General features: G+C 69.2%; 65 protein-coding genes and 6 pseudogenes (1 of these 71 running past the window's edge). 26 read left to right on the forward strand and 45 right to left on the reverse strand.

Features of this window, described 5'->3' with window-relative positions; genetic code table 11:
• Together ACZ39I_RS11480 and ACZ39I_RS11485 are read right to left on the reverse strand one after the other, a co-directional pair.
• Positions 1–207, reverse strand: the beginning of a protein-coding gene (locus tag ACZ39I_RS11480; protein WP_467244290.1) for a formate dehydrogenase beta subunit. 1407 nt of this gene lie to the left of the window's left edge; only the first 207 of its 1614 coding nucleotides appear in the window; it begins with the start codon at positions 205–207; its stop codon lies off the left edge, out of view.
• Positions 204–749 (reverse strand): NAD(P)H-dependent oxidoreductase subunit E, encoded by a 546-nt coding sequence (locus ACZ39I_RS11485; RefSeq protein WP_467244291.1) that lies wholly within the window; start codon positions 747–749, stop codon positions 204–206. The genes ACZ39I_RS11480 and ACZ39I_RS11485 overlap by 4 nt, the downstream gene beginning before the upstream one ends.
• A gap of 164 nt (positions 750–913) precedes the next feature.
• Here ACZ39I_RS11485 and ACZ39I_RS11490 point away from each other — a divergent pair, with 164 nt between their 5' ends.
• Positions 914–1603 carry a GntR family transcriptional regulator gene (locus ACZ39I_RS11490; protein WP_451473094.1) on the forward strand — a complete coding sequence of 230 codons (690 nt, stop codon included), beginning with the start codon at positions 914–916 and terminating at the stop codon, positions 1601–1603.
• Between the two features lie 36 nt (positions 1604–1639).
• Here ACZ39I_RS11490 and ACZ39I_RS11495 read toward each other — a convergent pair whose 3' ends face one another.
• Positions 1640–2476, reverse strand: coding sequence for an acyl-CoA dehydrogenase family protein (locus ACZ39I_RS11495; RefSeq protein ID WP_467244292.1), 837 nt, complete (start codon positions 2474–2476; stop codon positions 1640–1642).
• Positions 2477–2541: 65 nt separating this feature from the next.
• Here ACZ39I_RS11495 and ACZ39I_RS11500 point away from each other — a divergent pair, with 65 nt between their 5' ends.
• The gene (locus tag ACZ39I_RS11500) at positions 2542–3114 is read left to right on the forward strand and encodes a GntR family transcriptional regulator (protein ID WP_467244293.1); all 573 of its coding nucleotides are present in this window, start codon (positions 2542–2544) and stop codon (positions 3112–3114) included.
• Between the two features lie 49 nt (positions 3115–3163).
• On the opposite strand, the gene ACZ39I_RS11505 is transcribed toward ACZ39I_RS11500, so the two are convergent.
• The 5 genes from ACZ39I_RS11505 to sucC all read right to left on the reverse strand — a co-directional run bounded on the left by ACZ39I_RS11505 (position 3164) and on the right by sucC (position 8746).
• Complete coding sequence (locus ACZ39I_RS11505; RefSeq protein WP_467244294.1) at positions 3164–3685, reverse strand: beta-class carbonic anhydrase; 522 nt, start codon at positions 3683–3685, stop codon at positions 3164–3166.
• A gap of 30 nt (positions 3686–3715) precedes the next feature.
• Positions 3716–4945: a formyl-CoA transferase gene (frc, locus tag ACZ39I_RS11510; RefSeq protein ID WP_467244295.1), complete on the reverse strand. Its 1230-nt coding sequence runs from the start codon at positions 4943–4945 to the stop codon at positions 3716–3718.
• Between the two features lie 94 nt (positions 4946–5039).
• Positions 5040–6596: an aldehyde dehydrogenase family protein gene (locus ACZ39I_RS11515; protein ID WP_467244296.1), complete on the reverse strand. Its 1557-nt coding sequence runs from the start codon at positions 6594–6596 to the stop codon at positions 5040–5042.
• A gap of 93 nt (positions 6597–6689) precedes the next feature.
• Positions 6690–7604 carry a succinate--CoA ligase subunit alpha gene (gene sucD, locus ACZ39I_RS11520; RefSeq protein ID WP_467244297.1) on the reverse strand — a complete coding sequence of 305 codons (915 nt, stop codon included), beginning with the start codon at positions 7602–7604 and terminating at the stop codon, positions 6690–6692.
• A gap of 11 nt (positions 7605–7615) precedes the next feature.
• Positions 7616–8746 (reverse strand): ADP-forming succinate--CoA ligase subunit beta, encoded by a 1131-nt coding sequence (gene sucC, locus ACZ39I_RS11525; RefSeq protein WP_467244298.1) that lies wholly within the window; start codon positions 8744–8746, stop codon positions 7616–7618.
• 195 nt (positions 8747–8941) lie between these two features.
• Here sucC and ACZ39I_RS11530 point away from each other — a divergent pair.
• The 3 genes and pseudogenes from ACZ39I_RS11530 to ACZ39I_RS11540 form a co-directional block, all read left to right on the forward strand.
• Positions 8942–9127 (forward strand): annotated as a pseudogene (locus ACZ39I_RS11530) (CoA transferase); the annotation flags it as partial.
• A 246-nt stretch (positions 9128–9373) separates the two neighbouring features.
• A complete protein-coding gene (locus tag ACZ39I_RS11535) occupies positions 9374–10765 on the forward strand; it encodes an OFA family MFS transporter (RefSeq protein ID WP_467244299.1) in 1392 nt (463 codons plus the stop codon).
• Position 10766: 1 nt separating this feature from the next.
• Positions 10767–12182, forward strand: a complete 1416-nt coding sequence (locus ACZ39I_RS11540) for an OFA family MFS transporter (protein WP_467244300.1) — start codon at positions 10767–10769, stop codon at positions 12180–12182.
• Between the two features lie 155 nt (positions 12183–12337).
• On the opposite strand, the gene ACZ39I_RS11545 is transcribed toward ACZ39I_RS11540, so the two are convergent.
• The gene (locus ACZ39I_RS11545; RefSeq protein ID WP_467244380.1) at positions 12338–13012 is read right to left on the reverse strand and encodes a GntR family transcriptional regulator; all 675 of its coding nucleotides are present in this window, start codon (positions 13010–13012) and stop codon (positions 12338–12340) included.
• A 240-nt stretch (positions 13013–13252) separates the two neighbouring features.
• On the opposite strand from ACZ39I_RS11545, the gene ACZ39I_RS11550 reads away from it, so the two are divergent.
• The 3 genes and pseudogenes from ACZ39I_RS11550 to ACZ39I_RS11560 form a co-directional block, all read left to right on the forward strand.
• On the forward strand, positions 13253–14224 hold the full coding sequence (locus tag ACZ39I_RS11550; protein ID WP_467244301.1) for a 2-dehydropantoate 2-reductase: 972 nt from the start codon (positions 13253–13255) through the stop codon (positions 14222–14224).
• Between the two features lie 347 nt (positions 14225–14571).
• Positions 14572–15003: pseudogene (locus ACZ39I_RS11555) on the forward strand (molybdopterin dinucleotide binding domain-containing protein); the annotation flags it as partial.
• A 110-nt stretch (positions 15004–15113) separates the two neighbouring features.
• Positions 15114–15524, forward strand: a pseudogene (locus ACZ39I_RS11560) (hypothetical protein); the annotation flags it as partial.
• Here ACZ39I_RS11560 and ACZ39I_RS11565 read toward each other — a convergent pair.
• From ACZ39I_RS11565 to ACZ39I_RS11640, 16 genes are all read right to left on the reverse strand, one after another.
• Positions 15469–16521 carry a sugar phosphate isomerase/epimerase family protein gene (locus ACZ39I_RS11565; protein WP_467244302.1) on the reverse strand — a complete coding sequence of 351 codons (1053 nt, stop codon included), beginning with the start codon at positions 16519–16521 and terminating at the stop codon, positions 15469–15471. The pseudogene ACZ39I_RS11560 and the gene ACZ39I_RS11565 overlap by 56 nt on opposite strands.
• An 18-nt stretch (positions 16522–16539) precedes the next feature.
• Positions 16540–17979: a nucleotide pyrophosphatase/phosphodiesterase family protein gene (locus ACZ39I_RS11570; protein ID WP_467244303.1), complete on the reverse strand. Its 1440-nt coding sequence runs from the start codon at positions 17977–17979 to the stop codon at positions 16540–16542.
• Positions 17976–19145, reverse strand: coding sequence for a metabolite traffic protein EboE (gene eboE / locus ACZ39I_RS11575; protein WP_467244304.1), 1170 nt, complete (start codon positions 19143–19145; stop codon positions 17976–17978). Before eboE ends, ACZ39I_RS11570 begins: the two co-directional genes overlap by 4 nt.
• Positions 19146–19148: 3 nt before the next feature.
• A complete protein-coding gene (locus tag ACZ39I_RS11580; protein ID WP_467244305.1) occupies positions 19149–19997 on the reverse strand; it encodes a TatD family hydrolase in 849 nt (282 codons plus the stop codon).
• Positions 19997–20737, reverse strand: coding sequence for an EboA domain-containing protein (locus tag ACZ39I_RS11585; protein WP_467244306.1), 741 nt, complete (start codon positions 20735–20737; stop codon positions 19997–19999). The genes ACZ39I_RS11580 and ACZ39I_RS11585 overlap by 1 nt, the downstream gene beginning before the upstream one ends.
• On the reverse strand, positions 20734–21636 hold the full coding sequence (locus tag ACZ39I_RS11590; RefSeq protein ID WP_467244307.1) for a sugar phosphate isomerase/epimerase family protein: 903 nt from the start codon (positions 21634–21636) through the stop codon (positions 20734–20736). The genes ACZ39I_RS11585 and ACZ39I_RS11590 overlap by 4 nt, the downstream gene beginning before the upstream one ends.
• Positions 21633–22976: an SCO3242 family prenyltransferase gene (locus ACZ39I_RS11595; protein ID WP_467244308.1), complete on the reverse strand. Its 1344-nt coding sequence runs from the start codon at positions 22974–22976 to the stop codon at positions 21633–21635. The genes ACZ39I_RS11590 and ACZ39I_RS11595 overlap by 4 nt, the downstream gene beginning before the upstream one ends.
• Positions 22973–24169 (reverse strand): inositol-3-phosphate synthase, encoded by a 1197-nt coding sequence (locus ACZ39I_RS11600; protein WP_467244309.1) that lies wholly within the window; start codon positions 24167–24169, stop codon positions 22973–22975. Before ACZ39I_RS11600 ends, ACZ39I_RS11595 begins: the two co-directional genes overlap by 4 nt.
• 108 nt (positions 24170–24277) lie before the next feature.
• Complete coding sequence (locus tag ACZ39I_RS11605) at positions 24278–25651, reverse strand: ThuA domain-containing protein (RefSeq protein WP_467244310.1); 1374 nt, start codon at positions 25649–25651, stop codon at positions 24278–24280.
• A gap of 14 nt (positions 25652–25665) precedes the next feature.
• Positions 25666–28191: a PQQ-dependent sugar dehydrogenase gene (locus ACZ39I_RS11610; protein ID WP_467244311.1), complete on the reverse strand. Its 2526-nt coding sequence runs from the start codon at positions 28189–28191 to the stop codon at positions 25666–25668.
• A gap of 82 nt (positions 28192–28273) precedes the next feature.
• Positions 28274–29272: a sugar phosphate isomerase/epimerase family protein gene (locus ACZ39I_RS11615; protein ID WP_467244312.1), complete on the reverse strand. Its 999-nt coding sequence runs from the start codon at positions 29270–29272 to the stop codon at positions 28274–28276.
• Between the two features lie 14 nt (positions 29273–29286).
• Positions 29287–30489: a Gfo/Idh/MocA family protein gene (locus ACZ39I_RS11620; RefSeq protein ID WP_467244313.1), complete on the reverse strand. Its 1203-nt coding sequence runs from the start codon at positions 30487–30489 to the stop codon at positions 29287–29289.
• 134 nt (positions 30490–30623) lie between these two features.
• On the reverse strand, positions 30624–31664 hold the full coding sequence (locus tag ACZ39I_RS11625) for a substrate-binding domain-containing protein (protein WP_393598958.1): 1041 nt from the start codon (positions 31662–31664) through the stop codon (positions 30624–30626).
• Between the two features lie 29 nt (positions 31665–31693).
• Positions 31694–32713, reverse strand: coding sequence for an ABC transporter permease (locus tag ACZ39I_RS11630; protein WP_467244314.1), 1020 nt, complete (start codon positions 32711–32713; stop codon positions 31694–31696).
• Positions 32710–34227 (reverse strand): sugar ABC transporter ATP-binding protein, encoded by a 1518-nt coding sequence (locus tag ACZ39I_RS11635; RefSeq protein WP_467244315.1) that lies wholly within the window; start codon positions 34225–34227, stop codon positions 32710–32712. The genes ACZ39I_RS11630 and ACZ39I_RS11635 overlap by 4 nt, the downstream gene beginning before the upstream one ends.
• Before the next feature lie 117 nt (positions 34228–34344).
• Positions 34345–35526, reverse strand: coding sequence for an ROK family transcriptional regulator (locus ACZ39I_RS11640; RefSeq protein WP_467244316.1), 1182 nt, complete (start codon positions 35524–35526; stop codon positions 34345–34347).
• A gap of 199 nt (positions 35527–35725) precedes the next feature.
• Here ACZ39I_RS11640 and ACZ39I_RS11645 point away from each other — a divergent pair, with 199 nt between their 5' ends.
• Entirely contained in the window at positions 35726–35935 is a 210-nt protein-coding gene (locus tag ACZ39I_RS11645; protein ID WP_467244317.1) for a hypothetical protein, read from the forward strand.
• 538 nt (positions 35936–36473) lie between these two features.
• Here ACZ39I_RS11645 and ACZ39I_RS11650 read toward each other — a convergent pair.
• The 4 genes from ACZ39I_RS11650 to ACZ39I_RS11665 all read right to left on the reverse strand — a co-directional run bounded on the left by ACZ39I_RS11650 (position 36474) and on the right by ACZ39I_RS11665 (position 39796).
• Complete coding sequence (locus tag ACZ39I_RS11650; protein ID WP_467244318.1) at positions 36474–37151, reverse strand: GntR family transcriptional regulator; 678 nt, start codon at positions 37149–37151, stop codon at positions 36474–36476.
• Positions 37152–37272: 121 nt separating this feature from the next.
• Positions 37273–38211 carry a beta-ketoacyl-ACP synthase III gene (locus ACZ39I_RS11655; RefSeq protein ID WP_352381234.1) on the reverse strand — a complete coding sequence of 313 codons (939 nt, stop codon included), beginning with the start codon at positions 38209–38211 and terminating at the stop codon, positions 37273–37275.
• 147 nt (positions 38212–38358) lie between these two features.
• A complete protein-coding gene (locus ACZ39I_RS11660) occupies positions 38359–38496 on the reverse strand; it encodes an MFS transporter small subunit (protein WP_352381235.1) in 138 nt (45 codons plus the stop codon).
• Positions 38462–39796: an OFA family MFS transporter gene (locus ACZ39I_RS11665; protein ID WP_467244319.1), complete on the reverse strand. Its 1335-nt coding sequence runs from the start codon at positions 39794–39796 to the stop codon at positions 38462–38464. The genes ACZ39I_RS11660 and ACZ39I_RS11665 overlap by 35 nt, the downstream gene beginning before the upstream one ends.
• Positions 39797–40078: 282 nt before the next feature.
• Between ACZ39I_RS11665 and fdhD the strand changes: the two genes are divergently transcribed.
• Positions 40079–40930 carry a formate dehydrogenase accessory sulfurtransferase FdhD gene (fdhD, locus tag ACZ39I_RS11670; protein WP_467244320.1) on the forward strand — a complete coding sequence of 284 codons (852 nt, stop codon included), beginning with the start codon at positions 40079–40081 and terminating at the stop codon, positions 40928–40930.
• A 74-nt stretch (positions 40931–41004) separates the two neighbouring features.
• Here the strand turns inward: fdhD and ACZ39I_RS11675 are convergent.
• Positions 41005–41142: pseudogene (locus ACZ39I_RS11675) on the reverse strand (isochorismatase family protein); the annotation flags it as partial.
• A 54-nt stretch (positions 41143–41196) separates the two neighbouring features.
• Positions 41197–41634 carry a MarR family winged helix-turn-helix transcriptional regulator gene (locus tag ACZ39I_RS11680; RefSeq protein ID WP_467244321.1) on the reverse strand — a complete coding sequence of 146 codons (438 nt, stop codon included), beginning with the start codon at positions 41632–41634 and terminating at the stop codon, positions 41197–41199.
• Positions 41635–41723: 89 nt separating this feature from the next.
• On the opposite strand from ACZ39I_RS11680, the gene ACZ39I_RS11685 reads away from it, so the two are divergent.
• Complete coding sequence (locus ACZ39I_RS11685; RefSeq protein ID WP_467244381.1) at positions 41724–42641, forward strand: quinone oxidoreductase family protein; 918 nt, start codon at positions 41724–41726, stop codon at positions 42639–42641.
• Between the two features lie 104 nt (positions 42642–42745).
• Positions 42746–43972 carry a DUF4185 domain-containing protein gene (locus ACZ39I_RS11690; RefSeq protein ID WP_467244322.1) on the forward strand — a complete coding sequence of 409 codons (1227 nt, stop codon included), beginning with the start codon at positions 42746–42748 and terminating at the stop codon, positions 43970–43972.
• On the opposite strand, the gene ACZ39I_RS11695 is transcribed toward ACZ39I_RS11690, so the two are convergent.
• Complete coding sequence (locus ACZ39I_RS11695; protein ID WP_467244382.1) at positions 43908–44930, reverse strand: bile acid:sodium symporter family protein; 1023 nt, start codon at positions 44928–44930, stop codon at positions 43908–43910. The two genes, ACZ39I_RS11690 and ACZ39I_RS11695, sit on opposite strands and share 65 nt — an antisense overlap.
• A 182-nt stretch (positions 44931–45112) precedes the next feature.
• Between ACZ39I_RS11695 and ACZ39I_RS11700 the strand changes: the two genes are divergently transcribed.
• Positions 45113–45976 carry a LysR substrate-binding domain-containing protein gene (locus tag ACZ39I_RS11700; protein WP_467244323.1) on the forward strand — a complete coding sequence of 288 codons (864 nt, stop codon included), beginning with the start codon at positions 45113–45115 and terminating at the stop codon, positions 45974–45976.
• Positions 45977–46296: 320 nt separating this feature from the next.
• A complete protein-coding gene (locus ACZ39I_RS11705) occupies positions 46297–48123 on the forward strand; it encodes an AMP-dependent synthetase/ligase (RefSeq protein ID WP_467244324.1) in 1827 nt (608 codons plus the stop codon).
• A 7-nt stretch (positions 48124–48130) separates the two neighbouring features.
• Here ACZ39I_RS11705 and ACZ39I_RS11710 read toward each other — a convergent pair whose 3' ends face one another.
• The gene (locus ACZ39I_RS11710) at positions 48131–48919 is read right to left on the reverse strand and encodes a heparin lyase I family protein (protein WP_467244325.1); all 789 of its coding nucleotides are present in this window, start codon (positions 48917–48919) and stop codon (positions 48131–48133) included.
• A 200-nt stretch (positions 48920–49119) separates the two neighbouring features.
• Here ACZ39I_RS11710 and ACZ39I_RS11715 point away from each other — a divergent pair, with 200 nt between their 5' ends.
• The gene (locus ACZ39I_RS11715) at positions 49120–49956 is read left to right on the forward strand and encodes an aldo/keto reductase (protein WP_467244326.1); all 837 of its coding nucleotides are present in this window, start codon (positions 49120–49122) and stop codon (positions 49954–49956) included.
• A 93-nt stretch (positions 49957–50049) separates the two neighbouring features.
• On the opposite strand, the gene ACZ39I_RS11720 is transcribed toward ACZ39I_RS11715, so the two are convergent.
• Together ACZ39I_RS11720 and ACZ39I_RS11725 are read right to left on the reverse strand one after the other, a co-directional pair.
• On the reverse strand, positions 50050–50751 hold the full coding sequence (locus tag ACZ39I_RS11720) for an SDR family oxidoreductase (protein ID WP_467244327.1): 702 nt from the start codon (positions 50749–50751) through the stop codon (positions 50050–50052).
• 69 nt (positions 50752–50820) lie between these two features.
• The gene (locus tag ACZ39I_RS11725; RefSeq protein ID WP_467244328.1) at positions 50821–51033 is read right to left on the reverse strand and encodes a hypothetical protein; all 213 of its coding nucleotides are present in this window, start codon (positions 51031–51033) and stop codon (positions 50821–50823) included.
• Here ACZ39I_RS11725 and ACZ39I_RS11730 point away from each other — a divergent pair.
• Positions 51011–51646, forward strand: coding sequence for a hypothetical protein (locus ACZ39I_RS11730; RefSeq protein WP_467244329.1), 636 nt, complete (start codon positions 51011–51013; stop codon positions 51644–51646). The genes ACZ39I_RS11725 and ACZ39I_RS11730 overlap by 23 nt on opposite strands.
• Positions 51647–51648: 2 nt before the next feature.
• Here the strand turns inward: ACZ39I_RS11730 and ACZ39I_RS11735 are convergent, their stop codons facing one another.
• Entirely contained in the window at positions 51649–52536 is an 888-nt protein-coding gene (locus tag ACZ39I_RS11735; RefSeq protein WP_467244330.1) for a class I SAM-dependent methyltransferase, read from the reverse strand.
• A gap of 112 nt (positions 52537–52648) precedes the next feature.
• Between ACZ39I_RS11735 and ACZ39I_RS11740 the strand changes: the two genes are divergently transcribed.
• Positions 52649–53461: a phytanoyl-CoA dioxygenase family protein gene (locus tag ACZ39I_RS11740; RefSeq protein ID WP_467244331.1), complete on the forward strand. Its 813-nt coding sequence runs from the start codon at positions 52649–52651 to the stop codon at positions 53459–53461.
• 41 nt (positions 53462–53502) lie between these two features.
• Here the strand turns inward: ACZ39I_RS11740 and ACZ39I_RS11745 are convergent, their stop codons facing one another.
• Together ACZ39I_RS11745 and ACZ39I_RS11750 are read right to left on the reverse strand one after the other, a co-directional pair.
• On the reverse strand, positions 53503–55218 hold the full coding sequence (locus ACZ39I_RS11745; protein WP_467244332.1) for a glycoside hydrolase family 6 protein: 1716 nt from the start codon (positions 55216–55218) through the stop codon (positions 53503–53505).
• 65 nt (positions 55219–55283) lie between these two features.
• Positions 55284–56693, reverse strand: a complete 1410-nt coding sequence (locus ACZ39I_RS11750; RefSeq protein WP_467244333.1) for a cellulose binding domain-containing protein — start codon at positions 56691–56693, stop codon at positions 55284–55286.
• A gap of 409 nt (positions 56694–57102) precedes the next feature.
• Between ACZ39I_RS11750 and ACZ39I_RS11755 the strand changes: the two genes are divergently transcribed.
• Both ACZ39I_RS11755 and ACZ39I_RS11760 read left to right on the forward strand, forming a co-directional pair.
• On the forward strand, positions 57103–60018 hold the full coding sequence (locus ACZ39I_RS11755) for a glycoside hydrolase family 48 protein (RefSeq protein WP_467244334.1): 2916 nt from the start codon (positions 57103–57105) through the stop codon (positions 60016–60018).
• A 272-nt stretch (positions 60019–60290) separates the two neighbouring features.
• Positions 60291–62957 (forward strand): cellulose binding domain-containing protein, encoded by a 2667-nt coding sequence (locus ACZ39I_RS11760; protein ID WP_467244335.1) that lies wholly within the window; start codon positions 60291–60293, stop codon positions 62955–62957.
• Between the two features lie 51 nt (positions 62958–63008).
• On the opposite strand, the gene ACZ39I_RS11765 is transcribed toward ACZ39I_RS11760, so the two are convergent.
• Complete coding sequence (locus ACZ39I_RS11765) at positions 63009–63812, reverse strand: NAD(P)H-binding protein (RefSeq protein ID WP_467244336.1); 804 nt, start codon at positions 63810–63812, stop codon at positions 63009–63011.
• Between the two features lie 63 nt (positions 63813–63875).
• Between ACZ39I_RS11765 and ACZ39I_RS11770 the strand changes: the two genes are divergently transcribed.
• Positions 63876–64562: a helix-turn-helix domain-containing protein gene (locus ACZ39I_RS11770; protein WP_467244337.1), complete on the forward strand. Its 687-nt coding sequence runs from the start codon at positions 63876–63878 to the stop codon at positions 64560–64562.
• Positions 64563–64714: 152 nt separating this feature from the next.
• On the opposite strand, the gene ACZ39I_RS11775 is transcribed toward ACZ39I_RS11770, so the two are convergent.
• From ACZ39I_RS11775 to ACZ39I_RS11790, 4 genes are all read right to left on the reverse strand, one after another.
• Positions 64715–65620 carry a transposase gene (locus tag ACZ39I_RS11775; protein WP_467244338.1) on the reverse strand — a complete coding sequence of 302 codons (906 nt, stop codon included), beginning with the start codon at positions 65618–65620 and terminating at the stop codon, positions 64715–64717.
• A gap of 101 nt (positions 65621–65721) precedes the next feature.
• Positions 65722–66381, reverse strand: coding sequence for an ABC transporter ATP-binding protein (locus ACZ39I_RS11780; RefSeq protein WP_467244339.1), 660 nt, complete (start codon positions 66379–66381; stop codon positions 65722–65724).
• Positions 66382–66420: 39 nt separating this feature from the next.
• Positions 66421–68520: a hypothetical protein gene (locus tag ACZ39I_RS11785; RefSeq protein ID WP_467244340.1), complete on the reverse strand. Its 2100-nt coding sequence runs from the start codon at positions 68518–68520 to the stop codon at positions 66421–66423.
• A gap of 177 nt (positions 68521–68697) precedes the next feature.
• Positions 68698–68961, reverse strand: a complete 264-nt coding sequence (locus ACZ39I_RS11790) for a lactococcin 972 family bacteriocin (RefSeq protein ID WP_467244341.1) — start codon at positions 68959–68961, stop codon at positions 68698–68700.
• A 510-nt stretch (positions 68962–69471) separates the two neighbouring features.
• On the opposite strand from ACZ39I_RS11790, the gene ACZ39I_RS11795 reads away from it, so the two are divergent.
• Entirely contained in the window at positions 69472–70923 is a 1452-nt protein-coding gene (locus ACZ39I_RS11795; protein ID WP_467244383.1) for a glycosyltransferase family 39 protein, read from the forward strand.
• A 124-nt stretch (positions 70924–71047) separates the two neighbouring features.
• Here the strand turns inward: ACZ39I_RS11795 and ACZ39I_RS11800 are convergent, their stop codons facing one another.
• Complete coding sequence (locus ACZ39I_RS11800; protein WP_467244342.1) at positions 71048–71197, reverse strand: hypothetical protein; 150 nt, start codon at positions 71195–71197, stop codon at positions 71048–71050.
• 575 nt (positions 71198–71772) lie between these two features.
• On the opposite strand from ACZ39I_RS11800, the gene ACZ39I_RS11805 reads away from it, so the two are divergent.
• On the forward strand, positions 71773–72693 hold the full coding sequence (locus tag ACZ39I_RS11805) for an ISAs1 family transposase (protein WP_467244343.1): 921 nt from the start codon (positions 71773–71775) through the stop codon (positions 72691–72693).
• 457 nt (positions 72694–73150) lie between these two features.
• Here ACZ39I_RS11805 and ACZ39I_RS11810 read toward each other — a convergent pair whose 3' ends face one another.
• The gene (locus ACZ39I_RS11810) at positions 73151–75841 is read right to left on the reverse strand and encodes an RICIN domain-containing protein (protein WP_467244344.1); all 2691 of its coding nucleotides are present in this window, start codon (positions 75839–75841) and stop codon (positions 73151–73153) included.
• Positions 75842–76310: 469 nt separating this feature from the next.
• On the opposite strand from ACZ39I_RS11810, the pseudogene ACZ39I_RS11815 reads away from it, so the two are divergent.
• The 4 genes and pseudogenes from ACZ39I_RS11815 to ACZ39I_RS11830 form a co-directional block, all read left to right on the forward strand.
• Positions 76311–77351, forward strand: a pseudogene (locus ACZ39I_RS11815) (IS110 family RNA-guided transposase); the annotation flags it as partial.
• Between the two features lie 36 nt (positions 77352–77387).
• Positions 77388–77570, forward strand: a pseudogene (locus ACZ39I_RS11820) (NF041680 family putative transposase); the annotation flags it as partial.
• A 453-nt stretch (positions 77571–78023) separates the two neighbouring features.
• Entirely contained in the window at positions 78024–79706 is a 1683-nt protein-coding gene (locus ACZ39I_RS11825) for a poly(ethylene terephthalate) hydrolase family protein (RefSeq protein WP_467244345.1), read from the forward strand.
• A gap of 375 nt (positions 79707–80081) precedes the next feature.
• Positions 80082–81494, forward strand: a complete 1413-nt coding sequence (locus ACZ39I_RS11830; protein ID WP_467244346.1) for an RICIN domain-containing protein — start codon at positions 80082–80084, stop codon at positions 81492–81494.
• Positions 81495–82113: the final 619 nt, after the last annotated feature.

Consider the following 82113-nt stretch of genomic DNA (forward strand, 5'->3'; position numbering starts at 1 on the left):
GCCGACGCGTCCTTGCGGGGTCACCACCTCGACCAGGGGCTCCAGCCACAACATGCCGCGCGATCCATTGCGTACGACGTCCAGGACGAAGTCCCCGCGGGACGCTGCGTGTTGGAGGGCCGCTGCGACCTCGTCCGCGCCGACGGACCTGGCCGCGGAGTCGCGGGGGACGTAGACGGTGGCCGTGGCGTGCGAGGGGTTGTTCATGAGGAGACCGTCCCGTTGAGGATCGAGCCCAGTTGGGCGGGGCCGACTCGTCCGTACAGCCGTCCGTTCGCCTCGACGGAGGGCCCGAGCGCGCAGTTGCCGAGACAGAAGACCTGTTCGACGGTGACCGAACCGTCCGCCGTCGTCTCCCCCAGGGTCAGTCCGGACTTGCGCGCGTAGCCGACCAGTTGGTCGGCGCCCAGGGCCTGGCAGGCCTCGGCGCGGCAGATGCGCACGGTGGTGCGGCCCGCAGGTTCGCGACGGAAGTCGTGGTAGAAGGTCACCACTCCGTGGACGTCCGCCCGGGAGAGGTTGAGCTCCTCCGCGAGCACCGGCACGGCTTCCTGCGACACATGCCCCAACTCGGCCTGGACGGCGTGCAGTACCGGCAGCAGCGCACCGCGCTCGCCCCGGTGCCGGGCCACCACCCTCCTGACCACACTCTCGACCGTCACGTCACTCCCGCTGGTCGTCATGATCGCTTCGCCTTCCGTCATGCGGGTCCCCGGCGAGAGGTGCAGGAGACCCTGAACATACTCCATACAGACTTCTGTATACACAACCCTGCCGCAGACGGAGGCGCTCACCGGCCCGCCAAGTTGCATACCAAAACCTGTATGCTGACGCGGCCTTCGGCGACCTTCCGAACGGCCCCTATTCGGACAAAGCCGCCGCCCGGCGACACCGGCGGCAGAACGGGACAACCATGCGCGAGGCACTCACGGCCGCAGCGTCCCGGCGCGTCACCCGCCCGGCACCGCTGCGCCAGGCCGTGTACGACGCCCTGACCGAGCTCATCATCAACGGCTCCCTCAAGCCCGGCCAGCACCTGGTCGAGGCCGAGCTCGCAGAACACCTCGGCGTCAGCCGCCAGCCGGTGCGTGAGGCCCTCCAGCGGCTGCAGACCGCCGGCTGGGTGGATCTGCGGCCCGCCCAGGGAGCCTTCGTCCACTCCCCCACGGAGGAGGAGGCCGCCCAACTCCTCGGCGTGCGGGCGGTCCTGGAGACCTACTCGGCCCAGCTCGCCGCCAAGAACGCGAAGCGCGAGGACATCACTCGTCTTGACGAACTTCAGTTGGACGGCATCGCCGCTCTCGCCGACGGTGACGTCGAGCGGCTGGTCTCCGCCAACACCGCGCTGCACGACTTCATCACCGCTGTCGCCGACAACGCCGTGCTGGCCGAGCTGATCGCCCAGGTGGGCCAGAAGGTCCGCTGGTACTACACGCCCATCGCCAAGCCCCGCGGCAAGGAGGCCTGGAACGAGCACACCCAGCTCATCAGGGCCATCGCCAAGGGCGACGCGGACCAGGCGGGCGAGATCATGCGCAAGCACACCGAGCGTACGGCCGACTTCTACCGCAGGCAGATCGCGGCCAGGGCGAACCAGGACTGACGTCTTCGCGGGCACGATCGTCCTCCCGGGCACGGTTCAGGAGGCGGCGAGAGAGTCGGCGGGAGGGCGGGCGCTCCCGAGGTGGACGACCGGGTCGAGGGCCGGTGGACTGCGGGCCTCGGCGGCGGCCCGCAGTTCGAGCAGCCACGGCAGGACCGTGCGCAGCACTATGTCGAGTCCGCCGCCGTCGGCGCCGAGCATTGCCTCCGCGGGCACCAGTACCGGGTCGGCGAACACGGTGGACGTCGCGCTGCCGCGGGGCCCGGCGGCACCGGCCCGCGCGGGGACGAACAGGTCCGGGGCGTGCGCCGGCACCACCCAGAGCGTCAGCCCTTCGGGGGTGGCGAGGGGCCGGGAGGACCAGACGTAGAGGTCGGCCTCCCCCGCCGCGACCACCCGCTGCTTGCGGGCCCTCAGGGCCACCACCTCACCGGAACGGGTGGCCGCGGAGCGCGGCACGAGGAGCTGGGTCTCCGCCGCCGACCCGTCATCCTCGGCCTCCGACGCCAATGCCGGCTCGGACTCCGACTCCGACTCGGCGAGCGCAAGGCTGGCGAGGTGGCGTCCGGCGGCGATCTCGGCGCGCAGCCAGGGGCCGCCGTACGCCTCGATGACGGCGGTGGCGGTGTAGTGCGATTGGAGCACGGCAGCCGTAGCCGGGCAGACACGCGCGGTCCGCGCGACCACGTCGACGGCTGCCGGCAACCCCTGTCCCCCGCCGCCGAGTTCGGTGGAGACGGTGAGTCCCAGGAGGCCCGCGCGGCCGAGGGCCGTCACGGCGGCGCGGGGGAACCGGCCCCGCAGGGCCGTCGCTTCGGCGGCGGGTCCGACGACATCGGTCAGGACTTCAGAGAGAGCGGTGTGGTACGACACGGGGCGACCCCCTTGGGCGTGGCTGCTTGTCCACTGTCGAACGATGATTGCATACAGTATTCTGCATGGGAAGGTCGCCACCAGGGGTCCAGCCATGCAATCTCCGCAAGATCCGGGACCCACCAGTCGAAGACCGGCTCCAGACCGCCGGCTGGGTGGACCTGCGCCCCTCCCAGGGTGCCTTCGTGCACTCCCCCACCACCGAGGAGTGCGCCCAACTCCTCAGCGTGCGGGCCCACTTGGAGTCCCATTCCGCGCGGGGCGCCGCCCGGTACGCCACCGTCCGCGACGTCACCCGCCTGTGGGAGCTTCAGCAGGCCGGTCTGACCGCCCTCGCGGCCGGGGACGCCCGGGCCATCGTGGAGGCGAACGCCGCCCTGCACGGCCACATCACCCTGCTGTCCCGCAACCAGGTCCTCTCCGAACTCATCCCCCAGGTCGACCTCCGGGTGCGCTGGTACTACATGCCCATCGCCAAGCCCCGCGGCAAGGACGCCTGGAACGAGCACGCGAGGATCATCGAGGCGATCGGCGAGGGCGCCCCCGACCGTGCCGAGGAGCTCATGCGCCGCCACACCCGGAACACCACCGACTTCTACTGCGAGCAGATCGCCGCGGTGGCCGACCGGGACGACTGACCCCGGCCGGCCACCACCGCAGCCGGCCGAGCGGCCGGGCAAGGGTGGCTCAGGAGTTCGGGTCGATCTCCCGCAGCAGCCCCGTCCTGACGTCGAAGACGAAGCCGCGCACGTCGTCGGTGTGCGGCAGGAACGGCGAGGTGCGCACCCGCTGCATGGACTGCCGTACGTCCTGGTCGGCGTCGCGGAAGGCCTCCACCGCCCAGGCGGGGCGCTGGCCGACCTCCAGCTCCAGTTCGTGCCGGAAGTCCTCGGTCAGGGTCTGCAGACCGCAGCCGGTGTGGTGGATGAGCGCCACGCTGCGGGTGCCCAGGGCACGCTGACTGATCGTCAGGGAGCGGATCGTGTCGTCGGTGACGACTCCCCCGGCGTTGCGGATGGTGTGGCAGTCGCCGAGTGCCAGGCCGAGCGCGGCGTGCAGGTCGAGGCGGGCGTCCATGCGCGCCACGACGGCGACGCGCAGGACGGGTCGGGCGCCCATGCCGGGGTCGGTGAACCCGGCGGCGTAGGCGCGGTTGGCTTCCACGAGCCGGCCGGTGACCGTCGCGGTCGGGGGAACTGAAGTCGACATGTTGGGGCTACCTCGCTCCGGTCGAGTCGGTCAGATGACGCCCTGCTCCTTGAGCTGCGGCAACTCGGCCGGCGACAGCCCGAGTTCGTGGACGTAGATGTCTTCGTTGTGTTGGCCGAGGAGGGGTGGGGTGGTGATGGTGGTGGGGGAGTCGGAGAGTTTGAGGGGGTTGCCGACCGTGGTGAAGGTGCCGCGCACGGGATGCTCGACCTCGACGATCATGTCGTTCGCCGCGAGTGAGCGGTCTTCGATGATTTCTTTGGGGGACAGGATCGGCCCGCACGGAATGTTGTGCGCGTTCAGCTGTTGAAGGACCTGCCATTTGGGCAGGGTCGCGGTCCATTCCTCGATCAGCTGGAACATCTTCGCCAGCCTGGGCAGCCGGGCTTCGGGTGTGGACCACTCCGGGTCCTGGGCGAGTTCGGGTCGGCCGATCAGTTCGGCCAGCGGCGGCCAGCCCACTGGCTGGACGATGACGTACACGTAGTCGTTGGGGCCGCCGGGCGCGCACCTGACCGCCCAGCCGGGCTGCCCGCCGCCCGAGGCGTTGCCCGAGCGCGGCACCTCCTGGCCGAAGTCGTCGTTGGGGTACTCGGCGAGCGGGCCGCGGGCCAGGCGCTGCTGGTCACGGAGCTTGACCCGGCACAGGTTGAGGACCGCGTGCTGCATCGCCACGTCCACCCGCTGCCCCCGCCCGGTCCGGGTACGTTGCAGCAGCGCGGCCAGAATTCCGGCCACCGCATGGATCCCGGTACCCGAGTCCCCGATCTGCGCCCCGGTCGCCAGCGGCGGCCCGTCCTGGAACCCGGTCGTGGCCATCGACCCGCCCATCGCCTGCGCCACCACCTCATACGCCTTGAAATTCATGTACGGGCCGTCCCCGAACCCTTTGATCGACGCGTACACGATCCGCGGGTTGATCTCCCGGACCCGCTCCCACGAAAGCCCCATCCGCTCCACCGCACCCGGCGCGAAGTTCTCCACCAGCACATCCGCACCCCGGATCAACGCGGCCAGCAGCTGCCCGCCCCGCTCCGTCTTGGTGTTCAGCGTGATACTGCGCTTGTTGCAGTTGAGCATCGTGAAATACAGCGAGTCCGCCTCCGCCACATCCCGCAACTGCCCGCGCGTGATGTCCCCACCCGGCGCCTCCACCTTCACCACATCCGCCCCCAGCCACGCCAGCAACTGCGTCGCCGACGGACCCGACTGCACATGCGTCATATCCAGCACCCGCACACCCTCAAGAGCCAACGTCATGCTCGCCACCCCATCTCTGCGTCATCTCTGCGTCGTCGTGTGTTCGCCGGTGGCCGGGCGGCCGCCCCTTCACGGAGTGCCGCCCGGGCTCGCCTCACGGCATCAGCTGGTACTCGGGGAAGTTCCCGGGCAGCCGTTCGCCGGCCGGGCCCTGAGTGACCGCGCGTACCAGCAGTTCGCCGCCGACGAAGGCGCCGCGCCAGGAGGCGCCGAAGCCGCCGAACAGCTCGTCGCGGTCGCCGCGGGAACGCGGCTTGCCGTGACCGACCTTGAACGCGCGGATCTGCGGGGCGAGCCGGTCGAAGGTGGCCGAGTCGTCGGTGGACAGGGTGGCCACCAGGGCGCCGTTCGAGGCGTTCATCGCGGCGAGCAGTTCCGCCTCGGTGTCGACCAGGACGATGGTGTCGACCGGGCCGAAGGGTTCCGCGTGGTGCAGAGGCGAGGACGGGGGCGGGTTGAGGAGGGTGACCGGCTGGACGTACGCCGAGGTGTCCTGGCCGGGCAGGAAGCGGGCGTCGGCCTCGCTGCCGCGGTGCACGGGGACGGCTCCGCGGTTGATGGCCTCGGCGACCTGGTCGCGGAGTTCCTTCGCCTTGGCCGCGTTGATCACCGGCCCGAAGTCGAGTGCCGGGTACGGGTCGTCGGCGTGTTCGACGGCGAGCGGGTGGCCGAGGCGCAGGGTGCGCACCGCGGGGAGGTAGGCCGTCAGGAACTCGTCGAACAGCTCGCGCTGGACGACGAACCGCGGGTAGGCGGTGCAGCGCTGCTTGCCGTAGTCGAAGAGCTTGGGGATGACCGCGGTGAGTGCGTCCCAGTCGGAGTAGTTCCACAGGCCCCAGGTGTTGAGTCCCTCCTGTTCGAGTACGTGGCGCTTGCCGAGGTCGGTGACGGCCGTGGCGACGGCGGCGCCGGTGTCCCGGCCGCCGACGAAGGAGACGCAGCCGATCTCGGGGGCCCGCACCAGCGCCTCGGACAGCTCTCCCCCGCTGCCGCTGACGAGGGTGACGGGGATTCCCTCGCGGGCGGCGAGTGCGCAGGCCAGGGTCAGACAAGCGACGCCGCCGTCGGTCGGGGTCTTGGCGATGACCGCGTTGCCCGCCAGTGCCTGCACCAGCATGGCGTGAACGAGCACGCTCATCGGGTAGTTCCAGCTGGCGATGTTGGACACCGGGCCGTCCAGCGGGGCGCGGCCCTCGACCATGGGTTCGATGCCGTCGACGTACCAGCGCACGCCGTCGATGGCCCGGTCGACGTCGGCCTGCGCGAGCCGCCAGGGCTTGCCGATCTCCCAGACCAGCAGGAGCGCGAGGAGTTCGCGGTGCTGGGTGAGGGCGTCGAGGGTGGCCGCGACGCGGGCCCGGCGCTCTTCGAGCCGGATGTGCCGCCAGGCGCGGTGCTGGTCGAGGGAGGCGCGGACGGCCTGGTGGGCGGCTTCCCGGTCCAGGCGCGGCGGGCCTGCGATGCGGGTGCCGTCGACGGGGCTGGTGGCGGGCAGGGCCCGGCCGTCGGCCTGCCAGGCGGAGGCCCAGAGGTTGAGGACGCGGTCGTCCCGGAAGGCCTCGGGGGCGACGGCGAGGCAGCGTTGCCAGGCGTCGTTCCAGGAGGTACCGGACTTCACCACGAGGTGGGTGGAGTTGAGGGTGGTTGTCATGCGATGTCTCCGCTCTCGGTGCACAGTCGGGGGCGGGGTGCAGGGGGCGCGGCGGGGCCGGAAAGGGCTTGGTCCGCCGCTGTGTGGTTCCGGTCAGGCCTGAGGGGCCTCGCGGACCATGTCCTCGCGAACCGTGTCCAGCAGGGCGAGCACGAGGCGGGCCGTCTCGGTGGGGGTGTTCCCGACCTTGACGCCGACCGCCTCCAGCGCCGTCTTCTTCGCCTGCGCGGTGCCCGCCGAACCGGACACGATGGCGCCGGCGTGGCCCATGGTCCGGCCCTCTGGCGCGGTGAATCCGGCGATGTAGCCGACGACGGGTTTGGTGACGTGCTCGTGGATGTACGCGGCGGCCCGTTCCTCGGCGTCGCCGCCGATCTCCCCGATGAGGACGACGAGTTCGGTGTCCGGGTCGTCCTGGAAGGCCGCGAGGCAGTCGATGTGGGTGGTGCCGACGACGGGGTCCCCGCCGATGCCGACACAGGTGGAGAAGCCGATGTCGCGCAGCTCGTACATGAGTTGGTCGGTGAGGGTGCCCGACTTGGACACCAGACCCACCCGCCCGGGCCGGGTGATGTCGGCGGGGATGATGCCCGCGTTGGACTGACCGGGGGTGATCAGGCCGGGGCTGTTGGGTCCGACGATCCGTGACCCCTTCTTCTTCGCGTACGAGGTGAAGGCGACGGAGTCGTGGACGGGGATGCCTTCGGTGATGACGACGACCAGTCCGATCCCGGCGTCGACGGCCTCGACAACTGCCGGTCCGGCGAAGGCGGGTGGCACGAAGACGACGGTGACGTCCGCTCCGGTCGCCCGTATCCCGTCGGCGACCGAGCCGAAGACGGGGACGGTGCGGTCGTCGAGGTCGACCGTCTGCCCGGCCTTGCGGGGATTGACGCCGCCGACCACGTGGGTGCCGGCGGCGAGCATGCGCCGGGTGTGTTTCCTGCCCTCGCCGCCGGTCATGCCCTGGACGAGGACCCTGGACTCCTTGGTCAGGAAGATGGCCATGTCCCGCTCCTTCAACTGGTGTTGGCGAGTTCGGCGGCACGGCGGGCGGCACCGTCCATGGTGGTGGCCTGCTGGACCAGGGGGTGGGCGCGCTCGTCGAGAACGGCCCTCCCCCGGGCGGCGTTGTTGCCGTCCAGGCGCACGACCAGCGGCTTGGTGAGCCGGACCTCGTCGAGGGCCCGGACGATGCCGTCGGCGACCGCGTCGCAGGCGGTGATGCCGCCGAAGACGTTGACGAACACGGACTTCACAGCCGGGTCCGACAGGATGACCGTCAGTCCGTCGGCCATGACCTGGGCCGAGGCACCGCCGCCGATGTCGAGGAAGTTGGCGGGCCGGACCCCGCAGCCGGCGACCACGTCTAGGGTCGACATGACCAGGCCGGCGCCGTTGCCGATAACGCCGACCTCGCCGTCGAGCTTGACGTAGTTGAGGCCCTTCGCTGCGGCGGCCTCCTCCAGCGGATCGCCGTACGCGATGCTCTCGGTACTCCAACGGGACTGCCGGAAGCGGGCGTTGTCGTCGAGGGTGACCTTGCCGTCGAGGGCGAGGAGGTGCCCCTGCCGGGTGCGCACGAGCGGGTTCACCTCGACGAGGACGGCGTCCTGGCGGACCAGCACCTCCCACAGGCGTACGAGAACGTCGACGGTCTGCGGTGACAGGCCTGCCGCGTCGGCGATCTCGCCCGCCTTCGCCGAGGTGACGCCCTCGGCGGGGTCGATGTGTATACGGGCGACCGCCTCCGGGCGGGCCGCGGCGACCTCCTCTATGTCCATGCCGCCCTCCGCCGAGGCGATGGCCAGGAAGCGGCCGGCGGCCCGGTCGAGGACGTAGGCGACGTAGAACTCGGTCTCGATGTCGGCGGGCTGGGCCAGCATGACCCTGCCGACCCTGTGTCCCTTGATGTCCATGCCGAGGATCCGGCGTGCCGTCCTCTCGGCCTCGGCCGGGTCGGCGGCGAGCCGCACCCCGCCCGCCTTGCCCCGGCCACCGGTCTTGACCTGCGCCTTGACGACGACGCTGCCGCCGAGCCTGCGGGCGATCGCACGGGCCTCCTGGGGCGAGTCGGTGACCTCCGCCCTCGGCACCGGGATTCCGTGTTCCTCGAAGAGGGCCCGCGCCTGATGCTCGTACAGGTCCATGATGAGGCTCCTGTCTGACAGTGATGCACGACTGAAAAGCAGCTGAAAAGTGCTGCACGCCCCCTGGACATCACCCACGGGATGCGGGATAACAATCTTCATACAGTATTCGTCGACTGTATGCAATGTGCCGAACAGGGGTCAGGACCAGCGCACCATCAGAACGCTCAAGGCAACGGACAAGTGAGGTGGCTTGTGTCGAGGACGGCTCTTGAGGGTGTGCGGGTGCTGGATATGACGCATGTGCAGTCGGGTCCGTCGGCGACGCAGTTGCCGGCGTGGCTGGGGGCGGATGTGGTGAAGGTGGAGGCGCCGGGCGGGGACATCACGCGCGGGCAGTTGCGGGATGTGGCGGAGGCGGACTCGCGGTATTTCAGGATGCCGCACCTTTGCATCGGCGAACTCGGCCTCGGTGACGAGGAGTTGCGGCTTCTCAGGGCGGGCGGGGTGATCTGACGTGGTGAACCGGAGCCACGTTCCCGGGCCCTTGGGCGGTGGTCCATGACGTGAACGAGCACGGGGTCCGGCGGTGCGCGCCGCTGGACCCCGGGGATCCGTGCGCGCACGAAAGGAATTTGGACAGGGGGCGCTGGCCAGATCTTTCGACGCAAGGAGTGCTTGAAAACTATGACAACCGTCGATTACTCGTCGTCCGCCACCTTCAGGGAGGTGACGGACCGCAACGGCCGCGTGTACCGGATCGGCGAGACCGACCGGCACATCATGGGACGACCACGATGGACGATGGTGCTCTTCCCGTGGATGGGCATGCTGGGCATCAGTTCCTCGGAGTACGCGTTCACGTCGGCCGAGGACACCCTGCACGAGGCGCATCTGTGGAGCAGTGGGCACATCTTCTGGCTGATGGGCGTCTGGGTGTTCTTCCAAGCGGCCGTGGCCTTCCCGGCCGGGCAGCTCAGGGAGAGCGGAAGGCTTCCGGCCCGCTACGCGATGATGCTCGGCGCGCTGGGGACCGTCCTCGGCTACCTGTCGCTCGCGTTCGCGCCGAACGTGATCGTGGCCTATCTGGGCTTCGGTGTGTGCAGCGGTATCGGTGCCGGTCTTGTCTACGCGACCTGCGTGAACATGGTCGGCAAGTGGTTCCCGGAGCGCAAGGGCGGCAAGACCGGCATGGTCAACGGCGGTTTCGCCTACGGCTCGGTGCCCTTCGTGTTCCTGTTCACCTCGTACATGGACCTGAGCAACTACCGGGGCGTCCTGGTGACGGTGGGCCTCGTGTGCTGCTCGGTGGTGGCGTTCGCGGGCTGGTTCTTCAAGGACCCGCCGAAGAACTGGTGGCCGCCGCACGTCGATCCGCTGAGGATGACCGACGACCCGAAGATCCGGCGGGCGCTGGAGAAGAACCCGCCGGCCGTCAAGCAGTACACACCGAAGGAGGCGGCACGGACGCCCGTCCTGTGGATGATGTGGTTCTGCCTGCTGTGCACGGCCGGGATCAACATCTTCGGCATCGCCTTCCAGGTGCCGTTCGGCAAGGACATGGGGTTCGCGGGCGGGATCGTGGCCACGGCGATGTCACTGAAGGCGATCGTCAACGGCACCGGGCGCGGGGTCATCGGCTGGATCTCCGACAAGTGCGGCCGCCGCCACACGCTGATCATCGTGTGTCTGGTGCTGGGCACCGCGCAGTTCGGGGTGCTGATCTCCGGCCAGATGGGCAGCATGCCGTTCTTCCTCTTCTGCTCCATGGTCTCCGGCTTCGGCGGCGGCGCGATCTTCCCGCTGTTCGCCGCGATGACCGCGGACTACTTCGGGGAGAACAACAACGCCTCCAACTACGGCATGGTCTACAGCTCGAAGCTCATCTCGGGGCTCGTCGGCTCCGGTGTCGGCTCGATCGTGGTCGGCGTGTGGGACTACCAGGGCGCGTTCGTCCTGGCCGGCTCCATCGGCCTGGCGTCCGCGGTCCTCGCGCTGTTCCTGAAGGCGCCCGGCAGGCCCCGGACCAGCCGTCGGACCGTCCCCAACCCGCAACCGCTCGGCGAGGAAATGGCCTGACATGACGGCAGATCCGTACGCAGCACGCAGCGACACCGACAAGACCGCACACTCCACCGCCGCACCACGTCCCTACCGGGAAGTGACCGACGCCAACGGCCGTGTCTACCGCATCGGCGAGACCGACCGGGACATCCTCGGCCACTCCCGCACACTCATGGTGTATCTGCCCTGGCTCACCATGATGGCCATCAGCGTCTTCGAGTACGCGTACGGCTCGGCCGAGGACACCCTGTCCCACGCCCACGGCTGGACGCAGAGCAACACCTTCTGGATCCTCAGTGTCTGGGTCTTCTTCCAGGCCGGCATCGCCTTCCCGGCGGGCTGGCTGCGGGAGAAGGGCATCCTGACCGCCCGCAAGGCCATGTACACCGGCTCGGGCATGTGTCTGGTCGGATTCCTCGCCCTGTCGCACCTGGACGAGGTCCTGCTGGCGATACTCGGATTCGGCGTGATCGGGGGGATCGGCGCCGGACTGGTCTACGCGACCTGCATCAACATGGTCGGCAAATGGTTCCCCGAACGCCGGGGAGCGAAGACCGGGTTCGTCAACGGCGGCTTCGCGTACGGGTCACTGCCCTTCATCTTCATCTTCAACTACGGCTTCGACACCGCGAACTACCACCGTGTGCTGGACCTCATCGGCTGCTACATCCTGATCGTGGTCGTCGGGTGCGCGTTCTTCTTCAAGGACCCGCCGAAGAACTGGTGGCCCGCGGACATCGACCCGCTCACCCACGGCGGCGGCGGGAAGGGAACCGGTGCTCTCGCCAAGAACCCTCCTGCGGTACGGCAGTTCACACCGAAGGAGGCCGTCAGGACCGGCATGCTTCCCCTCATGTGGGTCGCCCTCGTGATGACCGCGGGAGTGTCGATCTTCGGGATCTCCTTCCAGGTCGACTACGCGAAGGAGGTGGGCTTCGGTCCGCTGGTGGCGGCCTCCTCGATGGGCGTCATGGCGGTCATCAACGGCATCGGGCGCGGGGTGGTGGGCTGGCTGTCCGACAAGTGGGGCCGCAAGTCCACCCTGGTGTTCGTGATCGTCGTCCTGGGGCTCGCGCAGTTCGGAGTGATCTGGGCGGGTGACATCAAGAGCGAGTCGCTGTTCCTGGTCTTCGCGTTCCTGTCCGGGTTCGGCGGCGGCGCGTTCTACCCGCTGTTCGCGGCACTCACCCCGGACTACTTCGGGGAGAACTACAACGCCTCCAACTACGGGCTGGTGTACAGCGGCAAGCTGATCAGCGGCCTGTTCGGCGGCGGCCTGGGCTCGATGGTCGTCGCGGCCTGGGGCTACGACGGGGCATACGCCCTGGCCGGCGTCACCTCCATGCTCGCGGCGGCGCTCGCCCTGCTGCTACGACAGCCGGGACGACCGCGGAGCGGAGCCGCGGCACGGCAGCAACAGGCCGCGACCTGAGCACAGCGGCTCGGACATCAGGCGGCCCTTCCCCGCGGCGTTCGGCCGTCGGGAAGGGCCGCCTGATCCGATGGTTGCCTGATCCGACGGCCGGGTGGCCCGTTGGCGGTGCGGCACTGTGGGCTGCTCGTCCATGAACCGACCCACGCCCTCCGCTACTTCTCGCGGTCGTGGTACATCTTCCGCGTGTGCTCGGTGTGTTCCCGCATCAGCTCGGTGGCACGCCGCTCGTCGCGGTCGGCAATCGCGGCGATCAGTTCACGGTGCTCGATCCAGGACTGACGGCCGCGTCTGCGGGCGATCGGCGTGTAGTACCAGCGCACCCGGCGGTCCACCTGCCCCGCCAGCTCCGCGAGGACCGCGTTGCCCGCCAACTCCATGACCTTCGCGTGGAGTCGGGCGTTCAGAGCGACCGCCGCGTCCACGTCGTCGTTGTCGACGGCCTTCTCACCCTCCGTGCACAGCGCTTCCAGGGCGGCAATACCGGCGCTGCCCGCGTTCGCCGCCGCCAGCCGAGCCGCCTCGGCCTCCAGCAGGGTACGCACGGTGAGGAGTTGATCCGCCTCCTCATCCGTCGGCTCATGCACGAACGCCCCCTGAGCCGGCCGCAGATCCACCCACCCCTCGCTGTTCAACCGCTGCAACGCCTCCCGCACCGGCTGCCGCGACACCCCCAGATGACCCGCCAACTCACTCTCCACCAGATGCTGACCCGGCTGCAGAGCACGCGTCGTGATCAACTCCAACAACGCCTCGTACACGCGGTCACGCAGCGGACCGGGTCGCTCGAGCCGGGGCACCGTCCCGTACGGCAGTCCTGTGGTCGGCAACATCGCGGTCCCTCCTGTGCAGCGTCGTCGCTGCAGCTGAGAGCCAAGTATGAATTGGTTTTCGCCTACAGTCTACGGCCCACAACCGCTAAGGGCATGGCCCATACCAGGGCGTAACAGCAGCTCACGACCTTAGTGACGTCACGACTCTTGCTGAGCACTCGCACCATCCTGTAGACAATATCCAGTCGACAAAGTCGGCAGTTCCTCGGTCACCCTCACCGAACGGAGCTTCCACCCATGAAAGTCGCAGTCCTCGGCGCCGGAGCCATCGGCGCCTACGTCGGCGCGGCACTCCACCGCGCCGGCGCCGACGTCCATCTCATCGCCCGCGGTCCGCATCTGGCGGCCCTGCGGGAGCACGGTGTCCAAGTCCTCAGCCCACGCGGTGACTTCACCGCCCGCGCCCACGCCACCGACGACCCGGCCGAGATCGGCCCGGTCGACTACGTCTTCCTCGGTCTGAAGGCCAACTCGTACGCGGCGTGCGGGCCGCTCATCGAGCCCCTTCTCACCGACACCACCGCGGTGATCGCGGCCCAGAACGGCATCCCCTGGTGGTACTTCCACCGGCACGGCGGCCCGCACGACGGCCACCGTATCGACAGCGTGGACCCGGGCGGCGCGGTCAGTGCGGTGCTCGCTCCCTCCCGGGCCATCGGCTGTGTCGTCTACGCAGCGACCGAGCTCGAAGGGCCGGGTGTCGTACGGCACTTGGAGGGCACCCGGTTCTCCATCGGGGAGCCCGACCGCAGCCTCTCGCCCCGCTGTCAGGTCTTCAGTGAGGCCATGCAGGCCGGCGGGCTCAAGTGCCCGGTCGAACCGAACCTGCGGGACGACATCTGGCTCAAGCTGCTGGGCAACATCTCCTTCAACCCGATCAGCGCGCTGGCCCGTGCCACCATGCGCCAGATGTGCCTGCACGGCGGCACGCGCAAGGTCATCGAGACCATGATGGCCGAGACCCTCGCGGTCGCCGAGGCCCTCGGCTGCACCGTCGGCGTCTCCATCGAACGCCGTCTCGCCGGTGCCGAACGCGTCGGCGACCACCGCACCTCCACGCTCCAGGACCTGGAACGCGGCAAGCCCCTGGAACTCGACGTCCTGCTCACCGCCGTCATCGAGCTGGCGGAGATCACCGGTGTGGACGTGCCCACGCTCCGTACCGTCCACGCCCTCTCCGACCTGCTCGCGCTCCGGTCCGCCGCATGACGGAACCAGGCACCTACGCCATCGGGTCGGGTCCTCGGATCCGGCCGAACGCCGGCACCGAGGTCCCGATGGCCCATGCGATCGGCAGGCAGATCATCCGGGCTGGGCTGGCCGACCGGGACTTCATCGAGCGTTCGACTTCCGGCTTCGAGGAGTACAGGCAGCTCGTCGAGCCCTGGACGGTGTCGCTCACGGTGAAGGTGACGGGCGTACCGGCCGCCGCCCTGCGGGAGTTGGCGCACGTATACGCGTGCGGTGAGCCGTTGCGGGCGGGGGACGGCACCGAGGGCGAGGGGGACCGCGCGCTGGTCAACCTGTCGCTGCTCACCGGGCGCGGTCACGACGACCGGGAGCGGCGCATGCCCTTCCATCTCGTCCGGCATGCCCCTCCCGTCGATCTGACGGATGAGGCGTATCCGCTCCGCCTCACCAAGGGACACCGTCTGAACTCGTACAACGCCCGCCTGCAGAAAGGCGGTTCGGCGGCATCGTTGCGGCGGGCCGAGTGTGTCGAGCTGAGTCCGGAGGACGCCGAGCGCTACGGCGTGGTGGTCGGCGAAGAGGTGCGGGTCGCGACCAGGCTGGGCTCGATGGCGGCGCCGGTGTGGGTGGATCCGGCGCTGCGGCCCGGCCTGGCGTTCATGACCGGCGGTCCGCCGACCGGGACGGGCCCCAAGAAGGTGGCGGGAAAAGGCAGTTGCCCGGTCGCCGGGGCCGTGGAGTTCGAGGCCGCCGCGATCCGGATCGAGAAGCTGCCCGTCGTGGCGATGCGGAGGTGACACCGGACATGGGACGAGTCACGGAACGGCGCAAGGCCGTTCGCCTCCGCGCCGGGGCGGTCTCGTCCCGACCGGACATCCTGACTACCGAGGAACTGCTGGGGCTCCGCCTCGACGCGGTGCATACGACGACCCGCCGGCCGGTCCGCGACACTCCCCCGGTCCGTGTCGATCCCGGCCTGCCCGCGAGCCTCCCCGACCGGCTCCGTGCAGCTCAACGGGTCGTCGACCGGACCGGGGGCCTGACCGCCGCTGCCCTGTTCACTGAGGACGGCGAAGTCCTCGACCCACTGGTCGGCTTCCTGCGCGGCCACTCCATGAACGTGTACGCGGGCAAGGGCCGTGTCACCCTGGCGGCCGTCGCGGCCGCTCAGGGTGACGGACCTGCCCGCTGCACGACGGCGGGACCCCGACCGGCGGGGAGCGCCCCCTGCGCCCTCGGGGTCCCGCCTCAGTCGTGTGCCGTCAGCACTTCTCCCGCAGCGAGTGCAGGTAGGCGCTGGAACGGCGGGCGAACGTGAGGGATTCGGCGGGCTGGTCGTGCTCGGCCTGCCAGTGGTGGGCGAGGCGCTCGCCGCGCAGCCGGGTCACGGCGGAGATGAACTTCTGGTAGTCGATGTCTCCGTCGCCGACGTCGGTCATGCGGTAGCCGTAGGTGTTGGCCGGGTCGCTCACGCCGTCCTTGACGTGGAAGAGCGGGTAGCGGTGGGGCTGCCTGAGGACGTAGTTCAGGGGTTCGAAGGGGGCGGGCGTGCCGTCGGGCCGCTGGGAGAAGCGGAACTGGCCGGAGTAGGCCCAGAAGATGTCCATCTCCAGGAACACCAGGTCGGGGTCGGTCTCCTTGAGCAGGACGTCGTAGAGGCGGACCTTCGGGTTGTCGGTGGCGAAGGAGAACTCCTCGGAGTGGTTGTGCTGGTAGAACTTCATGCCGCGTGCCCTCGCCGCGGCTCCGTAGGTGTTGAACTCCTCGGCGGCGCGCTTCCACGCGTCGACGGTCGAGCCGTAGCGGAACGGTCCTGAGGCGGTGCCGATGTGCTTGAGGCCGAGGGCCTGGGCGTCGTCGAGGACCTTGGTGAGGTTCTGGGCGAAGGTGTAGGCGTTCGGGTCGTCGGAGTAGTAGCCGACGTGGCTGCCGATCGGGGTCAGGCCGTGGTCGCGGGCCAGGCGCTTGAGCTGGGCGAGGGTGATCGGTCCGGCCGAGCCCTGGGTGTAGCCGGCGAACTCGACCTCGTCGTAGCCGTACTTCTCCAGTTCGGCGAAGACGGGGGCGAAGCCGAGGGTGGAGACCTTGTCGCGGAGGCTGTAGAGCTGGATGCCGAGGCGGCCGGGGGGCAGCACGGGGCGGCCGCGGCCGTGGCCGTGCCCGGTGGGGCCGGTCGCGGCCGCGGTGGCGGCGGTCGCCGGGGTCGTCGCGGCGCCGAGCAGGGCGGCCGCGGTGGCGCCCGCCGCCACGCCGAGCATGCCTCGTCTGGTGAGACGGTGGGTGAGTTCGGGGTCGGGCTGCGACATGCGGCTCATGGCTGGGTTCTCCTCGGGTCAGAGGGCGTTGTCAGTGGTGGGTGCTTCACTGGTGAGCAGTCCGGAAAGACCGGCCAGTCGGAGCAGGAGTGACTTCACGTCGGTGGCCGCGATGCGGTCGCCGACGGCGCGGGGGGTGGAGCAGATGAGGAGCGGACCGTCGTCGTCGCTCTCGGGGAGGCGGCCGTGGCTGCCGCGAATAGGTGACGGGTCGAGGGGCACGACCGCCATGCGATAGCGCAGGCCGAGTTTCTTGCGGGCCAGCGCGGTGGCCGCCTTGACCTTGACGTAGGGGTCGAGCGGGTCCATGAAGAGTTCGACCGGGTCGTAGCCGGGTTTGCGGTGGATCTCGACCAGCTGCGCGAAGTCGGGCGCGCGGGCGTCGTCGAGCCAGTAGTAGTACGTGAACCAGGCGTCCGGCTCCGCCACGGCGACGAGTTCGCCGGAGCGCGGATGGTCGAGGTGGTGGGCCTTCTTGCCCTCGTCGTCGAGGAGCTGCTCGATGCCGGGCAGGCCGTCGAGGGCGGCCCGGGTGGCGTCCAGGTCCTCGGGCCGGCGCACATAGACGTGGGCGATCTGGTGGTCGGCGACCGCGAAGGCGCGGGAGGCCATCGGGTCGAGGTACTCCATGCCGTCCTGTGTGTGCACCTCCAGGAGTCCGGCGCGGCGCAGGGCGCGGTTGATGTCGACGGGCCGGTCCGCGCGCGTGATGCCGTACTCGGACAGCGCGACGACGGTACGGCCTTCCGCGCGGGCGTCGCCCAGGAGTGGGGCCAGTGCCCGGTCCAGGTCGGCTGCGGCTTTCAGGGAGCGTGGGTCGTCGGGGCCGAAGCGTTGCAGGTCGTAGTCGAGGTGAGGGAGGTAGCAGAGCGTCAGATCGGGGTGGCGGGTGTCCATGATGTGGCGGGTCGCGTCGATGATCCACTGGCTGGAGACCAGGTCCGCGCCAGGGCCCCAGAAGTGGAAGAGGGGGAAGGTGCCGAGTTTTTCGGTGAGTTCGTCGTGCAGGGCCGGGGGCCGGGTGTAGCAGTCGGGTTCCTTGCGGCCGTCGGCGTAGTAAACCGGGCGGGGGGTGACGGTGAAGTCGGTGTCTGCGCCCATGGCGTACCACCAGCAGATGTTGGCGACCGTGTAGCCGGGGTGGGCGCGGCGGGCGGCGTCCCAGAGCTTGTCGCCGGCGACCAGACCGTTGTGCTGTCGCCACAGGAGTACGTCGCCGAGCTCGCGGAAGTACCACCCGTTGCCGACGATGCCGTGCTGCGACGGGTGGGTGCCGGTGAGGAAGGTGGACTGGGCGGCGCAGGTGACGGCGGGGAGGACCGTCTCGAGCGGGGCGTGGGAGCCGGATCCGGCGAGGGACTTGAGGTGGGGCATGTGGTGGAGGAGCCGGGGGGTGAGGCCGACGACGTCGAGGACGAGGAGAGGGGTCGGTCCCGCCTGTGGGGGGTGGTGGTTCATGGCAGCTCCTTCAGGCCGAGGTCTGTCAGCAGGTCGCGCGCGAGGGTGAGTTCGGCGGCGATGCCGTCGGCGAGCTGGGGGCGGCCGCGGGGGCGTAGTTCGGGTGGGAGGGCCTGCCAGGTGTAGGTCTCGACCTCCAGATGGCGGGTGAGGGGGTGCGGGCCGCCGACGAGGCGGGTGAGGGCGGATGTGAGGACGGGGAGCGTGGAGGTGAGGGGTGTGGCGGGGGACGCGTGCAGGGGGACGTGGAAGTGGGCGCGCCAGGGTGCCCCGTCGGGCAGGGCGTCGCCGGCGAGGGCCTCGCCGAGGTCGTCGGTGCCGCGCAGGCCCGCGGCGGTGGAGGTGCGGGTCTGGTGCAGGAAGCGGGGTTCGTCGAAGGCGGCGAGTGCCTCGCGGACCTCGGGCAGGTGGGGGTGTTCGGCGTGCAGGGCAGCGGAGAGCTGGGACTTGACGACGGGGACACGGGCCGCGGTGAGCGCGTCGAGGGCGGTGTGCGGGTCTTCGAAGGAGGTGGCGAGGTGGCAGGTGTCGACGCAGATGCCGATGCGGTCGTGGGCGATCGCGGTCAGCGGTGCGATGGCGTCACCGGTGGTCTCGACGACGCAGCCGGGTTCGGGTTCGAGGCCGACGCGGATGGAGCGGCCGGTCAGGTCCTGGAGGGCGTCGAGGCGTTCGGCGAGGGTGAGCAGGGCGGTGCGGGCCTTGTCGGCGCTTCCGTCGTCGTAGCCGGTGCGCCAGGCGAGCGGCAGCGTGGAGATGCTGCCCTCGGTGACGTCGTCGGGAAGGAGTCCGGTCAGGACGCGGGCCAGGGCGGTGGTGTGGTCGAGGCGTTCGGGGTCGGTCCAGTCCGGCTTGTAGACGCGGTACTTGACCTCCTCGGCGCCGAAGCCCTCGTAGGGGAAGCCGTTGAGGGTGACGACTTCGAGGCCGCGGCGGTCGAGTTCGCAGCGCAGTTCGCGCAGTGCGGAGGGGTCGCTGACCAGGGCGTGGGCGGCGTCGCGGGCGAGCCACAGGCCGATGCCGAGGCGGTCGCGGCCGATGCGCCGGCGGACGGGTTCGCAGTGGTCGCGGAGCTGGGCGAGGACGCCGTCGAGGGTTTCGGCGGGGTGGACGTTGGTGCAGTAGGCGAGGTGGACGGTGGTTCCGTCGGGGTGGCGGAAGCGCATGGCTCACGCCCCGCCGCGGAGGATGGAGTTGCCCTCGTGGGTGGCTTCGGTGGCCGCGATGTCGAGGTCGAGCCGGCCGCTGAGTCCGTAGAAGGCGACGGGGTTGCGCCACAGGACGCGGTCGACGTCGTCCTCGGTGAAGCCCTCGGCGAGCATGAGGTCCGCGACCTTGCGGGTCTTGAGGGGGTCGCTGCGGCCCCAGTCGGCGGCGGAGTTCACCAGGACCTGTTCGGGGCCGTAGGAGCGCAGGATCGCGATCATCCGCTCCTCGTCCATCTTGGTGTCGGGATAGACGGAGAAGCCGAGCCAGCAGCCGCTGTCCTTGGCCTCCTTGACGGTGGTCTCGTTGAGGTGGTCGATCAGGACCCGGTCCGTCGGCAGGGCGGATTCGCGGACGACGTCGAGGGTGCGGCGCAGCCCGGCGAGCTTGTCGCGGTGCGGGGTGTGGACGAGCGCGGGCAGCCGGTGGTCGGCGGCGAGCTGGAGCTGGGCGGCCAGGGCGGTGTCCTCGGCGGGGGTCATGGAGTCGTAGCCGATCTCGCCGACGGCGACGACCTGGTCCTTGACGAGATAGCGGGGGAGTTCGTCGAGGACGGGGAGGCAGCGCGGGTCGTTGGCCTCCTTGGGGTTCAGGGCGAGGGTGCAGTGGTGGGCGATGCCGTACTGGGCGGCGCGGAAGGGCTCCCAGCCCAGCAGGGCGTCGAAGTAGTCGAGGAAGGAGGCGGGAGAGGTGCGGGGCTGGCCTAGCCAGAAGGACGGCTCGACGACGGCGCGGACGCCGGCGTCGTGCATGGCCTGGTAGTCGTCGGTGGTCCGGGACGTCATGTGGATGTGGGGGTCGAAGATGCGCATCAGGACTCCTTGCCGTGGGTGCCGTCCGCGCCGCTGTGGCCGTGGTCGGCGGCCGGCGCGGGTGGGGTGGCGGTGGGGTCGGTCAGGGTCAGGACGCGGTGCAGGTCCTCGGGCACGGGACGGCCGGCGGCGGTGCGTTCGGCGGCGTAGTCGCCGAGCATGCGGGCGAGTTCGGCGTCCGCGTGGGCCCGCCGGTCGAGGTCGGCCACCTCGGTGACGGGCACGCCGGTGAACAGGCATTTCAGGACGGCGTGGCGCCACTTGTGGGCGTCGAGGTGGCGGGCGGCGTAGGGGCCGACGGCGGCGGCCAGGAGCCGGGTGTCGTTGGTGCGCAGGGCGTCCTCGACGAGCGGGAGGGCCTCGGGGCCGGGCACGAGGTGGGGCAGGGCGTGCAGGACGGCACGGCGTTCGGCGGCGGTGCCCTGGGTGTAGACGCGGGTCAGGGCGGCGGTGTCGGCGTGGGCCGCGTGCAGGATCAGGATGCGGGCGGCGTCGGCGTGTTCGGGGCCGCAGCGGCGTCCGGCCTCGGCGAGGCGCAGCTCCCATACGGAGATGGGGCCGTGGGCGCCGGGGTGGGCGGCGGCCTCGTCGAGGGCCTGGTCGAGCCAGTCGCGGGCTGTTTCGCCGAGGCGTTCGGCGAGGTGGCTGTGCAGGGCGTGCAGCGGGGTTCGGGCGAGGGTGGTGCCCTGGGTGTCCGCGGCGGGGGTTGCCTGGTGGGCATGAGCGTGGGCGTGGGTCATGGGGTGCTTCCTTGGGAGAGCGCCTCTGCCTGACGGAGGAAGGGGAGGGAGAGTTCGGCGAAGTGGGGGCCCGCGTGGGAGTGGCGGGGCAGTTCGACGACCGTCAGGCCCGGGTAGCCGGTGTCGGCCAGGGCGGCGAGGACCGGCGGGAAGTCGATGTCGCCGTCGCCGAAGGGGAGGTGTTCGTGGACGCCTCGGCGCATGTCCTCGATCTGGACGTGGCGCAGCCAGGGGCCCGCGGCGCGTACGCAGTCGGCGGGCGGCAGGGGTTCGAGGCACCGGCAGTGGCCGATGTCGAGGGTCAGACCGAGGGCCGGCGGGTCGCCGAGGGTGGTGCGGAGGTGGTGGAAGTCGGCGAGGGTGGCGAGGAGGTGGCCGGGTTCGGGTTCGACGGCGAGGGGGATGCCGACGGTGGTGGCGGTGTCCAGGACGGGGGCGAGGGTCTCGGCCAGGCGTTTCCACGCCGTGTCCGGGTCCGTGCCTGTCGGGGTGATGCCGCTGAAGCAGTGCACGGCGTGCGCGCCGAGGTCGGCGGCGACCTGGACGGCCCGGACCAGCAGGTCGACGCGGCGGGCGCGGTCGTCCGGGTCGGGGTCGAGCAGCGAGGGACCGTGTTTGCGGCGCGGGTCCAGCACATAGCGGGCGCCTGTCTCGACGGTGACGGTCAGGCCGAGCGCGTCCAGTCGGTGCGCGAGGCGGCGGGTGCGTGCGGCCAGGTCCGGGGCGAGGGGGTCCAGGTGCATGTGGTCGAGCGTCAGACCGACACCGTCGTAACCGAGATCGGCGAGCAGGGTCAGGGCGTCGTCCAGGCGGAGGTCTGCGAGACCGTTGGTGCCGTAGCCGAAGCGGAGGGGGGTGACACGGGGTGCGGGCCGGGGCGGGGCGAGGGGGTCGGTCATGTGACGCTCACCTTTCTCGCGAGGCGTCCTGCCAGGGGGGGGAGGGCGGTGGTGAGCAGAGCCGTGACGGTCGCACCCTTGGCGCCCGAGCGGGCGGTCAGGGCGGCCTGGAGGGGGATCGTGGCTCGGATGCCGGCGGTGACGGCTCGTTGGGTGAGCGGGGGTGAGGGGTTGAGGGTGGCGTGGAAGTAGGAGCGGGCGGTGGTGGTCGCGTAGATGGCGGCCAGGGCCAGGCGCAGGGCGGTGCGCGTGTCGAGGGGTTCGGAGCCGGCGCCGGGCTGGCGCGGTCGGCGTGGCAGCGGGGACACCGCCGCGGTAGCCGGGTCCGCGAGGGGCGCCGGGCTCGCCAGGTCGCGCGCTCCGGTACCTCGTCGGATTCCGTCGGTCCGGTCCGACGGGAACGCACGCCGGGTCAGCGTCCGCGTCAGCGCGGCAGTCGCGGCGAGCGCGGCCAAGGGGGCCAGGGGTGAGCCGCCCTGGGCTTCGCGGCGGGACACGGTGGTGACGGCGAGGGTGTGGGCGCCGAGCAGTGCGGCGGAGGGCAGGGCCCGGCGGATGCTGTGTACGGCACCGGGAACGGCTGCCGCACCCCGGGCCGACCGACGCGCGTCGGCGACGGCCGTGACCCACGTGCGGCACGCACCGACCTTCCGGCCCACACTGCCCGCCCCGGCCTTCGGAGTAGAGACGCCTGTGGCCTCCACCCGGACCGCACCGCCCCCGCGGACCCGGTCATCCACCGCGCTCCTCCAACCCCCGACGTCGGCCCCGGCTGTCGCCGCCGCGCCGAGCAGCAGGTCCAGCCCTCGTGCCGCTGCCATCGCGAACGGTCCTGCCGGGGTGTTCTTCAGGGCCAGGTCGTACGCCCAGACCGTGGCCGCGAGGGGCACCGCGACCGTGAGGGCGGGGCGGCCCGCGCGGGCCGCCAGGGTGAGGCCCGCGCCGGTGAGGGCGCAGGCCGCGCCGAGGGCTGCCGTGGGGTGGATACGGCCGGAAGGCAGGGGACGGTGGGGGCGTTCCACGGCGTCCACGTCGCGGTCGGCCCAGTCGTTGAGGGCCATGCCGGCCTCGTAGAGGCAGACGGAGGACGCGATGGCGAGGAGGGTGCGGGAAGTGGGCGGTGCGGACGCTGCCGCCGCTCCGGCGAGGGCGTCGCCGGGGACGGTGAACAGGGCCGGGAGGCGCAGGAGTTCAGCCCAGGCGCGGGCGCGGCCGGTGTGCGCACGCCCCGGTGAGGGGGTGGGTGGGGAGGCCTCCTCGAACGAGGTCGTGCGGCGGGGTGTCGTCGGCCCACCCACCCCCTCCGACAGGCCGTCCACCGCTGCCCTGCCCGCCTTCATCGCTGCTCCCCCGTACCGCCGCCGTGAGCCGAACCCGGCGTGCGACTCCCGAGCGGGCCCGGCCCGCGCCCCGCTCGCTCTGCCCGGAGCCGTTCCGCGAAGGCCATCAACTCCGCGTACTGCTCCCCCAGTCCCGAAGGCCCCTGCCCCACCGGGTCCTTGAAGTAGAAGCCCAGCTCGCCCAACGGACCGGGCAGGCCCCGCTCCTGAGCGCGGGCGGCCAGGCGGGCCAGGTCGAGTACGAGCGGTGCGGCCAGGGCGGAGTCGCAGCCCTGCCAAGTGGTCTGGAGGATCATGCGGGTGCCGAGGAAGCCGTCGAAGGCGATGTGGTCCCAGGCGGTCTTCCAGTCACCGAGCGCGGGGACGTCGTCGATGTGGACCTCGCCCTCGGGGGTGGTGGCGAGGGTGTCGGCCAGGACCCGCTCCTTGCCGGCGTTCTTCGCCGCGGCGGCCGCCGGGTCGGCGAGCGAGGCTCCGTCGCCGCCGCCGAGGAGATTGGTGCCGGACCAGGCCCGGACCGTCAGGGCGCGTTGGGTGAACATCGGGCCCAGGACGGACCGGAGCAGGGTCTGGCCGGTCTTGCCGTCGCGGCCCGCGAACGGAAGGCCCGAGGACTCGGCCTGTCGTCGAAGGGAAGGGTGGTGCAGGCCCGTGGAGGGCGTGAAGTTCACATACGCGCAGCCTGCCCGCAGGGCCGCCGCTGCGTAGAGGGAGCTCGGGGGCAGGGCGTCGCCGGCCGGGGCGGGCTCGGTGGAGGCCACGTTCACCACGACCGCGCGCGCCAGCCGGCACCGTCGTACGAAGGACCGTATGTCCGCGGCGAAGGCGGCGATCAGGTCCTCCTCGGTCCTGGTGTCGCCGGGGAGGGGACCGCCTGGTCTGATCTCCCGTTCGGCGGCGGCGAGTTCGGCGCTCACCGCGGTCGGCAGGTCGTGCGGCAGGACGCCGCCGGCCGCCAGGGCCTCCGCCCGTTTGGGCAGGGGGCAGTCCAGCGTGTCGTGGCCGCCGAAGACCAGGGCGGACAGTGCGGGCAGGCCGCTCTTGGTGAAGGGCGGGGTCTCGGTGATCAGGCCCGTCGGCGGGTGCAGGCCCGCGGTCATGGCGGCGCAGCCCGCGACGACTGTGGTGGCGACGGAACCGCGGGCCCCGACCAGCCAGACGCCGACGCGCGGTACGGATTCGGACGCGGACATGGCAGCCTCCTTGCCGAACACATGGGTGAACAGACCCTGCGACGAAGGGATGGACGACGAGGGGTGAAGACGGCGGGCGGGAGTCCGGCGTCCCCCGCCCGCCGTCGCTCAGTCGCCCTGCGAAGCCACCGTCGAGGAGGCCTTCGCGGGCAGTTCCCTGATCCGGACGTCGCGGAACGACACCTGGTCGTCGGCTCCGTGGTTCTGGATGCCGACATGCCCGTCACGCAGGCTGCGGGCCGGATCGGTGTTGGTGAAATCGTTGATCTTCACGCCGTTGAGCCAGACACGCAGGCGTTCGCCCTGCACGCGGATCTCGTACGTGTTCCACTCCCCCGGCGCATTCAGCGCACGGTCGCGCTTGTTCAGGTCGGCGGAGCGGAAGCCGTAGACGGACCCTGTCGTCTTCTCGGGTACGTCGGTGGCGTCGATCTGGATCTCGTAGCCGTTGTCCACGGCGGACCAGGGGTCGTCCGAGGGTGGGAAGCCCACGAACACACCAGAGTTGTCGTCCCCCGAGGCGCCGGCCATCTTCCAGTCGAGCTTCAGGGAGTACGACCCGAGGCTCTGCCCGGAACCGGCGTACCAGAGCATCCCCATGCCGCCCGACGACGTGAGTGTGCCGTCGTCGGAGAGGGTGAAGGAGCCGGGGCCCGCCTGTTTCCAGCCGGCCAGTGAATCGGCGGTGCCGTCGAAGAGCGGCCGGTAGCCGTTCTCCGGTCGGCAGTCGGCCTGTGCGGCGCCGATCGCATACCGGATTCCGCCCAGCAGGTGGCCACGGAAGGCGGGATCGGCGTACGACTCCTTGGTGTGGCCGAAGCCGGTGTAGAAGGCCCGGCCGCCCTGGTAGTCCTGGCACCAGGCGATCGGATGGTCGCCGTTCATCGTGCCGCCGGTGTACGACGACTCGTCGAGGGAGGCCAGGACGTGGACCCGGTCGCGGGGATTGGTGCGGTAGTTGTACCACTCGTCGGTGCGGTTCCACGTCGGGGACAGTTCTGACGTGGCCGGGTGGGCGCGGTCCTCGACCACCACGGTGGCCGGTTGGATCGCCGGGTGCGACTGGAACCAGGCACCCGCGAGGCCGCCGTAGAACGCCCAGTCGTACTCGGTGTCGGCGGCGGCATGGATGCCGACGTATCCGCCGCCGTGCCGGATGTAGCCCTCGAAGGCGCGCTGTTGGCTGGGGTCGAGGACGTCCCCGGTGGTGGAGAGGAACACGACCGCGTCGTAGCGGCGCAGGTTGCGGGGCGTGAACGCGGCCGCGTCCTCCGTCGCGTCGACCGAGAAGCCGGCGCTCGCGCCCAGTTCCCGTACGGCCGCGACTCCTTCGGGGATCGAGTCGTGCCGGAAGCCGGCCGTCTTGGAGAAGACAAGCACCCGATCGTCGTCCGCGGAGTGTGACGCGGCGGGTTCGGACACGCAGCCGAGGAGCAGGGCGGCTCCCACAACCGCCGTCGTCCATCGTCCAGTTGTGTTCATACGGGCCTCTCCTCTCAGCCGGTCGTGAAGGTGAAGTCGTCCACGTCGAACAGGGCGCCGGTGCCGCTGCCCTTGAAGACCAGGTAGAGCGTGGTGGTGCCCCTGGGTGCGCGGGACAGGCTGGCGGTGACGTCCTGGAAGGTCTCCCAGCCGCCGGTCACCGGCACGGTCGCCTTGCCGAGCAGGGTGCCGGTCGCGGACCCCGCGCGGATCTCCAGCGTGCCGCCGGTACCACCGGAGGACACCCTCGCCGAAACGGACTTGGCGTTGCTCAGCACGTACGGGGTGAAGGAGACCCAGTCGCCGTTGTTGATGTCGCCGACCGTGTTGCCGCCGTGTGCCGTGTCCTTGGCGATGACCGAGACGCCGGAGCCGGTGCCGAAGTGCTCGGCCTGGCGGTGCCTGGGCTGCAGGACGCTCTGGTCGTGGGTGGTCAGCGGGGCCTGGCCGCCGCCACCGTTGTCGGTGTACTCGGCGTCCATCACGCCGAAGATGTTGGCGTCCTCGTCGTGGCCGCCGTCGGCGCTGGTCTGGAGGGTGCCGGTGCAGCCGTTGGCGGAGGTGACGGGGTGGCCGTGGCTGTCGTGGCCGAGGACGAAGGTGACCTTGACCTTGGCGCAGTCGATGGGCCGGCCGTCCTCGGGGTCGCTCACGCGGACCTTGAACGGGATCGCGTCTCCGAAGCTGAACAGCTGCCCGTCCTGCGGGAGTTCGAGTGTCACCTTGGGGGCGGTGTTGCCGACGACGATCTGCACGCTCGCGCTGCCGGTGCGGCCGGAGGGGTCCTTCGCGGTCAGGGTCGCGGTGTAGGTGCCGTTCTTCCTGTACTTGTGTGTCGGGTTCGCCGCCGTGGACGTGCCGCCGTCGCCGAAGTCCCAGTTGTAGGTGAGGGCGTCGCCGTCCTGGTCGCTGGTACCCGCGGAGGAGAACCGGACCCGCAGCGGTGCCTGTCCGGACGTCCGGTCCGCCGACGCCTGGGCGACCGGGGAGTGGCCGTCGGTGGCGTTCTCGATGCGGTACAGGGCGGAGTTCTCGTCGCCGCCGAACCAGGAGACGCCGTAGTCGAGGACGTACAGCGCGCCGTCGGGGCCGAAGGCCATGTCCATCACCTGGGTGCCGGTCCAGGGGATGTCGTTGATCGACTGGACGGTTCCGTCGGAGTCGCTGGTGATCCGCTTGATCCAGCGGCGGCCGAACTCCCCGGCGAAGAAGTCGCCGTCGTAGGCCTCGGGGAATTTCACGGGTGAGTCGAGTGCGGGGTCGTAGTGGTAGACCGGGCCGCCCATCGGGGACTCGGATCCGGTGCCGAACTCGGGTACCGATCCGTTGTCGTAGGGGATCCAGGCGGCCTGCGCGGGGGGAAGGTCGGTGAGGCCGGTGTTGTGCGGGGAGGTGTTCTTCGGCGCGGCGCAGTCGAAGGCGGCGCCCGAGGTGCCGGTGGCGAAGTCGTAGTCGACGTAGGCGTCGTTGTCGCCGGTGCAGTACGGCCAGCCGAAGTTGCCGGGGCCGGTCACCCGCGCGAACTCGACCTGGCCGGCGGGGCCTCGGGCCGGGTCCGCGGCACCCGCGTCGGGGCCGTAGTCGCCGACGTAGACGATCCCGGTCTGCTTGTCGACGCTGAAGCGGAACGGGTTGCGGAAGCCCATGGCGTAGATCTCGGGCCGGGTCTTGTCCGTGCCGGGGGCGAAGAGGTTGCCGTCGGGGATCGCGTAGGAGCCGTCGGCGTTGACCTTGATGCGCAGGATCTTGCCGCGCAGGTCGTTGGTGTTGCCGGCGGTGCGCTGGGCGTCGAAGGCAGGGTTGCGGTTCGCGCGTTCGTCGATGGGGGTGAACCCGTCGGACTGGAAGGGGTTGGAGTCGTCGCCCGTCGACAGGTAGAGGTTGCCGGCCGCGTCGAAGTCGATGTCGCCGCCGACGTGGCAGCAGATGCCGCGGGTCGCGGGGATGTCGAGGATCTTCGTCTCGCTGGCGGTGTCGAGGGTGCCGTCGGTGTTCAGGACGAACCGGGAGAGCCGGTTGACGCCGTCGAAGGGGGCGAAGTCGGCCGCGGTGCCGGTCTCGGGGGCATCGCCCGCCGGGGTGTTCAACGGGGGCGCGTAGTACAGGTAGATGAAGCGGTTGGTGGTGAACTGCGGGTCGACGCCGACGCCTTGGAGTCCCTCTTCGTCGTGGGAGTAGACGTCGAGCTTGCCGGCGAGGCGGGTGGTGCCGGCCGCGTCGGTGATGCGGAGTTCGCCGTCGCGTGAGGTGTGCAGGACCGAGCGGTCCGGGAGGACGGCGAGCGACATGGGCTCGCCGACCTCCGGTTCGCCCTTGGCGAGGGTGACCTGCTGGAAGTCCTCGGCGGCGACCGCGGTGGCGGCTTTCTCGCCGGCAGCTCTCTCGTCGGCGACGGCTGCGCCGGCCTGGGGAGCGGCCAGGGTGAGCGACGCACCGGCCAGCAGGAGGCCGGTGAGCAGGGCCGCCGCTCTACGCCAGGGTGCGCGTCCTCTGTGGGTCTCGATTCTGTCGGTCGGTGTGGTGTGGTCTTTCCCGTGCACGGATGCCTCCAGAATGGGGCCGGTCGTACGGGTGGGTGCGGGTGCGCCGGGATGCGCCGTCATCCCGGGGGCGGGAAGGAGTTCAGTTGCCGAACGCCGCGTCGAACGAGGCCGACGGGGGCTCGAAGTCGTAGGCCTTGAGACGGTTCAGTGCCTCGGGGGCGCCTTGGAGCCGGTCCATTCCGGCGTCCTCCCACTCGACCGAGATGGGGCCCTGGTAGTCGATGGAACGCAGCATGCGGAAGACGTCCTCCCAGGGGACGTCGCCGTGGCCCGCGGAGACGAAGTCCCAGCCGCGGCGCGGGTCGCCCCAGGGCAGGTGGGAGCCGAGGCGGCCGTTGCGGCCGTCGAGGCGTTTGCGGGCCTCCTTGCAGTCGACGTGGTAGATCCGGTCGCGGAAGTCCCACAGGAAGTTGACCGGGTCGAGGTCCTGCCACACGAAGTGGGAGGGGTCGAAGTTGAGGCCGAAGGCCGGTCGTCCGCCAACTGCCTCCAGCGCGCGCTGTGTTGTCCAGTAGTCGTAGGCGATCTCGCTGGGGTGGACCTCGTGCGCGAACCGCACGCCCTCGGTGTCGAAGACGTCGAGGATCGGGTTCCAGCGTTCGGCGAAGTCCTCGTAGCCGCGGTCGATCATCGACTCGGGGGCGGGCGGGAACATGGCGACCAGGTGCCAGATGGCGGAGCCGGTGAAGCCGATGACGGTGTCGACGCCGAAGGCGCGTGCGGCCCGCGCGGTGTCCTTGATCCGGTTCGCGGCCCGCTGCCGGACGCCTTCCGGGTCGCCGTCGCCCCACACCTCGCTCGGCAGGATGGCCTGGTGGCGTTCGTCGATGATGGCGTCGCAGACGGCCTGGCCGACGAGGTGGTTGGAGATCGCCCAGCACTTGAGGCCGTACTTGTCGAGCAGCGCGTGCCGGGAATCCAGGTACGACGGATCGGTGAGCGCCTTGTCGACCTCGAAGTGGTCGCCCCAGCAGGCGAGTTCGAGTCCGTCGTAGCCGAAGTCGCGGGCGAGGCGGCAGACCTCTTCGAGGGGGAGGTCGGCCCACTGGCCGGTGAAGAGCGTGAACTGGCGCGGCATTTTCCGGGGCCTCCTCAGACGGCTATCGGGGTGTAGACGGAGTTCTTCTCGGCGCTCTCCTCCACGGCCGCGAGGACGCGCTGGACCTGGAGTCCGTCGGCGAAGGAGGGGTCGGGGCGGCGGCCCTCGGCGATCGCGTGGACGAGGTCGCGGGCCTGGTGGACGAAGGTGTGCTCGTAGCCGAGTCCGTGGCCGGGCGGCCACCAGGCGTCCAGGTAGGGGTGGTCGGGCTCGGTGACGAGGATGCGGCGGAAGCCTGCGTGCGCCGCGGGTTCCGTGGCGTCGTGGTAGGAGAGTTCGTTGAGGCGCTCCAGGTCGAAGGCCAACGAGCCCCGCTCGCCGTTGAGTTCGATGCGCAGGGAGTTCTTGCGGCCGGTGGCATAGCGGGTGGCCTCGAAGGAGGCGAGGGCACCGGAGGTGAAGCGGCCGGTGAACAGGGCCGCGTCGTCCACGGTGACCTGGCCGGTGCCGGTCCCGGAGACGGCGGCCAGGCCCTTGACGGCGCCGCCGGCCAGCGGCCGTTCCCGTACGAAGGTCTCCGTCAGGGCCGAGACCCCGGACAGCGGTTCCCCCGCCAGGTACTGGGCGAGGTCGACGATGTGCGCGCCGAGGTCGCCGAGCGAGCCCGAGCCGGCCTGTTCCCGGCGCAGCCGCCAGGTCAGCGGGAACTGGGGGTCCACGAGCCAGTCCTGGAGGTAGGTCACCCGCACGTGCCGCAGCGTGCCGAGCCGTCCTTCGGCCACCATCCGGCGGGCCAGCGCGGTGGCGGGCAGCCTGCGGTAGTTGAAGCCGACCATCGCCAACTGACCGCGCCCGAACGCCTCTTCGGCGGCAAGGGTCATCACCTGTGCCTCCTCGACGGTGTTGGCGAGGGGCTTCTCGCACAGCACGTGCTTGCCCGCGGCGAGCGCGGCGAGCGCGATCTCGGCGTGGCTGTCGCCGGGGGTGCAGATGTCGACGAGGTCGACGTCGTCCCGCTCGATCAGCGCCCGCCAGTCGGTCTCGGCGGCCGCCCAGCCGTGCCGGTCGGCGGCCCGGCGCACGGCGGCCGCGTCCCGTCCGCAGATCGCGGCGAGCACCGGGCGGCGGGGCAGGTCGAAGACGCGTCCGACGGTCCGCCAGCCCTGAGAGTGGGCGGCGCCCATGAAGGCGTAGCCGACCATGCCGACCCGGAGCGGCGGCACCTCGGCCTCTTCTGACTGCTGCGGCTGTGCCATGCGCGATGTCCTCCTCGTCGTCGTGGCGCGGTGGGGGGTGCAGCCCGGTCCGTCGACGAACCGGGCACCTGGGACCTGCCCCTCGGAGCTCGCAGCGGGCTCGGTCCGTAAGACAGGTCCCTGATCGGTACGCCTCACTTGAAGCCGGTGGACATGTACTGGTCGACGTTGGTCTTGTCGACGACGGCCGAGTAGAGGGTGAGCGAGGCCGGGATCTCGAACTCGGAGAGGCCGCCTATGCCCTTGGACTGACCGAGGGCGCGGGCAAGGTCGATCGCGGAGGCGGCCATGGTCGGCGGGTAGAGGACGGTCGCCTTGAGGACGCCGTTGTCCTGCTTGATGGCCTGGAAGGCGGACAGCGCGCCCGCGCCGCCGACCATCAGGAAGTCGTCGCGGCCGGCCTGGTCGATGGCACGCAGCGCGCCCACGCCCTGGTCGTCGTCGTGGTTCCACACCGCGTCGAAGCTCGACTGGGCCTGCAGGAGCTGGGCCATCTTGGCCTGCCCGGACTCCACCGTGAACTCGGCGGCCTGGCGGGCCACCTTCCTGACGTTCGGGTAGTTCTTCAGGGCGTCGTCGAAGCCCTTGGTGCGCTGCTTGGTGAGTTCCAGGTTGTCGAGTCCGGCCAGTTCGATGACCTTGGCGTTCGACTTCCCCTTGAGTTTCTCGCCGATGTAGTGGCCGGCGTTGAGGCCCATGCCGTAGTTGTCGCCGCCTATCCAACAGCGGTACGCCTGCGGGGTGTTGAAGATCCGGTCCAGGTTCACGACCGGGATCCCGGCGCGCATCGCCTTGAGCCCGACCTGGGTGAGGGCCTTGCCGTCCGCGGGCAGCACGACCAGAACGTCGACCTTCTTGTTGATCAGGGTCTCTATCTGGCCGATCTGCTGGGCGGTGTCGTTGGAGCCCTCGGTGATCTCCAGGGTGACGTCCGAGTACTTCTTCGCCCGGTTCTTGGCGTTGTCGTTGATGGCGTTGAGCCAGCCGTGGTCGGCCTGGGGTCCGGCGAAGCCGATGGTGACCGGCTTGCCGGGCGAGTCGGAGGCGGCCGGCTGGTCGTTCGCGGCGGGCTCGTCGTCGCCGGAGTCGTTGCTGGTGCAACCTGCGAGGAGGGCACCGGCCCCGACGGCGGCGGTCCCGAAGAGCAGCCCTCTGCGACTGGTGAAGCGGCTCATGTGCTGTGGCATGGCGGTGAACCCTTTCCTCAGGTCGTGCTTGCGGTACGGCGCTGGACCAGCACGGCGGCGACGATGATCGCTCCCTTGGCGATCTGCTGGACGTCGCTCTGCAGGTTGTTCAGGGCGAAGATGTTGGTGATCGTGGTGAAGATCAGGACGCCGAGCACGGAGCCGGTGATGGTGCCGCGGCCCCCGCTGAGCAGGGTTCCGCCGATGATCGCGGCGGCGATGGCGTCGAGTTCGTAGAGGTTGCCGTTGGTGTTCTGGCCGGAACCGGACAGGACGATCAGCAGGAAGGCGGCGATGCCGCAGCACAGTCCGGACAGCAGGTAGAGGTAGAGGCGCTGGCGGCGGACGTCGATGCCGGCGAGCCGGGCGGCCTCGGCGTTGCCGCCGACGGCGACGGTGCGCCGGCCGAAGGTGGTGCGGTTCAGCACCAGCCAGCCGATGATCGTCACGACCGCGAAGACCAGGACGAGTGGCGGGATCCCGAGGACGTAGGCGTCGCGCTCCCCCAGGTCGAGGACGGAGGACACGGTCACGACCTGGGTGCTGCCGTCGGTGATCTGCAGGGCGAGTCCGCGGGCCGAGGCGAGCATGGCGAGCGTGGCGATGAAGGGGACCATCGCGCCGTACGCGATGAGCAGCCCGTTGACCAGGCCGCAGCCGACTCCGACGATCACCGCGGTGAAGAGGATGCCCGCGAAGCCGTACTCCTGGGTGGCGACGGTGGTGGCCCACACCGAGGAGAGGGCGACGATCGCGCCGACGGACAGGTCGATGCCGCCCGAGGTGATGACGAAGGTCATGCCGACGGTGACGACACCGATCACCGAGGCCTGGGTGAGGACGAGTTGGAGGTTGCGGGTGTCGAGGAACTCGTCGGGCTTGGTGATGCCGCCGATGAGGACCAGTACGGCGAGCACGCCGAGGAGGGAGAGGGTGCGGACGTCGGCGTGGGCGAACACCCCTCGCCAGGCGGACGGTTCGCTCACCGAAGGCACTTTGTCGGCGCTTCCCCGGGGCGGGGACACATGTTGCGTCATGACGCCGGGCTTCCTTCCATGACGAGGTCGAGTACACGGTGTTCGTCGAGCTCACGGGCGGGCGCCCGGTGGACGACACGGCCTTCGCGGAGCACCAGGACGCGGTCGGCGAGGCCGAGCACCTCGGGGACCTCGCTGGAGACCAGCAGCACGGCCAGTCCTTCGTCGGCCAGGCGCCTCACGACCGCGTACAGCTCGGCGCGGGCTCCGACGTCGACGCCCCGGGTGGGTTCGTCGAGCAGCAGGACGCGGCAGCCGCGCAGCAGCCAGCGGGCCAGGACGGCTTTTTGCTGGTTGCCGCCGGACAGGGTGCGGATCGGCACGGAGGGGTTGTCGGGCCGCAGCGACAGTTCGCGGGTCGCCGCCCGGGCCGCGCCGAGTTCGGCGCCCCGGTCGATCCAACCGGCCCGGGAGAAGCGGGACATGGAGGAGACGGAGACGTTGCGGGTGACCGACTCCAGCATCAGCAGGGCCTGCGCCTTGCGTTCCTCGGGGGCGAGCCCGATCCCGGCGCGGACGGCGGCGCGGACACTGCCGGGCTTCAACGCTGTTCCGTCCAAGGCGACTTGACCGGCGGTGGGCTTGCGGGCGCCGTAGATCGTCTCCAGGATCTCGGAGCGTCCCGAGCCGACGAGTCCGGCGAGGCCCACGATCTCCCCGGGGTGGACCACGAGGTCGAGGGGCTCGAACTCACCCTGCCGGGCCAGGCCCTTGACCTCCAGAACGGGCGGACCACCAGGTCCCGACGCCGGCCGCTCGGGGAAGACGTACTCGACGTTGCGGCCCGTCATCAGCGCCACGACCTCGCGGGTCGGCGTCGATTTGGCGGGCAGTCCGACGGCGACGGCCCGGCCGTCCTTGAGGACGGTCACCCGGTCGCCGATCCGCCGGATCTCCTCCAGGCGGTGGGAGATGTAGACGACGGCGACGCCCTCGGCGGTGAGGTCGCCGACGATGCGGAAGAGGTTGTCGACCTCGTCCGGGTCGAGGGCGGCGGACGGTTCGTCCATCACGATGAGCCGTACGTCGTGGGAGAGGGCCCGCGCCATGGACACGATCTGCTGCTGCGCGGCCGGCAACTCCCCGACCAGGCGCGCCGGATCGATCTCCGGGTGCCCAAGACGTCGCAGCAGCGCGGCTGTCGACCGACGGGCCGCCTTGCCCCGTACGACGAACCCCGCGGCCGTGGGTTCATGGCCGAGGTGGACGTTCTCGGCGACGGACAGGTGCTCCACCAGGTCGAGTTCCTGGTAGATGGTGGCGATGCCGAGGCGCATGGCGGCGATCGGTGAGCGGAGGGTGACCTCCTCGCCCTGCCAGCGCAGCCGGCCGGTGTCGGGCTGGTGGGCACCGGCCAGCACCTTGATGAGGGTGGACTTCCCGGCCCCGTTCTGGCCGAGCAGACAGTGCACTTCACCGGCCTGGACGTCGAGGTCGACGCCGTCGAGGGCCCGGACTCCGGGGAACGTCTTGGTGATGCCGGACATGCTGAGCAGCGGTGGTTCTGGTGCCATGAGGTCCCCTTGGCGGGCGTGCGGGCCGGTTTCAGGGCAGGGCGAAGCAGGGCGCTGTGCTGGAGGGGCCGGGCGCGGCGGGAAGAGCCGCAGCCGAACGGGCCGTACCGGGATGGCTTACGCGGGTGAGAACAGGTGGTCGCTGATGAGCCGGGCCGCGCCGATGACTCCGGCGGTGGGGCCCAACTCCCCCAGAACGATGGGCAGGTTGCCGGTCGCCAGGGGCAGCGACTGGCGGTAGACCTGGGTGCGGATCGCGGCGAGCAGGGTGTGGCCGAGTCCGGTCACCCCGCCGCCGATCACCACCAGGCCCGGGTTGAAGAAGGAGACCAGTCCGGCGATGACCTGACCGGTCCGGTTGCCGCCCTCACGGATCAGGTCGAGAGCGGTGGGGTCGCCGGCGGCAGCGGCGGCGGCGACGTCGACCGCGGTCAGGCCGCCGTTCGCCGTGTGCCGTGCGGCGAGTACCTCGGAGCGTCCCTGCTCGACCGCCTCCACGGCGTCCCGGGCGAGGGCAGCCCCGCTGAAGTGGGCTTCGAGGCAACCCCGGTTGCCGCAGGCGCACGGGCGGCCGTCGGGTACGGCCTGGATGTGCCCGATGTCGCCCGCGCTGCCGGTCACCCCGCGGTGCACCTCACCGCCGGCGACGATGCCGCAGCCGATGCCGGTGCCGATCTTGACGCAGAGGAAGTCGCCCACGGAGCGTGCCACGCCCGCGTGCATCTCCCCCATCGCCATCAGGTTCACGTCGTTGTCGACCATGACCGGACAGCCGAGTTCCTGACTGAGCGCCTCCCGCACGGGGAAGCCGTCCCAGCCCGGCATGATCGGTGGAGCCACCGGTACGCCCTCGGGGAAGCGGACCGGTCCCGGGACGCCGATGCCGGCGCCGTCGAAACCCTCCGCGAGCCCCGAGGCCCTCAACTTGGCGGCCATGGCCAGGACTTGCTCGAAGACGGCGACCGGGCCCTCGCGGACGTCCATGGGCTGGTTGAGATGTCCGAGGATCTCCAGTTCGGCGTTGGTGACGGCGACGTCGACCGAGGTCGCGCCGATGTCCACGCCGAGGAAACGCAGGTTGGGGGCGAGCCGGATGTTGTGGGAGCGGCGCCCGCCGCGGGAGGCGGCGAGTCCGTCGGCCACGATCAGGCCCGTCTCCAGGAGCCGGTCCACCTCCACGGCCAGCTTGGACCGTGACAGGTCGACCTGATCGCCCAGTTGCGCACGGGAGTTGGGTCCTCCGTCGCGCAACAGCTTGAGCAGCCGGGCCTGATGCGCGTTCGCGGGTCGTGCCGTCATGCGTCTCACGAGCCCCTCCCCGCCTCATTCGGCCACCAGTTGCCGGGCTTTCGAGGGGAACGTAGCAGCGGCTGCCGAACCTGGGAAGAAGCTGTGCAGAGATTGATGCCGACTTTCTCCACTCACAGGACAAAGACGTGTCCGCACTCTGGCGTCCCGGCGCGTGCCACCGCAGGATGGGCGCGAGGGAGGGGTGCGCATGTTCCTGGTGACGGGTGCGACGGAGAACGTGGAGGCCGAACTCGTGCGGGCTCCGGCGGAGTCCGGCGGGCGGGGAGGCCGTGGTGGGAGCTATGACCGACTCGATACCGTACGGGCCGCACTGGACGGCGTACGGGGGCTGTTCCTGATGCCCGCGCGCGCGGGGGGCTTTCCTTCCCTGGTGCCCGGGCACGAGGGCTGCTCCTGATGGTCCGACTAGAGGGGGGCTACTCCTGATGGTTCGGGTACGGGGGCCAGCGGCAGGTTCCGGCGGACGCGCGAGCCGCGGGTGTGCACCGGGCGGTCCTGCTCTCGGGCCTGTCGGGCGGGCACCAGCGACCGGGACAACGCTGCCGTCGGCTATCTGCCGGCCGCGGAGGACGCCGCTACGCGACTCGGGTCCCCGATGGACCTTCGTCCGCCAGGCGAGCGTCACGAGCAAGGCGCTCCGGCTCGCGGACCAGATCCGCGAGGGCGACACGGTCCGGGTGCCCTTCCCGGTCGCGCGGACCACCGGCATCGACCTGTACGACATCGCGCAGGTCGCTCTGCGAGCCCTGCTGTCCAACGAGTTGGCGCTCACGTCCGCCCCGAGGCGCTGTTGCCCGCCGAACGCGTCCGGATGCACGCCCCAAGACGGAGGCGGCCGGCATGCCGAAACCGTAGGTGGAGCAGGTCACGGGGCGCGCACCGCGCACCTTCGCCCGCCGCACCCGGGGCCACGCGGACGCGTCCCAGTGAGGGGACTACGACCGCTGGCGGGCGTGATACGACGTCCGTGTGTGCTCGGTGTGTTCCCGCATCAGCTCGGTGGCACGCCGCTCGTCACGAGCCGCGATCGCGGCGATCAGTTCACGATGCTCGATCCACGACTGCCGGCCACGCTGGCGGGCCACCGGCGTGTAGTACCAGCGCACCCGCCGATCCACCTGCCCCGCCAGCTCCGCGAGGACCGCGTTGCCCGCCAACTCCATGACCTTCGCGTGGAGCCGGGCGTTCAGAGCGACCGCCGCGTCCACGTCGTCGTTGTCGACGGCCTTCTCACCCTCCGTGCACAGCGCTTCCAGGGCGGCAATACCGGCGCTGCCCGCGTTCGCCGCCGCCAGCCGAGCCGCCTCGGCCTCCAGCAGGGTACGCACGGTGAGGAGTTGATCCGCCTCCTCATCCGTCGGCTCATGCACGAACGCCCCCTGAGCCGGCCGCAGATCCACCCACCCCTCGCTGTTCAACCGCTGCAACGCCTCCCGCACCGGCTGCCGCGACACCCCCAGATGACCCGCCAACTCACTCTCCACCAGATGCTGACCCGGCTGCAGAGCACGCGTCGTGATCAACTCCAACAACGCCTCGTACACGCGGTCACGCAGCGGACCGGGACGTTCCAGCTTCGGCACGGCTCCCTGCGGCAGTCCCGTCGACAACATCGCGGTCCCCCTCCTCGGCGGCGGACACCCCCGTACACCCCTGACTGCTTGCCTTTTGTCTACAGTCTACGGCGCACAGGGGCCAGGTAAACCGCGAGTCGGCCTCGTCACATCCCGCCCGTCATGGACAGTGGACGACCTGACCGGCGTAGGACAGGTTCCCGCCGAACCCGAACAGAAGCACCGGGTCACCGGTGGAGATCTCGCCCCGCTCGACCAGTTTGGAGAACGCGAGCGGAATGCTGGCCGCCGAGGTGTTCCCGGACTCCGAGACGTCGCGGGCCACGACGGCGTTGACCGCACCGATCTTCTCCGCGAGCGGATCGATGATCCGCAGGTTCGCCTGGTGCAGCACGACCGCCGCGAGGTCGGCGGGCGTGAGCCCGGCGCGTTCGCAGGCCTGCCGGGCCAGCGCCGGGAGCTTCGTGGTCGCCCAGCGGTAGACGCTCTGCCCCTCCTGCGCGAACCGCGCCGGCTCGCCCTCGATCCGCACGGCGTGCCCCATCTCGGGCACCGATCCCCACAGGACCGGCGAGATGCCGGGCACGTCGGCCCCCTCGACGACCGCCGCGCCCGCCCCGTCGCCGACGAGCACGCAGGTGGTGCGGTCACTCCAGTCGGTCACCGCGGACATCTTGTCGGCGCCGATCACCAGCGCCCGGGTCGCCGCACCGGCCCGGACGGTGTGGTCGGCGGTGGCCAGCGCGTGGGTGAAGCCGGCGCAGACCACGTTGACGTCCATCGCGGCGGGCGAGGGGATGCCGAGCCGGGCGGCGACCCGGGCGGCCATGTTCGGGGACCGGTCGACGGCGGTCGAGGTGGCGACCAGGACCAGGTCGATGTCGGCGGGGGCGAGCCCTGCCGCGGCCAGCGCCTTGGCGGCGGCGTGCGAGGCGAGTTCGTCGACCGGCTCGTCGGGGCCGGCGATGTGGCGGGTCCGGATCCCCACCCGGGACCTGATCCACTCGTCGCTGGTGTCGACCAGGCCCGCCAGTTCCTCGTTGGTGAGAACCTTGGCGGGCTGGTAGTGGCCGACTGCGGCGATCCGCGAGCCGTTCATGGGGGGTCCCCCTCGTTGCCTTGGGTAGCCGGATCCCCCAGTCTGATCAGTGACTCACGGGTACGCGGGCACGTAAGGCCACAGGAAACGGGCGCCCGAGTTGTCGGCTTCCCTCACCCCTCGGACGCCCGGACACCTGCCGAACGGTTACTTGGTGAACAGCTGCGTCGCCTTCTGGACGAGCTCGTAGAGCCCGTAGCCGAGCGGCGCGCCCACCCACACCCAGGCCAGGGCGATCAGCGGACGCCGGTCAGGCGGACTCTGGCTGCTGTCGGGCTGTGACATCGGCGGCCTCCCTCGGTGCGGGAATGTGGTGACGGGCGCTGACGGGGCGGACCAGCTCGTTGGCGACGAACCCGACGACGAGCAGCCCGATCATGATCACGAAGGACATCCCGTAGAGGGCGGAGCCGCTCTTGCCCGCGTCCTCCTGGCGGTCGGCGATCCAGTTCACGATCAGCGGTCCGAGGACACCGGCCGTGGACCAGGCGGTGAGCAGCCGGCCGTGGATGGCCCCGACCTGGTAGGCCCCGAAGAGATCCTTCAGATAGGCGGGGACCGTCGCGAAACCGCCGCCGTAGAAGGACAGGATCACCAGCGCGCACAGGATGAACAGCGGCTTGGAGGAGTCGCCGAACAGGGCGATGAGCCCGTACATCACCGCACCCACGCCCAGGTAGACGCGGTAGATGTTCTTCCGTCCGATCAGGTCGGACGTCGACGACCAGCCGATACGGCCCGCCATGTTGGCCGCCGACAGCAGCGCGACGAAGCCGGCCGCGGCCGACACCGAGACCGGGGTCGAGGTGCCCTTGAAGAAGTCGGTGATCATCGGGGCGGCCTTCTCCAGGATGCCGATGCCCGCGGTCACGTTCATACAGAGCACGACCCACAGACACCAGAACTGGGGTGTGCGCACGGCGTTGCGCGCCGAGACCTGCGGCCCTTCGAAGGCACTGGGCGCGCTCTCGACCGGCTTCTCGCTGCGCGGCACGCGCACCAGCAGGACTCCGAGGAGCATGAAGACGGCGTACGACAGCCCGTGCACGAGGAACGCGAGCGCGATCCCGGAGCTGTCGGAGCCGAAGGACTCCAGCATCTGTGCCGACCAGGGCGAGGCGATGAGCGCGCCGCCGCCGAAGCCCATGATGGCGATCCCGGTGGCCATGCCTGGCCGGTCCGGGAACCACTTGATCAGGGTGGAGACCGGCGAGATGTAACCGATGCCGAGGCCTATGCCGCCGACGAAGCCATAGCCGAGGACGATGAGCCAGTATTGCTCGGTGGCCGCGCCCAGCGCGGAGAGCAGGAAGCCGGACGAGAAGCAGATCAGCGCCACCGTCATCGCCCAGCGCGGCCCGTTGCGCTCCACGAGCGTGCCGCCGAACGCGGCCGACAGGCCGAGCATCACGATGCCGAGCTGGAAGGGCAGTGCGCTCTGCGTGCCGCTGAGACCGAGCGCGGACTCGAGCGGCGGCTTGAACACGGACCAGGCGTACGCCTGCCCGATGGAGAGGTGGACCGAGAGAGCGGCCGGGGGGACGAGCCAGCGGCTCCACCCCGGGGGCGCGACAGGGGGACTCATGATCCCGGACGGTAGGAACAAACGAGCTGGTTGAAAAGACGGCGCGTCGACCGTATGCGATGAGCGGTATCCGGCACGCGACGAACGGTCGAACGGACCGGTGCGCAGGGCGTGTTGGGCCACCCGCGCGCTGTTGCCACACATCGACCGCAACCCATACTGTAGACAGTATATCGCCAGGCGTACGGGATCGGCGGTGCAGGACAATGGGCAGCAGATGCAGCAGACGCAGCAAGGGCCGTTTCGGCTACCAGCACGTACAGAACCGGGACTGAGGCACATATGGGACGAGTCACGGAACGACGCAAGGTGATCCGTATCCGCGACGGGGCGATCTCGTCCCGCCCGGACACCCTGGTCACCGAGGAACCGCTGGAGATCCGCCTCAACGGCAAACCCCTCGCCATCACCATGCGCACCCCCGGCGACGACTTCGCCCTCGCCGCCGGCTTCCTGGTCAGCGAGGGGGTCCTCGCCCGGCAGAGCGACCTGCTGAACATCGTCTACTGCGCGGGAGCCACCGCGGACGGCTCGAACACCTACAACGTCGTCGACGTGAAGACGGCCCCCGGCGTGGTCATCCCCGACATCACCCTCGAACGCAACGTCTACACGACCTCCTCCTGCGGCCTGTGCGGCAAGGCCAGCCTCGACGCGGTGCGCACCACCACTCGCTGGCCGATCGACGACGCACCCCCGCTCCGCATCGACCCCGATCTCCTCGCGAGCCTGCCCGACCGGCTCCGTGCGGCCCAGCAAGTCTTCGACCGCACCGGCGGGCTGCACGCCGCCGCCCTGTTCACCGAGGACGGCGAACTCCTCGACGTACGCGAGGACGTCGGCCGCCACAACGCCGTCGACAAACTCGTCGGCCGCGCCCTGCAGAACGCGAACCTCCCCCTGTCCCGGGTGATCCTGCTGGTCTCCGGCCGGGCCTCCTTCGAGCTGGCACAGAAGGCCGTCATGGCCGGCATCCCCGTGCTGGCCGCCGTGTCCGCACCCTCCTCCCTGGCCGTCGACCTCGCCACCGAGACCGGCCTGACCCTGGTCGGCTTCCTGCGCGGCCGCTCCATGAACGTGTACGCGGGAGAACACCGGCTCACCCTGGAGACCGCCACGGCCACCCAGAACTGACTGCGACTGCGAGGGCTCAGTCCGCCGCGAAGCGCACCTGGTCCACCGCCACCACCGCCCCCGGGCGCCGGGCGCCTGGCCGTGAACTCGCCGAGGTTGGTGGCGATCCCACCGAACACCAGCGTGCTGACGCCGTGTTCACGCAGTCGCGCGTCCAGATCGGTGTCCTGGAAGGCACCGATGGTCCGTTTCACGATCTCGACGCCACCGTCGAACCCCGCAAAGGCACCGCGAGCGGCGCGGTCACGACGGAACGTCGTCCGCCATCAGCCCTCCGTATCGGAGATCCGGATCAACAGGCTCATGAACTGGGCGCGTTCGGCCGTCGAGAGCGGAGACAGCAGTTCGTCGTTGGCCGTGCGGGCCGCCTTCTCGCAGCGTTTCAGCAGCCGCGCCCCCTCGCCCGTGAGGGACACCGCGTTCTTGCGGCGGTCCCGGGGGTCGGGTTCGCGCAGGACGAGACCGGCGGACTGGAGGTCGTTCAGGATGCCGACCAGGTCCTTGGGGTCGAGCCGCACCCCGCGGCCGAGGTCGGCCTGGGCGACGGGGGCGAGGTCGCGGACGGCGGAGAGCACCACGTGGTGCCACATCTTCAGGCCCTCGGCGGCCAACGCCTCGGCCACCAGAGCCCGTCCGCGGGCAGCGGCACGGCCGAGGAGCCAGCTGGGGAGGGAGCGGATCGCGGGCAGGGGTGCTTCGGCCATGCGGCCAGCCTAGCCACTATTCATTGGACTTCCCAACGACCATCTCTCTATCGTTGGGAGTACCAATGAATCCACGGGAGGTCGGTGCGATGCGTCGCGTCCGCTACGAGTCCACGGGTGGCCCGCTGTTCCTGGAGGAGGCGCCCGTCCCCGAGCCGGGCCCGGGCGAGCTCCTGGTGCGCTGCGAGGCGGTCGGGGTCACCCTCCCGGTCGTCCGCAAGGTCAGCGGGGCCGCGCAGCCGGTGCCGCTCGGGGGTGAGCTCGCCGGTGCGGTGGTGGCCGTCGGCGCGGGCGTCACCCGCTTCCGGCCCGGCGAACGTGTCACGGGGCTGTGCTTCGGCCACGGTTACGCCGACTTCGCGCTGCTGCACGAGGCCATGGCCTCCCCGGTCCCCGACGGCGCTTCGGCGGTCGACGCGGTCGCCCTGGTCCGCAGCGGGCTGGTCGCACTCGGCGCGCTGGAGGCGGCACGCCCCGAGCCGGGAGAGGCGGCGCTGATCACGGCGGCGGCAAGCGGGGTCGGCCACCTCGCCGTGCAGCTCGCACGGGTCCGGGGGGCGTCCCGGGTCGTGAGCGCGGTCTCCGACCCGGCCAAGGCGGCCTTCGTGCACGCACTCGGCGCCGACGCCACCGCCCTGTACGCGGACGACAGTTGGGGTGAACCTGTCGACTACGTCCTCGACGCGGTCGGCGGCGAGCTGCTCACCCCGGCGCTGGCCGCGCTGGCACCGGGCGGGCGGCTGGTGGCGTACAGCTCGGGCGGCGGGACGATCCAGGCGTACGACCTGCTCGTGGGCGCCAAGTCCGTGACGGGCTTCCAGATGGCGCGGATCGCCCGTGAGCGCCCGGAGTTGTACGAACGGTGGCGCCGGGAACTGTGGCGGATGTTCCTGGACGGCACGCTGCGGCCCGCCGTGCACGGGGAGTTCGCCCTGGAGGACGCGGCGAAGGCGCACGAGGTGATCGAGTCGCGGCGCAACCTCGGAAAGGTCGTACTCCGTCCCTGACGGGACAGGCGAGCGGTTCTTGTGAGGCGCGGGGCGGTGAACCACCGTCCGCGCACCGAAGGTCACCTTTCCTCGGCGGGCCACAGCCGCTAACGTCGCGAACCGTGCCCGAGGACGCACGAGCACGACGGCGAACCGGCACCGGCGTAGGGCTGCTGCTGGCGCTGGTGCTCGGAGCCGTGCTGATCTCCGCCCTCCCGGACGGCGGCGGGCGGGACTCCGGCGACTGCACACCGCTCACCGTCGGCTCCTGGTCGGCCGACGACCGCCTCACCGCCGAGTTCGCCCGCTACGGCGACGACGGCGCCCGCGGCGACGACTGGACCGGCGGCGACGGCACCCACTCGGTGCGGCTGCCCGACGGACGGCTGCTGTGGCTGTTCTCCGACACTTACCTCGGCCAGGTGTACGGACCGCCCAACCCGTTCGGCGAGTCGTACGCGTGGCGCGACACCACCGCCCCGCTGGTGCGCAATTCGGCGGTGCTGATGCGCGACGGCCGCCTGGAGGCCACCCTCCCGGCACCCCTGTTCCCGGACCCGGCCCCGAACCAGTGGCGCTGGCCGGTCGCGGCCCGCGTCGAACCCCGCTCCCCCGGCTCGGACGAACAGGTCGTCAGGGTGCTGCTGTGGGTGCGGACGGCGGGCCAGTACCCCTGGATCTACGGCGTCCCGACCGCCACCGAGGTCGCCACGCTCTCGCTGCCCGACCTGCGCGTCGAGTCGATCACGACGGTCCTCGACGAGCAGCGGGTCGAGGACCCCTCCCGGCGGGTGCTGTTCGGCACGACGCTGGTCGAGGACGGCGAGTGGACGTACGTCTTCGGCGGCGACGACGGCCGGGCCGCATCCCGGTCCGCCTCCTCGGCGTACGTGGCCCGGGTGCCGAAGGGCGGGCTCGCCGAGCCGGGCGCCTGGGAGTACTGGGACGGCTCGGCCTGGACGACCGGTGCCCGCCCGCGCCCGGTGCTCGGGGACGGGCGGCGCACCGGGGTGGGCAGCGCCTTCTCCGTCGTACGGCAGGACGGGACGTACGTCCTGTTCACCATGGCCGCGGGGACGAAGGGGCTCGCGGCCGTGACCTCGTACTGGGCCTGCTCCCCCACCGGGCCGTGGCACGGTCCGGAGAAGGACTTCACCCCGTCCCTGCCCCCGGGCCAGGTCGCCGCCTACAACCCGCAGGCGCACCTCGAAATGAGCGGCGGGGGGCGGCTGGTGCTGAGCTACGACGTCAACTGGCTGGAGACGGCGGTCGCTTCGTCCCAGCTCAACCGGAACGTGTCGTTGTACCGACCGCGGTTCGTGACGCTGCGGCTGACCCCGGCGCGCTGACCTCCCGGGTCTCCTCCGGGACGGGGTCGTGCGAGCGGCGCTTGGCGATCACCGCGCAGACCATCAGCTGCATCTGGTGGAAGAGCATCAGCGGCAGCACGGCGAGCGAGGCGTGGGCGCCGAACAGGACGCTGGCCATGGGGAGTCCGGAGGCGAGGGACTTCTTCGAGCCCGCGAACTGGATGGCGATGCGGTCCTCGCGGCCGAAGCGGAGCCCCTTGGCGCCGTACCAGGTCAGGGCGAGCATCAGGGCGAGCAGAACGGCCTCGACGATCAGGAGCCCGCCGAGCCTGAGCGGGCTCACCTGGTGCCAGATGCCCTGGACCATGCCCTCGCTGAACGCGGTGTAGACGACCAGCAGGATCGACCCGCGGTCGACGAGGCCGAGGATCTTCTTGTGGCGGGTGATGAAGCCGCCGATCCAGCGGCGCGTCACCTGGCCCGCCAGGAACGGCACGAGCAGTTGGAGCACGATCTCCAGGAGCGAGTCGGCGGAGAACCCGCCGCTGCTGCCGAGCAGGGCGGCCGCGAGGAGCGGGGTGAGGACGATGCCGACCAGGGAGGAGAAGGAGCCTGCGCAGATCGCGGCGGGCACGTTGCCGCGGGCGATGGAGGTGAAGGCGATCGAGGACTGGATGGTGGAGGGGACCAGGGTGAGGAAGAGCAGGCCCTGGTAGAGCGGGTCGGTCAGGAAGACCGGGACGAGTCCGCGGGCGGCCAGGCCCAGCAGCGGGAAGATCACGAATGTACAGGCGAGGACCGTGACGTGCAGCCGCCAGTGCTTGAGGCCGTCGAGGGCCTCACGGGTGGACAGGCGGGCGCCGTACAGGAAGAAGAGGAAGGCGATCGCCGCCGTGGAGGCTCCGGAGGCCACGTCCGCGGAGGTCCCGCGTGCCGGTACGAGGGCCGCGAGGCCCACCGTGCCGAGCAGCAACAGGATGTACGGGTCGACCGGCATCCAGGCCGGCCACTTCAGGCGCTTCACGGTGCTCCACTTACTCGTGTTCGACGACGGTACGGCCTCATGACGGGTACCTCCCTCGGGGCGGAAGGACCCCCTCCATCGTCCTCCTTCCCTGCTTGATCGGGAATCCCGTATACCGCTCTGACTGTCATCACGTTCCGCGATAAGCTCCCGGCATGTACGACCCGTCGCAGTTGCGTACGTTCCTGGCGGTGGCGCAGACCTTGAGCTTCACCCAGGCCGCCCGGCGGCTGGGGCTGCGCCAGTCGACCGTGAGCCAGCATGTGCGGCGTCTGGAGGAGGCCGCGGGGCGGCAGTTGTTCACCCGGGACACCCACTCCGTGGAGCTGACGGAGGACGGCGAGGCGATGCTGGGGTTCGCGCGGCGGATCCTGGAGGTGCACGACCAGGCGACGGCGTTCTTCACGGGCACGCGGCTGCGGGGGCGGCTGCGGTTCGGGGCGTCGGAGGACTTCGTCCTCACCCGGCTGCCGGAGATCCTGGAGGGCTTCCGGTACGACCATCCCGAGGTGGACCTGGAGCTGACGGTGGAGCTGTCGGGCACCCTGCACGAGCAGCTGGCCGCCGGGAAGCTGGACCTCGTACTCGCCAAGCGGCGGCCGGAGGACCCCCGGGGTGAGCTGGTGTGGCACGACCGGCTGGTGTGGATCGGCGCGGAGCGGCTGCGCCTGGACGCGGACCGTCCGGTGCCGCTGATCGTGTATCCGCCGCCGGGGATCACTCGGACGCTGGCCCTGGAGGCACTGGAGCGGCAGGGGCGGGAGTGGCGGATCGTGTGCACCAGCGGGAGTCTCAACGGGCTGATCGCCGCCGCGCGGGCCGGGCTGGGGGTGATGGCGCACTCCCGGGGCCTGGTGCCGCCGGGGCTGGTGCGGGTGCCCGACCGGTCCGGGCTGCCGGAGCTGGGGCAGGTGGACTTCGTGCTGGTCCACGGCCGTCGCCGGACGGCCGCGCAGGGGGCGGCCGAAGCGCTGGCCGCCGCGATCCTGGCGGGCGGGGACAGGCTGCACCGGCAGTGAGGCCCTCGGCCGGAGTGACACATTCCGGGGTGGCGGCGCTGAAGGAAGAAGAGGACGGCATCCCGCGGACAACCGTTTCACCAAGGCCGCGAGCCGTAACCGGGACGTACAGATTCAGTGGAGATTGACGGCCTGGAAACTTACGCAACCGTCGGTTTTCTGTCCGACCCTTCCCCATGTGAGGGTATTTTCCGGTACTGACCAGGCCATACGTGAGCACCGCTCGGCTTCGGCCCCTCTCCCGCCGGATGTCAGGGTGGGGTAGCTTTCACGGCGCTGTGCGGAGCTTCACAGCGCGCCAGGGAGAGCGGGAGCGGGGTTTGCGCGAGTTCACCAACCCTCCGTTGGCGTTGGCACCCCCGGTGGGCGGACTGGCCGACGTCGTCTTCGAGCATGCCCAGAACGACCCCGTGCACATCGCCCTCGGCCGCAAGGACGAGAAGGGGCAGTGGCGGGACGTGACGTCCGCGGAGTTCCGCGACGAGGTCCTGGCCCTCGCCAAGGGACTGCTCGCCCAGGGCATCCGCTTCGGCGACCGGGTCGCGATCATGTCCCGTACCCGCTACGAGTGGACGCTGTTCGACTTCGCCCTGTGGACGATCGGCGCGCAGGTGGTGCCGGTCTACCCGACCTCCTCCGCCGAGCAGTGCTTCTGGGCGCTGTACGACTCCGAGTGCACAGCCGCGATCGTGGAGCACGAGGACCACGCGATGACGATCGCCACCGTCATCGACCGGCTGCCGCAGCTGCACCGGCTGTGGCAGCTGGACTCCGGCGCGGTGCGGGAGCTGTACGACGCGGGCGCCGCCATCGAGGACGAGGTGGTGCACCGCCACCGGCAGGCCGTGACCCCGGACTCGGTCGCGACGATCATCTACACCTCGGGCACCACCGGCCGCCCCAAGGGCTGTGTGATCACCCACGGCAACTTCATGTACGAGGCGGACACCGTCATCGAGCGCTGGGAGCCGGTGTTCCACTCCAAGAAGGGCGACGAGGCGGCGACGCTGCTGTTCCTGCCGCTCGCGCACGTCTTCGGGCGGATGGTGCAGGTCGCCGCGATCCGTGGCCGGGTCCGCTTCGGCCACCAGCCGCAGATGAACGCGGCCGCCCTGCTGCCCGACCTCGCCGCGTTCAAGCCGACGTTCTTCCTCGGGGTGCCGTACATCTTCGAGAAGGTCTTCAACGCCTCCCGCCGCAAGGCCGAGAAGGAAGGCAAGGCCGGCCCGTTCGAGAAGGCCGTCGACGTGGCGGTGAAGTACGCGGAAGCCATGGAGGCCAAGGCCTGGGGGATCGGGCCCGGACCGTCGGCGGGGCTGCGGATGCAGCACCAGCTCTTCGACAAGCTCGTCTACTCCAAGATGCGGGCGGCCATGGGCGGCCGCATCAAGCAGGCCATGACCGGCGGCTCGGCCATGGACCGCAAGCTCGGGCTGTTCTTCGCCGGCGCGGGCGTGCACATCTACGAGGGGTACGGCCTCACCGAGACGACCGCGGCGGCGACCGCCAACCCGCCCGAGCGCACCCGCTACGGCACGGTCGGGCAGCCCATCCCCGGCATGACCGTGCACATCGCGGACGACGGCGAGATCTGGCTGTACGGCCCCAACGTCTTCCAGGGCTACCTCAACAACGAGAAGGCCACCGACGAGTCCCTGCACGACGGCTGGCTGGCCACCGGGGACCTCGGCTCCCTCGACGAGGACGGCTATCTCACCATCACCGGCCGCAAGAAGGAGATCCTCGTCACCTCCGGCGGCAAGAGCGTCTCCCCCGGTGTGCTGGAGGAGCGGGTGCGCGACCATCCCCTGGTCTCGCAGTGCATCGTCGTGGGCAACGACCGCCCCTACATCGCCGCCCTGGTCACCCTCGACCAGGAGGCCGTCGAGCACTGGCTGGGGATGCGCGACAAGCCCCGGATGTCCCCCGCCGAGCTGGTGCGCGACGCCGACCTGGAGACCGAGGTGCGGCGCGCGGTGGTCGCCGCCAACACCCTGGTCTCGCAGGCCGAGTCGATCCGTACGTTCCGCATCCTGGCGCAGCCCTTCACCGAGGAGCACGGGCTGCTGACCCCGTCGCTGAAGCTGAAGCGCAAGGCGATCGAGACGGCGTACGCGGGCGAGGTCGACGCCCTGTACCGGGCCTGAACCTGCCTCACACGAGCTGGTAGCCGCGCAGGTTCGTCAGCAGGAGATAGGTGTCCTGGAGGGACCCCGAGGTGTCGCCGAGGGAGCGGTAGATGCCCCACTTCGGGCGCACCCGGTCTGCCAGGAAGGTGTCGACCCCGGTCTTGGACGCGTCGATCACCGTCGAGCCGCCGGTCTTGAGGATCCAGCGGACCGAGCCCGCCGAGCCGTTGCCCACCTTGATCTGGAAGTCGACGTCGGTCCACCTGTCGTGCAGCGGGTCCAGGCTGGTGCGGCCCACGAGGGCGTCGCTGTCGAACAGCTTCAGTTCGATGGTCTGCGCCCCGTTCACCCGGCGCAGGGACTGCACGACGATCGGCGAGGTGCCGGTGCCCGGCTGCTTCATCTGCATGATGTGGGTGAAGCTGGTGGTGGCCTTCAGCGAGCTCGGGATGTACATCGAGTACGTGACCCGCCAGGTCTGGCCCTGCGTCCACTTCAGGTAGTTGCTGCCGCTGGTGCGCAGCCCGGTGACCTCCTGGCGCTGGCGGTCGGTGGAGGTGTCGCGGTCGGCCATGTGCATGTTGAAGCGCCAGTTGTCGCCGGAGGCGTGGATGTGGGGCTGTCCGCCGGGGTGCGAGTCGGCGCGGTCGTCCTCGACGGTCTCGAAGGCGCCGAGGCCGTCGCCGCTCGCGGTCGGGGCCCACTTCTGCTGCCAGGACGCGGCGTGGGCGGTGGTCGCGGTCGGCAGACCCGCCACGGTTCCGGCCGCACCGGCGAGCGCGGCGCCCAGCAGAGTTCTTCTGGATGTGCCCATGACAAAGATCACCTCACTATGGGGCGTTCACATTCGTGCACGGCATTCAGTGACGCAATCCAGGGTCGCCGCAGGGCAGTTGACGGTCAATGGTCCGGACTAAAGAGACCAGATGGATTCTCCCGTCAGGAATGCATCACGGCTCGTGATCGTTGACGATGGTGGTACCACCTGACGACAACCGTAAGGATCAAGAGCTCGTGAGCAGCAAGGTCCCCCCGATCACCCTCAACAACGGCGTCGAGATGCCCCAGCTGGGTTTCGGCGTCTGGCAGGTTCCGGACGACGAGGCCGAGCGCGCCGTCGCCACGGCGCTCGAGGCCGGGTACCGCAGCATCGACACAGCGGCGATCTACGGCAATGAAGTGGGCACCGGAAAGGCCATCGCCGCCTCCGGAGTGGCCCGTGAGGACATCTTCGTCACCACCAAGCTCTGGAACAGCGACCAGGGCTACGACGCGACCCTGCGCGCTTTCGACACCTCGCTGGACAAGCTCGGCCTGGACTACGTGGACCTGTACCTGATCCACTGGCCCACGCCCTCCCGCGACCTGTACGTCGACACGTACAAGGCGTTCGAGAAGCTCCACGCGGACGGCCGGATCCGGGCCATCGGAGTCTCCAACTTCGAACCCGACCACCTGGAGCGGCTGATCGCCGAGACGTCCGTCGTCCCGGCCGTCGACCAGATCGAGCTGCACCCGCACCTCCAGCAGCAGGCGGCCCGCGAGTACCACGCGGAGCACGGCATCGCCACCGAGGCGTGGTCGCCGCTCGGCTCCGGCAAGGGCCTCCTGGAGGTCCCGGCCGTCGTGGCCATCGCCCGCAAGCACGACCGCACCCCGGCCCAGATCGTGCTGCGCTGGCACCTCCAGCTCGGCAACGTGGTGATCCCCAAGTCCGTGACGCCGTCCCGGATCAAGGAGAACATCGAGGTCTTCGACTTCAGTCTGGACGCCGAGGACCTGGCGGCGATCAGCGCGCTCGACGAGGACCGGCGCCTGGGCCCGGACCCGGCGACGTTCAACGCCGCCTGACGGCACAGCGGTTCGGCCGGCGGTGCGGTCCCTGTCGTGGGGACCGCACCGCCGGCCGTCGTGTGTCCGGCGTCAGCCAGTCCGCTCCGCGCTTCAGACGGGCTGGCCGATCGGCCGTACGACCACGGTGTTGATGTCGACGCCCTCCGGCTGCCGTACGGCCCACACGACCGAGTCGGCGATCTGGTCTGCGGTGAGCAGGTGGCCGGGCGGCAGGCTGCCGTTGCCGTCCCAGAACGGTGTCTCCACGCGGCCGGGGGCCACCAGGGTGACGCCGACGCCGAACTCGGTCACCTCACGGCGGGTGTTCTCGGCGAGCCCGGTCACCGCCCACTTCGTCGCCCCGTAGAGGTTGCCGGGTGCGTGGATGAACCCGGCGACGCTGCCGATCAGGACGATCCGGCCGCGGGTCTCCTTGAGGGCGTCGATGGAGGCGCGGATCAGGAGGGCGGGGCCGAGCACGTTGGTCAGCACCATCTCGCTCCAGCCGGCGGGGTCTCCCGCGGCCACGGTGTCATGGGTGGCGAAGCCCGCGTTGGCGACGACCGTGTCCAGCCGGCCGAACTCCTTGAGCGTGCCATCGACGGCGGCCTGGATGTCGTCGTACTCGGCGGCGTTGCCGACGAACGTCAACAGCCCGTCCGGGTCGCCCAGTTCCTCGGCGAAGGCGCGCAGGCGCGGCTCGCCCCGGCCGGTGACGGCCACCCGGTGGCCCGCGTCGAGCAGTCGCCGTGCGACCGCGGCGCCGATACCGCTGCCGCCGCCGGTGATGAGCGCGACCGGTGAGTCGGACATGGCTTCCCCCTGTGTTCTTCTGCCATCTCGTGGATGTCGGGGAGTACATCAGTTGGAGCGTTCTCGAAGTCAAGTGCCGCAGACCTGGCGGTGATCGGCCGAGGCGCACACCGTGCGGGCGGCACGGTCGGGCTCCAACGGGTACGTCCTGTCAGCCAGATGGGGTGTGACCACATGCAACTCCTCGCCGCCCGAGGTGAATCCGAGGGCGAGTACCGGAGAGTCCCCCACGGGCAGGGTGGCGGCCGGGAGGGCGGGGGTGGCGGTCTCCCACACGTTCACGGACCCGTCCGGCTCACTGGCGGCCACCAGTGAGCCGTCGGCGGAGAAGCCGAGCGTGAGTTGGTGCCGGTTGGAGCCGCCACTCCTCAGGACGGCCGGCCTGCGCAGGCGGCGCAGTGCGGCGGCCTCGGCGGGGGTGCACCGGGCATGGACGGCCTCCGCGGTGTGCGCGACGGCACCTCGGACCTCGCCGACGGCCTATGTCCTCCGCGGCCGAGAGGCCCGGCGCCGCGTGTGGTCACTGCTGGACCGGGCCCCCGATTCGGCCGGGCGCCCGCGCGACCTGGCCCTGGACCGCGGCCCGGCGGCTTCGGGAACCCTGTACGGCACCGAGGTCCCGGCCCCGGTGATCCGGGCCCGCATGCTGGCCACGGAACGGATCGTCGCCGTAGCGGATCCGGCGGGGCAGCCTCTGGACCGGACACCGCAGGAGGAGGCCGAGCGACAGGTACTGGCCGAGTCCTTCATGCCCACCCGTGTCCGACACGTACAGGGCGCACTGATCACCGAGTACACCCGCACCCCATCAGGGGCGCGGGGAACTGCGCGACAAGCCACGGACGGCCCGCAGCCGCCCGACGACACACGGCGGCACATCCAGCGGCGGAACTGACCTCAACCGGTCCGCACAGCCGTGTGCACGGTGTGCACCGCCAGCACGAACACATCCGCCCGCCGGTGCACACTCGCCGCGTCCGCGGGATCGAGCAGCCGGTCGAGAGTGTCCCGGTCGCCGGATTCCAGGTGCTCCCCGAACACCTCCCGCAGCCGCCCCAGCGACGCGGCGATGTACGCACGGGCCCGATCCGTCGTCGGCGCCGGAAGATCGAGCATGAAGCTGCGGGTACCGGTGTGCCGCAGCCCCGCGGAGGCCATCAGCGCGGGCCAGTCCTCGACCTCGGAGACGGCGTCGGGCAGATCCGCCCGCATCTGCGCGAACCACTCCTCCTCCAGCGCGTCGAGCCGCGCCTGCAAGCCGGGCCGTCCGATCCCGATGTCCCGGGGCAGAAAGCGCGCCGGCAGCCCGCCCTCCAGCAACGCCAGCGTGCCGCCCCGGGCCAGCCGCGAGGCGAACGCGGCGATCCCGGCCCGCTGGTCCCCCAGGTGGTGCAGGCTCCGGCTGGCCCAGAGCAGGTCGACGGGATAGTCCAAGTCGTCGAGGACTCCGGGCAGTTCACCGGCGAGGGTGCCGAAGCGGTCGGCGACACCGAGCCGCTCGGCCCGGCCCCGCGCCCGTTCCAGCAGCGGCTCGGCCCCGTCTACGGCAACCACCCGGGCCCCCGGAAACGCCTCGGCGAGCAGACAGGACAGCACCCCGGGCCCACTGCCCGCGTCGACGATCAGCCCAGGCTCGGTCTGCTTGTGTCCGAGCCACGCCAGGGCCCGCTCGTACAGGGGCGTGAACAGTTCCGCCTGGGTCTCCAGGTGCTGGGCCATCCTGGACCAGTCGATGTCGGTGTGCTCGTGGTGGTGGTGACCGTGGGTGCCGTGATCGTGCGCCATGGTGTCAGCCTCTCCTCGGGATGCGGCCAGCGTGCGCCGACGCACCGCGAAGAGGCCAGCGATGTTGCCGCGACGGCAAAAAACACGGCAAAGCGGGCGTAAAGAAAAGGAGATGCGCGGATCCTGGCCGGTCCCCCACGATGACCCGATGGACGACGAACTGGTGGAGCGCTTCCTCGAAGACGGATTCGTGAAGATCGAGGGCGCCTTCCCGCCCCGCGTCGCCCAGCACTGTGCGTCGCTGCTGTGGCGGGAGACGGGCTACGACCGGGAGAACCCGGCCTCCTGGAAGGACCCGGTGGTGTGGGTGCCCGGGATGGCCCAGGTCCCGTTCGCGGCCGCCGCCAACTCGCCGGTCCTGCACGAGGCGTTCGACCTGCTGGTGGGCGAGAACCGCTGGCAGCCCCGCTATTCACTGGGCACTTTCCCGTTGCGGTTTCCGCACGCGGAGGAACCGGACGACGCGGGCTGGCACATCGAGGCCAGTTACCTCCCAGAGGACGCGCCCGCCGGCATGTACCACACCAACCTGCGCTCCAGGGACCGTGCCCTGCTGATGCTGTTCCTGTTCAGCGAGATCACCGAGGCCGACGCCCCGACCCGCATCCGGGTGGGTTCCCATCTCGACGTACCGCCGGTCCTGGAGCCGTACGGCGAACAGGGTGCGTCCTTCCTGGAGTTGGGCCCGAAGGTGGACGCGGCCTCGGCCCACCGTCCGCTCGCCCACGCCACCGGCAGGCCCGGGGACGTCTACCTCTGCCATCCCTTCCTGGTCCACGCGGCCCAGCCCCACCACGGCACGCGCCCCCGCTTCATGGCCCAGCCGCCTCTGCTGCCGGCCGAGCCGTACGAGCTGGACCGCCCGGACGGCGACTACTCGGCGGTGGAGTTCGCGATCCGCCGGGGCCTGGCCAAGGAGAGCTGACCAGACCCCGGCGGGGGTGTCGCGTCGCGCACTCGGCAGATTTACAGCGCCGGGTACGCGTTCTTCATGAGCTCCTGGAACTGCGCCGAGAACCAGTGGCCCGACAGCGGGGCGTTCGGCAGCGCACCGGACATGTTGTTGTTGTTGCGCGGGTTGCCGGTGTACGTCGGGTCGCACATCCGGTCGAAGCCCTTGCCCTCGTCGTTCGCGATCGCGGAGCTGGACCCGTCGGACTCACCCGGAGGCTTGATCCACACGTAGGCGTCGATCCCGGCGGCCGGGCTGGCCTTCGGGCGCTCACCGAGTCCGGCGCCGGACTGGTTGCACCAGTTGCCGACGTGGATACGCCGGTCGATCTTGCCGCCGTTGACGTAGGTGTCAACGTCCGTCATGGCACCGGGGCCGGTGGGCCGGGCGGTGCCGCCCCAGCCGTTGCGGGAGGTGTCGATCAGCATGCCGACGCCCGAGGGGAAGCCCTGGTTCACGGCCTCCTGGCGGAACGCCTGGGCGTAGGAGAGCTCGTCGACGTACCGGTTCCAGTCGACCCACTTGGACTCGCGCACGGACTTGCCGTTCACGGAGTCGTTGATGGTGAAGTTCTGCTCCTTCAGCGCGCTGTAGTTGGCGGTGTTGGTGATGAAGCCCTGCACGTCGTTGACCGTGGCGCCCTCGGCGGTGGCCGCCTGCTTGATCGTCTGGACGGTCGCGGAGAAGTTGTCGTCCCAGCCGAGCCAGCCGTGGTGCCCGGCGTCCACGTAGTTGTAGACGTTGGCGGCGTCACCGAGCTTGTTGAGCGCGTAGCCGACGCCCTTGACGTAGTTGCCGTTCGCCTTCATCGTGTCGCAGTTCGCGGTGGCGGTGGGCCGCGGGGTGACGTTGGTGACGAGGTTCGGCAGGGAGTCGAGCTCGACCGTGTTGACGATCCGCAGCGAGGCGTACTTGGGGTCGGCGAGGATCGCTGCGATCGGGTCGATGTACTGCGTCTTGTACTTGTCGATCTCCGTCGGGCCCAGTTCGCCGTTGGAGGCGAGGGCCGAGCAGTCGCGGCCGGGCAGGTCGTAGATGACGAGCTGGACGACGAGCTCTCCCGAACCCTTCTGCTTCAGCGCCTCGTCGAGATGGGCGCGCAGGCCCATCTTGCCGCCGGTGCCGTTGATCGAGGCGATCCGGTCCAGCCACACGCCGGTGGGCTGGTTGGAGATGCGGCTGCCGCCCGGCTCTGCGGCGGCGTTGGCGGACCACTCGGGATTCACGTACACCTTGGCGCCCGCATACGGGTTGTCGACCCGGGTGCCGGGGGTGCCGGGGTCGGTCGGGCCCGGGTCGGTGGGGCCGCCGCCGTCGACGTTGCAGGTCACCCCGTCGAGGGTGAAGGTGGTCGGGACGGCGTTGGTGCCGCTGTAGCTGCCCTGGAAGCCGAAGCTGGCCGAACCGCCGGTGCCGAGCGTGCCGTTGTAGCTCTCGTTGGCCGCGGTGACGGCCGTCCCGCTCTGGCTGATCTTGGCGTTCCAGCCGCTGGTGACCTTCTGGTTTCCGCCGTACGACCACTTCAGCGACCAACTCGACTTGGCGGCGCTGTTGTTGGTGATCGTGACGGCCGCGGTGAAGCCGGTGTCCCACTGGTTCTGCACCTTGTAGTCCACGGTGCAGGGGACGGCGGCGAGGCCCACGTCCCCGGGGGCCACGGCTAGCGCGGTCCCGGAGGCCCCGGCGACGAGCGCCAGGGCAGCGAGGAGCGCTGTTCTCGTACGACTCATGAGTGCGGGTTTCCTTCTCGTTCGCGGGTGTTGTCCGTTGAGCGGTGCTGTGCGTTGAGCGGGTGCTATCCGTTCAGGGCACGCAGATGGTCACGCAGCCCGGTGCCGAACGCTGTGGGTGTGCCGTCGTAGCTGCTGATCAGGGACGGTCCGGTGGAGCAGTCCCAGGTGTTCCAGGTCCAGCCGAGGTACGACAGGCCATGGCTGTCGAACCACTTCATGACCTGGTCGATGAAGCCGTGCGCGCAGGTGTTCTCGCCGATCTCCCCCGCCACGAGGGGGACTTGAGCGGCCACCGGGGCGAGCGTGGAGTTCCAGCAGCTCTCGGTGGAGCAGGTGTTGAAGTTGTACACGTGCCAGGCGGCGGCGAGATTGCCCGCCGGGTCGGCCGGTTTGTACGTCAGCCACTGGCTGACATCGTTCGAGTAGGCGATGCCGCCGGCCAGAAGCAGGTTGGTCGCGCCGGTGCCCCGGACGCTGTCGACGAGATCCTGCATACCGGCGACCTCGTACCCGATGCCCGGGCAGGTGCCGCCGTCGCGCCAGCACTGCCACGCCTGGGTGGTCGTGGAGGTGGCGCGGTCCGGGTAGGGCTCGTTGAACAGGTCGAAGACGACGGTCCGGTCGCTCTTGAAGGTGTTGGCCACCGAGGCCCAGAAGGCGGGCGTGTACTGCATGTCGGGCATCGGCTTCTGGCAGCTTGCGTGCACGTCGGAGCAGCCGGCGGAGTTGCCGGTGTACTGCCCGTAGGTCCAGTGCAGTTCGACCACGGGTGTCATGCCGTGGGCCTTGACCTTGGCGACCAGGTCCTTGACGGCGTTGATGTAGTTCGCCCCGGCGTAGGCCGGATCGATGTTGGACAGACCCAGCCAGCACTCCTCGTTGAGAGGGATGCGGACCGTGTTGGCCTTCCAGTCGGCGATCGCCTTGACGGAGGCGTCGTCGACCGGGCCGTCGAAGATGCCGCGGCCCTGAACGCACATGAACTCGCCGCCGGACCGGTTCACGCCGAGCAGCCGACGGGTGGTGCCGCCCGCGTCCACGAGCTTGTTGCCGGAGACCCGCAGAGCGGGGGGTGTGCCCTCGGCCGGGTCCGTCGGGTCCGGCGTGGGCGAGGGCTCGGCAGCCGTGTTGCAGCTGGTGCCGTTGAGCTTGAACGAGGTCGGGACGGAGTTGCTCCCGGACCAGGACGCGATGAATCCGGCGCTGACGCTCGCTCCGGTGGCCAGCGAGCCGTTGTAGCTCTCGTTGGCAGCGGTGACCGTCTTACCGGACTGGGACCATTTCGCGTTCCAGCCCTGGCTGACCTTCTGCCCGCCGGCGAAGTCGAACGTGAGGCTCCAACTGCTCACGGCGGCCATGTTGTTGGTGATCCTCACGGACCCCTGGAAGCCGCTGTCCCACTGGCTGGTGACGGAGTACTCCACCGAGCAGGCAGGGGCGGCGCCGGACGCCGTGACCACCGGCACCGTCACGGACCCGATAAGGGCGACCGCGCCGGCAACGGCTGCTGCTTTCCCCCGGGGGACAACCCCCGGACCCCCAGCAGAAAAACGGGCCGTCCGACGTGACCGGCGTGTCCTTCGCGGGGCGAACCTGAGTAAAGGTACTGAACGCGGGGGGTGTCGCATGAGCGACTCCTTGCAGATCAGCGCGGCCGTTACGGACGCGTCGACTGATGGAATCGCTCCCACTGGTGCCAAGGAAGGTAGCGCCAAGTGACGGCAAAGAACAGAGGGGTTACTTGACTTTTCCTCAGCGCCGTTCGTCGAATCTTTTCGACTCTTCAAGCACCTTGACCCCTTGAACGCTCGTCCTCACTATGGGAGCGCTCCCACTGGTTCAAGCCTTGACTTCTCCGAGCCGCACAAGGAGGAACCAGCAATGCCCCCCACCAGGAGACGCCGGACCGTTCGGCGATTGTGGACCGCTGTCGTGGCGGCCATGGCACTGCCGTTCGCGATGCTGAGTGCGGCTTCAACTCCCGCACAAGCAGCTGCAGTTCAGTGCAGCGTCGACTACAAGACCAATGACTGGGGCTCCGGTTTCACCGCGGATCTGACGATCACCAACCGCGGCACGGACGCCATCAACGGCTGGACCCTGACGTACAGCTACGCGGGCAACCAGAAGCTGAGCAACGGCTGGAACGGGACCTGGTCCCAGTCCGGCCAGACGGTCACGGTCAACAGCGCCACGTACAACGCGAACATCGCCGCGGGCTCCGCGGTCACCACAGGCGCGCAGTTCACCTACAGCGGCGCCAACGCGGCGCCGACGAACTTCGCGATCAACGGCACCTCGTGCACCGGCGCCCATCAGCCGCCGATCACCGTGCTGACCAGCCCGGCCGCGGGCGCGGTCTACACCCAGGGCACCGCGGTCCCGCTCGCCGCGACGGCCGCCGCCGCGGACAACGCGACCATCAGCAAGGTGGAGTTCTACGACAACACCACCCTGCTCGGCACCGACACGACCTCGCCGTACTCGCTCTCGGTCTCCAGCTTGACCGTGGGCAGTCATTCGCTGCTCGCGAAGGCGTACGACAGCCTGGGCGCGTCCGGGGAGTCGACGCCGGTCGGCATCACGGTCGCCTCGGGTCCCGCGGTCGTCGCCTCGGCCACCCAACTCGCCGTCCAGCAGGGCAAGACGGGCACGTACACCGTGAAGCTGTCGACGCAGCCCTCGGCCAACGTGACCGTCACGACCGCCCGCACGAGCGGCAACTCGGGTCTGTCGGTGACGGGCGGCGCCTCGCTGACCTTCACCCCGTCGAACTGGAGCACCGCGCAGACGGTGACGATCACCGGCAACGCCTCCGGCACCGGCGCGGCGACCTTCGAGTCGACGGCGACCGGCCACGCCAAGGCCTCGGTGACGGTCACCCAGATCGCGGCGACGGGCACGTACAACGCCCGCTTCCTGGATCTGTACGGCAAGATCACCAACCCGGCGAACGGCTACTTCTCCCCCGAGGGCATCCCCTACCACTCGGTCGAGACGCTGATCGTCGAGGCGCCGGACCAGGGCCACGAGACCACCTCGGAGGCGTACAGCTACCTCCTGTGGCTCCAGGCCATGTACGGCAAGGTGACGGGCGACTGGTCCAAGTTCAACGGTGCCTGGGACATCATGGAGAAGTACATGATCCCCACCCACGCCGACCAGCCGACCAACTCCTTCTACAACGCCTCCAAGCCGGCGACCTACGCGCCCGAGCTGGACACCCCGAACGAGTACCCGGCGAAGCTGGACTCGTCGGTCTCGGCCGGCTCCGACCCGATCGCGGGTGAGCTGAAGAGCGCGTACGGCACCGACGACATCTACGGCATGCACTGGCTGCAGGACGTCGACAACGTCTACGGCTACGGCAACTCGCCCGGCAAGTGCGAGGCGGGACCGACGGACACCGGACCGTCGTACATCAACACCTTCCAGCGCGGTGCGCAGGAGTCGGTGTGGGAGACGGTGCCGCAGCCGACCTGTGACCAGTTCAAGTACGGTGGCAAGAACGGGTACTTGGACCTCTTCACCGGTGACGCCTCCTACTCCAAGCAGTGGAAGTTCACCAACGCCCCGGACGCCGACGCGCGTGCGGTGCAGGCCGCGTACTGGGCCGACAAGTGGGCCAAGGAGCAGGGCAAGGGCTCCGACGTCTCCGCGAGCGTGGGCAAGGCCGCGAAGATGGGCGACTATCTGCGCTACGCCATGTACGACAAGTACTTCAAGAAGATCGGCAACTGTGTCGGTCCGTCCACCTGCGCGGCCGGTACCGGCAAGGACGCCTCGATGTACCTGCTGTCCTGGTACTACGCCTGGGGCGGCGCCACCGACACCTCGGCGGGCTGGGCCTGGCGCATCGGATCCAGTCACGCGCACGGCGGCTACCAGAACCCGATGGCCGCGTACGCGCTGAGCTCCTACGCCAGCCTGAAGCCCAAGTCGGCCACGGGCGCGTCGGACTGGAACACCTCGCTCACCCGGCAGTTGGAGTTCTACCGCTGGCTGCAGTCCGACGAGGGTGCCATCGCGGGCGGTGCGACGAACAGCTGGGCGGGTCGTTACGCGACTCCCCCGGCCGGTAAGTCGACCTTCTACGGCATGTACTACGACCAGCAGCCCGTCTACCACGACCCGCCGTCCAACCAGTGGTTCGGCTTCCAGGCGTGGTCGATGGAGCGGGTCGCCGAGTACTACCAGCAGACGGGGAACGCGCAGGCCAAGGCGGTCCTCGACAAGTGGGTCAAGTGGGCGCTGTCCAAGACCACGATCAACCCGGACGGCACGTACCAGATCCCGTCGACGCTGCAGTGGTCGGGCCAGCCCGACACCTGGAACGCGTCAAGTCCCGGCGCCAACAGCGGACTTCACGTCACCGTCGCCGACTACACCAACGATGTCGGCGTGGCCGCCGCGTACGCCAAGACCCTGACGTACTACGCGGACCGCAGTGGTGACACCCAGGCCGCCTCCACGGCCAAGTCGCTGCTGGACGGCATGTGGACCAACTACCAGGACAGCCTCGGTATTGCGGTGCCGGAGAACCGGGCGGACTACAACCGGTTCGACGACGCGGTGTACGTCCCGAGCGGCTGGACCGGGACCATGCCGAACGGTGACGCGATCAACTCGTCGTCGACCTTCGAGTCCATCCGCTCCTTCTACAAGAGCGACCCGGCCTGGTCGAAGATCGAGGCCTACCTCAAGGGCGGCGCGGTGCCGTCGTTCACGTACCACCGGTTCTGGGCCCAGGCGGACATCGCCATGGCCATGGGGTCGTACGCGGAGCTTCTCGAATAACCAGCCCCCGCCGGGCGCTCCGCGGGTTGCGCCGTGTTCTGACTGCGGGTCCGTTGTGGCGGTCGCGCAGTTCCCCGCGCCCCTGGAGGGGCGCCACAGTGCACGGCGTTTCCTCGGAACCGCCTGAAAGGCTCCGCGTATAAGGCTCCGCCACCGGACGGCGGGGCCGAAACGGCCGGGCGGCCCCCTCCCGCACTGGGGGTCGCCCGGCAACTCTCGCACCCGATGGAAAGCGCTTACCCCCCACTCCCCCTTTCCGGAAAGGACCCCCCGTGCGAAGAACCCGCATCCTCACGGCCGTGCTCGCGCTCGCGGCCGGGCTGCTCGCCGGCACCCCACCCGCACTGGCGGCCGACAGCACCGCGAAGGTCTCGCTCGCAGCCGACACGTACACCTGGAAGAACGCCCGGATCGACGGCGGCGGTTTCGTGCCGGGCATCGTCTTCAACCGCAAGGAGAAGAACCTGGCGTACGCCCGCACGGACATCGGCGGCGCCTACCGCTGGCAGGAGTCCTCGAAGACCTGGACGCCCCTGCTGGACTCGGTCGGCTGGACCGACTGGGGGCACACCGGCGTGGTCAGCCTGGCCTCCGACGCCGTGGACCCGAACAAGGTGTACGCGGCCGTCGGGACGTACACCAACAGCTGGGACCCGGGCAACGGCGCGGTGCTGCGCTCCTCGAACCGGGGCGCGAGCTGGCAGAAGACCGATCTGCCCTTCAAGCTGGGCGGCAACATGCCGGGGCGGGGCATGGGCGAGCGGCTCGCGGTCGACCCCAACAAGAACAGCGTGCTGTACCTCGGGGCGCCGAGCGGCAAGGGACTGTGGCGGTCCACGGACTCGGGTGTCAACTGGTCGCAGGTGGCGAACTTCCCCAACGTCGGCAACTACCAGCAGGATCCGAGTGACACCAGCGGCTACGCCAGCGACAACCAGGGCGTCGTCTGGGTGACCTTCGACGAGTCGACGGGGACGTCCGGGAACGCCACGAAGACGGTCTACGTCGGGGTCGCCGACCTCCAGAACTCGGTGTACCGGTCGACGGACGCGGGCGCGACCTGGACGAGGCTCGCCGGGCAGCCGACCGGATACCTGGCCCACAAGGGTGTCCTGGACGCGGCGGGCGGCTATCTGTACCTCTCCTACAGCGACAAGGGCGGGCCGTACGACGGCGGCAAGGGCCAGGTGTGGCGGTACGCGACGGCGACCGGCACCTGGACGAACATCAGCCCGGTCGCGGAGGCCGACACCTACTACGGCTTCAGCGGCCTCACCGTGGACCGGCAGAAGCCCGGCACGGTCATGGCCACCGCCTACAGCTCCTGGTGGCCGGACACCCAGATCTTCCGCTCCACGGACAGCGGGGCGACCTGGACACGGGCCTGGGACTACACCTCGTACCCCAACCGCGCGAACCGCTACACCATGGACGTCTCCTCCTCCCCGTGGCTCAACTGGGGCGCGAATCCCTCGCCGCCCGAACAGGCGCCGAAACTCGGGTGGATGACGGAGTCGCTGGAGATCGACCCGTTCAACTCGAACCGGATGATGTACGGGACGGGGGCGACGCTCTACGGCACGGAGAACCTCACGAACTGGGATTCCGGCGGCCAGTTCACCATCAAGCCGATGGTGCAGGGCCTGGAGGAGACCGCGGTCAACGACCTCGCCTCACCGCCCTCGGGCGCCCCGCTGCTGAGCGCGCTCGGTGACATCGGCGGCTTCCGGCACACGGACCTCACCAAGGTCCCCTCGATGATGTTCACCTCCCCGAACTTCACCACGACCACGAGTCTCGACTTCGCCGAGACGAACCCGAACACGGTGGTACGGGTCGGAGATCTGGACTCCGGGCCGCACATCGCGTTCTCGACGGACAACGGCGCCAACTGGTTCGCGGGGAGCGACCCTTCGGGCGTGAGCGGAGGCGGGACGGTGGCCGCCGCCTCGGACGGCAGCCGGTTCGTGTGGAGCCCGGGCGGCGCGGGTGTGCAGTACACGACCGGCTTCGGTTCCTCCTGGTCGGCGTCGAGCGGGATTCCGGCGGGCGCGATCGTCGAGTCCGACCGGGTCGACCCTCGGACCTTCTACGGCTTCAAGTCCGGGAAGTTCTACGTGAGTACGGACGGCGGGGCGACGTTCACGGCGTCCTCGGCGACCGGACTGCCGAGCGGTGCCAGCGTGCGCTTCAAGGCACTGCCCGGCGTGAAGGGCGACGTCTGGCTCGCGGGCGGGGCGAGTGACGGGGCGTACGGTCTGTGGCACTCGACGAACGCCGGCACGAACTGGACGAAGCTCTCGAACGTCGACCAGGCCGACACGATCGGCTTCGGGAAGGCGGCGACGGGGGCGTCGTACCAGACGCTCTACACCAGCGCGAAGATCGGCGGGGTCCGTGGCATCTTCCGTTCCACGGACAAGGGCGCGAGCTGGACCCGCATCAACGACGACGCCCACCAGTTCGGTTGGACCGGCGCGGCGATCACCGGTGATCCGCGGGTGTACGGGCGGGTGTACGTCTCGACCAACGGCCGGGGTGTGATCTACGGCGACACGTCCGACACCGGCGGAGGCGGCAGCACCGATCCGACGGACCCGCCGGACCCGACCCCGACGGGCGCCTGCGCGGTGACCTACAAGATCACCAACCAGTGGTCGGGCGGTTTCCAGGCCGACGTCCAGCTGACCAACACCGGTTCCAGTGCCTGGACCGGCTGGTCACTCGGCTGGACCTTCCCCAACGCCCAGACGATCTCCCAGACCTGGAACGCCGAGTCCACCCAGTCGGGCTCGACGGTCACGGCGAAGAACGTCGGCTGGAACGCCAACGTGGCCGCGGGCTCCTCGGTGAGCTTCGGCTTCACGGGGAGCTGGTCGGGGACGAACGCGAAACCGACGGCGTTCAAACTGGGCGACCAGAACTGCACGGTGACCTGACCGGACCGCCGAGGGCGCGTACCGCACGGGTGCGCGCCCTTTCCCGTCACGTCACGGCATTGCCGCGAATGCCTCCCGGTGGTCGCGTGCCCACTGCTCGAACGTGCCCGCCGGTCGGCCGAGCACTCGCGGCACGTGGTCGGTGATGTAGGCCGCACCGCCGGCGCGCGCCCAGCCGATGCCGGTGGCCATCCCGGCCGGCACCTGGTCGAGCGCATGCGTGTGAGTGATCTTGACCGGCCGTTCCAGCGCGCCCTCCAGGATCGCCGCCTGGTCTGCGAACGTCAGCAGCTCTGGCCCGGTGAGGTCGTACCGCTGCCCATCGTGTGCATCGCTGGTCATGGCGGCGACGGCGACCGCAGCCACGTCCCTCGGGTCGACGATGGCCTGCCGGGAGTCGCCGACCAGGTTCGGTATCGACTCCCCGGCCTGGATCAGCGCCCGGTACCACAAGAAGTTCGAAGCGAAGCTCGGCGGGCGAAGCATCGTCCACACGAGCCCGCTGGCCTCGATCGCCACCTCCGCGGCCACGTGCCACGCGCCGACGGTCGCCCCGTCGAACCGCTCGCCGCTGCCGATCGCGGACAACTTGACGATCTTACGGACGCCCGCCGCCCGCGCGGCCGTCACCAGGGCGATGTCGTGGTCCGCGGTCGGCACGGGCGGCACGGTCACCAGGAAGACCGTGTCGACGTCGGCCACCGCGCGCGCCAGCGACGCCGGGTCGTCGAAGTCGCCCCGCACCCCGCCGGGCCGCTCACGGCGGGACATCGCCCGGAACGGCACGCCCCGCTCGGTGAGCAGACGCACGACATGACTACCGATGGTGCCGGTGGCACCGGTAACAAGGATCATGCCCCGACGATGACAGCGCTCTCACCCCTCGTGATAGGAAGTTTCGGCACTAACGTAGGCCGCGTGAGCTCTCTCAACGTGCCGCCTGCCCTTATGCGTTGCGTGGCCGGGATCGATGTCGCTACGACGGACGCTTCGACGGCGGTCGATGTGCCCGATCACGCCACCACACTTCTCCTGCGCACGGACAAGCGTGAGCTGATCGTCATGGGCCCCCGTACCCGGGCTGCCTATCACATCGCCGCACCCGGCCACTCGTGCGTGCAGGTTCGCATGCGACCGGGGCGTGCCCAAGCCCTGCTCGGACGTCCACTCAATGATCTCGCCGACCGGGCCCTGCCGCTCCGCGAACTACCGGGCCTGGACGTCGACCAGCTCGCCGTCGATCCGGTCACCGCTCTCGAAAAGGCATTGGCTGACCGCCCGGGGCCGTCGGAACGGCTCGAAGAGGCGGCGCGTCTACTGGTCGGCGCGACTGTCACCGCAACCGCGGCCCGGTTGCACATCAGTGAGCGCCGCCTGCACGCCCTGTTCACCGACGGCACCGGCTTGTCCCCCAAGCACTTCGCACGCATCGACCGCGTTCGCACCGTGCTCGCGGCCGATGCGGGCCGCTGGGCGGACATCGCCGCCACGGCCGGCTACTACGACCAGTCCCACATGACCGCCGAGTTCCGCCTCTTCATGGGTGTCCCGCCGGCCGCGTTCACCGCCGGGCGGCGCCCCGCCGCGACTTTCTGCACGGCCTGAGTTCTGTGGAGGTTGGTCCGGTCACTGATTCGCGTGCGGTGGCAGCCCAGCGGGTGGGTTGGATCGTAGACGGCTCCGGTCGTTCTGCATCCGCCTAACGACCTCGTGCACGGTTGGCCGTGGCACGTCGAGGTATGTGGCGTTGTCGGTGTTCAAGCTCGAAGGCCGTGATCGAGGGTGGCGGTCTGCTGGTGTGAGAGCAGTCCGGCGACGGCTTGGACGATGTCGCTCATGTGCTCGCGTCGGCCAAGGTGCCGGGTCAGAGCCCGCCAGTTCTTGAGGTGCGCGATGCCGTGCTCGACGCGGATCCGGCGTGAGGAGTGCGCTTTGCGCGCGAGTTCGTGCCGTTCCTCGTACCAGTCGGGAGCGTTCTTCTTGAACTTGCGATGTGGTGGCGTCACCACCCGCCCGCCGGTCTGCGCTCCCATGCCCTGGTAGCCGGCATCCGCGAGGATCTCCATGAACGGTCCGTCGGCCAGGAGCTCGACCAGGCCCAGCTGCCGGGCCTGGGTGATGTCAGCGCAACTGCCCGGCCGGACTGGGCTGCAGAACAGCATGCGCCCCTCAGCGTCCGTGAGCACCATGGCCTTCACGGCGTTCTGCTTGGTCTTTCCGGAGACGAACTTGTCCCGGTCCTTGCGGCCTGCAGCTGGGCGTCGAACGCGGATCTCTGTGCCGTCGATGATGCCGGTCCGGCCATCGACGCCAAGGTACTCGACGACCTCGGCGAGCGTACGCAGCCGGACGTCCGGCGCGATGGTGCAGCCCCGCAGCGCGAGCAGGGGCCGCACCTCGCCGATGGCACGGGTAATGATGGAGCGGTCCACGCCGAACCAGCAGGCCAGCACGTCATGCGTGGTGCCATGGCGCAGACTCACCAGCGTGGCCAGCAGCCGGTCGACGAAGACGAACTGGTGCTTCGCACCGGCTCCTACCGCCCGTTTCCGCGGCCGTGCCGTCAGGCGCGCCTGATGTTGCTCGTGCCATAACGGCCCTATCTCGGCGATCAGTTCAGCGATCACAACCGGCGACAGCCCGGTGATCCGGTACTCCGCCACGATCAACTCACGCGCCCAGCCCCCATCATCCACAGCTCAACGAGTCACCCGGGCACCGGGCCACGGCCAACCGTGCACGAGGTGGTCAGCAACGCCCTGGATCAGGTGGCGGAGCTGACGAGAGAGGACTCGTGCACAGCGAATACGGTGTCGCATCGATCACGGACGCCGGCATCGTGGGTAGCGATGACCACCGCGCATCCTGCGAGGCTCATCTCGCGAAGGATGTCAATAACGACAGTGGCGTTGGCATCATCGAGGGCGCCTGTCGGCTCGTCCGCGAGCACCAGGGATGGCTGCTGGAGCACGAGACGGGCCAAAGCCACACGCTGCTGCTCTCCGCCGCTGAGGTGGTAGATCTTGTCTTTTTCCCGGCTTGACAGGCCGACACGATCGAGGGCTTCTGCGATAACCTTCCTGCCTTTGCCCTGGGGTAGGCGCTTTAGCTTGGTTACCACCTCTAGGTTCTCAATGACGTTCGCGTTTTCGATCAAGGCGTAGTGCTGGAACAGGTAGCCGAGAGAGTCTCGGCGGAACCGACGGACATCACTTCGGCCGAATTGGGTAATATCTTTGCCTTCATGCCGAATTGTTCCGGCACTTGGCCTGTCGAGCAGTCCGAGACAGTTGAGGAGGGTTGACTTCCCCGAACCGCTCGGGCCGACAAGGGCAAGCATTTCACCAGGACCGACAGTGAAGTTGACATCGCGCCACAGGGTTCGGGCACCGAAGACTTTGGAGAGATTTCCGACATCTATCACAATATCCTCCGACGCAGAAGAATTTTTTCGTTACGGGACTCAAGCCTCATTCGCGCCTCGCTTCACGATGCGGTCATGAAAGTATTTGAGGGCAAGCAGAACTGCACCCAATTCAAGCACGACGAGGCCGGTGATGATGCTGAGGTCCAGTGCGCTGATGTGCATCGGCTGGAATGGTGCAGGTGCGCCTGCGGCAGCAAACTTAGCCAGTTCCTGCTGTTGCTGCCATGATTGAAAAGGAACGCGAGTGGCAAAGATTACAGCAATCGCCAATTCCACGGAGAGGATGAATCGATGGATAGCAATGTATCTCCATCCGCCAATGTGCCGCACAAATATACTTTGCGTGTTCTTGCGCGAGTAAATGAGTGCGACCCCGACTCCGGCAATGAGCAGAACTATCACCGCGACGGCAAGATTGAAAATTTGAATCCGGAGTTTATTGATGGCGTCTCTGAGGTCCAGGGCAGTTTTCTGCCCGACGGGACTCACTGAATTCATGTAGTTCTGGAGCTTTTTCTCTTTAATTGCACCAAGTGCGTCATCCGGATTGGAGAATACAACTCCCGCTTGGGTGGCAAATGCGGTGTAGGCATCGTTCGTGAGGAAACGTGATCCGTTTGGGACGGCAATGATGACGGGATCGTGTACTAGAGATCTGTCGTCGGTCGGGCTGTGAGCCGAGCTGTAAGCGTAGGTGCCCGTGTTGTAGCCGAAGAGACGCTGCCCCGTTCTGCTGCCAAAGGTCTTGATGGGAATGTGCCGACTGAGATCCGGATCAACGATCAAGGAAGCCGCTTTGGTGATCTCTGGCGTGTGCGAGGAAAGAGAATCGGGAATGATGACCCGCACCGGCCGGGAATCTGACGCTGCTCCCGTGCGAGGTGCGGTATAACGATATCCTTCCCGGTCGAAGACCGCTTGTTTCCTGAGATAGGTGTCGTTGACGATGAGGATTTCACCGGATGGCAGATGCGCATTCGGGGCGGACACCTGGAGATCTCTGCGGCCGGCGACAATAATTTCGTCCCGCGCGTCTGCCTGGCGCAGCCACGGACCGATATGGTCGTTCAGCTGATCCATATGCATGGCGAAGGCGCCATTGAGACGGATAGATACTGAATCGCCTACAGTGTTGTAAATATCCCGGTTATCCTGACGGGTGAGGACATCCCGGCTCGCGAGTGTGACGTTCGTGGCGATGCTAAGAGCCAGTAGCAGTGCGGGGATCCGGACAAGGTAGACGCTTATGGATGCCGCCCGGGAGGGAAGCTCGCCTTTGAGGGCGCCCAGTAGGTCAGTCTTGAAGGTGAGAGCCAGTGCAGTTGCATGGGTGGCCATTGCCAGGCCAGCCAGCAAGACAGCGATGCCTGCGGTCACTGAGGCGTACAGCCCAAGCCACGCAAAACTGTTATAGAAGCCGAGAAAGGCGAAGGCCACGACTATGACGGCGCCGACCGCGGCCAACCAGAACACGGCCAGCTGGCGGAGGTCACGAAGGAAGATGCTGGTGAAGGTCATGCCTTGCGTTCGCAGGACTCCGTAGGCCCTGGCATTGAGGAGCACACTCGCGCCGGTCATCGTCAGGGCAGCGAGGGCGACGATGTAGAAGGCTTGGAGCAGAGGGTCGTCCGTGTATCGGTCGATCAGGGCTGAGTATGACAGAGGGTGGGTGACACCAGCGGTCAGGCCGAGTTCGGCGAATTTCATCCTCAGTGAATCTGCCGCCACAGATGATCCGAACACGTAGTACGAGCCCCGGGGATCCTGGTGTTCGATCTCGGAGATCGGATGCACGCGGGTTTCATAATTCTTACTGAATTCCGGGTAGCCTTTGTCCAGCCATTTAGCTGTCGCAGAGCGGGGGCTGCCCGAAGTCACGTAGAGGTGCCGAATTCCGTCGGGGTCTTTCAGATCAGCTACCTCGCGAGCCACTCCGATTGCATGCTCGGCGGAAAACGATTCAATATCTCGGACTACTTGAACACTGCTGACCGAGTTGTCGGAGTCAACCACCTCGACCAAAGCTGCGTTTCCCAGTATCCCGCTTTCATCCAGTCCACGTAGAAATAAAAAAGAAAGAACAGCGGAGAAGGCCAGGATGGCGGCGTGGACGAATCTTATACCTCGATGCAGCATTAGATACCTAGGTTGAGGGCGTTCCGGAGCACGCGTCCGAGAACGCAAAATAGGGGAAGAAAGCAAGCTGTGGAGGCGCCGACCGCGCGCCTCCACAGCTATCAAGTCGAGCTAGGCATCCGAGAGCGGCGCCACTCTCCATCACCTAAAATGCCCGGGTCGCTGCAGGCGAGGAGATTAGCAGCTCGGGTTGTAGTAGTACGCGGGCGAAGCGCCGTTCTTCGCCGCCGAGGCCAGGGACCACTGCCCCTTCGCCGTGCAACCGCTGCCGAAGATCTGGCCGCCGATGGACACGGAGGACGCGTGCTTGTTCGTGGGGTGCTTGTAGTTCGACCAGGCGGTGCTTGCGCCCTCGTCGTAGCTCCACCTGCCACCACCGACGTCGACAGTGGTCGCCAGCGCCGGAGCGGCTGCGGCTATGAGGAGAGCACCGGCAGCCATAACAACCTTTACACCGTTTCGCATGCTCAAGACTGGCTCCTAGTTATTTGCTTTGGTTGGGACAGGGACAGAGTTTGATCTAGATGAACAGACATGTGCAATCCAATTTTCAGTGATCCAGATCACAACTCATTTTCGGCCATGGCGAAAAATGGGGGTGAACCTTGGGCGGGGGATAACAAAAATCCCATCCACCCATCAAGGACCATGGAAAAATTTCGGTCGACTTCGCTGGCGAAGGTTTAAGCCTCGGGAGCGACCCTCGCAGGGCTGGACAATAAGCTTGACGTCGGTTCGAATGCGGGCAAATCCGGGCGAGATATTCGGATACGACCTCTGAGTGTGGCGACTTTTTCTCAGTGCATATAGTGTCGACGACTTACGCGTCGAAGCAGGCAAACTCCACCTGCCTGACCGGCCAGTGCGGATTTTCGCGCAATTGTGTTATGGCGCTCTCGTGCAACCACTGGCTTCAGTTCGCACCGCTACCGCAAGGGCCTGAACATCCTTATGACTCCCCAAACACCAGCCGGCCGCCGGCCCCTGCCCATCTGGCTGATACCCGCGCTGTGGACTCTGGCCTTCGGCCTATGGGGGATGTCCCGACAACACAGCGTGTGGCGCGACGAGGCAGCGACCTGGCAGGTAGCTCGACGATCCGCCCCCGAGATCTGGCACATGCTGGAACACGTGGATGCCGTACACGGCCTCTACTACTTGCTGATGCATGGTCTCTTCGAATGCTTCGGGCCCAGCACGACGACGCTGCGACTGCCTTCTGTACTGGCCATGGCGGTGGCTTCGGCCTGTGTGACAGTCATTGGCCACCGACTGGCCGGGGCTCGGGCGGGTCTGGGAGGGGGACTTGCGTTCAGCCTGCTTCCCGCGGCGCAGTTCTACCTCCAAGAAGGGCGCCCGTATGCGCTGGTTGCAGCAGGAGCCGGGATTTCGACGCTGCTGCTGGTGACGTTGCTCAACAAGCGTGGCGGAGGGGCACCGTGGGTGGCATACGGCAGCGTGGTCCTGCTGTGCGGGCTGTTCAACTGGCTGTCTCTGATGATCCTGCCCGCACACGCGGTGACTCTTGCCTGGACAGGCGCTCGACGCGGAGTCTGGGTGCGCTGGACGACGGCCTCAGCGGCGGCTGTGGCGTGTGTGCTGCCGTTGATTCTGTTCAGCCGGAGCCAGTCCGGTCAGATCTCCTGGATACCGCCGCTGACCTGGCACATGATAATCGGCCCGGCGATCCTGCTTGCCATCGGTGGCGCCGGAGCCCTCTTGGACCGGCCGCGGGCAGGCCGGCTGTCAGCGGCAGTCGTGGGGCTGCCACTGCTCGCGGTGCCACAAATTACCCTGATCGGCCTCTCCTTGATCCAGCCGCTGTTCCTGGACCGTTACGTCCTCTTCAGCATGCTGGGCCTGGCCCTGCTGATTGGGACAGCACTGGATGTGGCGGCACGGGCAGTAGCCCCGCGGTTCCCAAGGGCATCGCCGTGGATCCTTCCCTCGGCGGTCGCTGTGGCAATGGCTGCGTTGCTCCCCCAGGCACTGACCAAGCGCTCTCCGGAGAGCCGGGTGGACGACGTACTGGCCATCGCTGCAGACGTTCAACAGCTCAAAGTTCCTGGCGAAGCCGTGCTCTTCGTGCCAGCAGCGCGACGCGACACGAAGTCGGTCTCCCCCCATGCTTTCAGCGGGCTCCGGGACATAGCTCTCGCCGAGAGTCCCGAAGAGTCCGGGACACTGAAAGGCGTGGAGAAGAGTCCATCCCAAATCCGGTATGTGATGCTGGCCCAGCAACGGATTCTACTGGTGACAGACGCGGCAAAGGTCGCAAAACCGGAGCCGGCTGAACGAGACCGGGTGAAGGCTTCAGTCCTCAAGAAATACTTCACGCGGGTGGCGGACAAGCAGGTCCGCGGTCGCAGAGTGACGGTCTACAGCCGCATCGAAGGCTTGTAACAACCGGGGACGGGAAGCAGCATCGCAGCGGGTGTCGGCGACGCGATACCAGTGCAGATCGGCAGAGTCCCTCCCGTACCTGCTCGGCGGGCCGAGTCGGCCCGCCGCCCGTCGTTCATGGTGGTCATCCGGTTCTCTCCGGGCGAAGGTCGGGGAGGGGCTGGCGGACGCGCGGCATGCCCAGGGACATGCCGCGGCTGCGGCGGACCAGCGCGACTGCCTCGCGGATCTGGGCCCGGTCTTCGTCGGTGAGCTCGTCGAGGTCCTGGCGCACCCGCTGAACCAGGCGGCGGACACGGGCAATCTCGTCGCCCGATGGTGTGGCTTCGTCCTTGGCCCAGGGGTCGGCGTTGGCGAAGGCGGCCAGACGTTCACCCGGACGACGATTCGCAGGCCCCGGGGGAGATGCACGAGGTCGCCCGCGAGAAGATTTTTCACCTATTCCGGCTGCTGGCAGCAGGCGAGATTGCATCGGTTGAGGCGCTTCCCTGGCAGAACGGGTGTCCGCGCGGCCTGAGCGGGTGAGTTTCAGTTGTTGCTCGGCGCGCGGAGGCAGGCCGCCACTACGGTGACCCAGTGACCACCGTTGCTCCCGCGATCGCTCAGCTGGTGGCAGACCCATCGCTGATCAGCCTGGTCTACCACCTCGAACTGCGAGGTGCGGTGCGCACCTCGTACCACGGTGCCCACCGACGTGCGGGGAGTGCACTGCATCACTGAGGGTGGCTCCCGGCGCCTGTGAGTCGAGCCAGGCGCTTGTGCTGTCGCGGCCATTCAGTGTTGCGGTGACGTCCAGCGGGGGACGTCGGCGGGGAAGAGGTCGGGGCGGGGGCGGTGCGGGCGTGCGGGGTGGTGCCACCGGCCGGCAACGTCGCGGGCGACGTCGACGCCGACTTCCACCACCAGCTCGGGTTCCACCACAGCAACGGGGTACGGGAAGAACTCGGCATCCGCCGCCACCTGCCCGGACGTCGCCGCGCCCCGTCAAAGGCCACCCTCACCCGCCTCCTGGCCGCCCTCGACGGCGATGCCCTGGACGCCGCGATCGGCGCCTACCTGGCCCAAGACCACCACACCGACGTCGCCACCACCGGTTCGGCACCGCCGCCGGCGATCGCGGTGGACGGCAAGGCCCTGACCGGCTCCGCGCACCGAGGCCGGCGCCACCGGCACCTGCTATCCGCCATCACCCACCGTCCCACCGTCACCCTGGCCCAGCGGGAGGTAGGGGCGAAGACCAACGAGACGGCCGCCTTCCGCCCGCTGCTGGAGCCACTCGATCTGACCGGCACCGTGGTCACCTTCGACGCCCTGCACAGCCTCAAGGACCAGGTGCGCTGGCTGGTCCAGAAGAAGAAGGCCCACTACATCGCGGTGATCAAGGGGAACCAGCCGACCGCGTCGTCCCAGCTCAAGGCTCCGCCATGGGAACAAGTACCCGTCGCGCATACCGCGTCGGGGACCGGGCACGGCCGGCGGGAGTCCCGCTCGGTCAGACGATGGCCATCGCGGCGAACCTGGGCGGGATCGCCTTCCCGCAAGCACGACTGGCCCTGCGCGTCCACCGGCGCCGCCAAGAGTCCGGCAAGCGGCAGACCCGGGAAACGGTCTACGCCGTCACCAGCCTCGACACCCACCAGGCCTGCCCCTCTGACCTGGGAGGATACGTGCGCGGGCACTGAGCAATCGAAAACGTCGGCCACCACGTCAGAGACGTGGTCTTCGCCGAGGACGCCTCCACCGTCCACACCGGCAGCGCACCACGGGTAATGGCCGCCTTGCGAAACCTGGCCATCGGCAGGCTGCGCCTACTCGGAACGGACAACATCGCCAAGACCACCCGAGCGATCCGGGACGCGCCCGAACACGCCCTCTGGATCTGGGGCATCACCAACAGCCCACTCCTACCAGGAACTTGAAACCACCGTGACGCCATCGCGCGTCGCGTACGGCAGCGGGTCCTCGGCGTCGCTCTCCCCGGGACCCCGAGCGTTCGCCACCGTTCCGGCGGCCGGCCGCCCGTATCAGCGGCCTTCGGCTCACCGCCATGATGGTCGTCCCCGCACGCGGCGGATCTCCCCGCGCGGGGCCGTCGTCCGTCATCCGGGCTGGAGCCGGGTGACGGACGACGCCGTGGCGTCCCCTGTGTGCGCCCCTGGGGTGGCCGCAGGCCCCGGATGTGCCGCCACGGGGAGGTGGCGGCACATCCTGCAGGCGGGCCGCCGGCTCAGGCCGGTGTCAGTTGCCATTGCTGGTTGGTGCCATTGTTGGCGGTCCACTGCACGACTTGGGCGCCGTCGCTGGTCGACTGGCCGGACACGTCGGCGGCCAGGCTGCTGGCGCGGCTGACGATGGTGTAGTAGCCGTCGCCGGTGGGCCGGAGGTACCACTGCTGGTTCGTGCCGCCGTTGGCGGACCACTGCTGCAGTTGCAGTCCGGCCGTGTTGGAGGAGGCGTTGACGTCGAGCATTTTGCCGCTCGCGGTGTATCGCAGGGTGTAGGCGCCGTCCTGGGCGGAACCGAGGGTCCAGGTCGCGTTCCCGGTTTGCTGGATGGCCTTGGCGCCGTCGGCCGTGGAGTTGCCGGTGATGGCGAGCGGTTTGCCGCTGTTGCGGTTGACGATGCGGTACGTGCCCGGCGCGGGACCGGTGCTCCCGCCGCCGCTCAACGTGAAGTACTCGACCGCGTCGCTGAACACGGTCGTCCCGGCTTTGCTGGTGGACAGGACGAGGTAGACCCGTGAGCCGCTGGACGGCGCGGTGAACGACACGGTCTGCGTCGCCTTCGAGCCGAGCGGGACGGTGAGGGTGGTGTTCCCGGAGGCGATCACCGGGCCGGTGGCGCTGTCGAGGCGGGCGCTCCAGGCGAAGCCCACGGCGGTGCCGGTGAAGTCGTCGTTGAACACCGAGATCGTACGGTTCACGGTGCTGTTGGCGGCGTATCCGGGGACCGCTTGCGGGAGCGGGAAGGTGCCGCTGGAGTCCGACACACCGGAGGCCGACCAGTAGGGCAGGTCGATCGCGGCCACGGGATTGAACGCGGCCTGCACCCGCTGGAACTGCGGATTGCTCCACGGGTCGGAGAGGTTGTCGGCGCCGTAGACGGGATGGCCGCCCTCTTCGGGGGTGAAGTCGGTGGTGCGGACGCCGGGTATGACGCCCGCCCAGGCGGACAGCAGGGTGTAGGGGCGCAAGTCGCTGGCGTCCTTGCCGCGCTTGGCCGCCATCGTGGTGGCGAACCACTCGAAGCCCTGCTTGGTGTTGCACTTCGGCCAGATGTACTCGCCCTCGCCGTCGGGCCGGCCGGGCACCGACACGACCTTCTCGCCGTAGGCGCCGAAACCGTCCAAGTAGTGCCCGAAGACATCGAAGTTGGCGTACGTCATGGTGGGGTAGGGGTTGGCCGGAGCGCCGACCCACGCGTCGACGCTGACCGGCCGGGTGCCGTCGTTGCCGTTCATCGCCGCGTACAGGTCCTTCTCGAACTGCTCCGAGTCCATACCGCTGCTGCCGGGCTCGTTGCTCTGGCTCCAGCGGATGATCGCCGGGTGGTTGCGGTCGCGCAGGGTCAGCGCGCGGGCGTGGTCGACCATGTTGTCGTGCCCGGCGACGAAGTCCTGAAGGCTGTTGGAGCCGCGGATGCCGGTCTCGTCGATGATCATCAGGCCCATCTCGTCGGCCACGTCGAGCATGTAGGGGCTGGCCGGCTCCTGATGAATGCGGACCACGTTGTAGTTCAGCCGCTGGTAGTTGTCGACCGCCTGCGGCCAGCCACCGTTTCCCGAGGAGGGCGCGAGGAAGCCGGGCAGGGTGTCGTAGGCGTCGCCCTTGCCGCCGTTGTTGATGCGGTCGAAGTCCGCGCCCTGGAGGTTGTCGCCGCGGAAGTTCACCCGCACGCCGTTGAGGTAGTAGTACTCGCCGTTCTGGCTGCTCTCCCGGAATCCGAAGCGGTAGGTCGCGTCGCTGGTGCGGCCGTCGTCGGTCGCCGCGTGGACCGTCAGGCGGTGCAGTTGGGCGCGATACCCCTGCCGGTAGGGGACGTTGGGCCACCAGTACGAGGAGGAGCCCAGGTTCCACGCCACCGGCCCGACCGTCACCTTGACGGTCGAGTGGGCGGCCACGGTCACCGTGCTGCTCGGCAGCGCCGGGTAGTTGAACGACGTGGCGTTGTCCGATGCGAGCGAACCGGTCAGCGTCACCGTCCGCGCGGCGCCGGAGGTGTTGGTCACCGACGCGTCGTAGGTGAGGGTCTGATTGGTCACGGACGTACGGACGAACGTGTCGCTGACGTACACCGTCGGATACACGCGCAGGAACGCCGAACGGAAGATCCCCTGCGGTACGGCCTCGGCCCAGTCGGCCGCGTCGGGCACCAGATACCTGCCGTTCGCGGGGTTCTTCAGGGCGCCCCTGCCCTTCACATCGACCGTGATGGTGTGCGTGGTACCCGGTGCCGCGTACGCGCTGATGTCGAAGTTCGACGGTGTGAAGGCGGTGGTCCTGGTCGCCACCGTCCGCCCGTCGACCGACAGGGTCGCCTGGTGGTTCACCGCGCCGAACTCGATCCACGTCGACTGCGGCTGCCCGGAGTCCGGCACGGTGATGGTGCGGGAGTACACCGCCTCGTTCACATCGGTGAAGCCCTGCTTGTACCAGCCGCCGCCCGGCACGGTGATCGACGTCGCCGACCGGCCCGCCGGGGTGAAGCCCCACGTGCCGGCCAGGTCGACCGAGGCGATCGCGGCGTTGCCCGCGGTGACGCCATCGGTGCCGGAGGCCGGCGAGGCAACGGCCGCCGTAGGTCGAGGGGCGGCCGCCGCGGCCGGCTGCGTTCCCACTGCGCCGGTCAGCAGCGCCACGGCGGCCACGCACCACAACGCCGGGCGTCGGCGGCGCGGCGGCCGATGGTGTTGTCGCATCACACATCCCTCTTTCGCTGGGGGACGGGGAACGGGAGACGGTCAGGCGGCCCGCACACCCGTCACCGCGCGGGCCGACCGGATCGGCCGGAAGGGATCAGTGCACCGGTGACGTCAGCAAGGCCACGCCGCGTCCGGCCCCGGCCGACGGGTCCGATCGTCCGTGGGGATTCCCTTTGCTGATCACCGCGGTGCCACCGGTGGGAGCGCTCCCACACCATAGTGCCCAGCGGGGCATCCGTGAATGCCCCCGTCGCACCCTGTTGCCGAAGCCCAGGAGCGGACCCCGCTCCCGCTCCCGCGCGTGGCCGGTGCTGTTGGAGGTCCTGCCGCCGAGGGCGGCCAGGAGGCGGGTGAGGGAGGCCTTTGACGGGGCGCGGCGACGTCACCCTGATGATCACCGGTCTCGTGCCTGTGCTGTTGCCGCGTCAACTCCCGCTCAACGCGGACGATCCACCCAATCCCGGACGAGGACGCGTTGTGGGCGGTGGACATCAACCACGGTGGAGCCGCCTTGCTCATCGGTCTGTTGCTCGGCCATGGCCAGCCGATGGTCTATCTGACCGGGCTCCGTTCACCAGGCGTCGACCGCCTACCGAGGCCAGGGCACGACCGACGCCAAGAACGCGTTCGTCATCGCCGACCAGGCCCGCATGCGCAAGGACCTCGGCGTGCTCCGGCCAGGCGATGAGATAGCCGTCGACCTGAAGATCCTGGTCAGACGTCGCACTGACCTCGTCAACCACCGCACGCGCCAGATCAACCGGCTCCGCGAACAACTTCTGGAAACAGCCCCGGCCTTGGAGCGTTCGCTCAGCCTGACGGACAAGGGGCCGATCCTGCGGCTGACCGGCTACCAGACACCGGCCGCGATCCGCCGCAGCGGAGTCAAACGCATCGAGACCTGACTGAAGAACCGCAAGGTCAAAGGCGCCGCCGCGCTCGCCCCGGGCCGCCGTCGAAGCGGCCCAGGCCCAGGACACCGCACTGCCCGGAGAGAAGCTGGCCGCCTCAATGGTGGCCCGCCTCGCAAAAGGGGGTGATGGCCCTCGAAGAGGAGATCGCCGAACTCGACGCCCTCATCTAGGCCCGGTTTCACGAGCACCCGCACGCCGAGGTGATCCGCAGCCTGCCGGGCATGGGCGCCATGCTCGGGGCCACTTTCATCGCCGCGACCGGCGGCGACATGGAAGCCTTCGGCACGTCCGACCGGCTGGCCGCCTTCGCCGGCCTGTCACCCGTTCCACGCGACTCCGGACGCGTCAGCGGCAACATGCGCGGCCCCGCCACTACCTCCGCGGACTCCTGCGGGCCTTGTACCTCTCGTCCATGGCCAGCCTGCGGTCGTGCCTGCGTCGCAGGAGTACTACGAACGGAAGCGTGCGGAGGGGAAGAGGGACATAAACAGGCCGCACTGTCCCTCGCCCGTCGCAGAGCCAACGTTCTGTGGGCGATGATCCGCGACGGAGCGTGCTATCAAGCTGCACTATCAGTCACGGTGGCTGCTTGACATTCTCATTGGGAAGTCCTTTAACGTCCGGGGCCAATCCGAGAGGTCGTCGAGCGGCTGGTCGCCGCCGGCCAGTGGCGGCCGGGTGATCCGGAGGTCCTGGTTGTGCTGGACGCGGGATACGACGCTCCGCGCATTGCCTACCTACTGGAGGGGCTGCCCGTCGAGATCCCGGACAGATCTCGATCATGCAATGACCCTGCACGTAGCCCTCCTCGGGTGAGGTGCTCATCGAGGTGGCGGGGAATACGAGCTACGCGACTGCCCTGGTGCCGCGTGCGGCTCGTTCACGCCGATCGGCAGCGTTGAGGTGAACGAGGTCGGCCGTGGTGTCGAACCTGATCTTCGCGAGTTCCCTGCGCAGACGGTCACTTTTGGCCGTGCCGTTGGAGTGCGGGGTTTCGGCCGATTATTGGCGGCAGCCGGTTGCTCCGGCAAGGCTGTTCTCGATCGGGGTGCCGGAACACGACGTTGCGGTTCGGGGCGATGCTGACCTGCGGCGGCCTCTCACGTCGCCCGCCTGTCGGTCACATTGATCCGTTCGGTACGCCGCAAGGGCGGTGCTGCGGCCGTGGCTCAGTGACAGTGCTCCCAGGGCACGATCGGTCATGACATGGGATCTCCGTGGTGCGGATCGACTGTCCTGATCGCCTTCCTCGTTTCACTGCGAGGGTGAACAGTCCATTGAAGTCGACGCATTGCTATGGCATGTTCACCCCGCAGTGGACACGGCGCGCTATACATCCCATCACTGAAGCGCTTGGTCTGATCTCACTTCATTGCGCACGCCAACATTCAGGCACTCTCGCTCTTCCCATCGGGAGGTTCACCATGCCGATGTCGAGATCGACGCCAGGACGCGCCGAAGCGGGGAGGGCGGGAACGAGGCAGTGGCGCTCGGGGATGGCGGCAGTGGCAGCCGTCGCGGCGGTCGTCGCTGCGATGTTCGTGGTAGCACCGGCGTCAGCCCTGCCGGCGTCAGGCGCCGCCGCGCCGCGGGCCGCCCAGAGCAATCCGTACCAGCGCGGCCCTGATCCCACCGTGACCGGTATCGAGGCGTCGCGCGGTCCGTTCGCCACGGCGCAGATGGGTGTGGCGCCGGGCAACGGGTTCAACGGCGGGGTGGTCTACTACCCGACGGACACCAGCCTGGGCACGTGGGGAGCGTTGGCGATCGTGCCGGGGTACACGGCGCGGTGCGCCGACGAGGAGGCGTGGATGGGGCCGTGGCTGTCCTCATTCGGGTTCGTGGTGATCTGCGTCGAGACCAACAGCCGTACCGACGGGGCCGACGCCCGGGCCGCCGAACTGCTGGCGGGGCTGAAGTGGCTGACCACGCAGAGCCCGGTCAAGGCGGAGATCGACCCGAATCGGCTGTCCGTACTGGGGCACTCCGCGGGCGGAGCCGGAGCGATCATCGCGGCGGAACGCCAGCCGTCGCTGAAGGCGATGATCGGCCTTGCTCCGGGGTTCCCCGGCAACGGCCTGAGCATGGCCACCGACAGGGTGCCGAGTCTGGTCATCGGCGGCCAGAACGACACGGTCGTCACCCCGTCGTATCTCAGCGGTCTGTACGCCACGCTGCCGGCCACCACGCAGAGCGGTTTCGCCCAGATCGCCGGAGCGGACCACGTGTACTACACCCGTCCGAACAACGTGGAGATGAAGCTGCTGATCCCGTGGCTGAAGGTGTTCGTGGACGACGACACCCGCTACACGCAGTTCCTCTGCCCGGCCCTGCCGGACCCCTCCACCGTCTCGGTCTACCAGCCGAAGTGCCCCTACGTGCCCCCGAGCGGCCCGACGTCGCCGCCGACGCCTGCCGGTGGTGAGCCTGTCCACGCGGTGGGTGCGGGCAAGTGCCTGGACGTACCGGATCAGCGAACGACAGCGGGCACGCGGGTGGAGATTCACACCTGCGACGGCGGGGCCAACCAGTTGTGGACGCGTACTTCCTCCGGTCGGCTGACGGTGTACAGCGGTAGCTCGACCATGTGCTTGGACGCCGATGCGCAGGGCGCCAGTCCGGGTACGAAGGTGCAGATCTGGCCATGCAACGACGGGTCGAACCAGCAGTGGAATGTGAACGCGAACGGCACGATCACCGGGGCGCAGTCCGGGCTGTGTCTGGACGTGACCGGTGGGGCCACCGCGAACGGCGCCTTGGTCGAACTGTGGACCTGCAACGGCGGGGCCAACCAGCACTGGACACTCGGACAGCCCGATGGGCGGCGCCGCTTCACCCAAGCAACCAATGACCAGGGCAAGTTCCCTGAAGGCATCAGGACCCACGACCGGCAGGGACCCGCGGCCGTGCTTCGACAACGCGCGCTTTCGCGGGTTCCGCCTGAGTGACTTCTCGGCGGCAGACACCACGACGGTCCCTACGCGGCGAGGGTCGCCGGGCCGGCCTTCTTGGTGGCCGCGGCGATCAGCCTGGCGCAGACCCGACGCAGACACAGGCCGTCGACCCCGCGGCGGGCCGGGGGCGAGGTGTGTGCGTTCGGTGCGGGAGAGGCCTGGCCGTATCAGGTGCGGCACCACGGCGGGCACGCTGCTGGCCCACCTGGGACTGCAATGTACGGACCAACCAGATGTGGACCCTCGAGTGGACCGCAGGAGACATGAATCCGCCCCATGACCCGCGGCGAGCCTTCGAAGGGATTACACGCACAGAAGGGAGAACCCGTGGGAAACCCGATCGCCAAGACACGTGGAAAGCCGGCCACGATGACCAGACTGCTGGCGGTGTTCGCACTCGCCGCAGGAATTCTGGCGGCCGGTCCGAACCAGGCACACGCTTCCACATCGCAGTTCAGAGGAGTGAACTGGGCCGACCAGAGAGACAACTTCGTCAACGGCGTACTGCATCCGTCCGGGCTCGGTGCGTCGGACACCTACTCATCGGCTTCCGCCGTGGCGGACCAGGTTGTTGGACAGATGTACGCGGCGACGGGCGCCAACACGGTGCGCATGCCTATCAACGAGCCCACTGTCGCCGACTACTGGAACACCTACACCGGGGCGATCGACACGGCCCTCACCAAGGGAAACGTGATCCTCGCCTACTGGGCGTACGGCGGCGGCAAGCCGGCGAGCACGGCCGGGTTCAACCAGATGTGGGACAAGGTCGTGCAGAAGTACGGCTCCAACCCCAACGCCTACTTCGAGGTCATCAACGAGCCGTACGGTTACAGCACGACCAACCTGGACGACATGTACAGCGGCTGGTTGGCCAGGTACCCCTCCGTGCCGCGCTCCAGGGTGATCCTCGACGGCGCCGGGCTGGCCCAGGACGTCGCGGCAGTCGGTCGCGACAGCCGCCTGGACGGCACTTTCCTGGCGGTGCACGACTACTCGTTCTTCGCGGGATACGAGGACGAGACCGAGTGGGCGAACCATCTCGCCGGCTACATCGGCGGATACGCCGCCCGCACGATCGCCACCGAGTGGGGCGGCCCGATGGGCCCGGGCAGCAAGAACGGCGTCCACTACAACACCATCGACTACAGCATTCCCAGTGGCTCGTTCTTCGCCGACTACGTCCGGGGTGTCAGCAGCGAACTGCGCAGCCTCGGCATGGGGAGCGTCTACTGGCCGGGTCTGCGCGACGGCGACTGGTACAGCATGACCAGCAAGAGCGGTACCGGCTCGGGCATCAAGCTGTCTTTGGTGAACGCCTCGGGACTGAACCGCCTGCAGTACGCCTGGGGGATCGGCAACGGCGGCGGCACATACGTGCGGATCACCAACGCCGCCACCGGCCTGTACATCGACGGAGAGGGTCGCACGACCAGTGGGGCCACCGTCGGCGAAGCCAGCGGCAGCAGCAACCGGTACGAGCAGCAGTGGACCGTCGAGAACGATGGGCCCTACGTGCGCATCAAGAACCGGGCAACCAGCCTGTACCTGGACGGGGCGGGCCGCACCTCGGACGGATCCGCGATCACCCAGTACGGTGACAGCAACAGCACGAGCCAGCAGTGGTCGGTGGTGACCGTCGCCGACAACGTGCGCATCAAGAACCGCGCCACCGGCAAGTACATCGACGGCATGGGCCGCACCGGTAATGGATCTGATCTGGGCCAGTGGAGTGACAGCAACAGCACGAACCAGCAGTGGCGGATCGTAGCCGCCGGTTGACCACCACCCGCATCGCCTGCCGCGTACCAACGGCGAGCGCTTCAACCGGCGCCGGTACGTGGCAGGCGATGAACGCAGACCGCGCAGGCTTGTCCATGGTCAGCTCGGTTCTCGCCCGGTGAGCCGCACGCCCGTGCGTGGCCGAGGCAGCGGGGAGCCCCGACCACGCACGGCCCTGGTCCGAGACGGCAGCAGTCGGCCATAACCACGACCAGGGGCAAAGCGAGCCAGTCCCGCAACCCACCTGCGACCAGGCAACGGCTTCTCTCCCCCGAGGCCCGGGAAAAGGCACGGCAGCAGTCCGCCAAGGCCCGCGCCGAACGCAAGGAACAGCAACGCCGAGAGCGCGCGGCCCGCCTGCAATTCAACGACTGATCGGTCGTTGAGTGGTTAGTTGTTGCTCGGGGTGCGGCCCTCGAAGGCGTCTGGAACGCAGTGCCGTTGTTCCGTCGGTGCGACGGGTGTGATCACCGAGCCCCGCCGCCATCCTCGACGTCTCCCCGCCTACTGTGCACGAGGTCGTTAGAGGTCGTTTTCCCCCGTTGTTTCATCCCGGAATCGGTTGTTTGGTCTGCGGTGTCGGGTCACGCCAGGAGATGGCGTTCTCGCTGGTAAGGCG

The organism is Streptomyces sp. NPDC024687 (genome assembly GCF_055559055.1).

What these genes read in the sequence shown, in the direction of transcription:
- ACZ39I_RS11590 (WP_467244307.1), bottom strand. Translation starts at nt 21,636, where the DNA reads ATGACCGACCCCCTCGCCCCGCCCCGGCCCGCACCCCGTGTCACCCCC.
- ACZ39I_RS11600 (WP_467244309.1), bottom strand. Translation starts at nt 24,169, where the DNA reads ATGTCCGCGTCCGAATCCGTACCGCGCGTCGGCGTCTGGCTGGTCGGG.
- ACZ39I_RS11505 (WP_467244294.1), bottom strand. Translation starts at nt 3,685, where the DNA reads ATGTCGACTTCAGTTCCCCCGACCGCGACGGTCACCGGCCGGCTCGTG.
- ACZ39I_RS11660 (WP_352381235.1), bottom strand. Translation starts at nt 38,496, where the DNA reads ATGTCACAGCCCGACAGCAGCCAGAGTCCGCCTGACCGGCGTCCGCTG.
- ACZ39I_RS11570 (WP_467244303.1), bottom strand. Translation starts at nt 17,979, where the DNA reads ATGAACCACCACCCCCCACAGGCGGGACCGACCCCTCTCCTCGTCCTC.
- ACZ39I_RS11515 (WP_467244296.1), bottom strand. Translation starts at nt 6,596, where the DNA reads ATGACAACCACCCTCAACTCCACCCACCTCGTGGTGAAGTCCGGTACC.
- ACZ39I_RS11735 (WP_467244330.1), bottom strand. Translation starts at nt 52,536, where the DNA reads ATGGCGCACGATCACGGCACCCACGGTCACCACCACCACGAGCACACC.
- ACZ39I_RS11830 (WP_467244346.1), top strand. Translation starts at nt 80,082, where the DNA reads ATGACCAGACTGCTGGCGGTGTTCGCACTCGCCGCAGGAATTCTGGCG.
- ACZ39I_RS11795 (WP_467244383.1), top strand. Translation starts at nt 69,472, where the DNA reads ATGACTCCCCAAACACCAGCCGGCCGCCGGCCCCTGCCCATCTGGCTG.
- sucD (WP_467244297.1), bottom strand. Translation starts at nt 7,604, where the DNA reads ATGGCCATCTTCCTGACCAAGGAGTCCAGGGTCCTCGTCCAGGGCATG.
- ACZ39I_RS11625 (WP_393598958.1), bottom strand. Translation starts at nt 31,664, where the DNA reads ATGAGCCGCTTCACCAGTCGCAGAGGGCTGCTCTTCGGGACCGCCGCC.
- ACZ39I_RS11765 (WP_467244336.1), bottom strand. Translation starts at nt 63,812, where the DNA reads ATGATCCTTGTTACCGGTGCCACCGGCACCATCGGTAGTCATGTCGTG.
- ACZ39I_RS11745 (WP_467244332.1), bottom strand. Translation starts at nt 55,218, where the DNA reads ATGAGTCGTACGAGAACAGCGCTCCTCGCTGCCCTGGCGCTCGTCGCC.
- ACZ39I_RS11580 (WP_467244305.1), bottom strand. Translation starts at nt 19,997, where the DNA reads ATGCGCATCTTCGACCCCCACATCCACATGACGTCCCGGACCACCGAC.
- ACZ39I_RS11665 (WP_467244319.1), bottom strand. Translation starts at nt 39,796, where the DNA reads ATGAGTCCCCCTGTCGCGCCCCCGGGGTGGAGCCGCTGGCTCGTCCCC.
- ACZ39I_RS11790 (WP_467244341.1), bottom strand. Translation starts at nt 68,961, where the DNA reads ATGGCTGCCGGTGCTCTCCTCATAGCCGCAGCCGCTCCGGCGCTGGCG.
- ACZ39I_RS11655 (WP_352381234.1), bottom strand. Translation starts at nt 38,211, where the DNA reads ATGAACGGCTCGCGGATCGCCGCAGTCGGCCACTACCAGCCCGCCAAG.
- fdhD (WP_467244320.1), top strand. Translation starts at nt 40,079, where the DNA reads ATGGGACGAGTCACGGAACGACGCAAGGTGATCCGTATCCGCGACGGG.
- ACZ39I_RS11490 (WP_451473094.1), top strand. Translation starts at nt 914, where the DNA reads ATGCGCGAGGCACTCACGGCCGCAGCGTCCCGGCGCGTCACCCGCCCG.
- ACZ39I_RS11620 (WP_467244313.1), bottom strand. Translation starts at nt 30,489, where the DNA reads ATGGCACAGCCGCAGCAGTCAGAAGAGGCCGAGGTGCCGCCGCTCCGG.
- ACZ39I_RS11755 (WP_467244334.1), top strand. Translation starts at nt 57,103, where the DNA reads ATGCCCCCCACCAGGAGACGCCGGACCGTTCGGCGATTGTGGACCGCT.
- ACZ39I_RS11650 (WP_467244318.1), bottom strand. Translation starts at nt 37,151, where the DNA reads ATGTTGTCGACGGGACTGCCGCAGGGAGCCGTGCCGAAGCTGGAACGT.
- ACZ39I_RS11485 (WP_467244291.1), bottom strand. Translation starts at nt 749, where the DNA reads ATGGAGTATGTTCAGGGTCTCCTGCACCTCTCGCCGGGGACCCGCATG.
- ACZ39I_RS11630 (WP_467244314.1), bottom strand. Translation starts at nt 32,713, where the DNA reads ATGACGCAACATGTGTCCCCGCCCCGGGGAAGCGCCGACAAAGTGCCT.
- ACZ39I_RS11635 (WP_467244315.1), bottom strand. Translation starts at nt 34,227, where the DNA reads ATGGCACCAGAACCACCGCTGCTCAGCATGTCCGGCATCACCAAGACG.
- ACZ39I_RS11700 (WP_467244323.1), top strand. Translation starts at nt 45,113, where the DNA reads ATGTACGACCCGTCGCAGTTGCGTACGTTCCTGGCGGTGGCGCAGACC.
- ACZ39I_RS11585 (WP_467244306.1), bottom strand. Translation starts at nt 20,737, where the DNA reads ATGACCCACGCCCACGCTCATGCCCACCAGGCAACCCCCGCCGCGGAC.
- ACZ39I_RS11740 (WP_467244331.1), top strand. Translation starts at nt 52,649, where the DNA reads ATGCGCGGATCCTGGCCGGTCCCCCACGATGACCCGATGGACGACGAA.
- ACZ39I_RS11710 (WP_467244325.1), bottom strand. Translation starts at nt 48,919, where the DNA reads ATGGGCACATCCAGAAGAACTCTGCTGGGCGCCGCGCTCGCCGGTGCG.
- ACZ39I_RS11685 (WP_467244381.1), top strand. Translation starts at nt 41,724, where the DNA reads ATGCGTCGCGTCCGCTACGAGTCCACGGGTGGCCCGCTGTTCCTGGAG.
- ACZ39I_RS11565 (WP_467244302.1), bottom strand. Translation starts at nt 16,521, where the DNA reads ATGAGCCGCATGTCGCAGCCCGACCCCGAACTCACCCACCGTCTCACC.
- ACZ39I_RS11605 (WP_467244310.1), bottom strand. Translation starts at nt 25,651, where the DNA reads ATGAACACAACTGGACGATGGACGACGGCGGTTGTGGGAGCCGCCCTG.
- ACZ39I_RS11720 (WP_467244327.1), bottom strand. Translation starts at nt 50,751, where the DNA reads ATGTCCGACTCACCGGTCGCGCTCATCACCGGCGGCGGCAGCGGTATC.
- ACZ39I_RS11500 (WP_467244293.1), top strand. Translation starts at nt 2,542, where the DNA reads ATGGGAAGGTCGCCACCAGGGGTCCAGCCATGCAATCTCCGCAAGATC.
- ACZ39I_RS11785 (WP_467244340.1), bottom strand. Translation starts at nt 68,520, where the DNA reads ATGCTGCATCGAGGTATAAGATTCGTCCACGCCGCCATCCTGGCCTTC.
- ACZ39I_RS11645 (WP_467244317.1), top strand. Translation starts at nt 35,726, where the DNA reads ATGTTCCTGGTGACGGGTGCGACGGAGAACGTGGAGGCCGAACTCGTG.
- ACZ39I_RS11640 (WP_467244316.1), bottom strand. Translation starts at nt 35,526, where the DNA reads ATGACGGCACGACCCGCGAACGCGCATCAGGCCCGGCTGCTCAAGCTG.
- ACZ39I_RS11595 (WP_467244308.1), bottom strand. Translation starts at nt 22,976, where the DNA reads ATGAAGGCGGGCAGGGCAGCGGTGGACGGCCTGTCGGAGGGGGTGGGT.
- ACZ39I_RS11535 (WP_467244299.1), top strand. Translation starts at nt 9,374, where the DNA reads ATGACAACCGTCGATTACTCGTCGTCCGCCACCTTCAGGGAGGTGACG.
- eboE (WP_467244304.1), bottom strand. Translation starts at nt 19,145, where the DNA reads ATGCGCTTCCGCCACCCCGACGGAACCACCGTCCACCTCGCCTACTGC.
- frc (WP_467244295.1), bottom strand. Translation starts at nt 4,945, where the DNA reads ATGACGTTGGCTCTTGAGGGTGTGCGGGTGCTGGATATGACGCATGTG.
- ACZ39I_RS11810 (WP_467244344.1), bottom strand. Translation starts at nt 75,841, where the DNA reads ATGCGACAACACCATCGGCCGCCGCGCCGCCGACGCCCGGCGTTGTGG.
- ACZ39I_RS11695 (WP_467244382.1), bottom strand. Translation starts at nt 44,930, where the DNA reads ATGCCGGTCGACCCGTACATCCTGTTGCTGCTCGGCACGGTGGGCCTC.
- ACZ39I_RS11615 (WP_467244312.1), bottom strand. Translation starts at nt 29,272, where the DNA reads ATGCCGCGCCAGTTCACGCTCTTCACCGGCCAGTGGGCCGACCTCCCC.
- sucC (WP_467244298.1), bottom strand. Translation starts at nt 8,746, where the DNA reads ATGGACCTGTACGAGCATCAGGCGCGGGCCCTCTTCGAGGAACACGGA.
- ACZ39I_RS11680 (WP_467244321.1), bottom strand. Translation starts at nt 41,634, where the DNA reads ATGGCCGAAGCACCCCTGCCCGCGATCCGCTCCCTCCCCAGCTGGCTC.
- ACZ39I_RS11550 (WP_467244301.1), top strand. Translation starts at nt 13,253, where the DNA reads ATGAAAGTCGCAGTCCTCGGCGCCGGAGCCATCGGCGCCTACGTCGGC.
- ACZ39I_RS11540 (WP_467244300.1), top strand. Translation starts at nt 10,767, where the DNA reads ATGACGGCAGATCCGTACGCAGCACGCAGCGACACCGACAAGACCGCA.